General features: G+C 68.1%; 99 protein-coding genes and 1 other RNA gene (2 of these 100 only partly in view). 50 read left to right on the top strand and 50 right to left on the bottom strand.

All coding sequences use genetic code 11. The features are described 5' to 3' along the window. From leuS to DFS13_RS05255, 5 genes are all read left to right on the top strand, one after another. Window positions 1-1,352: the 3' portion of a leucine--tRNA ligase gene (gene leuS, locus DFS13_RS05235; protein WP_111441433.1), read on the top strand. 1,243 nt of this gene lie to the left of the window's left edge; 1,352 of the gene's 2,595 nt are visible here — the last part of the coding sequence; its start codon lies off the left edge, out of view; the stop codon is at window positions 1,350-1,352. A 38-nt stretch (window positions 1,353-1,390) separates the two neighbouring features. Beyond that, window positions 1,391-1,942 carry an LPS assembly lipoprotein LptE gene (gene lptE / locus DFS13_RS05240; protein WP_006483412.1) on the top strand — a complete coding sequence of 184 codons (552 nt, stop codon included), beginning with the start codon at window positions 1,391-1,393 and terminating at the stop codon, window positions 1,940-1,942. Window positions 1,943-1,960: 18 nt separating this feature from the next. Then, window positions 1,961-3,055, top strand: a complete 1,095-nt coding sequence (holA, locus tag DFS13_RS05245) for a DNA polymerase III subunit delta (RefSeq protein ID WP_006483419.1) — start codon at window positions 1,961-1,963, stop codon at window positions 3,053-3,055. Between the two features lie 209 nt (window positions 3,056-3,264). Beyond that, entirely contained in the window at window positions 3,265-4,536 is a 1,272-nt protein-coding gene (locus DFS13_RS05250) for a glutamate-5-semialdehyde dehydrogenase (protein WP_111441434.1), read from the top strand. 23 nt (window positions 4,537-4,559) lie between these two features. After that, complete coding sequence (locus tag DFS13_RS05255; RefSeq protein WP_089434541.1) at window positions 4,560-4,982, top strand: CopD family protein; 423 nt, start codon at window positions 4,560-4,562, stop codon at window positions 4,980-4,982. A 108-nt stretch (window positions 4,983-5,090) separates the two neighbouring features. On the opposite strand, the gene DFS13_RS05260 is transcribed toward DFS13_RS05255, so the two are convergent. After that, complete coding sequence (locus DFS13_RS05260) at window positions 5,091-5,939, bottom strand: MurR/RpiR family transcriptional regulator (protein ID WP_006483414.1); 849 nt, start codon at window positions 5,937-5,939, stop codon at window positions 5,091-5,093. 294 nt (window positions 5,940-6,233) lie between these two features. On the opposite strand from DFS13_RS05260, the gene edd reads away from it, so the two are divergent. From edd to DFS13_RS05285, 4 genes are all read left to right on the top strand, one after another. Next, window positions 6,234-8,090: a phosphogluconate dehydratase gene (edd, locus tag DFS13_RS05265; RefSeq protein ID WP_006483415.1), complete on the top strand. Its 1,857-nt coding sequence runs from the start codon at window positions 6,234-6,236 to the stop codon at window positions 8,088-8,090. 19 nt (window positions 8,091-8,109) lie between these two features. Then, the gene (gene eda, locus DFS13_RS05270) at window positions 8,110-8,736 is read left to right on the top strand and encodes a bifunctional 4-hydroxy-2-oxoglutarate aldolase/2-dehydro-3-deoxy-phosphogluconate aldolase (protein WP_006483410.1); all 627 of its coding nucleotides are present in this window, start codon (window positions 8,110-8,112) and stop codon (window positions 8,734-8,736) included. Window positions 8,737-8,955: 219 nt separating this feature from the next. Further along, window positions 8,956-10,317: a GntP family permease gene (locus DFS13_RS05280; RefSeq protein WP_006483417.1), complete on the top strand. Its 1,362-nt coding sequence runs from the start codon at window positions 8,956-8,958 to the stop codon at window positions 10,315-10,317. A gap of 13 nt (window positions 10,318-10,330) precedes the next feature. Next, complete coding sequence (locus DFS13_RS05285) at window positions 10,331-10,834, top strand: gluconokinase (RefSeq protein WP_059721659.1); 504 nt, start codon at window positions 10,331-10,333, stop codon at window positions 10,832-10,834. Window positions 10,835-10,905: 71 nt separating this feature from the next. Here the strand turns inward: DFS13_RS05285 and DFS13_RS05290 are convergent, their stop codons facing one another. Continuing rightward, entirely contained in the window at window positions 10,906-11,553 is a 648-nt protein-coding gene (locus DFS13_RS05290; protein WP_111441435.1) for a TetR/AcrR family transcriptional regulator, read from the bottom strand. Between the two features lie 277 nt (window positions 11,554-11,830). Here DFS13_RS05290 and DFS13_RS05295 point away from each other — a divergent pair, with 277 nt between their 5' ends. Next, on the top strand, window positions 11,831-13,252 hold the full coding sequence (locus DFS13_RS05295) for an FAD-binding oxidoreductase (RefSeq protein ID WP_111441436.1): 1,422 nt from the start codon (window positions 11,831-11,833) through the stop codon (window positions 13,250-13,252). Window positions 13,253-13,318: 66 nt separating this feature from the next. Here DFS13_RS05295 and purB read toward each other — a convergent pair whose 3' ends face one another. Then, window positions 13,319-14,707 carry an adenylosuccinate lyase gene (purB, locus tag DFS13_RS05300; RefSeq protein ID WP_006483408.1) on the bottom strand — a complete coding sequence of 463 codons (1,389 nt, stop codon included), beginning with the start codon at window positions 14,705-14,707 and terminating at the stop codon, window positions 13,319-13,321. A gap of 264 nt (window positions 14,708-14,971) precedes the next feature. On the opposite strand from purB, the gene DFS13_RS05305 reads away from it, so the two are divergent. The 6 genes from DFS13_RS05305 to DFS13_RS05330 all read left to right on the top strand — a co-directional run bounded on the left by DFS13_RS05305 (window position 14,972) and on the right by DFS13_RS05330 (window position 20,877). Further along, the gene (locus tag DFS13_RS05305) at window positions 14,972-15,934 is read left to right on the top strand and encodes a LysR substrate-binding domain-containing protein (protein WP_006483851.1); all 963 of its coding nucleotides are present in this window, start codon (window positions 14,972-14,974) and stop codon (window positions 15,932-15,934) included. Between the two features lie 277 nt (window positions 15,935-16,211). Next, window positions 16,212-17,498, top strand: coding sequence for a Glu/Leu/Phe/Val dehydrogenase (locus DFS13_RS05310; RefSeq protein WP_006483853.1), 1,287 nt, complete (start codon window positions 16,212-16,214; stop codon window positions 17,496-17,498). Between the two features lie 261 nt (window positions 17,499-17,759). Then, window positions 17,760-18,653, top strand: a complete 894-nt coding sequence (locus DFS13_RS05315; protein ID WP_060214167.1) for a glutamate/aspartate ABC transporter substrate-binding protein — start codon at window positions 17,760-17,762, stop codon at window positions 18,651-18,653. Window positions 18,654-18,737: 84 nt separating this feature from the next. Next, window positions 18,738-19,478 carry an amino acid ABC transporter permease gene (locus DFS13_RS05320; protein WP_111441437.1) on the top strand — a complete coding sequence of 247 codons (741 nt, stop codon included), beginning with the start codon at window positions 18,738-18,740 and terminating at the stop codon, window positions 19,476-19,478. Next, window positions 19,478-20,155: a glutamate/aspartate ABC transporter permease GltK gene (gene gltK, locus DFS13_RS05325; RefSeq protein ID WP_006483854.1), complete on the top strand. Its 678-nt coding sequence runs from the start codon at window positions 19,478-19,480 to the stop codon at window positions 20,153-20,155. The genes DFS13_RS05320 and gltK overlap by 1 nt, the downstream gene beginning before the upstream one ends. Next, on the top strand, window positions 20,152-20,877 hold the full coding sequence (locus DFS13_RS05330) for an amino acid ABC transporter ATP-binding protein (protein ID WP_006492344.1): 726 nt from the start codon (window positions 20,152-20,154) through the stop codon (window positions 20,875-20,877). Before gltK ends, DFS13_RS05330 begins: the two co-directional genes overlap by 4 nt. Window positions 20,878-20,962: 85 nt before the next feature. On the opposite strand, the gene DFS13_RS05335 is transcribed toward DFS13_RS05330, so the two are convergent. Together DFS13_RS05335 and DFS13_RS05340 are read right to left on the bottom strand one after the other, a co-directional pair. Further along, window positions 20,963-26,251 (bottom strand): autotransporter outer membrane beta-barrel domain-containing protein, encoded by a 5,289-nt coding sequence (locus DFS13_RS05335; RefSeq protein WP_111441542.1) that lies wholly within the window; start codon window positions 26,249-26,251, stop codon window positions 20,963-20,965. A 613-nt stretch (window positions 26,252-26,864) separates the two neighbouring features. Beyond that, the gene (locus DFS13_RS05340) at window positions 26,865-27,779 is read right to left on the bottom strand and encodes a class II glutamine amidotransferase (protein ID WP_006483857.1); all 915 of its coding nucleotides are present in this window, start codon (window positions 27,777-27,779) and stop codon (window positions 26,865-26,867) included. A 205-nt stretch (window positions 27,780-27,984) separates the two neighbouring features. On the opposite strand from DFS13_RS05340, the gene pyrC reads away from it, so the two are divergent. The 3 genes from pyrC to rnpB all read left to right on the top strand — a co-directional run bounded on the left by pyrC (window position 27,985) and on the right by rnpB (window position 30,360). Beyond that, window positions 27,985-29,049, top strand: a complete 1,065-nt coding sequence (gene pyrC, locus DFS13_RS05345; RefSeq protein ID WP_006492342.1) for a dihydroorotase — start codon at window positions 27,985-27,987, stop codon at window positions 29,047-29,049. Beyond that, window positions 29,046-29,936 carry a DUF3025 domain-containing protein gene (locus DFS13_RS05350; RefSeq protein ID WP_111441438.1) on the top strand — a complete coding sequence of 297 codons (891 nt, stop codon included), beginning with the start codon at window positions 29,046-29,048 and terminating at the stop codon, window positions 29,934-29,936. The genes pyrC and DFS13_RS05350 overlap by 4 nt, the downstream gene beginning before the upstream one ends. Before the next feature lie 12 nt (window positions 29,937-29,948). Next, window positions 29,949-30,360, top strand: an RNA gene (gene rnpB, locus DFS13_RS05355) — RNase P RNA component class A. A gap of 66 nt (window positions 30,361-30,426) precedes the next feature. On the opposite strand, the gene DFS13_RS05360 is transcribed toward rnpB, so the two are convergent. Both DFS13_RS05360 and DFS13_RS05365 read right to left on the bottom strand, forming a co-directional pair. Beyond that, complete coding sequence (locus DFS13_RS05360) at window positions 30,427-30,891, bottom strand: OsmC family protein (protein ID WP_012492957.1); 465 nt, start codon at window positions 30,889-30,891, stop codon at window positions 30,427-30,429. A 410-nt stretch (window positions 30,892-31,301) separates the two neighbouring features. Then, window positions 31,302-31,607: a DUF1090 family protein gene (locus DFS13_RS05365; protein ID WP_012492956.1), complete on the bottom strand. Its 306-nt coding sequence runs from the start codon at window positions 31,605-31,607 to the stop codon at window positions 31,302-31,304. Between the two features lie 310 nt (window positions 31,608-31,917). On the opposite strand from DFS13_RS05365, the gene rplM reads away from it, so the two are divergent. From rplM to erpA, 3 genes are all read left to right on the top strand, one after another. Next, the gene (rplM, locus tag DFS13_RS05370) at window positions 31,918-32,346 is read left to right on the top strand and encodes a 50S ribosomal protein L13 (protein ID WP_009687896.1); all 429 of its coding nucleotides are present in this window, start codon (window positions 31,918-31,920) and stop codon (window positions 32,344-32,346) included. Between the two features lie 11 nt (window positions 32,347-32,357). After that, window positions 32,358-32,750 (top strand): 30S ribosomal protein S9, encoded by a 393-nt coding sequence (gene rpsI, locus DFS13_RS05375; RefSeq protein ID WP_006476904.1) that lies wholly within the window; start codon window positions 32,358-32,360, stop codon window positions 32,748-32,750. A gap of 227 nt (window positions 32,751-32,977) precedes the next feature. Beyond that, complete coding sequence (erpA, locus tag DFS13_RS05380; RefSeq protein WP_006476903.1) at window positions 32,978-33,349, top strand: iron-sulfur cluster insertion protein ErpA; 372 nt, start codon at window positions 32,978-32,980, stop codon at window positions 33,347-33,349. 106 nt (window positions 33,350-33,455) lie between these two features. Here the strand turns inward: erpA and DFS13_RS05385 are convergent, their stop codons facing one another. Next, window positions 33,456-34,604: an anhydro-N-acetylmuramic acid kinase gene (locus DFS13_RS05385; protein ID WP_006483425.1), complete on the bottom strand. Its 1,149-nt coding sequence runs from the start codon at window positions 34,602-34,604 to the stop codon at window positions 33,456-33,458. Window positions 34,605-34,746: 142 nt separating this feature from the next. Between DFS13_RS05385 and tyrS the strand changes: the two genes are divergently transcribed. From tyrS to DFS13_RS05400, 3 genes are read left to right on the top strand one after another with little or no spacing between them, the layout of a single operon-like run. Then, window positions 34,747-35,988 (top strand): tyrosine--tRNA ligase, encoded by a 1,242-nt coding sequence (gene tyrS, locus DFS13_RS05390; protein ID WP_006483424.1) that lies wholly within the window; start codon window positions 34,747-34,749, stop codon window positions 35,986-35,988. After that, window positions 35,985-36,443, top strand: coding sequence for a D-aminoacyl-tRNA deacylase (gene dtd / locus DFS13_RS05395; RefSeq protein WP_006483442.1), 459 nt, complete (start codon window positions 35,985-35,987; stop codon window positions 36,441-36,443). The genes tyrS and dtd overlap by 4 nt, the downstream gene beginning before the upstream one ends. A gap of 23 nt (window positions 36,444-36,466) precedes the next feature. Next, entirely contained in the window at window positions 36,467-37,129 is a 663-nt protein-coding gene (locus DFS13_RS05400; protein ID WP_006483446.1) for a histidine phosphatase family protein, read from the top strand. 62 nt (window positions 37,130-37,191) lie between these two features. On the opposite strand, the gene DFS13_RS05405 is transcribed toward DFS13_RS05400, so the two are convergent. The 10 genes from DFS13_RS05405 to DFS13_RS05450 all read right to left on the bottom strand — a co-directional run bounded on the left by DFS13_RS05405 (window position 37,192) and on the right by DFS13_RS05450 (window position 47,722). Next, window positions 37,192-38,316 (bottom strand): ParB/Srx family N-terminal domain-containing protein, encoded by a 1,125-nt coding sequence (locus DFS13_RS05405; RefSeq protein WP_111441543.1) that lies wholly within the window; start codon window positions 38,314-38,316, stop codon window positions 37,192-37,194. A 153-nt stretch (window positions 38,317-38,469) separates the two neighbouring features. After that, window positions 38,470-39,423: an oxygenase MpaB family protein gene (locus DFS13_RS05410; RefSeq protein WP_084750923.1), complete on the bottom strand. Its 954-nt coding sequence runs from the start codon at window positions 39,421-39,423 to the stop codon at window positions 38,470-38,472. 23 nt (window positions 39,424-39,446) lie between these two features. Next, window positions 39,447-40,517 carry a Holliday junction branch migration DNA helicase RuvB gene (gene ruvB, locus DFS13_RS05415; protein WP_006483430.1) on the bottom strand — a complete coding sequence of 357 codons (1,071 nt, stop codon included), beginning with the start codon at window positions 40,515-40,517 and terminating at the stop codon, window positions 39,447-39,449. A 108-nt stretch (window positions 40,518-40,625) separates the two neighbouring features. Further along, complete coding sequence (gene ruvA, locus DFS13_RS05420) at window positions 40,626-41,207, bottom strand: Holliday junction branch migration protein RuvA (RefSeq protein WP_006483429.1); 582 nt, start codon at window positions 41,205-41,207, stop codon at window positions 40,626-40,628. A 171-nt stretch (window positions 41,208-41,378) separates the two neighbouring features. Beyond that, window positions 41,379-41,921, bottom strand: a complete 543-nt coding sequence (gene ruvC, locus DFS13_RS05425; protein WP_006476894.1) for a crossover junction endodeoxyribonuclease RuvC — start codon at window positions 41,919-41,921, stop codon at window positions 41,379-41,381. Between the two features lie 154 nt (window positions 41,922-42,075). After that, window positions 42,076-43,641: a bifunctional phosphoribosylaminoimidazolecarboxamide formyltransferase/IMP cyclohydrolase gene (gene purH, locus DFS13_RS05430; protein ID WP_006483450.1), complete on the bottom strand. Its 1,566-nt coding sequence runs from the start codon at window positions 43,639-43,641 to the stop codon at window positions 42,076-42,078. A 44-nt stretch (window positions 43,642-43,685) separates the two neighbouring features. After that, the gene (locus DFS13_RS05435) at window positions 43,686-43,919 is read right to left on the bottom strand and encodes a Fis family transcriptional regulator (RefSeq protein ID WP_006476892.1); all 234 of its coding nucleotides are present in this window, start codon (window positions 43,917-43,919) and stop codon (window positions 43,686-43,688) included. Beyond that, window positions 43,916-44,983, bottom strand: coding sequence for a tRNA dihydrouridine synthase DusB (gene dusB, locus DFS13_RS05440; RefSeq protein ID WP_006497523.1), 1,068 nt, complete (start codon window positions 44,981-44,983; stop codon window positions 43,916-43,918). The genes DFS13_RS05435 and dusB overlap by 4 nt, the downstream gene beginning before the upstream one ends. Window positions 44,984-45,111: 128 nt before the next feature. After that, a complete protein-coding gene (locus DFS13_RS05445) occupies window positions 45,112-46,299 on the bottom strand; it encodes a UbiH/UbiF/VisC/COQ6 family ubiquinone biosynthesis hydroxylase (protein WP_006483428.1) in 1,188 nt (395 codons plus the stop codon). A gap of 37 nt (window positions 46,300-46,336) precedes the next feature. After that, window positions 46,337-47,722, bottom strand: a complete 1,386-nt coding sequence (locus DFS13_RS05450) for an aminopeptidase P N-terminal domain-containing protein (RefSeq protein ID WP_048987089.1) — start codon at window positions 47,720-47,722, stop codon at window positions 46,337-46,339. 184 nt (window positions 47,723-47,906) lie between these two features. On the opposite strand from DFS13_RS05450, the gene DFS13_RS05460 reads away from it, so the two are divergent. Further along, on the top strand, window positions 47,907-48,521 hold the full coding sequence (locus DFS13_RS05460; protein ID WP_034178360.1) for a glutathione S-transferase family protein: 615 nt from the start codon (window positions 47,907-47,909) through the stop codon (window positions 48,519-48,521). A 103-nt stretch (window positions 48,522-48,624) separates the two neighbouring features. On the opposite strand, the gene DFS13_RS05465 is transcribed toward DFS13_RS05460, so the two are convergent. From DFS13_RS05465 to DFS13_RS05475, 3 genes are all read right to left on the bottom strand, one after another. Next, window positions 48,625-50,244, bottom strand: coding sequence for an FMN-binding glutamate synthase family protein (locus tag DFS13_RS05465; protein ID WP_006483441.1), 1,620 nt, complete (start codon window positions 50,242-50,244; stop codon window positions 48,625-48,627). 118 nt (window positions 50,245-50,362) lie between these two features. Then, the gene (gene mnmA, locus DFS13_RS05470; protein WP_006497521.1) at window positions 50,363-51,538 is read right to left on the bottom strand and encodes a tRNA 2-thiouridine(34) synthase MnmA; all 1,176 of its coding nucleotides are present in this window, start codon (window positions 51,536-51,538) and stop codon (window positions 50,363-50,365) included. Next, window positions 51,535-52,044 carry an NUDIX hydrolase gene (locus DFS13_RS05475; protein WP_006493325.1) on the bottom strand — a complete coding sequence of 170 codons (510 nt, stop codon included), beginning with the start codon at window positions 52,042-52,044 and terminating at the stop codon, window positions 51,535-51,537. The genes mnmA and DFS13_RS05475 overlap by 4 nt, the downstream gene beginning before the upstream one ends. A 279-nt stretch (window positions 52,045-52,323) precedes the next feature. On the opposite strand from DFS13_RS05475, the gene DFS13_RS05480 reads away from it, so the two are divergent. The 3 genes from DFS13_RS05480 to DFS13_RS05490 are packed head-to-tail and all read left to right on the top strand — an operon-like array spanning window position 52,324 to window position 55,252. Further along, window positions 52,324-53,463: a Re/Si-specific NAD(P)(+) transhydrogenase subunit alpha gene (locus tag DFS13_RS05480; protein ID WP_012492952.1), complete on the top strand. Its 1,140-nt coding sequence runs from the start codon at window positions 52,324-52,326 to the stop codon at window positions 53,461-53,463. A gap of 11 nt (window positions 53,464-53,474) precedes the next feature. Next, a complete protein-coding gene (locus tag DFS13_RS05485) occupies window positions 53,475-53,801 on the top strand; it encodes an NAD(P) transhydrogenase subunit alpha (protein ID WP_006476884.1) in 327 nt (108 codons plus the stop codon). Continuing rightward, a complete protein-coding gene (locus tag DFS13_RS05490) occupies window positions 53,798-55,252 on the top strand; it encodes an NAD(P)(+) transhydrogenase (Re/Si-specific) subunit beta (protein ID WP_006483443.1) in 1,455 nt (484 codons plus the stop codon). The genes DFS13_RS05485 and DFS13_RS05490 overlap by 4 nt, the downstream gene beginning before the upstream one ends. Window positions 55,253-55,340: 88 nt before the next feature. Here the strand turns inward: DFS13_RS05490 and DFS13_RS05495 are convergent, their stop codons facing one another. After that, window positions 55,341-56,261 (bottom strand): LysR family transcriptional regulator, encoded by a 921-nt coding sequence (locus DFS13_RS05495; protein ID WP_006483426.1) that lies wholly within the window; start codon window positions 56,259-56,261, stop codon window positions 55,341-55,343. A gap of 89 nt (window positions 56,262-56,350) precedes the next feature. Between DFS13_RS05495 and DFS13_RS05500 the strand changes: the two genes are divergently transcribed. Next, complete coding sequence (locus DFS13_RS05500) at window positions 56,351-57,274, top strand: carbon-nitrogen hydrolase family protein (RefSeq protein WP_006483427.1); 924 nt, start codon at window positions 56,351-56,353, stop codon at window positions 57,272-57,274. Between the two features lie 73 nt (window positions 57,275-57,347). On the opposite strand, the gene DFS13_RS05505 is transcribed toward DFS13_RS05500, so the two are convergent. Next, the gene (locus DFS13_RS05505; protein WP_006497518.1) at window positions 57,348-58,034 is read right to left on the bottom strand and encodes a YafY family protein; all 687 of its coding nucleotides are present in this window, start codon (window positions 58,032-58,034) and stop codon (window positions 57,348-57,350) included. Between the two features lie 73 nt (window positions 58,035-58,107). Then, the gene (locus tag DFS13_RS05510; protein ID WP_006483432.1) at window positions 58,108-58,512 is read right to left on the bottom strand and encodes a VOC family protein; all 405 of its coding nucleotides are present in this window, start codon (window positions 58,510-58,512) and stop codon (window positions 58,108-58,110) included. A gap of 177 nt (window positions 58,513-58,689) precedes the next feature. On the opposite strand from DFS13_RS05510, the gene DFS13_RS05515 reads away from it, so the two are divergent. Beyond that, on the top strand, window positions 58,690-59,022 hold the full coding sequence (locus tag DFS13_RS05515) for a helix-turn-helix transcriptional regulator (protein ID WP_006483451.1): 333 nt from the start codon (window positions 58,690-58,692) through the stop codon (window positions 59,020-59,022). Then, window positions 59,015-59,479: an SRPBCC family protein gene (locus DFS13_RS05520; RefSeq protein ID WP_006493327.1), complete on the top strand. Its 465-nt coding sequence runs from the start codon at window positions 59,015-59,017 to the stop codon at window positions 59,477-59,479. The genes DFS13_RS05515 and DFS13_RS05520 overlap by 8 nt, the downstream gene beginning before the upstream one ends. Window positions 59,480-59,552: 73 nt before the next feature. Here the strand turns inward: DFS13_RS05520 and DFS13_RS05525 are convergent, their stop codons facing one another. From DFS13_RS05525 to DFS13_RS05550, 6 genes are all read right to left on the bottom strand, one after another. Continuing rightward, complete coding sequence (locus tag DFS13_RS05525; RefSeq protein WP_006497517.1) at window positions 59,553-60,854, bottom strand: class I SAM-dependent RNA methyltransferase; 1,302 nt, start codon at window positions 60,852-60,854, stop codon at window positions 59,553-59,555. A gap of 152 nt (window positions 60,855-61,006) precedes the next feature. Continuing rightward, complete coding sequence (locus DFS13_RS05530) at window positions 61,007-63,121, bottom strand: site-specific recombinase (protein ID WP_006493515.1); 2,115 nt, start codon at window positions 63,119-63,121, stop codon at window positions 61,007-61,009. A 479-nt stretch (window positions 63,122-63,600) separates the two neighbouring features. Then, window positions 63,601-64,326: a membrane integrity-associated transporter subunit PqiC gene (locus DFS13_RS05535; RefSeq protein ID WP_006497516.1), complete on the bottom strand. Its 726-nt coding sequence runs from the start codon at window positions 64,324-64,326 to the stop codon at window positions 63,601-63,603. Further along, window positions 64,323-65,942 carry an intermembrane transport protein PqiB gene (locus tag DFS13_RS05540; RefSeq protein WP_006482664.1) on the bottom strand — a complete coding sequence of 540 codons (1,620 nt, stop codon included), beginning with the start codon at window positions 65,940-65,942 and terminating at the stop codon, window positions 64,323-64,325. The genes DFS13_RS05535 and DFS13_RS05540 overlap by 4 nt, the downstream gene beginning before the upstream one ends. Continuing rightward, window positions 65,935-66,558 (bottom strand): paraquat-inducible protein A, encoded by a 624-nt coding sequence (locus DFS13_RS05545; RefSeq protein WP_006497515.1) that lies wholly within the window; start codon window positions 66,556-66,558, stop codon window positions 65,935-65,937. The genes DFS13_RS05540 and DFS13_RS05545 overlap by 8 nt, the downstream gene beginning before the upstream one ends. A gap of 8 nt (window positions 66,559-66,566) precedes the next feature. Then, on the bottom strand, window positions 66,567-67,232 hold the full coding sequence (locus DFS13_RS05550; protein WP_012492950.1) for a paraquat-inducible protein A: 666 nt from the start codon (window positions 67,230-67,232) through the stop codon (window positions 66,567-66,569). Between the two features lie 259 nt (window positions 67,233-67,491). Here DFS13_RS05550 and DFS13_RS05555 point away from each other — a divergent pair, with 259 nt between their 5' ends. The 4 genes from DFS13_RS05555 to DFS13_RS05570 all read left to right on the top strand — a co-directional run bounded on the left by DFS13_RS05555 (window position 67,492) and on the right by DFS13_RS05570 (window position 70,738). Then, window positions 67,492-68,052, top strand: a complete 561-nt coding sequence (locus tag DFS13_RS05555) for a cytochrome b (RefSeq protein WP_006482464.1) — start codon at window positions 67,492-67,494, stop codon at window positions 68,050-68,052. 8 nt (window positions 68,053-68,060) lie between these two features. Beyond that, window positions 68,061-68,621 carry a YceI family protein gene (locus DFS13_RS05560; protein ID WP_006482463.1) on the top strand — a complete coding sequence of 187 codons (561 nt, stop codon included), beginning with the start codon at window positions 68,061-68,063 and terminating at the stop codon, window positions 68,619-68,621. A 65-nt stretch (window positions 68,622-68,686) separates the two neighbouring features. Further along, a complete protein-coding gene (locus DFS13_RS05565) occupies window positions 68,687-69,268 on the top strand; it encodes a YceI family protein (RefSeq protein WP_006476873.1) in 582 nt (193 codons plus the stop codon). A 192-nt stretch (window positions 69,269-69,460) separates the two neighbouring features. Beyond that, window positions 69,461-70,738 (top strand): MFS transporter, encoded by a 1,278-nt coding sequence (locus DFS13_RS05570; protein WP_111441439.1) that lies wholly within the window; start codon window positions 69,461-69,463, stop codon window positions 70,736-70,738. An 18-nt stretch (window positions 70,739-70,756) separates the two neighbouring features. Here the strand turns inward: DFS13_RS05570 and DFS13_RS05575 are convergent, their stop codons facing one another. The 6 genes from DFS13_RS05575 to queA all read right to left on the bottom strand — a co-directional run bounded on the left by DFS13_RS05575 (window position 70,757) and on the right by queA (window position 78,518). Beyond that, the gene (locus DFS13_RS05575) at window positions 70,757-72,271 is read right to left on the bottom strand and encodes a S41 family peptidase (RefSeq protein WP_241308581.1); all 1,515 of its coding nucleotides are present in this window, start codon (window positions 72,269-72,271) and stop codon (window positions 70,757-70,759) included. Window positions 72,272-72,491: 220 nt separating this feature from the next. Continuing rightward, window positions 72,492-73,442 (bottom strand): protein translocase subunit SecF, encoded by a 951-nt coding sequence (secF, locus tag DFS13_RS05580; RefSeq protein ID WP_006482457.1) that lies wholly within the window; start codon window positions 73,440-73,442, stop codon window positions 72,492-72,494. Window positions 73,443-73,460: 18 nt separating this feature from the next. Next, the gene (gene secD, locus DFS13_RS05585; RefSeq protein ID WP_006482461.1) at window positions 73,461-75,482 is read right to left on the bottom strand and encodes a protein translocase subunit SecD; all 2,022 of its coding nucleotides are present in this window, start codon (window positions 75,480-75,482) and stop codon (window positions 73,461-73,463) included. Between the two features lie 106 nt (window positions 75,483-75,588). After that, a complete protein-coding gene (yajC, locus tag DFS13_RS05590; protein WP_006476868.1) occupies window positions 75,589-75,912 on the bottom strand; it encodes a preprotein translocase subunit YajC in 324 nt (107 codons plus the stop codon). Window positions 75,913-76,145: 233 nt separating this feature from the next. Continuing rightward, window positions 76,146-77,333 carry a tRNA guanosine(34) transglycosylase Tgt gene (gene tgt / locus DFS13_RS05595; RefSeq protein WP_006497510.1) on the bottom strand — a complete coding sequence of 396 codons (1,188 nt, stop codon included), beginning with the start codon at window positions 77,331-77,333 and terminating at the stop codon, window positions 76,146-76,148. Window positions 77,334-77,450: 117 nt separating this feature from the next. Beyond that, complete coding sequence (gene queA / locus DFS13_RS05600) at window positions 77,451-78,518, bottom strand: tRNA preQ1(34) S-adenosylmethionine ribosyltransferase-isomerase QueA (RefSeq protein WP_006482460.1); 1,068 nt, start codon at window positions 78,516-78,518, stop codon at window positions 77,451-77,453. A gap of 167 nt (window positions 78,519-78,685) precedes the next feature. Between queA and recG the strand changes: the two genes are divergently transcribed. The 7 genes from recG to ubiA all read left to right on the top strand — a co-directional run bounded on the left by recG (window position 78,686) and on the right by ubiA (window position 86,883). Continuing rightward, window positions 78,686-80,998, top strand: coding sequence for an ATP-dependent DNA helicase RecG (gene recG, locus DFS13_RS05605; RefSeq protein ID WP_049004741.1), 2,313 nt, complete (start codon window positions 78,686-78,688; stop codon window positions 80,996-80,998). A gap of 136 nt (window positions 80,999-81,134) precedes the next feature. Further along, the gene (locus DFS13_RS05610) at window positions 81,135-82,094 is read left to right on the top strand and encodes a LysR substrate-binding domain-containing protein (protein ID WP_006483664.1); all 960 of its coding nucleotides are present in this window, start codon (window positions 81,135-81,137) and stop codon (window positions 82,092-82,094) included. Window positions 82,095-82,488: 394 nt separating this feature from the next. After that, a complete protein-coding gene (locus tag DFS13_RS40760; protein ID WP_006483667.1) occupies window positions 82,489-82,617 on the top strand; it encodes a hypothetical protein in 129 nt (42 codons plus the stop codon). 101 nt (window positions 82,618-82,718) lie between these two features. Then, window positions 82,719-84,905 (top strand): catalase/peroxidase HPI, encoded by a 2,187-nt coding sequence (gene katG, locus DFS13_RS05615; protein WP_111441440.1) that lies wholly within the window; start codon window positions 82,719-82,721, stop codon window positions 84,903-84,905. Window positions 84,906-85,015: 110 nt separating this feature from the next. Then, the gene (locus tag DFS13_RS40205) at window positions 85,016-85,186 is read left to right on the top strand and encodes a hypothetical protein (RefSeq protein WP_006483662.1); all 171 of its coding nucleotides are present in this window, start codon (window positions 85,016-85,018) and stop codon (window positions 85,184-85,186) included. A gap of 138 nt (window positions 85,187-85,324) precedes the next feature. Beyond that, window positions 85,325-85,813, top strand: coding sequence for a non-specific DNA-binding protein DpsA (dpsA, locus tag DFS13_RS05620; RefSeq protein ID WP_006483665.1), 489 nt, complete (start codon window positions 85,325-85,327; stop codon window positions 85,811-85,813). 206 nt (window positions 85,814-86,019) lie between these two features. Continuing rightward, entirely contained in the window at window positions 86,020-86,883 is an 864-nt protein-coding gene (ubiA, locus tag DFS13_RS05625) for a 4-hydroxybenzoate octaprenyltransferase (protein ID WP_034201004.1), read from the top strand. Window positions 86,884-86,984: 101 nt separating this feature from the next. On the opposite strand, the gene proC is transcribed toward ubiA, so the two are convergent. The 6 genes from proC to DFS13_RS05655 form a co-directional block, all read right to left on the bottom strand. Then, entirely contained in the window at window positions 86,985-87,797 is an 813-nt protein-coding gene (gene proC / locus DFS13_RS05630) for a pyrroline-5-carboxylate reductase (RefSeq protein WP_006492995.1), read from the bottom strand. 53 nt (window positions 87,798-87,850) lie between these two features. Next, complete coding sequence (locus tag DFS13_RS05635) at window positions 87,851-88,549, bottom strand: YggS family pyridoxal phosphate-dependent enzyme (RefSeq protein ID WP_006497504.1); 699 nt, start codon at window positions 88,547-88,549, stop codon at window positions 87,851-87,853. A gap of 128 nt (window positions 88,550-88,677) precedes the next feature. Next, window positions 88,678-89,904 carry a glycolate oxidase subunit GlcF gene (glcF, locus tag DFS13_RS05640; RefSeq protein WP_059721649.1) on the bottom strand — a complete coding sequence of 409 codons (1,227 nt, stop codon included), beginning with the start codon at window positions 89,902-89,904 and terminating at the stop codon, window positions 88,678-88,680. Window positions 89,905-89,911: 7 nt separating this feature from the next. Further along, complete coding sequence (gene glcE / locus DFS13_RS05645) at window positions 89,912-91,000, bottom strand: glycolate oxidase subunit GlcE (protein WP_006488938.1); 1,089 nt, start codon at window positions 90,998-91,000, stop codon at window positions 89,912-89,914. Window positions 91,001-91,183: 183 nt separating this feature from the next. Then, window positions 91,184-92,677 carry an FAD-linked oxidase C-terminal domain-containing protein gene (locus DFS13_RS05650; RefSeq protein WP_006492994.1) on the bottom strand — a complete coding sequence of 498 codons (1,494 nt, stop codon included), beginning with the start codon at window positions 92,675-92,677 and terminating at the stop codon, window positions 91,184-91,186. A 37-nt stretch (window positions 92,678-92,714) separates the two neighbouring features. Then, window positions 92,715-94,124 (bottom strand): FAD-binding oxidoreductase, encoded by a 1,410-nt coding sequence (locus tag DFS13_RS05655; RefSeq protein WP_034201002.1) that lies wholly within the window; start codon window positions 94,122-94,124, stop codon window positions 92,715-92,717. A 136-nt stretch (window positions 94,125-94,260) separates the two neighbouring features. Here DFS13_RS05655 and DFS13_RS05660 point away from each other — a divergent pair, with 136 nt between their 5' ends. Further along, window positions 94,261-94,812 (top strand): cob(I)yrinic acid a,c-diamide adenosyltransferase, encoded by a 552-nt coding sequence (locus DFS13_RS05660; protein WP_058902154.1) that lies wholly within the window; start codon window positions 94,261-94,263, stop codon window positions 94,810-94,812. 94 nt (window positions 94,813-94,906) lie between these two features. Continuing rightward, window positions 94,907-96,115: an NO-inducible flavohemoprotein gene (gene hmpA / locus DFS13_RS05665; protein ID WP_111441441.1), complete on the top strand. Its 1,209-nt coding sequence runs from the start codon at window positions 94,907-94,909 to the stop codon at window positions 96,113-96,115. 72 nt (window positions 96,116-96,187) lie between these two features. Here the strand turns inward: hmpA and DFS13_RS05670 are convergent, their stop codons facing one another. The 3 genes from DFS13_RS05670 to aroG form a co-directional block, all read right to left on the bottom strand. Then, a complete protein-coding gene (locus DFS13_RS05670) occupies window positions 96,188-96,577 on the bottom strand; it encodes a type II toxin-antitoxin system VapC family toxin (protein WP_084750891.1) in 390 nt (129 codons plus the stop codon). Further along, window positions 96,574-96,843 carry a type II toxin-antitoxin system Phd/YefM family antitoxin gene (locus DFS13_RS05675; RefSeq protein ID WP_006489304.1) on the bottom strand — a complete coding sequence of 90 codons (270 nt, stop codon included), beginning with the start codon at window positions 96,841-96,843 and terminating at the stop codon, window positions 96,574-96,576. Before DFS13_RS05675 ends, DFS13_RS05670 begins: the two co-directional genes overlap by 4 nt. 109 nt (window positions 96,844-96,952) lie before the next feature. Beyond that, entirely contained in the window at window positions 96,953-98,026 is a 1,074-nt protein-coding gene (gene aroG / locus DFS13_RS05680; RefSeq protein WP_006489288.1) for a 3-deoxy-7-phosphoheptulonate synthase AroG, read from the bottom strand. Between aroG and DFS13_RS40210 the strand changes: the two genes are divergently transcribed. Further along, window positions 98,025-98,246 (top strand): hypothetical protein, encoded by a 222-nt coding sequence (locus tag DFS13_RS40210; RefSeq protein WP_006497499.1) that lies wholly within the window; start codon window positions 98,025-98,027, stop codon window positions 98,244-98,246. The two genes, aroG and DFS13_RS40210, sit on opposite strands and share 2 nt — an antisense overlap. A 177-nt stretch (window positions 98,247-98,423) precedes the next feature. Here the strand turns inward: DFS13_RS40210 and tldD are convergent, their stop codons facing one another. The 3 genes from tldD to DFS13_RS05695 form a co-directional block, all read right to left on the bottom strand. Beyond that, complete coding sequence (tldD, locus tag DFS13_RS05685; protein WP_006489294.1) at window positions 98,424-99,890, bottom strand: metalloprotease TldD; 1,467 nt, start codon at window positions 99,888-99,890, stop codon at window positions 98,424-98,426. 85 nt (window positions 99,891-99,975) lie between these two features. Then, window positions 99,976-100,803 carry a carbon-nitrogen hydrolase family protein gene (locus DFS13_RS05690; protein ID WP_034200997.1) on the bottom strand — a complete coding sequence of 276 codons (828 nt, stop codon included), beginning with the start codon at window positions 100,801-100,803 and terminating at the stop codon, window positions 99,976-99,978. Between the two features lie 62 nt (window positions 100,804-100,865). Then, complete coding sequence (locus DFS13_RS05695) at window positions 100,866-105,065, bottom strand: YhdP family protein (protein WP_111441442.1); 4,200 nt, start codon at window positions 105,063-105,065, stop codon at window positions 100,866-100,868. A 231-nt stretch (window positions 105,066-105,296) separates the two neighbouring features. On the opposite strand from DFS13_RS05695, the gene glnE reads away from it, so the two are divergent. Beyond that, window positions 105,297-108,098 (top strand): bifunctional [glutamate--ammonia ligase]-adenylyl-L-tyrosine phosphorylase/[glutamate--ammonia-ligase] adenylyltransferase, encoded by a 2,802-nt coding sequence (gene glnE, locus DFS13_RS05700; RefSeq protein WP_062911002.1) that lies wholly within the window; start codon window positions 105,297-105,299, stop codon window positions 108,096-108,098. A 97-nt stretch (window positions 108,099-108,195) separates the two neighbouring features. Here the strand turns inward: glnE and recN are convergent, their stop codons facing one another. Then, window positions 108,196-109,845, bottom strand: coding sequence for a DNA repair protein RecN (gene recN, locus DFS13_RS05705; protein ID WP_006484926.1), 1,650 nt, complete (start codon window positions 109,843-109,845; stop codon window positions 108,196-108,198). Window positions 109,846-109,864: 19 nt separating this feature from the next. Further along, a complete protein-coding gene (locus DFS13_RS05710) occupies window positions 109,865-110,767 on the bottom strand; it encodes an NAD kinase (protein WP_006492558.1) in 903 nt (300 codons plus the stop codon). 131 nt (window positions 110,768-110,898) lie between these two features. Here DFS13_RS05710 and hrcA point away from each other — a divergent pair, with 131 nt between their 5' ends. The 3 genes from hrcA to DFS13_RS05725 all read left to right on the top strand — a co-directional run. Beyond that, the gene (gene hrcA / locus DFS13_RS05715) at window positions 110,899-111,921 is read left to right on the top strand and encodes a heat-inducible transcriptional repressor HrcA (protein WP_006484956.1); all 1,023 of its coding nucleotides are present in this window, start codon (window positions 110,899-110,901) and stop codon (window positions 111,919-111,921) included. A 155-nt stretch (window positions 111,922-112,076) separates the two neighbouring features. Continuing rightward, window positions 112,077-113,141, top strand: a complete 1,065-nt coding sequence (gene hemH, locus DFS13_RS05720) for a ferrochelatase (protein WP_006484983.1) — start codon at window positions 112,077-112,079, stop codon at window positions 113,139-113,141. Between the two features lie 2 nt (window positions 113,142-113,143). Continuing rightward, a protein-coding gene (locus DFS13_RS05725) for an RNA-binding S4 domain-containing protein (RefSeq protein ID WP_006484997.1) crosses the window boundary here: on the top strand, window positions 113,144-113,363 show its 5' portion. The gene runs 188 nt beyond the window's last position; only the first 220 of its 408 coding nucleotides appear in the window; the start codon lies at window positions 113,144-113,146; its stop codon lies off the right edge, out of view.

Consider the following 113,363-nt stretch of genomic DNA (forward strand, 5'->3'; position numbering starts at 1 on the left):
AGCAGGTCACGTGGCGCCTGCGCGACTGGGGCGTGTCGCGCCAGCGCTACTGGGGCACGCCGATCCCGATCATCCACTGCCCGTCGTGCGGCGACGTGCCGGTGCCGGAGCAGGATCTGCCGGTCGTGCTGCCGGAAGACCTCGTGCCGGACGGCACGGGCAACCCGCTCGCGAAGTCGGAAGCGTTCCTGAACTGCACGTGCCCGAAGTGTGGCGCGGCCGCGAAGCGCGAAACCGACACGATGGACACCTTCGTCGATTCGTCGTGGTACTTCTCGCGCTACACGGCGCCGGACGCCGAGACCATGGTCGACGCGCGCACCGATTACTGGATGCCGATGGACCAGTACATCGGCGGCATCGAGCACGCGATCCTGCACCTGCTGTATTCGCGTTTCTGGACCAAGGTGATGCGCGACCTCGGCCTCGTGAAGTTCGGCGAGCCGGCGAAGAACCTGCTCACGCAGGGGATGGTGCTGAACGAGACGTACTACCGCGAGGACGCGGCAGGCAAGAAGACCTGGTACAACCCGCTCGACGTGACGGTCACGCACGACGACAAGGGGCGCCCGGTCGGTGCGACGCTGAACGCGGACGGCCAGCCGGTCGTGCTCGGCGGCATCGAGAAGATGTCGAAGTCGAAGAACAACGGCGTCGATCCGCAACTGCTGATCGACCAGTACGGCGCCGATACCGCGCGCCTGTTCACGATGTTCGCGGCACCGCCCGAGCAGCAGCTCGAGTGGTCGGGCGCGGGCGTCGAAGGCGCGAGCCGCTTCCTGCGCCGTGTGTGGAGCTTCGGCTACGGCAACCGCGAAGCGCTCGCCGCGCGCGCCGGGTTCGACGCAGCGACGCTCGGCGACGCCGACAAGGCGCTGCGCCGCGAGATCTACAGCGTGCTGAAGCAGGCCGATTTCGACTACCAGCGCCTGCAGTACAACACGGTCGTGTCGGCCGCGATGAAGATGCTGAACGCAATCGACGGCGCGAAGGGCGCGACGCCCGCCGTGCTGCGCGAGACGTACGGCGTGCTGCTGCGCGTGCTGTACCCGGTCGTGCCGCACGTCACGTTCGAGCTGTGGAAGGCGCTCGGCTACGCGGACGAATTCGGCCCGCTGCTCGATGCGCCGTGGCCGAAGGTCGACGAGGCTGCGCTCGAGCAGGCCGAGATCGAACTCGTGCTGCAGGTGAACGGCAAGGTGCGCGGTGCGCTGAAGGTCGCGAAGGATGCGAGCCGCGACGCGATCGAAGCGGCGGCGGTCGCCGACGAGGCATTCGCGAAGTTCAGCGACGGCAAGCCGGCGAAGAAGATCGTCGTCGTGCCGGGCCGCCTTGTGAACATCGTCGTCTGACGGCCGCCGGCCGTCGGACGTACCCAGAAGGAGCGAAGGTGATCCGCAGATCGTTTTTGATGCTCGTCGGCAGCGCGGTCGCGCTGTCGGCATGCGGCTTCCAGTTGCGCGGCCAGCAGGACTACGCGTTCAAGCACCTGTTCGTGGCCGGTGCGCCGGCGCCTGTCGAGGCGCGGCTCACGCGCCTCGTCCAGGCCGGCAGCGACACGAAGATCGTCAAGTCGGCGGACGACGCCGACGCCGTGCTGCGCATGTGGGAGTCGCGTGGCCAGAACACGCTGACGCTCAACAAGTACGGCTCCGCGCAGGAATACGCGCTGTTCTACACGCTGAACTACACGCTGACGAGCAAGGACGGCACCGTGCTGATCCCGCCGAGCGCGATCGCGCTGAACCGCGCGATGACGTACAGCGACCAGTACACGAACGCGAAGGCGCAGGAAGCCGACATCCTGTACGGCGACATGCAGAACGACGCGGTCGACCAGCTGATGCGGCGCCTCGCGATCGTCCACTCGCTGACGCCGGCGCCGGAGGACGTGGTGCCGGGCGTGGCGCCGCGCGCGCCGCTGCCGCCGCCGCCGCTCTGATCGCGGGCGCACGCAGCGATGCAATTGCGACTTGATGCGCTGGAGCCGCACCTCGCGAAGGGGTTGGCCGGGCTCTATACCGTCTACGGCGACGAGCCGCTGCTCGCGCAGGAAGCGTGCGACCGCATTCGTGCGGCCGCACGCGCGGCCGGCTTCACCGAGCGGTCGGTGCATACGGTCGAGCGCGGCTTCGACTGGAGCGTGCTGCTCGGCGCGACCCAGGCGATGTCGCTGTTCGGCGAGCGCCAGCTGATCGAACTGCGCATTCCGTCGGGCAAGCCCGGCAAGGAAGGCGCCGACGCGCTGAAGACGCTCGCGGCCACGCCCAACCCCGACGCGCTGATGCTCGTCACGTTGCCGCGCCTCGACGCGGCCACGCAGAAATCCGCATGGTTTACCGCGCTGCAGAACGGCGGCGTCGCGCTGAAGATCGATCCGGTCGACCGTGCGCAACTGCCGAACTGGATCGGCCAGCGACTCGCGATGCAGGGCCAGCGCGCCGCGCCCGGCGAGGACGGGCGGCGCGCGCTGCAGTTCATCGCGGAGCGCGTCGAGGGCAACCTGCTCGCCGCGCACCAGGAAATCCAGAAGCTCGGGCTGCTGTATCCGCAGGGCGCGCTGTCGTTCGAGCAGGTGCACGACGCGGTGCTGAACGTCGCGCGCTACGACGTGTTCAAGCTGAACGAAGCGATGCTCGCCGGCGACGCCGCGCGGCTCGCGCGGATGATCGACGGGCTGAAAGGCGAGGGCGAGGCGATCGTGCTCGTGATGTGGGCCGTCGTCGAGGAGTTGCGCACGCTGCTGCGGATCAAGCGCGGCACGACGGCCGGCAAGCCGCTCGCGACGCTGCTGCGCGAGAACCGTGTGTGGGGGCCGCGCGAGCGGCTGATCGCGCCCGCGCTGAACCGCGTGTCGGAGGCGGTGCTCGAAAAGGCGCTCGCGTTCGCCGCGAAGCTCGATCGGCAGGTCAAGGGGCTGACGGCCGTCACGCCGGGCCGCCGCACGCAGGACGAACCGCCGCCCGATCCGTGGGACGGGCTGTTCCAGCTCGCGATGACGGTCGCGGGCGCCCGCGGCGAGCGACCGCCGACCGCGGGTCGCGTGCGACGCTAAGTCCCGTTCGTGCCTTCAGCGCGCGCTGCGCAACCCGCTTACAATGCTTCGATAGCTGGCGCGGCATATCGGCCGCTGCCCTGCACGGACGGTTGTCCCGCGAATCGTCACTCCCGGACGGCCGTCCCGGGTGGCCGTCCCCGGGTGGCCGTCCCCCGCTTCCCCACGAATTCATGCCGCTCCGCGCGGCTCGCTTCTCGAGTCACACGATGGATATCGATCAGTACATGACCGACCTGGGCCGCCGCGCCCGGCACGCTTCCCGCGCGATGGCGCGCGCCAGCACGGCCGCGAAGAACGCGGCCCTCGACGCCGTGGCCCGCGCGATCGAGCGCGACGCGCAGGCGCTGAAGGAGGCGAACGCACGCGACGTCGCCCGTGCCCGTGAAAAGGGGCTCGATGCGGCGTTCGTCGACCGCCTGACGCTGTCGGACAAGGCGCTGAAGACGATGGTCGAAGGGCTGCGCCAGGTTGCGTCGCTCGCCGATCCGATCGGTGAGATCGGTAACCTCAAGTTCCGCCCGAGCGGGATCCAGGTCGGCCAGATGCGCGTGCCGCTCGGCGTGATCGGCATCATTTACGAGTCGCGCCCGAACGTGACGATCGACGCGGCCGCGCTGTGCCTGAAGTCCGGCAACGCGACGATCCTGCGCGGCGGCTCCGAAGCGCTCGAATCGAATGCGGCGCTCGCGAAGCTGATCGGCGAAGGGCTCGAGGCGGCAGGCCTCCCGCAGGACGCGGTGCAGGTCGTCGCGACGGCCGATCGCGCGGCGGTCGGCAAGCTGATCACGATGACCGAATACGTCGACGTGATCGTGCCGCGCGGCGGCAAGAGCCTGATCGAACGGCTGATCAACGAGGCGCGCGTGCCGATGATCAAGCACCTCGATGGCATCTGCCACGTGTACGTCGACGATCGCGCCGATCTCGACAAGGCGCTGGCCGTCTGCGACAACGCGAAGACGCACCGCTACGGCACCTGCAACACGATGGAGACGCTGCTCGTGTCGAGCGGCATCGCCGCGAAGCTGCTGCCGCCGCTCGGCAAGCTGTATCGCGACAAGCAGGTCGAACTGCGCGTCGATGCGGCCGCGCGCGCGGTGCTCGCCGATGCGGGCGTCGGCCCGCTCGTCGACGCGACGGAAGAAGACTGGCACACCGAATATCTGGCGCCGGTGCTCGCGATCAAGGTCGTCGACGGCCTCGACGCCGCGATCGAGCACATCAACCATTACGGCTCGCATCACACGGACGCGATCGTCACCGAGGATCACGACCGTGCGATGCGTTTCCTGCGCGAAGTCGATTCGGCGAGCGTGATGGTCAACGCGTCGACGCGCTTCGCGGACGGTTTCGAATTCGGCCTCGGCGCGGAAATCGGCATCTCGAACGACAAGCTGCACGCACGCGGCCCGGTCGGCCTGGAAGGGCTCACGTCGCTGAAGTACGTGGTGCTCGGGCACGGCGAAGGCCGTCAGTAAGTCAACAGCGAGGCGCACAACCGATGGCAATGCTCTGGGTCAAGACGTTCCATGTCGTTCTGATCGCCGCGTGGTTCGCGGGGCTGTTCTACCTGCCGCGCATCTACGTGAACCTGGCCATGGAGACCGATCCGGCCGCGGTGCGGCGCCTGCTGCTGATGGCGCGCAAGCTGTTCCGTTTCATGACGATGATCGCGGTGCCGGCGCTCGCGTGCGGGCTGTGGTTGTGGCTCGTGATCGGCATCGGCCAGGGGCAGGGCTGGATCCACGCGAAGGTGACCGTGGTGCTGCTGCTGATCGTCTACCACGCGTATTGCGGGCACCTGCTGCGGGTGTTCGAGCGCGGCGAGAACCGCCGCACCGACAAGTGGTATCGCGTGTTCAACGAGCTGCCGGTGCTCGGCATGCTCGCGGCGGTCGCGCTGGTGGTGATCAAGCCGTTCTGAGCGGCGCGGCCGGCGGCGGCGCGGCCGGCGGTACGTCACCGCCGAATCGTGCGCAACGGCGCCCCTCGGGGCGCCGTTGTTCGTTTACGCGCGGCGTCGTCGCGACCGCTACTCCTTCGTCGGGTCGTCGATCCGGCGCCGCGTGATCGCTTCCTTCGCGCGGCCGACGCGCTCCATCAGCGCCGGCCCGCGCGACAGCGCGACGCCGACCGCGAGGATGTCGCCGATCGCGAGATGCGACATCCGCGACGTCATCGGCGAGAACACGTCGGTTTCCTCGGCGACGTTCGACGCGAGGCTGACCGTCGCGAGCTTCGCGAGCGGCGAATGGCTTTGCGTGATCGCGACGACTTTCGCGCCGCACGCGAGCGCGGAGCGCGCGGCGTCGACGATGTCGCGCGTGCGGCCGGTGTTCGAGATCGCGACGACGACGTCGTGCGGCCCGAGCAGCGCCGACGACATCGAGAACGTGTGCGGATCCGAGTACGCGACGCTCGGCACGCCGAGCCGGAAGAACTTGTGCTGGATGTCCTGCGCGGCGATGCCCGAGCCGCCGGCGCCATAGAACTCGATCCGCGACGCGTTCGACAGCAGCGCGATCGCGTCGGCGACGCTGCCCGCCGACAGGCTGTTGCGCACCTCGATCAGCGCGCCGATCGTGCGGTCGAACACCTTGCCGATGATGCCCGGCGCGGGTTCGTCGGGCTCGACGTCGCGGTACACCGACGACACGCCTGGCGCGACGCTCTGCGCGAGCCGGATCTTGAATTCGCGAAAGCCGCTGCAGCCGAGCGCCTGGCAGAAGCGCGCGATCGTCGGCTGGCTGACGCCGGCGCGGGTCGACAACTCGGTCATCGCGAGGTCGAGCACTTCGCGCGGCGCGGCGAGGATGTAGTCGGCGAGCTTGCGCTCGGACGGGCGCAGCTCGGGGCGGATCGCTTCAATGCGGGGCAGCATGGGACGGCACGTGGAAATCGGGTTCGGATGCGGGAGTGTATCGCAATCGAATTGTAGAAAATCTACATAAAAATACTAGCGATATTGCAGGAGTTTCGACGCGAGTCGAGTAAGGTGGGTTAGGGTTTTCACTGATTAAAGCCTTGCTGGTGGCGGGAATAACGGTTGCGAGGGCGCGAAACCACATTGCGTGCTTGTAGTTTTTCTACTAGACTGCCTTCGTTCGATCGACGAAGCTCGACCGTCCCCACGATTCCAACCGCCGGTGTCGGCCGGCATACAGGAGCGCCCAGCATGACGTCGCTGCACCCCACTCTGGCGAAGGTCACCGAACGCGTGATCGCCCGCAGCCAATCGACCCGTTCCGCCTATCTGCAGCGCATCGACGGCGCGCAAGGCAAGTTCCCGGCACGCGGCGCGCTGTCGTGCGCGAATCTCGCGCACGGCTTCGCGGGCCTCGAGGGTAACGACAAGTTCGCGATCAAGGCGATCCGCGAGCCGAACATCGGCATCGTGTCCTCGTACAACGAGATGCTGTCCGCGCATGCGCCGTACAAGGACTTCCCCGACATCATCAAGGCGGCCGCGCGCGAGAACGGCGGGGTCGCGCAGTTCGCGGGCGGCGTGCCGGCGATGTGCGACGGCGTCACGCAGGGCAACCCGGGGATGGAGCTGTCGCTGTTTTCGCGCGAGGCGATCGCGATGGGCACGGCGATCGCGCTCACGCACAACATGTTCGATGCGGCGCTCTGCCTCGGCATCTGCGACAAGATCGTGCCGGGCCTCCTGATCGGCGCGCTGCAGTTCGGCCACCTGCCGACGATCTTCGTGCCGGCCGGCCCGATGACGAGCGGCCTGTCGAACGACGACAAGGCGAAGATCCGCCAGCAGTTCGCGACCGGCCAGGTCGGCCGCGACGCGCTGCTCGAAGCCGAATCGGCCGCGTATCACGGCCACGGCACCTGCACGTTCTACGGCACCGCGAACAGCAACCAGATGCTGATGGAGCTGATGGGGCTGCACCTGCCGGGCTCGGCCTTCGTTCACCCGCACACGCCGCTGCGCACCGCGCTGACGGCCGAGGCCGCGCGCCGCGTACTCGACCTGACCGTCGAGCGCGGCCACTACACGCCGATCGGCCATGTGATCGACGAAAAGGCGATCGTCAACGGGATCGTCGCGCTGCTCGCGACGGGCGGCTCGACCAATCACACGCTGCACCTCGTCGCGATCGCGCGCGCGGCCGGCATCCTGATCGACTGGAACGACTTCGACGAGCTGTCGGCGGTCGTGCCGCTGCTCGCGAAGATCTACCCGAACGGCAAGGCCGACGTGAACCATTTCCACGCGGCGGGTGGTGTCGCGTTCCTGGTACGCAACCTGCTCGAAGGCGGGCTGCTGCACGAGGACGTGACGACGGTCGCCGGCAAGGGGCTGGCGCACTACACGAAGGAGCCGAAGCTGATCGACGGCAAGCTGACGTGGGTCGACGGCGCGGCCGAGAGCCACGACACGAAGGTGCTGCGCGGCATTCGCGAGCCGTTCCAGCCGGACGGCGGCCTGCGCCTGATGCAGGGCCGGCTCGGTCGCGGCGTGATCAAGATCTCGGCGGTCGCGCCCGAGCACCGCAAGGTGACGGCGCCCGCGATCGTGTTCGACTCGCAGGAAGCCGTGCAGGAAGCGTTCGATCGCGGCGAGCTGAAGCGCGATTTCGTCGCGGTGGTGCGCTTCCAGGGCGCGCGCGCCAACGGCATGCCCGAGCTGCACCGTTTGACGCCGCTGCTCGGCGTGCTGCAGGATCAGGGCTTCCACGTCGCGCTGGTCACCGACGGCCGCATGTCGGGTGCGTCGGGCAAGGTGCCGGCCGTGATCCACGTGTCGCCGGAGGCGCTGCTGGCCGGCCCGATCGGCAAGGTGAAGACGGGCGACGTGCTCGTGATCGACGCGGAAGCCGGCGTGCTCGACATCGAGGTCGACGACGCCGAGTGGCACGCGCGCCCGGTCGCGCAGCCGCGCCACCAGGCCGAGAACGAAGTCGGTTTCGGGCGCGAACTGTTCGGCGTGTTCCGCGCGGCCGCGGCGCCGGCCGAGCAGGGCGCATCGGTTTTCGGGACGCTGGTCGGCGAAACCGCCGTCAGCGTCGCCGCATGAATTTCAAGGAGCCAATTCAATGAAGACGATTGCTGAAATCGTGAAGCTGGGCCCGGTCATTCCGGTGCTCGCATTCGACTCGGTCGAGCAGGGCGAAAACGTGTCGCGTGCATTGCACGCGGGCGGCGTGAAGGTGCTCGAGATCACGCTGCGCACGCCGGCCGGGCTGGAAGCGATCCAGCGCGCGAGCCAGCTCGCGGACGACATCGTCGTCGGCGTCGGCACGATCACGAAGCCCGAGCACTGCGCGCAGGCGAAGCGCGCGGGCGCCACGTTCGGCGTGTCGCCGGGCCTGACGAAGGAGCTGCACCTCGCGTCGCTCGACGCGGGCCTGCCGCTGCTGCCGGGCGTGATGACGCCGAGCGACATCATCCAGGCGCTCGAATTCGGCTACGACATCGTGAAGTTCTTCCCCGCGCAGCAGGCGGGCGGCGTGCCGATGCTGCAGGCGTTCCACGGTCCGTTCCCGGCGCTGAAGTTCTGCCCGACGGGCGGCATCACGGTCGATACCGCGCCGAACTTCCTGAAACTGCCGAACGTCGTGTGCGTCGGCGGCTCGTGGCTCACGCCGAAGGCCGCGCTCGCCGCGCAGGACTGGGCCGAAGTCACGCGCCTCGCGCAAGCGGCGAGCCAGCTGCCCCGTTAATACTTGTATGAAATGAAGAATCAGCCCTCGGAAAGCGAGCGTTAGTGCTTGTTTTACCGAGGGTTTTTGCTGATGGAACCGGTTCTATCCGCGGATCGCAAAGATAAGTAAAATTCAGCGTCCTGACGGGGTGGGTACCCCCCGTGTTTCGGAGACCTGCATAGCCGGGCATACTCGCAACGACTCGCCCGGTTCGAACAATTCTAGGAGGAGTGCCACATGGGGGCCGTCCAAGGCAGCATGCTGCTCGTATTCACGCTGATCGCGATTGCCGCGCTGATCCTGATGATCGCGCGCTACAAGATCTACCCGTTCCTGGTGCTGATCATCGTCTCGCTCGGCCTCGGTCTCGTCGTCGGCATGCCGATGGACAAGATCGTCAAGTCGTTCGAAACGGGCACCGGCGGCACGCTCGGCCACATTGCGATCGTCGTCGGCCTCGGCACGATGCTCGGCAAGATGATGGCCGAATCGGGCGGCGCCGAACGGATCGCGACCACGCTGATCGACTGGTTCGGTGAAAAGAACATCCACTGGGCGATGATGTTCGTCGCGATCATCGTCGGCCTGCCGGTGTTCTTCGAAGTCGGCTTCGTGCTGCTGATCCCGATCGCGTTCAACGTCGCGAAGCGCACCGGCAAGTCGCTGCTCGTCGTCGGCCTGCCGATGGTGGCCGGCCTGTCGGTCGTGCACGGGCTGATCCCGCCGCACCCGGCCGCGCTGCTGGCCGTCCAGCAATACGGCGCCGATATCGGCAAGACGATCGCCTTCGGTCTCGTCGTCGGCGTGCCGACCGCGATCATCGCGGGCCCGCTGTTCGCGCTGACGATCTCGAAGTTCGTGAAGCTGCCGGAAAACAACCCGCTCGCGTCGCAATTCGTCGATTCGAACGCGGATGGCCGCAAGCGCGAACTGCCGAGCTTCGGCATCACGCTGTTCACGATCCTGCTGCCCGTCGTGCTGATGCTCGTCGGCAGCTGGGCCGACCTGGTGTTCGCACCGAAGTCGCTGCCGAACAACCTGCTGCGCTTTGCCGGCAACTCGGACGTCGCGCTGCTGATCGCCGTGCTCGTGAGCTTCTTCACGTTCGGCAAGCTGCAGGGCTTCAACCGCGACCAGATCCAGAAGTTCTGCGGCGAGTGCCTGGCGCCGATCGCCGGGATCACGCTGATCGTCGGCGCGGGCGGCGGCTTCGGCGGTGTCCTGCGCGACAGCGGGATCTCGCAGCAGATCGTCGAGACCGCCAAGCATGCACACCTGTCGCCGCTGCTGCTCGGCTGGTTCGTCGCGGCGCTGATGCGTCTCGCGACGGGTTCGGCGACGGTCGCGATGACGACGGCCTGCGGTATCGTCGCACCGATCGCGGCGGCGTCGGGCGCGTCGGTCAGCCCGGAGCTGCTGGTGCTCGCGACGGGCTCGGGCTCGCTGATCTTCTCGCACGTGAACGACGGCGGGTTCTGGCTGATCAAGGAATACTTCGGGATGACGGTGGGTCAGACGTTCAAGACCTGGTCGCTGCTTGAAACCATCATCTCGGTGCTCGGTCTCAGTTTCACGTTGCTGCTGAGCATGGTTCTGTAACAAGGGGTAGTCAATGATTCTGATCGCAATGGGCGTGTCGGGTGCCGGCAAGTCGCTGATCGGCGAAATGCTGGCGGAACGCCTGTCGTGCAGCTATACCGATGGCGACGCGTTTCACAGCGCGGCGAACAAGGAAAAGATGCACCACGGTATTCCGCTGACCGATGAAGACCGCTGGCCGTGGCTGCGCACGATTCGCGCGGCCATCGAGGAAAAGCAGCACGCGGGCGAGACGGCCGTGTTCACGTGCTCGTCGCTGAAGCGGTCGTACCGCGACGTGCTGCGCGGCGCCGACACCGACGTGCGGTTCGTGTATCTGAAGGGTTCGTTCGAAGTGTTGCAGGAGCGCCTGAAGAGCCGCACCGGCCATTTCTTCGATCCGTCGCTGCTGAAGAGCCAGCTGGACACGCTCGAGGAGCCGGGCCCGGACGAGGCGATCGAGGTCAGCATCGAGCTGACGCCCGAGCAGATCGTCGATCAGGTCATGCTGAAGATCGGTCTCGCGCAGCAGCACTGAGCGCGGTCCGCGGCCATCGTCATGAAAAAGGCGCCTTCGGGCGCCTTTTTCGTTTGCGATGCGTGGGCCGGTCAGGCCGTGCGCGCGCGTTGCGCGATCCCGTCGAGCAGCACGTCGAGCATCGTGTCGTGCACGACGGCCGGATCGAGTTGCGCATAGAGCGGGGCGGCCGACTTGACGAGCGGATGCCCGGCGTCGGACAGCGCGTGCATTTCCGCGAGTTCGACGTCGTTCGCGGCACGCGTGAGGCCGCCCGTTTCGGCGGCGGCGAGGCCGATCACGCTCGCGTACCAGCCGACGCATACCGCCGGCAGCGCCGCACGCGGGATGCCGGCGTCGGTCAGCGCGCGATGCACGGCCTCGATGTGCGCGAGATCGGCCGGCCCCGTGCTCATGTGCCGCTGCAGCAGCGCGAACGCGGCCGGGTAGCGCAACGCGAGCGCGCGATACTGGCGCGCGAGGTCGCGCAGCCGTTCGCGCCAGGGCTGCAACGGGTCGACCGGCACGAGCGAGCGCGACAGCGCATTCGCGATCGCGCGGCTCAGGCCTTCCTTCGACTTGAAGTGATACAGCACGCTCATCGGGTCGCAGCCGACCGACTGCGCGAGCTTGCGCACGCTGAACGCGGCTTCGCCGACGTCTTCGAGCAGCGCGAGCGCGGCCGCGACGATCGCGTCCTTGTCGAGGCCGCGCGGCCCCTGGGCAGGTTTGTTTTTCATCGAGACGGGCTGGCAGGCCGGCACGGCGCCGGCTGTAAACTTGACGAAAGCTTATTCTACACTGTAGAATTATTTCTGCGGTGTAGAAATTGGGTGTCCCGGCACCTTTCAATACGTGCTTTCGCACAGTCCGGGATCCAGGCGGCACGAGCGTGCCCGCCGTCAACACGGGCCATCGCGCCCCCTTTCTCGTTGACACCCATGTGGAACCGGCTGCCCCCACCCGCGAAGCCAGCAGGCTCATCGACAGGCGGCCCAAGACCATGCAAGTGCAATCATGACGTCCAACAACAAACCCCTGATCCAGGGAGAAGCGCGTTTCGAGCAAACGCAACTGAACATCGAAAAAGACAACTGGAACTGGTGCGATCCGGCCCGCTACGACGGCGAGCATCCGGCGAACTGGTACGAAGCGTCGCTGTCGCGCCATGAAAACAGCGCGCCGCTCGCGCATGACATCGTGTGCGACGTGCTCGTGATCGGCGCGGGCTTGCTCGGCGCGTCGGCCGCGCTGCATCTCGCGCAAGCGGGCGTCGACACGATCCTCGTCGACAAGCATCACGTCGGTTCGGCCGCGTCGGGCCGCAACGGCGGCCAGCTGACGCCCGGCCTCGCGCGCTGGGAAGCCGCCGACATGATCGACCACCTGGCGCACGACGACGCGAAGCGGCTGTGGCGCTTCGCGTCGGCCGAGTCGATGGACCTGATCGACGAGATCGGCGCGCGTTACGCGCTCGATCTCGACCGCAAGCGCGGCCACGTGACGGCGGCGGTTCACCCCGGCCACATGAGCGCGCTGCTCGACGGCGCGGATGCGCGCCGTCATCTCGGCGATGCGGGCGTGACGCTCGTCGGCCGCCATCAGCTGCACGACGAATACGTGCGCTCGGGGCTGTACCACGGCGCGGCGATCGACGCGATCGGCGGGCAGATCCATCCGCTCGCGCTGGTGCGCGGCCTCGTGCACGGCTTCCGGCTGAACGGCGGCGCGCTGTTCGAGGGCACCGAAGTGCTCGAGCTCGACGAGACGCCAGCGGGCGTCGTCGCGACGACGCCGGGCGGCACGATCACCGCGCGCCGCGGCGTCGTGCTCGCGCTGCACAACACGACGTTCCGGCTGCTCGACGACGGCGCGGCGACCACCGTGCCGTTCTTCACGTACGTGAGCGTGACGGCGCCGCTCGACGTCGACGTCGCGACGCTGATGCCGGCCGGGATGCCGGTGTACGACACGCAGTTCCAGATCGACTACTACCGGCCGGTACGCGGCAACCGGCTGCTGTTCGGCGGGCAGGGCACCGGCACCTGCTGGGCGCAGCCCGACGTCAACGCGTATCTGCTGACGCGGCTGAACACGGTGTTTCCGCAGCACGACGGCCGCTTCGCGCTCGACTACTGCTGGAGCGGCGTCAGCGACTTCACGCTGAACGGGGCGACCGACAGCCGCAAGACCGACGGTCGCGTGCCGATGTACATGGTGCAGGGCTGGAGCGGGCACGGCGTCGCGCAGACGGTGCGGATCGGCAAGGCGATCTGCGACGATTTCGTCGGTCGCAACGACGATTTCTCGATGCTCACGGGCATCGACCATCGCGCGATTCCGCTTGGCCGGCAGTTGTCGCCGATCGCGATTCCGGCCGCGAAGGCGGCGATGAGCGTGATGAGCGCGCTCAACCCGGGGCGGATGATTTCGTTCTGATCGTCCGACAAGCAAAAAGCCCGATGCGATTGCTCGCATCGGGCTTTTTTCGTCAGGCGGCGGTGCTTACGCGATCCGCTTCGCGAGTTCGACGGCCTTGCCGATGTACGACGCCGGCGTCATCGCGAGCAGGCGCTCCTTCGCATCCTGCGGGATCGCCAGCGTGCCGACGAATTCCTGCAGCGCCTCGCGCGTGATGCCCTTGCCGCGCGTCAGCTCCTTCAGCTGCTCGTACGGGTTCTCGATGCCGTAGCGGCGCATCACCGTCTGCACCGGCTCGGCGAGCACTTCCCAACAGTTGTCGAGATCTTCGTTCAGGCGCTGCGGGTTCACTTCGAGCTTGTCGAGGCCGCGGATCAGCGAGTCGTACGCGAGCAGCGAGTAGCCGAGCGCGACGCCCATGTTGCGCAGCACCGTCGAGTCGGTCAGGTCGCGCTGCCAGCGCGACACCGGCAGCTTGTCGGCGAGGTGGCGCAGCGTCGCATTCGCGAGGCCGAGGTTGCCTTCCGAGTTCTCGAAGTCGATCGGGTTGACCTTGTGCGGCATCGTCGACGAGCCGATTTCGCCGGCTTTCGTCTTCTGCTTGAAGTAGCCGACCGAGATGTAGCCCCACACGTCGCGGTCGAGGTCGAGCAGGATCGTGTTCGCGCGGGCGACCGCGTCGAACAGTTCGGCCATGTAGTCGTGCGGCTCGATCTGGATCGTGTACGGGTTGAACGTGAGCTTCAGGCGGTTTTCGATCACGTCGCGCGAGAACGCTTCCCAGTCGAATTCCGGATACGCGGACAGGTGCGCGTTGAAGTTGCCGACCGCGCCGTTCATCTTGCCGAGGATCTCGACCTTCTCGATGCGCGTGATCGCGCGGGCGAGGCGGGCCGCGACGTTCGCGAGTTCCTTGCCGAGCGTCGTCGGGCTGGCCGGCTGGCCGTGCGTGCGCGACAGCATCGGCTGTTCGGCGTGGGCGTGCGCGAGCGCGACGAGGCGCTGGTAGACCGTGCGCAGCGCCGGCAGGATCACGTGTTCGCGCGCGCCGGCGAGCATCATCCCGTGCGACGTGTTGTTGATGTCCTCGGACGTGCACGCGAAGTGGATGAATTCGCTCGCCTTCTCGAGTTCGGCCTGGCCCTTCACCGATTCCTTCAGCCAGTATTCGACGGCCTTCACGTCGTGATTCGTCACGCGCTCGATTTCCTTGATGCGCGCGGCGTCGTGCGCGGTGAAGCGCTCGGCGAGCTGCAGCAGGAACTGTTCCGACGCATCGGAGAAGCGCGGGACTTCCGCGAAGCCGGCGCGCGACAGCGCGATCAGCCAGTGCACCTCGACGGTGACGCGGTGGCGCATGAAAGCGGCTTCGGAGAGCCAGTCGCGCAGCGCTTCGGTCTTGCTGGCGTAGCGGCCGTCGATGGGCGAGAGCGCGGTGAGGGCGAAAAGCGTATCGGGACGAGTGTCGGACATGATCGGGCGGGCCTTGGGGCCGGGTCGAGCGAGGGGAAGGAGAATCCGGCATTTTACCATTGGCGCGGGCCGATCCCGGCCGAACCGGTCCGGCCGCGGTGGCCGCGGGCGCGCGACGCCCGGGCGGCGCCGCAGCGACGCGCGAATGGCCGGCCGGCGGGCGCCCGCGCCGGCTCGCCGGGCCGCGCTCGACACCGCCGGCCGGGTCCGCCCGCCGGTAGAATGCAGGCTTCTTCCCGACCGCCGCCCGCCGCGCCCGCCTGCATGGAACTGAAATGGCTCGAAGACTTCGTCTCCCTCGCGGAAACGCGCAGCTTTAGCCGGTCCGCCGAGCTGCGGCACGTGTCGCAGCCGGCGTTTTCGCGGCGTATCCAGGCGCTCGAGGCGTGGCTCGCGACCGAGCTGATCGATCGGTCGGTCTATCCGACGCGGCTCACGCAGGCCGGACAGATCTTCTACGAGCAGGCGCTGACGATGCTGTCGCAGGCGCACGAGGCGCGCACGCTGCTGCGTGGCCACGTCGGCGCGCCGGTGCCGACGATCGAATTCGCGGTGCCGCACACGCTGTCGCTCACGTATTTCCCGCGCTGGCTGCAGCGGATCGAGGCGAAGATGGGCCAGGTCCACACGCGGCTGCGCGCGCTGAACGTGCACGACGCGGTGCTGTCGCTCGTCGAGGGCGGCTGCGATCTCGTGATGGGCTACCACCACCCGAGCCACCCGGTCGCGCTCGACCCGGCGCGCTACGACATGCTGATCCTCGGCAGCGAGCCGATCAGCCCGTTCTCGGCGCCCGGCCGCGCGGGCCGGCCGCGCCATACGCTGCCGGGCGCGGCCGACGCGCGCGTGCCGTACCTGTCGTATACGCCGAACGCGTATCTCGGCCGGATGACCGAAGTCATCATCGCGAATGCGCCGACCCGGCTGTTCCTCGATCGCGTGTACGAAACCGACATGGCCGAAGGGCTGAAGGCGATGGCGCTCGCGGGGCACGGCGTCGCGTTCCTGCCGCACAGCGCGGTCGACGATGCGGTCGCGGGCGGCCGGCTGATCCGGCTCGACCGGTCGGCGCGCGGCGCGCATCCGTTCACGCTGACGATGGAGATCCGGCTGTACTGCGACAAGCTCGCGCTGCAGGGCGACGAGCCGCGGCAGAAACTGGTGCGCGCACTGTGGGACGTCGTGCGTGACGAACTGCGCGACACAGCCGGCGACACGGCGGATTAACCGCCGGCGGTTAATCCGGCCAACCGGGCCCGGCCGGCCAACGGCGGCCTTGCGGCGCCTGTCGGACGGCGGTCCGGCGGGCGGCATGCATCCACGCCATCCGATTTTTCGCGAACGCGATGCACGGCCGATCGCGGCCGTTCTTGCGCAAATCGACCGCGGATTTGCGAAAAATCGCGATCATGCAAGAAACGCATAATCGAATAAACAAACGGCATTGGATAAAAAAAACGGGTTTTTCGACAATGTGCGCAATCCGTTGAACGTTGGAGCATCCATGTCTTCGCAACAGCAGTCCATCCCGTCCTACCTGCACGCCGACGATCTCGGCCCGTGGGGCAACTACCTTCAGCAGGTCGATCGCGTCGCGCCGTACCTCGGTTCGCTGTCGCGCTGGCTCGAAACGCTGAAGCGCCCGAAGCGCATCCTGATCGTCGACTGCCCGATCGAGCTCGACAACGGCACCGTCGCGCACTTCGAAGGCTATCGCGTGCAGCACAACGTGTCGCGCGGCCCGGGCAAGGGCGGCGTGCGCTACCACCAGGACGTGACGCTGTCGGAAGTGATGGCGCTGTCGGCATGGATGTCGGTGAAGAACGCGGCCGTGAACGTGCCGTACGGCGGTGCGAAGGGCGGCATCCGCGTCGACCCGCGCAAGCTGTCGCGTGGTGAGCTCGAGCGCGTGACGCGCCGCTACACCAGCGAAATCGGCATCATCATCGGGCCGAACACCGACATTCCGGCACCGGACGTCAACACCAACGAACAGGTGATGGCGTGGATGATGGACACGTACTCGATGAACCAGGGCCAGACGTCGACCGGCGTCGTGACCGGCAAGCCGATCTCGCTCGGCGGTTCGCTCGGCCGCAAGGAAGCAACGGGCCGCGGCGTGTTCGTCGTCGGTTCGGAAGCGGCGAAGAAGAAGGGCCTCGAGATCGAAGGCGCGCGCATCGCGGTGCAGGGCTTCGGCAACGTCGGCGGCATCGCGGCGAAGCTGTTCCAGGAAGCGGGTGCGAAGGTGATCGCGGTGCAGGATCACACGGGCACGATCTACCAGCCGGCCGGCCTCGATTCGAACAAGCTGCTCGACCACGTCGCACGCACGGGCGGCGTCGCGGGCTTCGAAGGCGCCGAGCCGATGCCGAACGACGAGTTCTGGACGGTCGAGACCGACATCCTGATCCCGGCGGCACTGGAAAACCAGATCACCGAGAAGAACGCGGCGAAGATCCGCACGAAGATCATCGTCGAAGGTGCGAACGGCCCGACGACGACGGCGGCGGACGACATCCTGAGCGCGAACGGCGTGCTGGTGATCCCCGACGTGATCGCGAACGCGGGCGGCGTGACCGTGTCGTACTTCGAGTGGGTGCAGGATTTCTCGAGCTTCTTCTGGACGGAAGACGAGATCAACCATCGTCTCGAGCGCGTGATGCGCGAAGCGTTCGCCGGCGTGTGGGCGGTCGCGGAAGAGCACAAGGTGACGGTGCGTACGGCGGCGTTCATCGTCGCGTGCAAGCGCATCCTGATGGCGCGCGAAATGCGCGGCCTCTACCCCTGATCGGGCGTCCCTAACCGGGCGTCCCTAACCGGGCGTCCCTGATCGTCGACTATGATCGATTCATGACGCAATCCACCCGATTGCGGATATGAACCCTCGCGGGCGGTGCCGGATCCGGCATCGCCCGCGCGCGCATTCGGAGCGCCCGAAGCCTGGAGGAAGGCTTCGCACAGGGCGATTCGTAGTGCGGTAAACAACCAGTACTTTCAAAAATATTACTTTGATACACTGGCGCGGGTTTTAGCCAAGGAGATGACCAAAATGAAATTCCACAAGGCAGTCCTGACGGTCGCGGCGCTTTGCGCGTTCGCAAGCGGCGCGCATGCTCAGGAGACGGGCACGCTGAAGAAGATCAAGGACACGGGCGTGATCGCGCTGGGCCACCGCGAATCGTCGATTCCGTTCTCCTATTACGACCAGAACCAGCAGGTGGTCGGCTATTCGCGCGAGTTCCAGCTGAAGGTGGTCGACGCGGTGAAGAAGAAGCTGAACCTGCCGAACTTGCAGGTGAAGAACATCCCCGTCACGTCGCAGAACCGTATTCCGCTGGTGCAGAACGGCACGGTCGACATCGAGTGCGGCTCGACGACCAACAACCTCGAGCGCCAGCAGCAGGCTGCGTTCTCCGACACGATCTTCGTGATCGGCACGCGCCTGATGACGAAGAAGGATTCGGGCGTCAAGGATTTCGCCGACCTGAAGGGCAAGACGGTCGTGACGACCGCCGGCACGACGTCGGAGCGCCTGCTGCGCAAGATGAACAACGACAAGCAGCTCGGCATGAACATCATCAGCGCGAAGGATCACGGCGATTCGTTCAACACGCTGGAATCGGGCCGCGCGGTCGCGTTCATGATGGACGACGCGCTGCTCGCGGGCGAGCGCGCGAAGGCGAAGCAGCCGGGCGACTGGGTGATCGTCGGCACGCCGCAATCGGAAGAGGCTTACGGCTGCATGATGCGCAAGGGCGACGCCGACTTTAAGAAGGTCGTCGACGACGCGATCTCGCAAGTCGAGAAGTCGGGCGAAGCCGCGAAGATCTACGCGAAGTGGTTCGAGAACCCGATTCCGCCGAAGGGGCTGAACCTGAACTTCCCGCTGTCCGATTCGATGAAGAAGCTGTACGCGAACCCGAACGACAAGGCGCTCGACTGACCACACGGCCGTTGATGCAGAAATGACGCTAATGAGACGGAAGAGGCCACGCTTCTTCCGTTTCTTTTTGCTGGAGTCTTGCCCATGTCTTACCACTGGAACTGGGGCATCTTTCTGAGCCCCGTGTCGACCGGCGAGCCGACGACTTATTTCGGATGGCTGATGTCCGGCTTCTGGGTGACGATCGAAGTGTCGCTCGTCGCCTGGGTCATCGCGCTGATCGTCGGGTCGCTGTTCGGCGTGCTGCGCACCGTGCCGAACAAGTGGCTCGCCGCGATCGGCACCGTGTACGTGTCGATCTTCCGGAACATCCCGCTGATCGTGCAGTTCTTCGTCTGGTATCTCGTGATACCCGAGTTGCTGCCCGCGTCGATCGGCACCTGGATCAAGCAGTTGCCGCCGACCACGCAGTTCTTTACCGCGTCGATCGTCTGTCTCGGCCTGTTCACGGGCGCGCGCGTGTGCGAACAGGTGCGTTCGGGGATCAACGCGCTGCCGAAGGGCCAGCGCGCGGCCGGCCTCGCGATGGGTTTCACGCAATGGCAGACGTACCGCTACGTGCTGCTGCCCGTGGCATACCGGATCATCGTGCCGCCGCTCACGTCGGAATTCCTGAACATCTTCAAGAATTCCGCCGTCGCGTCGACGATCGGTCTGCTCGACCTGTCCGCGCAGGCGCGCCAGCTCGTCGACTACACCGCGCAGACCTACGAGTCGTTCATCGCGGTCACGCTCGCCTACGTGCTGATCAACCTCGTCGTGATGGCGTTCATGCGCTGGATCGAAGGCCGTACGCGGCTGCCCGGCTATATCGGAGGCAAGTGATGCATCAGTTCGACTGGAGTAGTATTCCCGGCGCGCTGCCGACGCTGTGGTCGGGGGCGGTCGTCACGTTCAAGATCACGCTGATCGCGATCGTGGTCGGGATCGTCTGGGGCACGCTGCTGGCGCTGCTGCGGCTGTCCGGCGTCAAGCCGCTCGCGTGGTTCGCGAAGGCGTACGTGACGGTGTTCCGCTCGATCCCGCTCGTGATGGTGCTGCTGTGGTTCTTCCTGATCGTGCCGCAGGTGCTGCAGGGCGTGCTCGGGCTGTCGCCGACGATCGACATCCGCCTTGCCTCGGCGATGGTCGCGTTCTCGTTGTTCGAAGCCGCGTATTATTCCGAGATCATCCGCGCCGGCATCCAGGCGGTGCCGCGCGGGCAGGTGAATGCCGCGTTCGCGCTCGGCATGAACTACGCGCAGGCGATGCGCCTCGTGATCCTGCCGCAGGCGTTCCGCGCGATGGTGCCGCTGCTGCTCACGCAGGCGATCGTCCTGTTCCAGGATACGTCGCTCGTGTACGTGATCAGTCTCGCGGACTTCTTCCGCACGGCCGCCAACATCGGCGATCGCGACGGCACGACCGTCGAGATGGTCCTGTTCGCCGGCGCATGCTATTTCGTGATTTGCTCGTTGGCGTCTGCTCTCGTCAAGGGTCTCCAGAAAAAGGTCACAAGATGATTTCCATCAAGAACGTTTCGAAGTGGTACGGCCAGTTTCAGGTCCTCACCGAATGCACGACCGAGGTCAAGAAAGGCGAGGTGGTCGTCGTGTGCGGGCCGTCGGGCTCGGGCAAGTCGACCCTGATCAAGACCGTGAACGGCCTGGAGCCGTTCCAGCAGGGCGAGATCCTCGTGAACGGCCAGTCGGTCGGCGACAAGAAGACGAACCTGTCGAAGCTGCGCTCGAAGGTCGGGATGGTGTTCCAGCATTTCGAACTGTTCCCGCACCTGTCGATCACCGAGAACCTGACGCTCGCGCAGATCAAGGTGCTCGGCCGCGGCAAGGACGAAGCGGCGGAGAAGGGCATGAAGCTGCTCGATCGCGTCGGCCTGAAGGCGCATGCGCACAAGTATCCGGGCCAGTTGTCGGGCGGCCAGCAGCAGCGTGTCGCGATCGCGCGCGCGCTGTCGATGGACCCGATCGCGATGCTGTTCGACGAGCCGACGTCCGCGCTCGATCCCGAGATGATCAACGAAGTGCTCGACGTGATGGTCGAACTCGCGCAGGAAGGGATGACGATGATGGTCGTCACGCACGAGATGGGCTTCGCGAAGAAGGTCGCGCATCGCGTGATCTTCATGGACAAGGGCGCGATCGTCGAGGACGACCGCAAGGACGATTTCTTCTCGAATCCGAAATCGGAACGCGCGAAGGACTTCCTCGCGAAGATCCTGCACTGATGAGCGTTCGCGCGTTTTGGCGCGCGACCATGCGAAAACCGCCCGGCAGGCAGCCGGGCGGTTTTTTTTCGTCCGCCGCCGGGCGTTACCAGCTGTACCGGTAGCCGACCTGCCCGACGATCCCGCGCCGGTAGTCACCGCCGATGTTGCGCGCGATCTTCGCATTCGCGTACAACTCGCCCGACTTGCCGAAGCCGGCGGTCACGCCGACGCCGAGCTCGTACCAGGTGCGCCCGAGATGCGTGGCGAACGGCGTGCCGCCGACCACGGTCTGCCCCGGCGACAGGAAGTCGTGCAGCACGTCGGCCGTGAAGTACGGCGTCGCGGCGCCGCCGCCCGCGTCCGACTGGAGGTTCGGCCGGAAGATGCGCACGCCGACGCGGCCGCGCAGCGCATTCGTCGTCGTGCCCGATACGGCCGACACGTTGTCGTTGAACCCGTTCAGCTTCAGGTATTGATACATCAGCTGCGCCTGCGGCTCGATCGCGACGGGGAACGTGCCGATCGCGAACGGCTTGCCGACTTCCTGCGACAGCGCGACGCCGAAGCCGTTCTGCGACGCTTCGTTGCCGTAGCTGTCGCGATAGCGGTTGCCGTAGTGCGTGACCTGCCCGACGCTGTCGAAGTAGGTGCCGTCGGACAGGTAGCGGGTCCAGTAGCCGCCGACGCTCTGTGCATGCATCTCGACCGAGCCCGTCGACGTCGACAGGTTCGGCGAGCCGGCGCGCGCCATGTCGCTGAAGCTCGCATTCGACACGCCGATGCTGGCCGTCACGCCCGCATGCGTGCTGCCGGCGCCGCCCGGTGCCTGGTCGAGCGTCCAGTCCTTGCCGAACTGCGCGAAGAACGTGCGTTCGTCGGCCGAGAAGCGACCCGCGTTCGCATCGAGACTCTGGCCGCCGATGCGCCCCCACACGCCGTCGCGATTGCCGGGCTGTTGCTTCTCGACGTTGTAGAGGTCGCCGACGCGCTCGTGCAGCCTGCCGAGCGTCGAGAAGCCGTAGTCGGCGTTCAGCAGCGGCGTCATCGCGTAGCCGGAGACGCCCGGACGATACGCGAGCGCGCCGCCGTTGCCGTTGCCGTTTCCATTCCCGTTGCTGCCGCCGTCGCCGCCGCCGGACGGGTGGATCGGGTCGACCGGGTCGGTCGGGTCGAGCTGCGAACGCAGGTACCAGCCGTTCGCATCGCCTTGCCCGCCGCGATAGAGCCGGTATTCGTACGCGCCGGCCTGTACCGGGCCGGCGAGATGGAACGCCGACGCGGTGGTCGTGCCGCCGTTGGCCGTGACGACCACGGCAATCCCGTCGCCGGTCGTCTGCGCGCCGGCGCCGGCCGTGTTGGCGATCTTCAGGCCGGTCGTGCCGGTCGCCGCGCCGCCGTTCACGATCAGCCGGTCGGTCGGCGATGCGTCGGCGCCGAGATACGTGTTCAGCGCGATCGTGCCGCCGTTGCCGACGTAGCCGCCGGTCGTCAGCGTCTTGTAGCTGCCGGTCAGCGTCGGCGAGCCGGTCGGCGCGGCGAACGCGACGAGGCCCGCGTTGTTCAGGCGGCTCACGACCGAGCTGCCCGTCATGCGCCACGTGCTCGTGCCGTCGACGCTCAGTGCGACCGGGTCGATCTTGCCGGTCAGCGTGGTGCCGTTCGCGAGGAACACGTTGCCGGTGCTCGACGCGTCCGACACGATGTCGCCCGCGAGGTTGACCGCCGATGCGCTGAACGTCACGTTGCTGCCGTTCGCGAGATTCAGCAGCGTGCCGTTGCCGGCCGTCACGACCGTGCCGTTGCGCACCGCGATGTCGGCCGTGCCGCCGCGCGCGGCGAAGGCCGGCCCGGTGGCGGACGTCACGCTGCCGCCGTCGATGAGCACCGAGCCGGTCGCGCCGTTCGCGAGCGTGTCCGACGTCAGCACGCCGGCCGTCGCGCCCGTGAGCGCCGTGCCGGTCAACGCGAGCACGCCGCCGCTGTTCGCGGTGGCGCCGCTGCCGGCCGCGCTGGTGAGCGACGAACCCGTATCGGCGATGCGGCCGCCGTTTTGCGCGACGATGCCGTCGGCCGCGTTGCCCGACGCGGTGACTTTCGCGCCCGACAGCAGGGCTGTCGCGCCACCGTCCATGATGATCGCATGCGCGTTCGCGCCGGTCGTCGCGATGGTCGTTCCATTGGCTATAAGCGCGGAATCGGCGCCCGACACGGACACGCCGCGCGCATCGGCCCCCGCCGTGCGGACGACCGTGGCCGCATCGGTCGCGATGCGCGCGCCGGCGCCGGTCGACGTGAGGCCGTCGGCGCCGTTGCCGGTCGTGGCGACCTGCGTGCCGGACAGCGCGATCGTTGCATTCGCACCCAGGTTGCGGACCCCGCTGCCCGAGCCGCCGACCGCGATCGACGTCGCGCCGGCCGCGATGCCGCCGCCCGTGACGGTCGAGTCGATCAGCACGCCGTCGGCGTTGCCGTTCGCGATGACGGTGCCGGCGCCCGACAACGCGACCGAAGCGCCGGCCCCCGTCAGACGCACGCCCGCGACACCGTCGTCGGCTTCGATCGAACCCGCATTGGCGAGCGTGGCCGACGCACCCTGCACGAGCGCGCCGGTGCCGTTGGTCACGCGGATCGTCGACGCGTTGTTCACCGTGCCGAGCGTGCCGGCCACGACGCCCGTCGAGCCGGCGCCGGTCAGCAGCACCGTGCTGCGGTTCTCGAGCGTGCCGAGATTCTGCGCGATGAAGCCGGTCACGCCGGCGGTCGACGACGTGACGGCCGCGTGGTTGGTCAGCGTCGTCGCGACCGGCGCGCCGGCATTCGCGCCGGCGAGGTCGTGCGCCTGCCCGTCGACGACGCCCGCGGTCGCGCCGGCCGCGTTCAGGTTGATCGTCGCGCCGGCGTCGATCGTGCCCTTCGCGCCGCCTTCGACCGCGATCGCGATGCCGTTCGCGCCGTTGACGTCGTAGACCGCGTTGCCGGTCGACAGCGTGGTGCCGGCGTCGGTTGCGAGTACGCCGCGCGAGCGCTGGCCGTTGACGTCGGTCGTCAGCACGCCGGCCGTGGATGCACCCGTGTAGGCCGCGCCACCCGCGACGCGGAACAGCGTCGAATCGTCGGTGTCGACGCTCAGGTGCTGCCCGGCGACGTTGATTTTCGAGCCCGCGCCGTAGGCGTAGAAGCCGATCTGGTTGGTGCCGGACATGAAGGCCGGCACGGCGTTCGCGCCGACGTCGATCGTCGCGCCCGAACGCGCATGCACGCCGATCGCGCCCGCGCCCGTCAGGTTCAGCGCGCCGTCGAGCGTGGCCTTCGCGAGCGGCCCCTCGGCCCAGACGCCATAGTTGCGCGTGCCCGACGCCGGATCGAGGCCGCCGGCCACGTTGATCGTGCCGGTCGACGTCGCGGCCGTCGCGTTCGTGCCGGTGCCGACGACCATCATGCCGATGCCGTTCACGCCATTCAGCGTGATCGTGCCCGTGTTGGTCACGGTCGCGGCGGTGTTGGCCGCCAGCATGCCGACGTTGGCGAGCGGCGTGCCGGCCGCGGCGCCGTTGACGACGATCGCGCCCGCGTTGGTCAGCGTGCCGGAAGTCGAGCCGATGCTCGCCAGCGCGGCGCCGTTCTGGGTCTGCGTGCCGATCACGATCGTGCCGAGATTGCTCGCGGTGCCCGACGCGCCGAGCAGGATGCCGTACGCGTGCGCGGCGAGCGCGACGTCGTTCGTGGCTTCGGGCGCGGCGACGTCGTACTGCGCGGCGCGGCCGAGATAGATCGTGCCGCCGGCTTCGTTCGTGAAGCTGCCGCCGGCGACGAGGCCGCCGATCACCTGGCTGTCCAGCGTCGTCGCGTTGACGCCGACGTTGATCGTGCCGGCGTTCGACGCGTGCGCGCCGTCCGTCGCGGCCACCGCGTAGTTCTGCAGGTCGAGCCGGTTGCGGGTGAGATCCCACGCGCCGACGTTCATCACGCCGTTGTTGACGAACGTGGTGCCCGTGCCGTTCGCATACACGCCGCTGCCTTCGACATACGTGCCGAGCCCGAAGTTGTCGGGCCGGGCGGTGCCCGTGTCGACGTTGTCGCCGGCCGTGTAGCCGGATGAGATCGTGCCGTTGTTGACGCCGCTCGCGCCGCTCAGCAGGCGCACCAGCGTGAAGTCGCCCGACAGGCGCCCGTCGTTGACGAAGTGCGCACCGTTCTCCGCGACGACCGCCGCGCTCGCGTCGATCGTGTTGGAGCCGCGGAAGTCGATCTGGCCGTCCTTGCCGATGTGCAGCGTCGCGTTTGCGCCCGTGCCGTGCATCGCGGACGGGTAGTTCCGGGGCAGCGCGTTCTTGTCGCCGGGCGACACGTTGTTCGCATACTCGAAGGTCTGCGGGGAGAGCGTCACGGCCTGGCCGAATGCGTTGTCGTAGGCGGTCTGCGAGCCGAGCGCGCCGTTGCGGACCGAACGCACGAGAAAGTCGTTGTACGCGGCGAGCGACGCGGCATCGGTGACGGTCCACGTGCTGCCGTCGAACGCGGTGAAGGTGCCGGCGTAGGTCGGCACGTCGAGCTGGATGCTGCCGACGGGGCCGCCGCTCGCGAGATAGTCGCCGGTGATGAACCAGATCTGGTTGCGCGAATTCCAGTTGATGACGCTCGGGACCGAGCCGGTGCCGTCCGCGTAGGTGAGATCGCTCTGCTTGGCCGCGATCGTCATCACGTTGCCGGTCGCGGCGGGCGCGTTCGCCGCGTTGCCGATCGAGACGTCGAGCGTGCCGCCCGAGCTTGCGACCGTGCCGATCCGCGTGTTCACGTACTGGTCGCCGTTCACGTCGTGGTACACCTGCACGACGGTCGAGCCGGCGTTCGACGACACGAACGCGGACGAGTCGTAGGTGGCGACGGACGTGCGACCGCCCGTGATCGAATCGGGGGTGCCGACGCTTTGCGTCTTGCCGCCGAGCGTGACCAACGGCTGATTCGAGTTGCCCGAAATGATGGACGTGTTGGCGAGCGGCATCGGCGTGTAGCCCATGTCGCCGGTCGCGCCCGTCCAGGCGCCCGTCAGGCCGACCCGGTCGCCGCCCGACACGGTCGTGGCGCCGACGAGGTCGTTGTTGACGGTCGGGTTGAAACTGTCGAGCACGCAGGTGCCGCCGCTCGCGATTGCGGCGCCGTTGCCGCAGGTCGACGCGTGTACGGTGCCGACCGACAGCGCGGCCAGGGCGGCGCCGAGCGCCGCGACCCGCAGTGGCGACCGGCGCACGGCGTGACGCGTTGCCTCGTGCGCGGTGCGGCGACTTGCCCCCGACGCGCTGCCCGAGCGCTTGCCGCGCGCCCGGGTCGTTTCCGCTACCGCGACCCAGCAGCCGGCGGCCTCGCTCCATATCGATCGAAATGAGTGATTCACGACATACCCCTCTTTCTTCTTTTGACGTGGCATTCGCCGCCATTCGGCGAATTCGCATTCCGCGGTGGGGAAATAATCCGAAGGGGCGTGCGGCGGCTATGGCTGCGTGTCGCGCCAATCGTGTTTAGTTACACCGAGGATGGGCGGAGTCTACTGATTCGAATGGGCGTCGATTATCGATAAACTGGAAACTGTAATGATGCGAACCGTAGTGCGTGGTATTTTTGATTTGTGTGGGTAATCGAACCGAAAGCTATGGTGGAGGCGGGTTTGGGCGGTGGGTGTGAGAATCCGGGAGGGTGGCCGGAGTGGGTGGGATAGCGCACGGTTCCGGCAGGCGTGGCGCGTTAAAATGCAGGCCCGGATTTTAGTTTTAATTGGTGATTATTTTGTTTGCTGCATCTTTTATTTATTTTCGCTTGTAATTTAATAAAATCAAGCGAATGTTGCGTGGCATCGATTGATTGCGCCGACTGGTGCTCGAAATGGAACCCGATTGGCTGGAGCCGAGCGATTTGCGCCGACGACGCGCGTCGTCGACAGTGCGGTATGACGCCTGCGCAGCCAGCAGAAAATGAGCAGAAAGCGGGCGCAGCCGATGCCGCGCCGGGCGTCAGAAATCGATCGCGTCGTCGGAATCGCCGTCGGCCGCGGTAGCGAGCGCTTCGCGAACCACCGCGCGCGGCGCGGACGCCGACGCGTCGAGTGACGGGTTGCGCAGCTTCTCGAGCACGCGCTCGGGCACCGGAATCTGCATCCGCGCGGCGACGTCGCCGCACTGGAACATGATCAGCTCGCCCGGCTCGAATGCGGTCCAGACTTCGTTGTCGGTGAGCGGCTGTGTCGCGATCACCGCGACGCGATCCTCGGGCGTCGTGTATTTGGCGAAGTCGATCGACAGGTCTTCGTCGACGAGATGCGCGGTCGAGAACGGCCAGCGCCGCACGAGGTAGTGCAGCCGCGTCGAGCAGTGCGCGAAGAGCGCCTGGCCGTTCGACATCAGGAAGTTGAACACGCCGTGATCGGTGATGCCGCGCGTCAGTTCGCCGACCCGCTCGAACAGCTCCGGCAGCGGCGGCTGCGCGCCGGGAAAGGCTTCGCGCAGCCCCTGCATCAGCACGCAGAACGCCTGTTCGCTGTCGGTCGTGCCGACCGGATGGTAGACGCTGCCGTCCATGTCCGGCGCGTAGTCCTGCAGGTCGCCGTTATGCGCGAAGATCCAGTGCCGGCCCCACAGTTCGCGCATGAAAGGATGGCTGTTCTCGAGCAGGATGTGCCCCTGCGTCGCCTTGCGGATGTGCGCGATCGTGTTCTTGGACTTGATCGGGTAGCGCTTCACCATTTCGGCGATCGGCGACGTGGCCGATGCCTGGTGATCGATGAAGAGGCGGCAGGCCTTGTCTTCGAAGAACGCGATGCCCCAGCCGTCGGCATGGTGATCGGTGAGCCCGCCCCGGGCCGCGAAACCTGTGAAGGAGAATGTGACGTCCGTCGGCGCGGCGCAGTTCATTCCTAGGAGTTGGCACATTTTACGTGGGGCGGCAGGCTGAAGCAGGGGGTAACGAACCGGGCGAACCCCGGTACAATGCGGCTTCTAGCATATCACCGAGCCCTGAGCGGTAAAAAGCGGATTCCGCTGGCCAAAGGCCCCGTGTTGCGGTTTGCCGTCAGTCGGCCCGCGCACGTGCGTTCCGGCCCCGCCGATGGCACGCCCGTTCCTCACGACGCCTCCTATGACTGCCTCGAACGCTTCTTCCCCGGCGACGCTTTCGCTCGCCCGTCCCGACGACTGGCACCTGCACCTGCGAGACGGCGACATGCTCGCCGCCGTGCTGCCGCACACCGCCCGCCAGTTCGGCCGCGCCATCGTCATGCCGAACCTGAAGCCGCCGGTCACGACCACCGCGCAGGCGCAGGCGTATCGCGAGCGCATCCTCGCCGCGCTGCCGGCCGGGATGACGTTCGAGCCGCTGATGACGCTGTACCTGACCGACAACACGCCGCCCGACGAAATCCGCCGCGCGCGCGAAAGCGGCTTCGTGCACGGCGTGAAGCTGTATCCGGCAGGCGCCACGACGAATTCCGACCATGGCGTCACCGATCTCGCGAAATGTGCGAAGACGCTCGAGGCGATGCAGGAAACCGGCATGCCGCTGCTCGTGCACGGCGAGGTGACCGATGCGTCGATCGACCTGTTCGACCGCGAGAAGGTGTTCATCGACCGCGTGATGACGCCGCTGCGCCGCGATTTCCCGGGCCTGAAGGTCGTGTTCGAACACATCACGACGAAGGACGCGGCCGACTACGTGCGCGATGCCGACGCGGCGCCCGGCCTGCTCGGCGCGACGATCACCGCGCATCACCTGCTGTACAACCGCAACGCGCTGTTCGTCGGCGGGATCCGCCCGCATTACTACTGCCTGCCGGTGCTGAAGCGCGAGACGCATCGCGTGGCGCTGGTCGAGGCCGCGACGTCGGGCAACCCGCGCTTCTTCCTCGGCACCGACAGCGCGCCGCACGCGCGCGACGCGAAGGAAACCGCGTGCGGTTGCGCGGGCTGCTACACGGCGCTGCACGCGCTCGAGCTGTACGCGGAAGCGTTCGACACGGCCGGTGCGCTCGACAAGCTGGAAGGGTTCGCGAGCTTCTTCGGCGCCGATTTCTACGGGCTGCCGCGCAGCGCCGAGACGGTCACGCTGCGCCGCGAGCCGTGGGAACTGCCGCGCGAGATCTTCGCGGGCGAGACGCCGGTCGTGCCGCTGCGCGGCGGCGAGACGATCGGCTGGAAACTGGCGTGAACTGCGCGCCACCGCGCGAACCCGGCCCCGCGGCCGGTCGCGCGGCGGCGGATTTCGCGCGGATCGACTGGTCCGCGCCGTGGCTCGCGCCTTACGCGGAGCCGGGCCGCGCGTGGCAGGCGGCTGCCCGTGCGCGCGCGGCCGCGCTGCTCGATGCGTTGAACGGCGCGTTGGATCGCGTATCGCGAGGCGGCGATCGCGTCACCGGTCGCGGCAGGCCGCTGCGCTTCGTGCCGCAGGCCGAACTGCCGCCCGGCGTCGCGTACGAGACCCATATTGCCGACACCGGGCGGGTGCCGACCCGCCACCATCTTCACGACTTCTTCAATGCGCTCGTCTGGTTCGCGTACCCGCGCACCAAGGCCGCGTTGAACGCGCGCCAGGCCGCGGCGATCGACGCGGCGGGCGGCGTCGGCCCGGTGCGCGGCACGTTGCGCGATGCGCTCACGTTGTTCGACGAGAACGGCGCGCTGTTCGTCACCGCCGACCGCGCGCTCGCCGACGCGCTGCGCGGCTTCGACTGGCCGCGGCTGCTGGTGAGCTCGCGCGATGCGTGGGGCACGCGTTGCGAAGCGCGGCTCGTCGGCCATGCGCTGCTCGAACAGCTCGTCGCACCGTACAAGTCCTGCACCGCGCACGCCTGGATCGTCGAAGTGAGCGCCGACTATTTTTCATGGCCCGACGCGCGACGGGTCGCGCATGTCGACGCGCACATCGCCGCCGAACTGGCGACGCGCGCGCTGACGAGCCGCGACTTCGCGCCGCTGCCGGTGCTCGGCGTGCCGGGCTGGTGCGCGGCGAACGCCGACGCCGCGTTCTACGACGATCCGGCCGTGTTTCGCCGCGGCCGCCGCTCGCGCGCTGCCGACGGCGGCGCGCAGTGCTAGAATGCGCGTCGCAAAGCAGGCCAGGCAGTCGCGGCCTCGCCGCCTTCGGGCGCGCGGGGGCGAGGAAAGTCCGGACTCCACAGGGCAGGGTGATGGCTAACGGCCATCCGTGGCGACACGCGGAACAGGGCAACAGAAAGCAAACCGCCGATGGCCCGGCGCAAGCCGGGATCAGGTAAGGGTGAAACGGTGCGGTAAGAGCGCACCGCGGCGACGGCGACGTTCGCCGGCACGGTAACCTCCACCCGGAGCAATTCCAAGTAGGCAGGCGCGCATTTTCGGATGCAGGACGGGGCCCCCGTCTCGTCTGCGGGTAGGAAGCTTGAGCGCGTCAGCAATGGCGCGCCTAGAGGAATGACTGCCACGCGTTGCGTGCTTCGGTGCGCGGCGTGCACAGAATCCGGCTTATCGGCCTGCTTTGCCGTTCGAATGCGAAAGGGCCGGCGTCTCCTTGCGGAGCGCCGGCCCTTTTTTCTTGCGCGCCGTGCGGTCAGGCCGCGACGATGTCGAACGAATGCGTGAGTTCGGCCGTCTTCGCGATCATGATCGACGCGGAGCAGTACTTGTCGTGCGACAGGTTGATCGCGCGCTCGACCGTGGCCGGGTTCAGGTTGCGGCCCGTGACCGTGAAGTGGAAGTGCACCTTCGTGAACACCTTCGGATCTTCGCTCGCGCGCTCGGCCTTCAGCGTAACCGAGCAGCCGGTGACTTCCTGGCGGCTCTTCTTCAGGATCAGCACGACGTCATAGGCCGTGCAGCCGCCGGTGCCGAGCAGCACCATTTCCATCGGACGCGGCGCGAGGTTGTGGCCGCCGCCTTCCGGCGCGCCGTCCATCGTGACGAGGTGCCCGCTGCCGGTCTCGGCGGAAAACGCCATGCCGTCCTGACCCATCCAGCTTACTTTGCATTCCATGCTTGCACTCCAGCGTTGCCTGATTCGGATTCGATCCGGCATTGTAGCCCGCGGTGCAACGATCGGCTGATGCGCTGCACGACGCGCCATGCCGGCGCCGCGCGAGCGGTGCGCCGGCCGATGATTTCCCTGCCGGATTTAGGGGTTTTGCTCTAGGCGAGGACGGTTTCAGGTCGTGTGAGAGGTGGTTATGTACCTGATTTAAAACAGAAAGTAGCCTCCGTAAGCTTGCCGGTCGAAATCCCGCATCATGAGATTTGATTTCGCAATGCAAATTTTCTTGTGAAGTCGGCGGGGCATTCGTATAATGAGCCTCATTGGTTGTCGCGCTGCGGCAACCTCCGAATGTCTCCTCCACCCTCCTCCTAAGGTGGATTAAGCCCGAACCAGCCGTTCGGGCTTTTTTTCGTCCCATGCAAACATCGGCGCGCGGCTTGCGCGCGTCGGCACCGTTACGCCGGCTGGCGCGCAGCCGGCTGCGAGGTCGCGTCGGGCGGCGTGCCGCGCGAGCCGGCATCGGGCGCCGGCGCATGGGCGGCCGATGCGTGGCCGTGGCCGCGCGCGCAGAAGTGGCGGACGCGTTCGCGCACCGCGCGCAGGCGCGCGATACGATCTTCGGCATGGGCGGTTCGGGCCTCGGCGATGCGCGCATCGAGCGCGTCGAGCTTGGCTTCGCAGCCGGAGCGGGCGGCGACGGCGGGCGCCGCGGCGGCCAGCAGGGCGGCCGCGACGAAGGGCGTAAGTCGTTGTTTCATCATGCTGGTTTGTTGTTTTTCGGGTTCGGCCGGTCGGCGCGGCAAGGTCATGTGCCGCGCGTCGAGGGGTGCCGCCGCAGGCGCTCGGTTCGCCTGGCTTGTCGGGGCACGACCGAATTTTGGCCCATTTCGGCCGCCACGAACACGGGACGTGGATTCTCTTTGACCACGCAACCGTATTTCCTTTATAATTCAGGGCTTTTCCGCATTCATGCCCACGGAAAAAGAACAGGGAGAGCCTGCACCGCGCCTCGAAGCGCACACAGACAAGCAGGAAGAACACATCGGGCAAAGCATTTTTTTTGGATCGATCATGAAGACGTTTTCCGCAAAAGCCCATGAGGTGACGCGCGAATGGTACGTGATTGACGCGACGGATAAGGTTCTCGGCCGTGTTGCCAGCGAAGTGGCACGCCGTCTGCGCGGCAAGCACAAGCCTGAGTTCACCCCGCACGTCGACACTGGTGATTTCATCATCATCATCAACGCGAGCAAGTTGAAGGTCACGGGCAACAAGACGCTGGACAAGAAGTACTACCGTCACTCGGGCTACCCGGGCGGTATCTATGAAACGACGTTCGGCAAGATGCAGGAACGCTTCCCGGGCCGCGCGCTCGAGAAGGCGGTCAAGGGCATGCTGCCGAAGGGCCCGCTCGGCTACGCGATGATCAAGAAGCTGAAGGTCTACGCAGAAGCGACGCATCCGCACTCGGCTCAACAGCCGAAGGCGCTCGAGATCTAAGGGGAGCCCACATGATCGGTAACTGGAACTACGGCACGGGCCGCCGCAAGAGCGCTGTCGCACGTGTCTTCATCAAGGCTGGCAAGGGCGACATCATCGTCAACGGCAAGCCCATCGCTGACTACTTCTCGCGCGAAACGTCGCTGATGATCGTGCGTCAACCGCTGGAACTCACGAACCACGGCCAGACGTTCGACATCAAGGTGAACGTCAACGGCGGCGGCGAAACGGGTCAGGCAGGCGCAGTGCGCCACGGCATCACCCGTGCACTGATCGACTACGATGCGACGCTCAAGCCGTCGCTGTCGAGCGCAGGCTTCGTCACGCGCGATGCGCGTGAAGTCGAGCGTAAGAAGGTCGGTCTGCGCAAGGCACGCCGCGCAAAGCAGTTCTCGAAGCGTTAATTCCGCTTCATGGCCTCGCCGCTTTCGGGTGGCGTCCGCCGGAAAAACCGCCAGCTTTCACGCTGGCGGTTTTTTTATGCGCGCTGTTTCCCGCGCCCGGGCCGCTGCGGCGGCCGCCCGCGCGGGTACGCTTGATGAAATCGACAAGAACCTATTGATTTCATGGACTTCGGCACGATCTTCTGATCGGCCCTACAATAGCGGCTAAAGCTTTTTGGAGAGTTCGAATGAACGCTGTTACCGAAACCGCAGCAACGACGACCGATATGCCGCTGCCGTTCGTCTTCACCGACGCCGCGGCCGACAAGGTCAAGCAACTGATCGACGAAGAGGGCAATCCCGACCTGAAGCTGCGCGTGTTCGTGCAGGGTGGCGGCTGCTCCGGCTTCCAGTATGGCTTCACGTTCGACGAGGAAGTCAACGAGGACGACACCGTGATGAACAAGAACGGCGTCCAGCTCCTGATCGACTCGATGAGCTACCAGTACCTGGTCGGCGCCGAGATCGACTACAAGGACGACCTCAACGGCGCCCAGTTCGTGATCAAGAACCCGAACGCGACCACCACCTGCGGGTGCGGTTCGTCGTTCTCGGTCTGAGCGGCGACAGATTCGCGCCGGTTCGCCGGAATGAAAAACGGGGCTTCATGCCCCGTTTTTTTATGCGCGCTCGCGCTGCAGCGCTCGCCGCGCGGCGGATATCGCGTCAGCGCGGATAGAGCGCGCCCAGCACGCGGTTGCCGGCTGCGCCGGTGACCGTCGCGAGATTGCCGGGCTGGCGCGCGGTGAAGCGGTACGCGAGCCACGCGAACGCGAGCGCTTCGACCTGCTGCGGTGGCACGCCGAGCGCGGCCGTCGTATCGACGGTGGCCGGCACGCCGGCTTCACGCAGCGCGTGCCGGAGTGCGTCGAGCAGCACCGGATTGCGTGCGCCGCCGCCGCATACGAACACGGCCTTGCAGCCGGGTGCGTGCTGCGCGACTTCGCGCGCCACCGACACGGCGGTGAGCGCGGTGAGCGTCGCCTGCACGTCCTCCGGTGCGACCTGCGAGAACGCGGCGAGCTTCGCATCGAGCCACGCGGGATTGAACAGGTCGCGTCCGGTGCTTTTCGGCGGCGGCGCGGTGAAATACGGCTCGTCGAGCAGCGCAGCGAGCAGCGCCGCGTGGACGGTGCCGCGGGCGGCGAACTTGCCGCCGTCGTCGTACGGCTTGCCCAGATGGCGGGTCGCCCATGCGTCGATCAGCGCATTGGCGGGGCCGCAGTCGAAGCCGCGCACGTCGCCGCCCGCGCCGGGCAGGATCGTGATGTTGCTGATCCCGCCGAGATTGCAGACGACCCGCGTTTCGCCCGGTGCGCCGAACACCGTCGCATGGAACGCGGGCGCGAGCGGCGCGCCGTGACCGCCGGCGGCCACGTCGCGGCTGCGGAAATCGGCGATCACGTCGACCTGCGTCAGTTCGGCGAGCAGCGCTGGATTGTTGAGCTGGCGCGTATAGCCGCGCTCGGGGCGATGGCGCACGGTCTGGCCGTGCACGCCGATCGCGCGGATCTCGTCGCGCGACAGGCCGGCCGTGCGCTGCAATTCATGACAGCACACCGCATAGCGCGTGACGAGCGCATTCGCCGCGAGCGATTCGCGGTCGATCTCGTTGTCGCCGGGCTGCTGCAGCGCGAACAGCGCGTCGCGCAGCGATTGCGCGAAGCCGACGAACGCTTCCGCGAGCACGACCGGCGCGCGGCCGGCCTCGAAACGCACGGCGACGCCGTCGACGCCGTCCATGCTGGTTCCCGACATCAGCCCGAAGTAGATGCCGTCTGCCGGATGGGCAGGCTGCGGCTGTCGTTGCGGCACGTTGGGTTCTCCTGGATCGTGCGGCGCGGGCCGGTGCCGCGCGCCTTGCGCCCGATTATCCGCGTAACGTGACGCGTCGTTAAGCGATGCGCGCGCAAGTTATGGGAAAATCCCTGTTTTTGCGACATTCTTCCTGGCACCGATGAGCACCGAACCCAGTTCCAAGCCCGTTTTCCCGATCACCGACGAAGTCCGGCATGCGCTCGCCGTCACGAAGCGCGGCGTCGACGAACTGCTGATCGAGGAAGAGTTCGCGCAGAAGCTCGCGCGCAGCGCAGCCACGGGCACGCCGCTGCGCATCAAGCTCGGCCTCGATCCGACCGCACCGGACATCCACATCGGCCATACGGTCGTGCTGAACAAGATGCGCCAGCTGCAGGATCTCGGCCATACGGTGATCTTCCTGATCGGCGATTTCACGTCGCTGATCGGCGATCCGTCGGGTCGCAACGCGACGCGCCCGCCGCTCACGCGCGAGCAGATCGAATCGAACGCGAAGACCTACTTCGAGCAGGCCGCGCTCGTGCTCGATCGCGACAAGACCGAGATCCGCTACAACAGCGAATGGTCGATGCCGCTCGGCGCGGACGGGATGATCAAGCTCGCGTCGCGCTACACGGTCGCGCGGATCCTCGAGCGCGAGGATTTCACGAAGCGCTTCCAGGGCGGCGTGCCGATCTCGATTCACGAATTCCTGTACCCGCTGATGCAGGGCTACGATTCGGTCGCGCTGAACGCGGATCTCGAACTCGGCGGCACCGACCAGAAGTTCAACCTGCTGGTCGGCCGCGAACTGCAGAAGCAGTACGGCCAGGAACAGCAGTGCATCCTGACGATGCCGCTGCTCGAAGGCCTCGACGGCGTCGAGAAGATGTCCAAGTCGAAGGGCAACTACGTCGGCATCAGCGAGAAGCCGACCGACATGTTCGGCAAGCTGATGAGCATCTCGGACACGCTGATGTGGCGTTACTTCGAGCTGCTGTCGTTCCGCAGCCTCGACGAGATCGCCGGCTTCAAGCGCGAGGCCGAAGGCGGTCGCAACCCGCGCGATTTCAAGGTGCTGCTCGCGCAGGAAATCGTCGCGCGGTTCCACTCGCAGCCCGACGCCGAGCGCGCGCTCGAGGACTTCAACCACCGCGCGAAGGGCGGCGTGCCGGACGACATTCCGTCGGTCACGCTGGCCGGTGCGCCGCTGGCGATCGGGCAGTTGCTGAAGCAGGCGGGCCTCGTGCCGTCGACCAGCGAAGCGCTGCGCAACATCGAGCAGGGCGGCGTGAAGATCGACGGCGCGACCGTGTCGGACAAGGGCCTGAAGGTCGAGGCCGGCGAGTTCGTCGTGCAGGTCGGCAAGCGCCGCTTCGCACGCGTCACGCTGACCGCATGATCGCGCTGATCCAGCGTGTGACGCGCGCCGACGTGCGCGTCGGCGGCCGGACGACGGGCGAGATCGGCGCGGGCCTGCTCGCGCTGGTCTGCGCGGAGCGTGGCGATACCGAGGCCGCGGCCGACAAGCTGCTCGCGAAGCTGCTCGGCTACCGCGTGTTCAGCGACGCAGCCGGCAAGATGAACCTCCCGGTATCGAACATCGACGGCGAAGGCCGCGCGGGCGGGCTGCTGCTCGTGTCGCAGTTCACGCTGGCAGCCGATACCAACAGCGGACTGCGTCCGAGCTTCACGCCGGCCGCGCCGCCCGACGAAGGCGCGCGGCTGTTCGATTATTTCGTCGCCGCCGCGCGGGCGCGCCATCCCGTCGTCGAGACGGGCGAGTTCGGCGCCGACATGCAGGTGTCGCTCGTCAACGACGGCCCCGTGACGTTCTGGCTGCAAGTGCGGCCCTGATTCTTCCCCGGAGATTCGCCGCGATGGCCACCACGCAGATTCTTTTCATCCGCCATGGCGAGACGGCCTGGAACCGCATCAAGCGTATCCAGGGGCATATCGACATCCCGCTGGCCGACACGGGGCTCGAGCAGGCGCAGCGGCTGGCGGCGCGGCTCGCGAGAGAGGCGCGCGACGGCGCGCGGATCGACGCGGTGTATTCGAGCGACCTGATGCGCGCGCAACAGACCGCGCAACCGTTCGCCGATGCGCTCGGGTTGCCGCTGCTGCTGCGCGAAGGGTTGCGCGAGCGTTCGTACGGCGCATTCCAGGGGCACGACAGCACCGAGATCGAGGCGCTGTTTCCGGACGCGTATGCGGCCTGGCAGACGCGCGACCCGGGCTTCGCGCCGGAGGGCGGCGAGTCGCAGCGTGCGTTCTATCACCGCGTGCTGCATGCGCTCGAACCGATCGTCGCCGCGCATCCGGGCGGCCGCATCGCGTGCGTCGCGCACGGCGGCGTGCTCGATTGCGTGTATCGCTTCGCGAACGGGATCGAGCTGTCGGCGCCGCGTACCTATCAGCTGCTCAACACCAGCATCAACGTCGTCGATTACGTGGATGGTCGTGCGCAGGTCGTGCGGTGGGCCGACGTGTCGCATCTCGAAGCCGCGAGCGACGACGACGGGTACCGCAAGGTGCTTTGAGCGCGCCACCCCCGTCCGGCATGGCCGGCCCGGGGTGCCCTTTCTTCCTTTCGGTGTGGTGCTTACTGCGGCAGCCCGTGACGCGTCTTGTAGTCGAGCGCGTACGCGATCTTGCCGGGCTTGTCGGCCGTGATCGGCTGGCGCAGCTTGTCGAATTCCCCCTTGCTGTATTTCTTCCCGCCGTTGATCGCATCGGCGCGCCCGAGGTCGGCGCCCGTCTTGCCGTCGATCACGGGGTCGGTGGCCGCGACCATCCGCGTCGATGCGTTCCAGACCGCATTCAGGTAGCCGGTGTCGGCCTTCGCCGGGTCGGGATCGGTCGTGCCGCCGCGCGTGAGGTCGTAGCTCGCCAGCGCGAACGTGCCGGGCTGCGCGCGCAGCCAGTCGGCCCAGTAGAACTCGAGGTAGTCGGTTGCTTGTGCGGGCTTGCTGTAGCCGATGTCGCGCGTGAAATAGACGAGCGAGCGGTAGCGGTCGTTCGTCATCCCGAGTGTCAGGCCGAGGCCGGTCGGCAGTTGCGCGGTCGTGATCGGCTTGCCTTCGCCGTTCTTCAGGCGCAGGTAGCCGCGGCTTTGCATCTGCTGCCAGAACGCGTCGCCCGAGTAGTCGCTGAGGTTGTCCTTGACGACGACGTGCACGTGCAGCGCCGGGCCGCCGTCGGGCGTCTCGTAATAGGTCGACAGGCCGTGGTGGCCGTCGGTCAGGTACAGCGCGTCGCCGTTCGGGCCGATCACGACGGGGTTCAGCACCGAGCGGTCGCGGGCGTTCGCGTCGGTCGTTGCGCACGTGTAGCTGGCCGGCTCGCGCAGCGACGATCGGGCCGTGTAGCCGCTTGATGCGACGCCGCCGAGGCCTTCGTCCGCGCAGAAGTCGTCGAACTTCTTGTCGGGCTGCAGTTCATAGCGGCCGAGCTTGTAGTAGATCTGGTCGTAGCCGATCGCACCCTGCGTCGGATGGAGATCGCCGAGCGTGACGTCGATCAGGTCGCCGGCGCGGGCCGCCTTCCACTTGCCCGGTGGCGGGGTGGTCGTGGCGGGCGGCGTGGGAGCCGGCGTCGTCGTGCCGCCGGATGGCGGTTGTGCGTCCGTGCGTGCGACGGCGACGACATCATCGCCGCCGCACGCGGCGAGGGCGAAGAGGATGGACAGGCTGGCGGCAAGGGCGAAACGGATCGGCAGGCGTGGCATCGCGGGCATCGGGTGTCGGTAGCGGGTGGCGGGACACCGCGCGGGCCACGGGTGTGCGTGACAGGCAGGACGTGCGACCGTGCGCGGGTGCAAGCCCGTCAGCTTGTCACAGGTATTTGACAGTAAATTGAAATGATCCGAACAAGCGGATCGTCAGGCTGCCGGAGTGTCGTCGGACGGGGTGGCCGTCGCGCGGCGGCGCGCACGCTTTGACGCGCCGTTGACGAGCGCCCAGCGCAGCACGGGGGCGACCGCGCGGATGCCGGGCCGGACCACCGCGCGCCGCAACGGCGCGAACGTCGACACGCCGAGCATGCGCTGCGCCCACGGCGGCAGCAGGTCGATCCCGGCATGCATCACCAGCGACGCGGCAGGCCGCAGCGCGGGCTTCGCGACCGGCACGTTCAGCAGGATCGACATCACGTCGAAGGTACGCGGCCCGGCTTCGAGTTCGGGCAGCATGCGCGCGAGATAGGTTGCCACCTCGGCGCGTGAACGAGGAACCTCATTGGCGCCGAGCAACTCGGCGATCAGTGCCGTCTCCGCGTAGTAGCGGTCCTGCAGTTCGCCCGGCAGCGCCGGATTCACGTAACGCAGATGCGCGGCGAGGAAGCTCGACACTTCCGCGACGTGCACCCAGGTCAGCAACGCGGGATCGTCGGCGCGGTACGGCCGGCCATCCGGCGCGCTGCCCGTGACGCGCGCATGGATCGCTTTCACGCGCTCGATCAGCGCGAGCGCGTCCGCGCGGCTGCCGAACGTCGTCCCCGTGATGAACGTGGCGGTGCGCCGCAAGCGGCCGAAGATGTCGGTGCGGAACGACGAATGATCCCAGACGCCCGCGAGCGCGAGCGGGTGGAGCGCCTGCAGCAGCAACGCGGCGATGCCGCCCGTCATCATCGACGTGAAATCGGCATGCACGCGCCAGCAGACGGCGTCGGGGCCGAACAGCCCCGGGTCTCCGGGCGGAGACGAGAGATCGATCGACGGGCCACCGCCGCCGGCCGTCAGGTGCGTGATGCCGGCCACGAGCCGCTTGCGGATCGGCTCGGCCCAGCGCGGGCCGGGCGCGGGCGCGGTGGGGTGGCGGCTGGGCGGCGTCGTCATGGCGGTGCGGCTCGGGCGACGGATTACTTCCCGTCGGGGGTATCCCACTCGTCGCGTTCGGGGCGGCGCGCGTCGGGTACCGACAGCCCGAAGTGGCGATACGTGAGCAGCGTCGCGACGCGCCCGCGCGGCGTGCGCTGCAGGAAGCCCTGCTGGATCAGGTACGGTTCGAGCACGTCCTCGATCGTGTCGCGCTCCTCGCCGATCGCCGCCGCGAGGTTGTCGATGCCGACCGGGCCGCCATCGAACTTGTACAGGATCGCTTCCAGCAGCTTGCGGTCCATCAGGTCGAAGCCGACCGGATCGACGTCGAGCATCGCGAGCGCGGCGTCGGCAACCGCCGCGGTGATCTGGCCGTCGGCCTTCACTTCCGCGAAGTCGCGCACGCGGCGCAGCAGCCGGTTCGCGATCCGCGGCGTGCCGCGCGAGCGTTTCGCGATTTCCAGCGCGCCGTTCGGATCGATCTGCGCATTCAGCAGCGACGCCGAGCGCCGTACGATGCGCGACAGTTGATCGGCGTCGTAGAACTCGAGGCGCGCGACGATCCCGAAACGATCGCGCAGCGGGTTGGTGAGCATCCCCGCGCGGGTGGTCGCGCCGACCAGCGTGAACGGCTGCAGGTCGAGCTTCACGCTGCGCGCGGCCGGGCCTTCGCCGATCATGATGTCGATCTGGTAATCCTCGAGCGCCGGATACAGGATTTCCTCGACGACCGGCGACAACCGGTGGATTTCGTCGATGAACAGCACGTCGTTCGCTTCGAGGTTCGTCAGCAGCGCGGCGAGATCGCCCGCGCGCTCGAGCACGGGGCCCGACGTCTGGCGCAGGTTCACGCCCATCTCGCGCGCGATGATGTGTGCGAGCGTCGTCTTGCCGAGACCCGGCGGCCCGAACAGCAGCACGTGGTCGAGCGGCTCGGAGCGGCGCTTCGCGGCTTCGATGAAAATCTCGAGCTGGCCGCGCACCTTTTCCTGGCCGACGTAGTCGTCGAGCTGGCGCGGTCGCAACGCACGTTCGAACACCTCCTCGTGCGACGAGGCAGGTGTGGCGGCGATGATCCGCTGCTCGGTGGCGAGTTTGTCGGTTTCAATCATGCGGCCATTGTACCGCGCGACGCAGCCCGGGCCACCTGGCCGAACGGCCGACTGGCGAGCGCCGCGCGGCGGCGCGACACTGGCTTCGACGGCCGGATCGAACGCGCGTTACGCCTTCGACAATGCCTTCAGCGCGAGCTTGATGCCTTCGGACACGCCGGTGCCGGCCGGTACGTTCTTGATCGCGGCAAGGCCTTCCTTCTCGGAGTAGCCGAGCGCCAGCAGTGCGTTGAGGATGTCGGTCGCGTGGTCGGACGGCGACGCGGCGCCGGCGAGCGCGCCGAGGTCGGCGCCGAGCTTGCCCTTCAGTTCGAGCAGCAGGCGCTCGGCGGTCTTCTTGCCGATGCCGGGTAGGCGCGTGAGGCGGGCGGCGTCCTGCATCGTCACGGCCTGCGCGAGTTCCTGCACGCTCATGCCGGACAGCACGGCGAGCGCCATGCGCGCGCCGATGCCGGTGATCTTCAGCAGTTCGCGGAAGGTCGTGCGCTCCTGCTGCGTCAGGAAGCCGTACAGCAGGTGCGCGTCCTCGCGGACGATCTGCTGCGTGAGCAGCACGACGCGTTCGCCCGTTTGCGGCAGGTTGTAGAAGGTGCTCATCGGCACGTCGATTTCGTAGCCGACGCCGTTGCAGTCGACGAGCAGATGAGGCGGGTTCTTTTCGAGCAGGATGCCGGCGATGCGACCGATCATGGAGGACGGGATGCGAGGAAGAAAGCGCGAGTGTAGCGCACGCGCGGCGCAATGCCGATGGGCGCGGCCGTCAGGCCGAAGCGGCGCGGGTCGCGCGCATGGCGGGCGCGGGCAAACCGGGCAAGGCGGCCAATGCAGTCGAGCCGACGTGCCGGGCCGCGGTGTGCGGCGTCAGCCGACCAGTCTGCCGCGCCGCACCCGCAGCCCTTTCTGCGCGAGCGCCGGCGCGAGGCCGCCCAGCGTGCTGAGCGTGTTGCCGCCGTGCGCATGGCAGATCGCCATGCCGAGCGCGTCGGCCGCATCGGAGCCGGGCTGGCCGGACAGGTTGAGCAGCCGTGTGACCATTTCCTGCATCTGCGTCTTGGTCGCGCGGCCATAGCCGACCACGGCCTGCTTGAGCTGCAGCGCCGTGTATTCGGCGACCGGCAGGCCACCCGCGACGAGGCCGCAGATCGCGGCGCCGCGCGCCTGGCCGAGCAGCAGCGTCGACTGCGGGTTCACGTTGACGAACACCTTTTCGATCGCGGCCTGGTCGGGCGCGTGTTCGCGCACGATCGTCGACACGCCCTGGAAGATCGTGCCGAGCCGGGTGGCCAGGTCGGCCGTCGGCGTGCGGATCACACCGCTCGTGACATAGGCGAGCCGGTGGCCGCTGACGTCGATGACGCCGAAGCCGGTGACGCGCAGGCCGGGGTCGATGCCGAGAATTCGCATGAGTGAGGAGAGTGGCGTGATGCAGCGATACTACAACGAATGGTGCGGCACACCGGTTGCCCGGCCGTGCGCGAAGGCGTCGCGCAATAAAAAACCCGGCGGGGATGATGCCGCCGGGTTCCGGTGCAGCGGCCGCGCGGGCCGCGTGCGGCGATCAGTGACGGAAGTGGCGCACGCCCGTCAGGATCATCGCGATGTTGTGCTCGTCGGCTGCCGCGATCACTTCGTCGTCGCGCATCGAGCCGCCCGGCTGGATCACGCAGGTCGCGCCGGCCGCCACGACGACGTCGAGGCCGTCGCGGAACGGGAAGAACGCATCCGACGCGACGGCCGAGCCGGTCAGCGTCAGGCCGGCGTTCTGCGCCTTGATGCTCGCGATGCGGGCGGAATCGACGCGGCTCATCTGGCCGGCGCCGACGCCGAGCGTCATGCCATTGCCGCAGAACACGATCGCGTTCGACTTCACGTACTTCGCGACGCGCCATGCGAACAGCAGGTCGTCCATTTCCTTCGGCGTCGGGTGCCGCTTCGTGACGACGCGCAGCTCGTGCGGCTGCACGTTCTTCGAATCGAGCGACTGCACGAGCAGGCCGCCGCCGACGCGCTTCAGGTCGAATGCGTTATGGCCGTCGCCCAGCGCGATTTCGAGCAGGCGCACGTTCTGCTTCGCGGCGAACACCTGCTTCGCGGCGTCGGAGAACGACGGGGCGATCAGCACTTCGACGAACTGCTTCGCAACGGCTTGCGCGGCCGCTTCGTCGACTTCGCGGTTGAACGCGATGATGCCGCCGAATGCCGAGGTCGGGTCGGTCTGGAAGGCCTTCGCGTACGCGTCGGCCGAGTCGTTGCCGACCGCGACGCCGCACGGGTTCGCATGCTTGATGATCACGCAGGCCGGCGCGTCGAACGTCTTCACGCATTCCCACGCCGCGTCCGAATCCGCGATGTTGTTGTACGACAGTTCCTTGCCCTGCAACTGGCGGTAGTTCGCCAGCGCGCCGGCCGGCGCCGCGAGGTCGCGGTAGAACGCCGCGCTCTGGTGCGGGTTCTCGCCGTAGCGCAGGTCCTGAACCTTGTCGAACGCCAGGTTCAGCGTGGCCGGGTACGCGCTGCGCGATGCGTGCTTCAGCTCGTCGGTCAGGCTCGTCAGGTAGTTCGTGATCGCGCCGTCGTATTGCGCGGTGTGCGCGAACACCTTCGTCGCGAGGCGGAAGTTGGTCGGGTAGCCGACCGTATTGCCGTTCGCCTTCATTTCATCGAGCACGACCGCGTAGTCGGCCGGATCGACGACGACCGTCACGTCGCGGTGGTTCTTCGCGGCCGAGCGCAGCATCGTCGGGCCGCCGATGTCGATGTTCTCGATCGCGTCGGCGAGCGTGCAGTCGTCCTTCGCGATCGTCGCGACGAACGGATACAGGTTCACGACGAGCAGGTCGATCGTCGGGATGCCGTGCTGTTCGAGCGCCTGCATGTGCTCGGGCAGGTCGCGGCGGGCGAGGATGCCGCCGTGCACCTTCGGGTGGAGCGTCTTCACGCGCCCATCGAGCATTTCCGGGAAGCCCGTGTAATCGGCCACTTCGGTCACGGGCAGGCCCGCGTCGGCGAGGAGTTTCGCGGTGCCGCCCGTCGACAGCAGCTTGACGCCGAGGTCGGACAGCGACTTCGCGAAGTCGACGATGCCGGTCTTGTCGGAAACGGAAATGAGCGCTTGCTTGATCATGATGGAACCACCAATAGCCAGGGAAACGGGGACGGGACGGCCGCCTACAGCAGGCCGTGCTGCTGCAGCTTCTTGCGCAGCGTATTGCGATTGATGCCGAGGTACTCCGCGGCAAGCGACTGGTTGCCGCCGGCCTGTACGAGCACGACCTCGAGCATCGGCTTTTCGACGCAGGACATCACCATTTCATAGACGTCGTGCGGATTGGAGCCGTCTAGATCCCGGAAATACACGTCCAGGCTCTCGCGGACACATTGTTCGATGTTGTGCTTGCTCATGCTGCTAACTGGTTATGGTCGTCCGACTCGCCCTGGCCGTTTTCCTCTTCGTCGTCGACGTAGACGAGGTGGTCCGACAGCGCCTTTTGCGCCTCGAAGAATGCATTGACGGCGGCGAGTTGCTCGCGGGTGGAATCGAGCGTGTTCATTCGGTGCCGGAACCCGTTGGCACCGGAAAGGCCGCGAGTGTACCAGCCGATGTGCTTGCGCGCAGTACGGACGCCGGTGAATTCGCCATAGAAAGCGTAGTGGTCTTCCAGGTGTTCGTTCATCACGTGCTGGATCTCGTCGATCCGCGGCGGGGGCAGCAGCTCGCCGGTTTGCAGGAAATGATCGATTTCGCGGAACAGCCACGGCCGGCCTTGCGCGGCGCGACCGATCATCAGCGCGTCGGCGCCGGTTGCATCGAGCACGGCCTTCGCCTTGGCGGGCGACGTGATGTCGCCGTTCGCGACGACCGGAATCCGCACGGCCGCCTTCACGGCCGCGATCGTGTCGTACTCGGCGTCGCCCCGGTACAGGTCGGCGCGCGTGCGGCCGTGCACGGTCAGCATCGAGATGCCGGCCGCCTCGGCCAGGCGCGCGACCGTGATCGCGTTCTTGTGCTCGCGGTCCCAGCCGGTGCGGATCTTCAACGTGACGGGCACCGCATCGGGCCCGGTACCGACCGCCGCGACGACCGCCTCGACGATCCGCTGCACGAGCGGCTCGTTCTGCAGCAGCGCGGAGCCGGCCGCGACGTTGCAGACCTTCTTCGCCGGGCAGCCCATGTTGATGTCGATGATCTGCGCGCCGTTGTCGACGTTGTAGCGGGCCGCTTCGGCCATCATCGCCGGATCGGCGCCGGCGATCTGCACCGCGATCGGCTCGACTTCGCCTTCGTGGTTCGCGCGCCGCATCGTCTTCGCGCTTTTCCACAGCTGCGCGTTCGACGCGACCATCTCGGACACGGCGTAACCGGCCCCCAGCCGTTTGCACAACTGGCGGAACGGACGATCCGTCACCCCGGCCATCGGGGCGACGAACAGGTTGTTACGCAATACGTGAGGGCCGATAACGGGCATCGCAATGGCGCCGCCCGCGGCACGCGCGGGCAGGGGAAGGGAAGACGGAAAACGGGCATTTTACCGTATTCCCATGCCCCGCCGATTTGACCCGGTTTGCCTGGAGAGGCGGTGCGGCGCGCCGCGTGTCAGTTGCGCTGGCCGAACATCATCTGGCGTGCGATCGCCTTCTTGAGCGGCGGCACGAATTCGAGCGCGGTGAGCGCCGCGCCACGCAGCAGCGGCAGCGGGCCCGCATCGATCGTGAACAGGCGCGCCAGCGTGTCGGTCGCGCCGATCGTGAAGCGCCGGTCGAGCGCGCGGCGCGCGTTGAAGGTCGCGAGCGCGGTCGCTTCGAAGCCTTGTGCGGACAGTGTGTCGACGAGCGTGTGTGCATCGCGCAGGCCGAGGTTGAGCCCCTGGCCTGCCACCGGATGCAGCGTTTGCGCGGCATTGCCGACGATCGCGATGCGGCCGTTGACGAGCGTCTGCGCGGCGTTCAGGCCGAGCGGGAACGACGCGCGCCCGGCGATCGCGACGAATTCGCCCATGCGTTCTCCGAACACGCTGCCGAGCTCGCGCAGGAATGCATCGTCGGGCAGCGCGGCCCGTCGCGCCGCTTCGTCGGGCGTACAGCACCAGACGAGCGAGTAGTCGGCCTGACGCGGCCCGCCCAGCGGCAGCAGTGCGAGCGGGCCTTCGTGCGTGAAGCGTTCCCACGCGACGTTCGGGCGCGGCGCCGATACCGTGACCGTGCCGACGAGCGCGGTCTGGCCGTAGTCGCGGCGATGCTTGCCCGTATCGGCCTGCTGCTGGTGGAACAGCCCGCCTTCGGCGTTGATGACGATGCGCGCACGCAGCGTGCGTTCGCCTTGCGGGCCGTCGAGCGTCAGCGTGACGCCGTCGGCATCCTGCTGCGGCGTGTGCGCGGTGGTCGACGTGAGCCAGTCGACGCGCGTGCCGCGTACGGCGCCCGCGAGCGCCTGCACGATCGAGCCGTAGCGCACCACGTAGCCGAGCGCCGCGAGCGCGTGTTCGTCGCGGTCGATCAGCGTGCGGCCGAAATGGCCGCGCTGCGACACGTGGATATGTTCGATCGGCGTGGCGTCGGCGGGCCATGCGAGCGTATCGAGCAGCACGCGGCTGCCGTGCGACACGGCGATCGCGCGCGGGTCGTTCGCGCTCGCGGCAGGTTCGCGCGCATCGATCAGCGCGATCGACGCGTGCTGCGTCGCGCTGCGGCGGGCGAGCCAGCCGGCGAGCGCGAGCCCGACGGGGCCCGCGCCGACGATGGCGAGGTCGTAGTCCGGCGTGGCCGGGGAGGAAGCGGTCGTCATCTTGATTCGTGAAACGGAGGGTACGGTCGGCGGCCGGTCATGCGTCCGCGCGCATCAGCGCCTCGATCTCGTCGGCCGCGACCGGCACGCCGCGCGTGATCAGTTCGCAGCCGTGTTCGCGCACGATCGCGTCGTCCTCGATGCGGATGCCGATGTTCCAGTACTCGGGCGGCACGTCGTCGGCCGCGCGCACATACAGGCCGGGCTCGACGGTGAGCGTCATGCCGGGCTTCAGCGTGCGCCACGGCAGCGCGCCGTTGGCGTCGCGCGCGGCGAGCCGCTCGCGGTAGTCGCCGCAATCGTGCACGTCCATGCCGAGCCAGTGGCCGGTGCGGTGCATGTAGAAGCGCGTGTACGCACGCTCGGCGATCACGTCGTCGACGTTCGAGAAGCGCGTTTTCGGGATGATGCCGGTGTCGAGCAGCCCCTGGGCGAGCACGCGTACGGCCGCGTCGTGCGGCGCCTCGAACGGCACGCCCGCGCGCGTCGCGTCGATCGCGGCCTGCTGCGCGGCGAGCACGATGTCGTACAGCGTGCGCTGCGCGGGCGAGAAGCGCCCGTTCGCCGGGAACGTGCGGGTGATGTCGGATGCATAGCCGTCGAGTTCGCAGGCGGCGTCGATCAGGATCAGGTCGCCGTCCCGCGCGGCCGCGTTGCCGGCCGGGTAGTGCAGCACGCACGCGTTCGCGCCGGCCGCGACGATCGAGCCGTACGCGGGCGCCTGCGCGCCGTGCTTGCGGAACAGGTACAGCAGCTCGGCCTCGAGCTCGTATTCGCGGATGCCGGGGCGGCACACCTGCATCGCGCGGCGATGCGCGAGCGCGGAGATGTGCGCGGCGCGCATCATGATCGCGAGTTCGTGTTCGTCCTTCACGAGCCGCATGTCGTCGAGCAGCGGCGTGAGATCGAGCAGCGCGTCCGGCGCGGCGACGCCCGCGCGTGCCTGCGCGCGCACCGCGTCGAGCCAGCCGGCGAGCTGGCGCTCGAAGTCGGCCGATGCGCCGAACCGGTAGTGGACGGTGCCCGCATCGGCGAGCAGGCGCGGCATCTCGGTGTCGATCACGTCGACCGCGAACGCCGCGTCGAAGCCGAACGCGTCGCGCGCGGCCTCGGGCCCGTAGTGGAAGCCTTCCCAGATCTCGCGGTCGACGTTCTTGGCGCGGCAGAACAGGATCGATTCCGGCGCGCCGTGCGGCGCGGCCGCGTTCAGCACGAGCACGGCATCCGGCTCGGTGAAGCCCGTCAGGTAATGGAAGTAGCTGTCGAACCGGTACGGGTAGGCCGTATCGCGGTTGCGCAGCATTTCCGGCGCGGTGGGGACGATGGCGACGCCGCCGCCCGCGGCACGCAGTGCGGCAAGCACGCGTTCACGGCGCTGGCGGTAGACGTCGACGGCGATGGCGGTATCGAGGGGCGCGTTCATTCGTGCGATTGTAGCGCCGCGTGACGCCGTGCGTGAGAGTGGGGCCGGAAGCCGCACCGACTGGGCCCGCGCGGCCGCTGTTGCAAACCATCCACAGGCCGGACGGGCGATTTTCTACCCGGCTGCACCGGCCGGTTATGATCGACGACAACGTATACTCCCGGCGGTTCCCTTAAAAAGGCAGATGATGAAATTAATCGGTTCGCTCAGCAGCCCGTACGTCCGAAAGGCGCGGATCGTGCTTGCTGAAAAGAAGATCGACTACAAGCTGGAGCTCGAGAACGTGTGGGCGCCGGAGACGGATATTCATGCTTCGAATCCGCTCGGCAAGGTCCCGTGCCTCGTGATGGAGGATGGTGCCGCGGTGTTCGATTCCCGCGTGATCTGCGAATACGTCGATACGCTGTCGCCGGTCGGCAAGCTGATTCCGCCGTCGGGCCGCGAGCGCGTGGAAGTGCGCTGCTGGGAAGCACTGGGCGACGGCGTGCTCGACGCGGCGGTCGCGATCCGTCTCGAACACACGCTGCGCGAAGAAGGGCAGCGCAGCCCAAGCTGGATCGCGCGCCAGCAACGCAAGATCGACGATGCGCTCGTCGCGATGTCGCAGGGGCTCGGCGGCAAGACGTGGTGCGTCGGTAATCATTACACGCTCGCCGACATCGCACTCGGCTGCGCGCTCGGCTACCTCGACTTCCGGATGCCCGAGCTTAACTGGCGCGATCGCCACCCGAACCTCGACAAGCACTTCGTGAAGCTGCAGCAGCGACCGTCGTTCGCCGATACGCTGCCGCAGAACTGAGCCGCGGCCCGGCCCGCGCGCATTCGGCAGACGAAAGAAAAGCGCCCCGCGGGGCGCTTTTCTTTTTGTCGCGTGGGCCGCCGCAGCGGAGCGGCCGCGCGCGTCACTCGATCGATGCGTACACGGCTTCGCCGAGCGTGAACGAATCGCTGCGCGCGATCGGCCACCACTTGTCGTACAGCGAGAAGCCGCAGGTCTGGCCGTCGAGCAGCGCACCGGGCTTCAGGTACTTCAGCAGTTGCGACATCAATCGCACCTCGTGCGGCGCGACCCGCTGCACGATGTGATGCGCGCGCAGCTCGGACGGATGGGCGAGTCCGGCCGCCTGCACGAGTTCCTGCAGCGCATGCAGCGTGTTGCGGTGGAAGTTGTACACGCGCTCGGCCTTGTCGGGCACGACGAGCGCGCGCTGGCGCACCGGATCCTGCGTCGCGACGCCGGTCGGGCAGCGGTCGGTGTGGCAGTGCTGCGCCTGGATGCAGCCGACCGCGAACATGAAGCCGCGCGCCGAGTTCACCCAGTCCGCGCCGATCGCGAGCGTGCGCGCGATGTCGAACGCGGTGATGATCTTGCCGCTCGCGCCGAGCTTCACGCGATCGCGCACGCCGATTCCGACGAGCGTGTTGTGCACGAGCAGCAGCCCTTCCTGCAGCGGCACGCCGACGTGGTCGGTGAATTCGAGCGGCGCCGCGCCGGTGCCGCCTTCCGCGCCGTCGACGACGATGAAGTCGGGCACGATGCCGGTCTCGAGCATCGCTTTCGCAATCCCGAAGAATTCCCACGGATGGCCGATGCACAGCTTGAAGCCGGTCGGCTTGCCGCCGGACAGCGTGCGCAGCCGCTCGACGAATTCGAGCAGTCCGCGCGGCGTCGAGAATTCCGAATGCGTCGCGGGCGAGATGCAGTCCTTGCCCATCGGCACGCCGCGCGTCTCGGCGATCTCGGGCGTGATCTTCGCGGCCGGCAGCACGCCGCCGTGGCCGGGCTTCGCGCCCTGCGACAGCTTCACCTCGATCATCTTGACCTGCGGATCGGCGGCCTGCTTCGCGAACTTGTCCGGATTGAACGTGCCGTCGTCGTTGCGGCAGCCGAAGTAGCCGGACGCGATTTCCCAGATGATGTCGCCGCCGTGCTCGCGGTGGTACTTCGACAGCGAGCCTTCGCCGGTGTCGTGCGCGAAGCCGCCTTTCTTCGCGCCGAGGTTCAGCGAGCGGATCGCGTTCGCGGACAGCGAGCCGAAGCTCATCGCCGAGATGTTGAAGATCGAAATGTCGTACGGTTGCGCGCGACTCGCGCCGACGCGGATGCGGAAATCGTGGTTCGGCAGCTTCGTCGGCGCGAGCGAATGGCTGATCCATTCGTGCGCGACGGCCTTCACGTTCAGCTCGGTGCCGTACGGGCGGTTGTCGGCGACGTTCTTCGCGCGCTGGTAGACGAGGCTGCGCTGCGCACGCGAGAACGGTTTCTCGTCGGTGTCGTCCTCGACGAAGTACTGGCGGATTTCAGGTCGGATGAATTCGAACAGGAAGCGGAAGTGGCCCCAGAGCGGGTAGTTCCGCAGGATCGCGTGGCGGTCCTGGTTCAGGTCGTACAGGCCGAGCGCGACGAGGGCGACGGGGAGGATGATCCACAGCCACGAAAGCACGTGGATCGACGCGAGTGCGGCCGCGGCGATGAGCAGCAGGACAGCACACCACATCGCGAGGTAGCGTCTTGAAAGCATGGGGACTCCGTAAGAATCTTGAAATACCGCCATGCGTACGCTGCGCGGCGGCGCGCCGGCCGCGGCGGAATCGTGTTCCGCCGGGCGCGACGTGCCGCAAGTCTAAACCGAATGGATGTCAGCGTGCTTCGGCGAGTGCCGGCGCGTGGCCCGCCGACGTGGCCTGACCGGGCTGGCCGGTGGCCGCGGATTCGATGATGCCGCCGCCGAGGCAGATCTCGCCGTCGTACAGCACGGCCGACTGGCCGGGCGTGACGGCCCACTGCGCGTCGTCGAACGCGAGCGAGAAGCGCGCTTCGCCTGCCGGGCCGGCGGCCTCGGCGCCTGTCGCGGCCCGCCCGAATACGCACGCCGCGTCGGCCTGCCGGTAGCGCGTCTTCGCGCCGCACGCGAAGCCGTCGGCCGGCGGCTCGCCGGCGACCCAGCTCACGTTGCCGGCGACGAGCTCGCGCGACAGCAGCCACGGATGATCGTGGCCCTGCACGACGTACAGCGTGTTCGACGCGATGTCCTTCGCGGCGACGAACCACGGCTCGCCGCTGCCGCTCTTGCTGCCGCCGAGGCCGATGCCCTTGCGCTGGCCGAACGTATAGAACGCGAGGCCGATGTGCTCGCCGACCACCTTGCCGTCGGGCGTCTTCATCGGGCCCGGCTTGGTCGGCAGGTAGCGATTCAGGAAATCGCGGAACGGCCGTTCGCCGATGAAGCAGATGCCGGTCGAATCCTTCTTCTTCGCATTCGGCAGCCCGATCTGCGCGGCGATCTCGCGCACCTTCGTCTTCGGGATCTCGCCGAGCGGGAACATCGTCTTCGACAGTTGCGCCTGGTTCAGCCGGTGCAGGAAGTACGACTGGTCTTTCGTATGATCGAAAGCCTTCAGCAGTTCGAAACGCCCGTCGCGTTCGCGCACGCGTGCGTAGTGACCGGTAGCGATCATTTCCGCGTCGAGCGACATCGCGTGGTCGAGGAATGCCTTGAACTTGATCTCGGCATTGCACAGCACGTCGGGGTTCGGCGTGCGGCCGGCCGAGTATTCGCGCAGGAACTCGGCGAATACGCGGTCCTTGTATTCCGCGGCGAAGTTGACGGCTTCCACGTCGATGCCGATCAGGTCGGCCACCGACACGACGTCGATCCAGTCCTGGCGCGTCGAGCAGTACTCGCCGTCGTCGTCGTCTTCCCAGTTCTTCATGAACAGGCCGACCACGTCGTAGCCCTGTTCCTTCAGCAGCCACGCGGTCACCGACGAATCGACGCCGCCCGACATGCCCACCACTACACGGCGCTTGCTCATTTGCTGACCGCCTGACGTTCGAATGCCTCGGGGCGCGGGGCGACCGAATGCGTGTGCACGAAATCGAGCGGGATGCGCCGCCCGGCGAGATAGTCGTCGACGCAGCGCATCACCGCGGGCGAACGATGGCGCTCGCTGCACGCGCGCAGCTCGTCCGCCGTCATCCACAGCGTGCGCACGATGCCGTCGTCGAGCACATGGCCCGCGATCGGCTCGCCGGCCGTGCCGCAGAACGTGAAGCGCAGGTAGGTCGCGCCGGCACTGCCGGGGCGCTCGTAGTGCGCGAGATAGACGCCGACGAGCGCGTCGGGCGTGAACGGGTGCGCGGTTTCCTCGAGCGTTTCGCGGATCACGGCGTCGGCCAGCGTTTCGCCGGCTTCGAGATGACCGGCCGGCTGGTTGATGCGCAGGCCCGTCGAGGTTTCTTCCTCGATCACGAGAAAGCGGCCGGCGCGCTCGACGAGCGCGGCGACCGTCACATGCGGGGTCCAGAGTTCGGGTTTCATGGTTCGGCATTTTACCGGTTGCGCCCGAACGCTGCCGGCCGTCTGGTTAGACGAATCCGACCCCGGCAGATCGTCCGTGCCGGGGATGCGTGACGGCACGGGTCAAGCGCATGTCGCATTCGAGCACGGTCGTGCGGAAAGTGCTGGCGGGGCCATCGCTTTCGGTTAAAGTGCAGCGTGAAAGCCGTTGCTCGTGAGCCGGTAAGTCAGCCTGTCCGGCTCGTTGCGCAGTAAAAATCGCAAGAAAAGAAATACTGACAATGACTGGAGGAACTGACGATGCATATTGGAGTGCCTGCTGAAACGCGGGCCAACGAGGCGCGTGTGGCTGCGACGCCGGAAACCGTGAAGAAATACGCGGCGGCCGGCCATCGCGTCAGTATCGCGAAAGGGGCCGGCAGCGCAGCCAGCTATCCCGATGAAGCCTATGTGGCCGCCGGTGCCGAATTGACCGACCAGTCGGCCGCTTTTGCCGCCGACCTCGTGCTGAAGGTCCAGGCGCCCACCGACGCCGAACTGCCGTTGCTCAAGCGCGGCGCCGTGCTGGTCGGCATGCTCGAGCCGTTCAACGGCGAGCAGGCGGCGAAACTCGCCGCGGCCGGCGTGACCGGTTTCGCGCTCGAGGCCGCGCCGCGCACCACGCGTGCGCAGAGTCTCGACGTGCTGTCGTCGCAGGCGAACATCGCCGGCTACAAGGCCGTGCTGGTGGCCGCATCGCTGTATCCGCGCTTCATGCCGATGCTGATGACGGCCGCGGGCACCGTGAAGGCGGCGCGCGTGCTGATTCTCGGCGCGGGCGTCGCGGGCCTGCAGGCGATCGCGACCGCGAAGCGGCTGGGCGCGGTGATCGAGGCGTCCGACGTGCGGCCGGCCGTGAAGGAGCAGATCGAGTCGCTCGGCGCGAAATTCCTCGACGTCCCGTTCGAAACCGACGAAGAGCGCGAAGCCGCGCAGGGCGTCGGCGGCTATGCGCGCCCGATGCCGCCGTCATGGCTCGGCCGCCAGGCCGCGCTCGTGCACGAGCGCGCGAAGCAGGCCGACATCGTGATCACCACCGCATTGATTCCCGGGCGTCCGGCGCCGACGCTGATCTCGGTCGACACCGCGCAGTCGATGAAGCCCGGCTCGGTGCTCGTCGATCTCGCGGCCGGCCGCGGCCCGGAAATCGACGGCCGCAAGGGCGGCAACTGCCCGCTGACCGTCGCCGACCAGGTGATCGTGCACCACGGCGTGACGATCGCCGGCTACACGAACCTCGCATCGATGGTCGCGTCGGACGCGTCGGCGCTGTACGCGCGCAACCTGCTGGACTTCATGAAGCTGATCGTCACGAAGGAAGGCACGCTGAACATCGACCTGACCGACGACATCGTCGCCGCGACGCTGCTGTGCCGCGACGGCGAGCTCGCGCGCAAATAACGGAGGAGACCATGGAAGTCATCAATCACACGGTGATCAACGTGATCATCTTCGTGCTGGCGGTGTACGTCGGCTACCACGTCGTCTGGAACGTCACCCCGGCGCTGCATACGCCGCTGATGGCCGTGACCAACGCGATCTCGGCGATCGTGATCGTCGGCGCGATGCTCGCGGCGGCGCTCACCGTCGGCGCGACCGGCAAGTTCTTCGGCACGCTCGCGGTCGCGCTCGCGGCCGTCAACGTGTTCGGCGGCTTTCTCGTGACGAGGCGCATGCTCGAGATGTTCCGCAAGAAGGAGCCCAAGCGTGTCGAGGGCGGCAAGGAGGGCGCGCGATGAGCATGAACGTCGTTACGCTGCTGTACCTCGTCGCGTCGGTGTGCTTCATCCAGGCGCTGAAGGGCCTGTCGAACCCGAAGAGCGCGCGGCGCGGCAACCTGTTCGGGATGGTCGGGATGGCCATCGCGATCCTCACGACGATCGCGCTGATCGTCAAGCAGGCCGCGTGGCTCGGCGCGAACCTGCCGCTCGGCCTCGCGCTCGTGCTCGGCGCGCTGATCGTCGGCGGGGGCGTCGGCGCATTCGTCGCCGCGCGCGTCGAGATGACCAAGATGCCGGAACTCGTCGCGGCGATGCACTCGCTGATCGGTCTCGCGGCCGTGTGCATCGCGTACGCGGTGGTGTCGGAGCCGGAAGCGTTCGGGCTCGTGCCGCAGGACGCGGTGTCGTCGAGTTTCATCCCGTACGGCAACCGCGTCGAGCTGTTCATCGGCACGTTCGTCGGCGCGATCACGTTCTCCGGTTCGGTGATCGCGTTCGGCAAGCTGTCGGGCAAGTACAAGTTCCGGCTGTTCCAGGGCGCGCCGGTCGTGTATGCCGGCCAGCACCTGATCAACCTGATGCTCGCGATCGCGATGCTCGGCTTCGGCATCCTGTTCTTCATCACGCAGGCGTGGCTGCCGTTCATCATCATGACGGCGATCGCGTTCGTGCTCGGCGTGCTGATCATCATCCCGATCGGCGGCGCGGACATGCCGGTGGTCGTGTCGATGCTGAACTCGTACTCGGGCTGGGCGGCGGCCGGCATCGGCTTCTCGCTGAACAACGCGATGCTGATCATCGCCGGTTCGCTGGTCGGCTCGTCGGGCGCGATCCTGTCGTACATCATGTGCCACGCGATGAACCGCTCGTTCTTCAACGTGATCCTCGGCGGGTTCGGCGGCGAAGCGGCGGCCGGCGGCGCGGCGGGCGCGCAGGAGCAGCGGCCGGTGAAGTCGGGTTCGGCCGACGACGCGGCGTTCATGCTCGGCAACGCGGAATCGGTCGTGATCGTGCCGGGTTACGGGCTCGCCGTCGCCCGCGCGCAGCACGCGCTGAAGGAGCTGACCGACAAGCTGGTCGAGAAGGGCATCGACGTGAAGTACGCGATCCACCCGGTTGCCGGGCGGATGCCGGGGCACATGAACGTGCTGCTCGCGGAAGCGGAAGTGCCGTACGAGATCGTGCACGAGATGGAGGACATCAACGGCGAATTCGGCCAGGTGGACGTGGTGCTCGTGCTCGGCGCGAACGACGTCGTGAACCCGGCCGCGAAGAACGATCCGAAATCGCCGATCGCGGGGATGCCGATCATCGAGGCGTACAAGGCGCGCACGGTGATCGTCAACAAGCGCTCGATGGCGGCCGGCTACGCGGGTCTCGACAACGACCTGTTCTACATGGACAAGACGATGATGGTGTTCGGCGATGCGAAGAAGGTCATCGAGGACATGGTGAAGGCCGTCGAGTAACGCCCGCCCCGGCTACGCGGCGCCCGCTTCGATGCGCGGCGCCGCGCCTCCGGACAGGCCCGACCGGTGCAAGCCGGCCGGGTCTTTTTCATGGTGTGACGAGGCGTGCGACGCAGGCGGCGATCGCGTCGCGTACGCGCACGATCGCCGGGTCGCGCTGCGTGCTCGTGCGCCAGCCGATTTCGACCGGATAGCGCGGCAGGTCGACCGGGCACGCGAGCGCGCGCAGCGAAGTCGCCTGCGCGATCGCACGCGCCGCATGCGCGGGAATCGTCGCGACCGCGTCGGAGCCGGCGAGCAGGTACGGCAGCGCGGCGAAATGCGTGGTCGACGCCGCGACGCGCCGCTTGTGGCCGAGCGCGGCCAGCGCCTCGTCGACGATGCCGATCACGCCGCCCGACGACACGAGCAGGTGGTCGCGCCGCAGGAACTCGGCGAGCGTCAGCGTGCGCGGCGTCCGTGCGCGGCCGGCTGGATCGATCAGGCACGCATAGCCGCCGGTGGCGACCGCGTGCCTGCTGAGGCCGTTCGCCGAGAATCCCCCCGACGCGATCGCGAGATCGACGCCGTGCCGCAGCAGTGCGTCGCCGGCGATGCCGCTGTGCGTCTGCCGGAAGATCAGCCGGATGCCGGCGGCTGCTTGCGCGACCGCATCGATCAGCGCGCGGCCGAGCGCGATCTCGAAATCGTCGGACAGCCCGATCGAGATCGTGCGGCCAACGCGCTCGCCGCCGTCCGCCGCGATCGCGAGGCTTTCGCGGCAGCGGTCGAGCGCGTCGGACAGGATCGGCTTCAGTTCGTCGGCGCGCGGCGTCGGCGCGAGCCCGCGGCCGGTGCGCACGAACAGCGGATCGGCGTAGATCACGCGCAGCCGCCCGAGTGCCGCGCTGACCGCCGACTGCGTGAGATCGAGCCGCAGCGCCGCGCGGCTCGCGCCGCCTTCCTCGTACAGCGCCTCGAACACCTTCAGCAGATTCAGGTCGAGCCCGGCGATATCATCCATATTCATGTCAGTTATCGTTGTATCGATTTGATCGATGAAATGATATCGACAAAGATGGCGTCATCCCATTCACCGCATTCACCGGAGACGCCTTCATGTCCACCTCAGTCATCGCCGCGCTGCAGATCGGCGCATCGCCCGCCGGCACGCGCGCCACGCTCGACACGATCCTCGGCTACGAAACCGCGATCCGCGACAGCGGCGCGTCGCTGGTCGTGCTGCCCGAGGCTGTGCTCGGCGGCTATCCGAAAGGCGAAATCTTCGGCACGCGGCTCGGCTACCGGCTGCCCGAAGGGCGCGATGCGTATGCGCGCTACGCCGCGCAGGCGATCGACGTACCGGGGCCCGAAACCGACGAACTGGCCGCGCTGTCGCAGCGCACCGGCGCGAGCCTCGTGGTCGGCGTGATCGAGCGCGGCGGCAGCACGCTGTACTGCACGGCGCTGTTCTTCGATCCGCGCGACGGGCTCGTCGCGAAGCACCGCAAGCTGATGCCGACCGGCACCGAGCGGCTGATCTGGGGGCAGGGCGACGGCTCGACGCTGCCCGTCGTCGAGACGGCCGCGGGCCGCGCGGGCGCCGCGATCTGCTGGGAGAACCACATGCCGCTGCTGCGCTGCGCGATGTACGCGAAAGGCGTGCAGATCTGGTGCGCGCCGACCGTCGACGAGCGCGACGTGTGGCAAAGCTCGATGCGGCACATCGCGCACGAAGGGCGTTGCTTCGTCGTGAGCGCGTGCCAGGTGCAGCCGTCGCCGCGCGCGCTCGGCATCGACGTGCCGGGCTGGGACCCCGAGCGGCCGCTGATCCGCGGCGGCAGCGTGATCGTCGGGCCGCTCGGCGACCCGTTGACGGAGCCGCTGATCGGCGAGGCCGGGCTCGTCACCGCCCGTATCGACACCGACGAGCTCGTGAAGGCGCGCTACGACTTCGACGTCGTCGGCCACTATGCGCGTGCGGACGTGTTTTCACTGCACGTCGACGAGCGGCCGAAGCGGCCCGTGGTGTTCGGCGGGTAGCGAAAGCGGAGGTGGGCGCCACACGGCGCGCGGAAAACGAAGGGCGGCGGCGGGTGCCCGCCGCCGCATCGCGTCAGCGCATCGGCGCTTCCGCGATCCGCATGTAGTCGGCGATCCGCCGGCCTTCCATGTCCGGAAACTGCTCGTGCACGGTGATGTCGCCCATCCGCGCGATGTCGAAGGTGCGGAAATCGTCGCGCAGCTCGCACCACGCGCCGATCGTCCAGCGCCCGCCCCAGTAGACGAGCCCGAGCGGCCATACGCGGCGCTGCGAATGCGCGCCGAGCCGGTCGCGATAGTCGAAGCTGACGATGTGGCGCGTGTCGATCGCCTGGTGGATCGCGTCGACCTTCGCGCAAAACGTCTCGTCGATGTGGAACGACGGCGCGAACACGGGCAGGCGGTCGAGCGCCGTGCGCTTGTCGGCCGGCATCGCCGACGCGATCTTCGCGAGCGCCGAGCGTGCGCCGCTCGCGAAACGCGCCCCGCCCCAGGTCTCGAGCATGCGCGCGCCGGTGGCGAGCGCCGCCAGCTCCTCGGCCGTGAACGTGAGCGGCGGCAGGCTCGCGTTGCGGTTCAGCCGGTAGCCGATGCCGGCCTCGCCTTCGATCGGGACCCCTGACAGTTGCAGGTCGCGCACGTCGCGATAGACCGTGCGCGGCGACACCGACAGCCAGTCGGCCAGTTGCTGCGCGGTCGTGAGGCGACGCCCGCGCAACAGCTCGGCGATCTGGAACAGGCGGTCGGCACGGCGGGTCATGACAGCACCTCGATTCCTCTGGCTACGGGGACTTCGCGATGATAGCGCCGCGCCGGCCCGCTGAGCGCCGCGCTCAGTGGCATTTCGGCGCGTGCAGGCCGACGCGGTTGCCTTCCGTGTCGATCAGGTAGCCGACGTAGCCGTAGTTGTTCGGCAGCTCGACGACCGAGCCCTGCACGACGCCGCCCGCGCGCTTCGCGCGTTCGAGCGCCGCGACGACCGATTCGCCGGCGTTCAGGTAGACGAGCACGCCGTTCGCGCTCGGCTTCATCTGCTGCGGATCGAACACGATGCTGCCGCCCGTGCTCGACGCGTCGCGATCGAAGGTCGCCATCGGCACGCCGCCGATGATTTCGCGCTGCAACGTGGTTTGCAGCACGGTTTCGTAAAAGCGGATCGCGCGGTCGAAATCGAGGGACGGAATGTCGAACCAGGCGATCGCGCGTTCCAGGGTGGCAGTAGCGGTTGCTGACGTCATGACGAGCTCCTTGTTGCGTTGTTTGCGTTGTTATGCGGATTCGGTGTGGAAACCAGCCTGCATTGCGCCGGGATTGCAGTGTGATCGCGGGCTGCTGACACCGTATTGTCAGTAGAGTTGTCACCCTTGACATGCAACCATTTGGTTGCATAATGAGGTCATCGACCCGGGAGCGGCATGGACCTCGTTTTCAAGGCGCTGGCCGACGCCACGCGCCGTCAGTTGCTCGACCTGCTGCATGCGAAAAACGGCCAGACGCTGTCCGAGCTGTGCGACGGGCTCGCGATGAGCCGGCAGGCCGTCAGCAAGCACCTTGCGCTGCTCGAGGCCGCGAATCTGGTCGCGACGACGTGGCGCGGCCGGGAGAAGCTGCATTACCTGAATCCGGTGCCGATCCATGACATCGCGGAACGCTGGATCGGCAAGTTCGAGCGTCAGCGCCTGCAGGCGCTGGCGGATCTCAAGCGCGGGCTGGAAGCGCCCCGCGACACAGGAGATGACGATGGGTAATCCCGCCTTTGTGTACGTGACCTTCATCGCGGCCACTCCCGAGCGCGTGTTCGATGCGCTGACCAACGCCGAGCTGACGAAGGACTACTGGGTGCGGCATCGCAACGCGTCGCCCGACTGGCGGCCGGGGTCGCGCTGGGAACATCAGGATTACGACGATCCGTCGCGGGTCGACATCGTCGGCGAAGTGGTCGAGAACGATCCGCCGCGCCGGCTGGTCGTCACGTGGCGCACGCCGTCGGGAGAGGGCGAGGAATCACGCGTGACCTATCTGGTCGAGCCGTACGAGGGCGTCGTGAAACTGACCGTCACGCACGACGGGCTGGTGCCCGGTTCGGAGATGGATCGCGGGATTCGCGGCGGCTGGCCGGTCGTGCTGTCGAGCCTGAAGACGCTGCTCGAGACCGGGCAGGCGCTGCCGTTCACGATGGCGCGGTGGTCGAAGTCGAAGCACTGACCGGCCGCGCAAAAGCACAGGGGCCGCGATGGCGGCCCCCGGACGTCGTTGCTCGTGACAGCGGACGGCTGGCTTACGCGTCGCCTTCCGCGGCCGCCGGGCGCGCCTTCACGCTGCCGGCGATCAGGTCGAAGCGGAACAACCGGCATTCGAGCGCACCGTTGAACAGCGGCGTCTTGGCCGATTCGCGCAGGCGCAACTGGCCCGGCAGCGAACGGTCGGACGTCAGCAGGAACGCCTGCCAGCCCGTGAAGCGCTGCTTCAGCGCATCGCCGAGCGCGTTGAAGAACTCGCTGTCCGGCGCGTCGGTGTGCGTGCGGCGGAATGCGTCGTCGTTGCCGCGGTTGCGGCCGGTTTCGCGCACCTCGCCGCGGGCGCTGCGGCCGCGCACTTCGATCCGCTCGCCGTACGGCGGGTTCGCGAGGAGGATGCCCGGCCCGTCGGACGGCGGCGTCATCCCGCGCGCGTCGACCTGCTTGAGCCACACCGACGGCACGCCCGCGCGTTCGAGGTTCGCGCGCGCCTTCTCGAGCATGTCGCCGGAAATGTCGCTGCCGTACACGCCGAGCGCTTCGCCGCGCTTGGCGCGCGCCGCGCGCTTCGCGTCGAGCGCCGGGACCTTCAGCCCCTGCCACGCGGTGATGTCGTACTGCTTGAGCTTTTCGAAGCCGAACCGGCGCTCGACGCCGGGCGCCACGCCGAGCGCGATCTGCGCGGCTTCCGCGAGGAACGTGCCGCTGCCGCACATCGGGTCGTACAGCGCGGTGCCGGGCGTCCAGCCCGTCAGGCGCAGGATGCCGGCCGCGAGGTTCTCGCGCAGCGGCGCCGCTCCCTTGTCGAGACGCCAGCCGCGCTTGAACAGCGGCTCGCCCGATGTGTCGAGGTACAGCGTGCATTCGTTGGCCGTCAGGAACGCGAACACGCGCACGTCCGGCGCACCGGTGTCGATGCTCGGGCGCGCGCCGGTTTTCTCGCGCATCCGGTCGCAGATCGCATCCTTCACGCGCAGCGTCGTGAATTCGAGGCTCTTCAGCGGCGACTTGATCGCGGTGATGTCGATGCGCAGCGTCTGCGTCGACGCGAACCAGCGCTCCCACGGCTGCTCGAGCGCGAGCGCGTAGACGTCCTGCTCGTTGCGGTACGGGCCGTGCGCGATCTTCAGCAGAATGCGGCTCGCGATCCGCGAATGGAGGTTCGCGGCCATGCCGGCGGCCCAGCCGCCGCTGAAATGGACGCCGCCCGGCACCTGCGCGCCCGCGGTGAACGGCGCGCCGTTCAGGTGGCGGCCGGCGATTTCGGCCAGCTCGGCGGCAAGCGCCGCTTCGAGGCCGCGCGGGCAGGGGGCGAAGAATTCGAACAGGGTGGGCGAGGACATAAGGCGGGTGAGGACGTGCAAAAGTCCACTATTGTACGCGGCGCGGACGACCGGGGCCGGCGTTTCGGCGCGGCGGCGCCGGCGCGACGATCATAGGTGCGCGCCGGAAGGGCGGCGCGGCGGCGACCGGCCGCCTCGCACCCCGCCGCAGGTCAGTGCGCGCCCGGCTGGCCGGCGCGCGCGGCGGGGTTGCCCGCCGGCCAGAACAGCGCGAGCGGATTCGACAGCACCGTGCGGACGATCGCCGCGACGAGCGCGCGCACCTTGGTCGGGCGCAGGCTGCGCGAGCGCACGGCCATCGTGAACGCGAGCGCGAAGCTCACGAGCACGTTGAGGATCGCCATGCTCAGCACGCCGGCGCCGGCCCACCACAGTTCGGGCGTACTGAGCGCACCCTTGCCCAGCACGCCGAGCGCGATCCCGATCGAGCCGGCCGACAGCGTCACGTGCCGCACCTCGAACGGGAACATGAACACGGTGACGATCGCCGGGATCAGGCCGAGCATCAGGCCGAGGCCGACGTTTGCGACCACGCCGGCGACGTTCGAACGACAGAAGTGCGCGAGCTTCGCGGCACCGGCCGCGCCGAGCGTCAGGCGCAGCCGGCGGTTGTACGCGAGCGCGTCGCCGACCCGGTGCAGCACGAACCAGTTGTCGGCCCAGCCGGCGAGCAGGCTCGACGCCCACAGCAGCACGCCGGTGAGCGCGGCGTAGAACGGCGTCGGGCCGAGCAGCGAGAACGAATGCAGCGTCGCGTGCGCCTTCTCCGGCGAGATCAGGTTCGCGTGCAGCACGTTGCTCGCGAACAGCTGCACGAGCAGGCACACCGGCAGCACGACCAGCACGTTGCCGGAAATCGCGGCCGCTTGCGTGCGGATCAGCGCGATCACCGACGCGACGAACGCCTTCACGCCTTCCTCGTGGCCGGTGTCGTCGAGCTCGCGCGCGAGCGTCGGCGCGGTCATCGCGGGCTGCTTGGTCGCGAGCGTGAAGTGCAGGAAGTGCATCAGCATGAAGCTGGCCGCGTAGTTGATGCCCGCGAGCAGCCCTTCGAGCATCGACTGCAGGTGCGCGCCCGTGATCGCGAACTTCACGCACACGGTCACGACGGTGACGAGGCCGCCGCCCGCGGCCATCCGCAGCATCTTCAGGTACTCGGCGCGGCCGCGCGAGATGTAGTGCTCGCCGGTGTCCGCGTTGGTTTCGACGAGCTTGCGCGCGAACAGCGAGAAGTTGCTGCGCACGAGGTGCGCGACGCTCTGGCTGTTCTGGTTCGCGTCGACGAGCTCGGCGGTCAGGTGCGCCATCCCATGCAGGTCGTCGCGCGCCATCCATGCGTTCAGCAGCGTTTCGGCGCGCAGGATGCGCATGCGCATCCGCTCGACCTGGAACACGATGTCGACCGACACGCCGTTGCGGTACAGGTGCGCGAACACGTCGTCGACGGCGATCCGGCATTCGTCGAGCAGCACGCGCAGGTAGTTCACCTCGTGCAGCAGCTTGCTCGGGTCGCCGCCGTCCTCGACGGCCGCATGCGCGGTCTCGACCGCGAGCATCGCGCGCGTGAGGCGGTAGAACGGCTGCGATTCGAGCGGCTTGCGCGCATCGTCGTCGGACAGCCGGCTGCGCACCGTCTGCGACAGGCCCGTCGAGCTGATCTGGCAGGTCAGGTTGTGCAGCGCGGCCAGCAGGTCGCGCGAGAACGAGCCGGGCTCGTGGCGCTCTTCTTCGGTGACGTCGAACGAGATCAGCTCGGCCAGGCGTGCGAGCAGGTCGTCGGGCAGCGCGTCGATCCATTTCGCGTCCTCGGGCGTCGGAAACATCAGCGTGAACAGCGCCGACAGCTCGCGGCGGTTCGGCGCGGGCGGGATCAGCGACGAGTCGATCCGCTCGAACAGCGCGCCGAAGAAGCCCGAATGCACGGGCATGCCGGCATCGCACAGCAGCGAGATGCCGTCGCACTCGCGCAGGATGCCGCGCAGGATGCGCGCGGCGTGCGCTTTCCACGCGGGATTGCGGTCCAGCACGTGGAACAGGTAGCGCAGCCGCGCATGGGCCGGATACGCGCGCGTGTCGGCGTCGCGCTCGGCTTGCGCGTCCTGCACCGTGCCGTTGCGGCGCAGCCAGTGCGCGAGCTCGATCAGCCATTCGCTGCGCTCGGCGTACGACGCGTCGGCATCGGCGTGCGCGAGCAGCGCATCGAGCTGGTGACCGGCATTGCGCGACGCGCGCCACTTCTTGATCAGGGTCGTCAGGGAACGAAACATAAACGGAATAGCGAAAGCCCGGGACGGGCGGGTTCGGGATGCCGGCCGGAGCAACGGCGCGGCGCCGGTGAGAACGGGTGAGACGGGGCCGGTGCCGGACGACGGGCGGCGACCCGCGATGCGGCTGCCCCGCTGCGGTGCACGCGATTCGCGTGCGGGCGCCGGCAGGCATGGCGGTCGGGCCGAACGCGGCCCGGCGCCGCTGGCTGGTGCGCACGGCGAACGGCGCGAGCCTGAAAGTGGGTAGGATCGTCAATCGGGCCGGAAAACGCAAGCCGACCGCGTTGCATGGCGCGGGTTCCGGCGGCTTTGACAAAGAATGTCAACGACCGCTTGGCCAATGACGGCGATCGGCGAAGCCGGCTGCGGCGGCGTGCGGCCGACGATACTCGGCGGGCACGGCCGAGCGGGCGGCGCCATTCGACACCGCGCAGTCGCACGTCGTGTCGAACGTTCGCCCGCGCGCCGTCCGCGTCCGCTTATGCGCCGGACTTGCCCGTCGCGCCGGCATCGCCGCCGGACGTCGGGCTGGCCGGACACGGCACGACCGGCGCGGCGGCCGTCTTGCCGCCGGCCGTGGGCGTGGCCGTCGCCGCCGTGCCGCGGCGTGCGGCCATCGCGCGCACGCCGTCCGCGGCTTGCGAGGCGATCACGTCGAGCGCGCGCCGGTGGCCGGCGACGAGCGCGTCGTAGCCGTCGGCGACCGGTTCCGCGACGCTCGTGCGGCAGGTCATCACGGCCTGCGTGGCGAGCGAGCGTACGCTCCACACGGCGTCGACCGCGGCGCGCTTGCCCGGCCACGATTCGAAGCGCTGCACGTTCACGCTGATGCGGTACACGGGCACGCCGGGCGGGTAAGCGGAATTCGCGACGTCGATCGTGCCGAGCTGCGCGGCGAGATCGTCCGACAGCGCGCGGCGGATCTCGTCGGCGGGCGGCGACGCCCAGCGTTCCTGCTCGAGCACGTCGACCTGCGCGGCGTTCTTCTGCACGACCAGCTGGCTCTTCGCGACCTGCTCGGGCACGCCGACCGACGGCACCTCGATCAGGAACGCCGGATTGGCCGGCGCGGTGCGCAGCGGCGCCGCGGCGTCGGCCGGGCTGAGCGTGTAGAACCGTGCGGGCGGCGAGCTGCACGCGGCGAGCGCGAGTACGGCGAGCGCCGTCGCCGCGCCGCTCGCGAAACCGTTCACGCGTGTCGTCATTGTTTATCTCCTGGCTTGCCCTTGAGCAGCGATTCGGGGTGGCGCTCCAGATAGTCGGCGAGCGCGTTCAGCGATTGCAGCGTGCGCGTGAGTTCCTTCAGCGCGCCGCGCACGTCGGACTGCAGCGGCGAATCCTGCTGCAGCGTCGCCTCGGCGGTCGAGAAGGTCTGCTTCGCGGCCGACAGCGTGTCGCGCGCTTCCGGCGCGACCTGCGTGTCGAGCTGCTTGAACAGCTTGTCGGCGTTCGCGAGCGCGCTGTTCAGGTTCGCGCCGATCTGGTCGAACGGCACCTTGTCGAGCTTCTTCGCGATGTCGGCGACCTGCAGCTGCAACTCGTCGAGCGTATTCGGCACGGTCGGCAGCTCGAGCGGCAGGCGGCTCGTGTCGATCTTCACGGCTGGCGCCTTCGGGAAGAAGTCGAGCGCGACGTACAGCTGGCTCGTCAGCAGGTTGCCGGTGCGCAACTGGCCGCGCAGCCCGTGCTGGACGAGCCGCTCGACGATCTCGCGGCGCGCCGGTTCGCCCTTGCTCTCGATCGTCTCGCGGAAGCGGCGGCCGAGGCGTTCCGGATACACGTTGATCGTCACCGGCATCAGGAAGTTCTTCGTCTTCGGATCGAAATCGATGCCGATGTTCGTCACTTCGCCGAGCACGATGCCGCGGAAGTCGACCGGCGCGCCGACGGCGAGCCCGCGCAGCGACTGGCTGAAGTTCATCACGACCTGCAGCGGCTGGCCGTCCGGGTCGCGCATCGCGTCGCCCTCGTCGGAGCCGAGGCGGAACGTCGTGTTGTTCGGTGCGGTCGCGCCGCTGCCCTGGTTCGGCGGCGTCTGGAACGCGATGCCGCCGAGGATCACCGTCGCGAGCGACTGCGTGTTCAGCTTCAGGCCGCTCGAATCGAGCCGCAGGTCGACGCCGCTCGCCTGCCACCAGCGCGAGTTCAGGCCGACGTACTGATCGTACGGCGCATTGACGAACACGTTGAACGTGACGCCCGTGCCGTCCTTGTCGAGCGAGAAGCCGACCACCTGGCCGACCTGGACGCGGCGGTAGTAGACCGGCGAGCCGATGTCGACCGAGCCGAGCGAATCGCCGCGCAGCACGTATTGCGTGCCTTTCTGGTCGCCGGTGACGGCGGGTGGCGTCTCGAGGCCGGTGAAGTCGGTCAGCGTGTCCTGGCCGTGACCGGCGTCGACGCCGATGTACGCGCCGGACAGCAGCGTGCCGAGCCCCGACACGCCGGTCGCGCCGACGCGCGGCCGCACGATCCAGAAGCGCGAACCCTGGACCGCGAAGTCCTCCGCTTCCTTCTTGAGCTGCACCTGGACCAGCACGCGCGACAGGTCCTTCGACAGCTTGATCGTCTTGACCATGCCGATCTCGACGTCCTTGTACTTGACCTGGGTCTTGCCCGGCTCGAGCCCTTCGGCGCTGTGGAAGCTGATCGTGATTTCCGGGCCGCGCTCGCGCACGGACTTGATCACGAGGCCGATGCCGATCAGCGCGGCGATCAGCGGCACGAGCCAGACGAGCGACGGCAGCCAGCCGCTTTTCGTCGAGATCGCCGGATCGGGCGGCCGGGGCGCGTCGTGCTGCGGGCCTTGTGGACTATTCATGGTGATTCCCTGAGGTTTCGACTGGATCCCAGATCAGGCGGGGATCGAACTGCATCGACGCGAGCATCGTCAGGATCACGACCGAGCCGAACGCGAGCGCGCCGGGGCCGGCCGTGATGACGGCGAGCGAACGGAAATGGACGAGCGCGACGGTCAGCGTCACGACGAAGATGTCGAGCATCGACCAGCGGCCGATGCGCTCGACGATCCGGTAGAGGCGCGTGCGCTGCAGCGGTCGCCACGCGGCGCGACGCTGCGCGCTGGTGACGAGGATCGTCAGCACGCCGAGCTTGAGCATCGGCACGAGAATGCTGGCGACGAACACGACCACGGCGAGCGGCCAGTCGCCGGACGTCCAGAAATAGATGACGCCGCTCATGATCGTGTCCTGCTGCGACCCGACGATCGACGACGTGCGCATGATCGGCAGCAGGTTCGCCGGAATGTAGAGGATCGCGGCCGCGAGCAGCAGCGCCCACGTGCGCATGATGCTGTTCGGCGTGCGCACGTGCAGCGCGCTGCCGCAGCGCGCGCAATGCGCGTGCGGCCGGTCGATCGTCTGCACGAGCCCGCACGCGTGGCAGCTGGCGTAACCCTCGCGGGCGGCGGTCGGCATGGGCCTCGTCATCGGCGGGGTGCGTCCGGCAGCGGCGCGGCGGCGTCGGGCCGCTCCGGCGCGCGGCCGGCGCGCAGGTCGTCGGCGATGTCCCACAGCGTGCGCGGGTCGAACATCAGCACGACGGCGGTCATCAGCGTGAGCGCGCCGAACGCGAACAGCGCCGCGTCGGGCACGACGCGCGCGAGGCTCACCATCTTCACGATCGTGACCAGGATGCCGAGCATGAACACCTCGATCATTCCCCACGGCCGCACGAGCTGGATCGTGCGCAGCACGAGGTTCAGCCCGGGCGGCACGATGCCGCGCCGGATCGGCAGCAGCACGTACAGCAGCGCGGCCATCTCGACGAGCGGGAACAGCACGGTCGAGCAGAACACCATCACGCCGACGATCGCCATGTCCTGACGCCACAGCGCGTCGATCGCGCCGATCAGCGTCGTCTGCACGCGCGTGCCGTTCAGGTCCATTTCCAGGATCGGGAACGTCTGCGCGATGATGAACGTGACGAGCGCGGCGACCGCGAGCGCGGTGATGCGCTCGATCTGCGTGGTGCTGTTGCGATAAAGCAGCGCGTCGCAGCGCGGACAGCGCGCGATCTCGCGGCCGCTCAGGCGCGGTTTATGCAACAGTGCGTCGCATTCGTGGCAGGCAATCAGGTCGTATCGTTGCATGGAAAAGGCGGTGTCGCGACGGCTGGGGGAACGCGTCGACGGGGCCGGAACCCGCGCCAATCTTACCAAAAGGGCTTTTTCGATGCGTCAAGGATCGTGAGTTTCGTGACCGGTCGGTAACATGGCGGGAAGCCGTCAGCCGGCTGGCGCGCCTGTTCTCGGAGTCCGCGCACGTCAAAAGGTTGCGGTAGCATGGCGCCCTTGACATGCGTCGGACGAATTTACCGGCGCAGCCGTTCGCTGAACTGAGGAATCCAAGATGGCATCGAAATCGCCGCCGGCCGCGCCGGCACGGTACGCACACACCGCGATCGCCTTGCACTGGCTGATCGCGCTGCTGATCGTCTGCGGCTTCGCGCTCGGCTGGGTGATGACGGACATCCCCGGCTTCACGCCGACCAAGCTGAAGTACTTCTCGTGGCACAAGTGGATCGGCGTGACGGTGTTCGCGCTGGCCGTCGTGCGCGTGCTGTGGCGGGCGACCCACGTGCCGCCGCCGCTGCCGGGCGACACGCCGGCGTGGCAGCGCGCGGCATCGCACGGCGTGCACATGCTGCTGTACGTGCTGATGATCGTGATCCCGGTGACGGGCTACCTGTACAGCTCGGCGTCGAACATCCCGGTCGTCTATCTCGGCATCGTGCCGCTGCCGCGCCTGATCGATCCCGATCCGGCGCTCAAGGAAACCTTCAAGACGCTGCACGTGTCTTTGAATTACATTCTGCTTGCGCTCGTCGCGATGCACGTGCTCGCGGCGCTCAAGCACCAGCTGTTGGACCGCGACGGCCTGCTGTCGCGCATGCTTCCCTTTGCCAAATGAAGGATCCCATGAAAGTGTCTTTCTCCCGCTCCATGCTGACCGCGTTCGCCGCGGCGGCGCTTGTCGCGTCGGGCGCGGCGCATGCCGACGTCGATCTCGCGAAGAGCAAGGTGTCCGCCGTGTCGAAGCAGATGAACGTGCCGACCGAAGGCGCGTTCAAGAAGTTCTCCGCGCAGGTGAAGTTCGACCCGGCGAAAGCCGCGCAGGGCAGCGCGCAGATGACGATCGACGTCGCGAGCTTCGACCTCGGCGACAAGATGTACAACGACCAGGTCGCCGGCAAGGACTGGTTCGACGCGAAGACCTATCCGCAGGCGACCTTCGTGTCGTCGGCGATCGCGCCGGCCGGCGGCAACAAGTACAACGTGACCGGCAAGCTGACGATCAAGGGCAAGGCCGAGACCGTCACGGTGCCCGTCACGGTCGCGCAAAACGGCGCGACGCAGACGTTCGACGGCGTGCTGCCGATCAAGCGTTCGGCCTTCAACGTCGGCACCGGCGAGTGGAAGGACACGTCGATCGTCGCGGACGAAGTGCAGATCAAGTTCCATCTCGTCGCCACGAAGTAAGCGGCGGGTTGTTGCCTCAACTGAATGCCGCGCGAGGGCGCGGCGCCGTTTCCAGGAGAAAAGGTTTGAAAAAGCATCTGATCATCGCCGCCGGCGCGCTGGCCGCTTCGCTGTCGTTCTCGGCTTTCGCCGAAAGCGCCACCTACCAGTTCGACCCGAGCCACACGTACCCGAGCTTCGAGGCCGACCACTTCGGCGGCCTGTCGGTCTGGCGCGGCAAGTTCGACAAGTCGAGCGGCACCGTGACGCTCGACCGTGCGGCGAAGACCGGCACGGTCGACGTGACGACCGACATCGCGTCGATCCACACGGGCAGCGCGAAGCTCGACGAGCACCTGCAGACGGCCGAGTTCTTCGATGCGGCGAAGTTCCCGCAGGCGAACTACAAGGGCACGATCAAGTTCGACGGCGACAAGCCGGTGTCGGTGGTCGGCAACCTGACGCTGCATGGCGTCACGAAGCCGCTCACGCTGAAGATCGATTCGTTCAAGTGCATGCCGCACCCGATGCTCAAGCGTGAAGTGTGCGGCGTCGACGCGGTCGGCGAATTCAGCCGCGACGATTTCGGCCTCGACTACGGCAAGCAGTACGGCTTCAAGATGAAGACGAAGCTGCTGATCACGGCCGAAGCGGTCAAGCAGCAGTAAGGCTTCCCGGCACGGCCGGCCATCGTGCCGGCCGCCGCGGATCAACCGCCGCGTTCCCGTTACCGGGGCGCGGCGGTTTTTTTGCGCGCCTATAATCGCCCGAGCGCCGCATGTGGCCATGCGGCGCCGGGCAGGCCGACGGCGCGACGGCGGCCGCCTCGAACAGAACGTACAACGACAAGGAGATCGCCGATGCATGCCGTCACGCAGTCCAGCTCCATTGCCTCGTCGCCGCGCGTGTGGCGCGCGGTGGTCGCCGCGTCGATCGGCAACGCGCTCGAGTGGTTCGATCTCGTCGTCTACGGCTTTTTCGCGGTGACGATCTCGAAGCTGTTCTTCCCGGCCGGCAACGACACCGTGTCGCTGCTGCTCACGCTCGGCACGTTCGGCGTGTCGTTCTTCATGCGGCCGCTCGGCGCGATCGTGCTTGGCGCGTATGCGGACCGCGCCGGTCGCAAGGCCGCGCTGACGCTGTCGATCCTGCTGATGATGGCCGGCACGCTGATCATCGCGGTGCTGCCGACCTACGAGACGATCGGTGTCGCCGCGCCGGTGATCCTCGTCGCCGCGCGGCTGATGCAGGGCTTCTCGGCCGGCGGCGAGTTCGGCAGCGCGACCGCGTTCCTCGCCGAGCACGTGCCCGGCCGGCGCGGCTTCTTCGCGAGCTGGCAGGTCGCGAGCCAGGGGCTCACGACGCTGCTCGCCGCGGGCTTCGGCACCGTGTTGAACGCGCAGCTGTCGGCCGCGCAGATGGCGTCGTGGGGCTGGCGCGTGCCGTTCTTCTTCGGGCTGCTGCTCGGGCTGGTCGCGTACTACATCCGCACCAAGGTCGACGAGACGCCCGAATTCCTCGCGGCCGAAGGCACCGCCAACCCGCTGCGCGATACGTTCGCGTCGCACAAGGCGCGCCTCGTCGCGGCCATGGGCGTGGTCGTGCTCGGCACCGTCGCCACCTACCTCGTGCTGTTCATGCCGACCTACGGCGTGAAGCAGCTCGGCCTCGCGCCGTCCGCCGCATTCGCCGCGATCCTCGTGGTCGGCGTGATCCAGATGGCGTTCGCGCCGCTCGTCGGCCACTGGTCGGATCGCTACGGCCGCGTGCGCGTGATGATCGCGCCGGCCGTCGGCATCCTCGTGCTGATCTATCCGGCGTTCGCGTATCTCGTCGCGCATCCGGGCTTCGGCACGCTGATCGCGCTGCAGGTGCTGCTCGCGTTCCTGATGACCGGCTACTTCGCGGCGCTGCCGGGGCTGTTGTCCGAGGTGTTTCCGGTGCAGACGCGCACGACCGGGATGTCGCTCGCGTACAACGTCGCGGTGACGATCTTCGGCGGCTTCGGGCCGTTCATCATCGCGTGGCTGATCCGCGAGACCGGGATGAAGACCGCGCCGAGCTTCTACCTGATGTTCGCGGCCGTGTTGAGCCTCGCGGCGCTGGTCGTGCTGCGGCGGCGGTTCGGATTCCGCTGAAACGGGGCGGGCGGCGGCTCAGTTGCCGCCGCGCTCGCAGACCGGCTGCGCCGGCATCAGTTGCGCGGGCGCGGCGATGGTCTGCACCGGGCGGCCGGCTAGGGCATCGAGCGCCTGCCGGAGCTGCCAGTCGGCCGCCGTGCCGAATGCGCGCTGCGGCAGCGCCGCGCTCCGCGCCGTATCGACCTTCGCGCGCACGCGCTCGTCGCGCAGCTTCTGGCGGGCCTTGCGCACCTGCGCGAACGGGTCGGGCGCCTGCCGGTCCGCATACGGGGCGCGGGCGAGATCGACTTCCCGATACCACAGCAGCACGCCGTCGACGTCCGCATCGCGGCGCGGCGGCACGAGCCAGTCCGGCACGACGCCGTAGCCGTCCATCGGGCAGCCGTTCGGCCGCAGATTGCGCGCGAACGTGAAATTCAGGCGCGTGCCGTCGATCAGGTCGACGCCCGTCTGCGCGAGCCCTTTCCCGTAGGTCGGCATGCCGAGCAATTTGGCGCGGCCGAGATCCTTCAGCGCCGCCGCGGTCGCTTCTGCAGCCGACGCGCTTTGCCCGTCGACGAGCACGACGAGCGGCACGGTGCGCCACCAGTCGTCGGCCTGCAGCGGCGCGAGCGGATCCTGGCCGTGCATGACGGGCAGTTCGTAGTCGGGCCAGTTGGTCGTGTAGCGGCGGCGATGCGTGTCGCCGCGCTCGACCGTCACCATCGCGGTGCGGTCGCGTCCCGCGAACAGCGCGGTGATGCCGATCGCCGCATTGAGCGCGCCGCCGCCATTGATGCGCAGGTCGAGGATCATCTGCTTGACCGGCGGCCCCGCGCGACGCGCGGCCTGCACCGCATCGATATAGTCGCCGACCGCCGGCTCCGGAAAGCTCGACAGCCGCGTGTACAGGATGTCGCCGTCGAGCCGCTTCACGGTTGCCGGACGCGGCTTGACGATCGCCCGCACCGGCGCGAAGGTCAGCACCGCATGCTTCGGGCCGCGCTGCACCGTGAGCTTCAGCGGCACGCCCGCGTCGCCCTTCGCGAGTTTCATCAGCTCGCCGCCGTCGATGCCGACGACGCTCCGGTCGTTCATCGCGACGACGAGATCGTCGGGCCGCACGCCGGCCTTTTCCGCCGGCGCATCGGGAACCACGTCGATGATGTGCAGCCCGTCGGGCCGCGTTTCGAACACGATCCCGATGCCCGGCGTGCCGTCGCGGGCGCGCCGCTCGTCGTCGCGCCGTTCCTGCTCTTCCTTCGCGTTGAAGAAGCGCGCGTACGGCAGCGTCTTGATCCCGTCGTGGGTCGCGGCGTCGAGCAGCGCGCCGATGTCGACGTCGGTCAGGTGCTGTTGCTTCAGCACATCGACGGCCGCCTTCAGTTCGCAGATCTGCGGCTCCCAGTCGGGCGGGCAGGGCGATGGCGGTGGGGCGGCGGGCACCGGAGCGGCGGCCGGCGCGGATGCCGGTTGCGCACCGACGAGCGGCGCATACGGGAACGCGGCCGCGACGGCTGCGCAGACGGCGAGGCGACGAACGACACGCATGGGAGGCATCATCGGGACCGCACGTTCGGACGGGTGAAGAGGGGGGCTTGCCCGGTCCACGCGCGCGGCCGGCAGGCGGCGGGGCAGGGCGGTGACGATTGTAGCCGACACCCGTGACGATGCCGGCCGGGCCGTTGGCATGCCGCATCGTGGCGGCCCGCGCATAAAAAAAGCCGGCCCAGAGGGCCGGCTTTGCTTCGATGCCGAAACGGCGTGGCGCTCAAACCTGCGCGCCGGCGTTCGGATCGTCCGGATCGTGCGCGGTCTTCTTTTCCTTGATCAGGTCTTCGCGCTTGATGCCGAGCCACATCGCGAGCGAGCCCGCGACGAACACCGACGAGTAGATGCCGAACATGATGCCGACCGTCAGCGCGAGCGCGAAGTAGTGCAGCGTCGGGCCGCCGAAGAAGAACATCGACAGCACCATCATTTCCGTCGACGTGTGCGTGATGATCGTGCGCGACATCGTGGTCGTGATCGCGTGGTTGATCACTTCCTGCACGCTCATCTTGCGTTCGCGGCGGAACGTTTCGCGGATCCGGTCGAAGATGACGACCGACTCGTTGACCGAGTAGCCGAGCACCGCGAGGATCGCCGCGAGCACCGCCAGCGAGAACTCCCACTGGAAGAACGCGAAGAAGCCGAGAATGATCACGACGTCGTGCAGGTTGGCGATGATGCCCGCCACCGCGTACTTCCATTCGAAGCGGAACGACAGGTAGATCACGATGCCGATCACGACGCACGCGAGCGCGAGCAGACCGTCGGTCGCGAGCTCGCGGCCGACCTGCGGGCCGACGAACTCGACGCGCTGCAGCGTGACGTCCGGGCTCTGCGCCTTCAGCGCGCCCATCACCTGGTCGCTCTGCTGCGCGGACGTGAGGCCTTCCTTCAGCTGCAGGCGGATCAGCACGTTGCGCGACGTGCCGAAGTTCTGCACCTGCGCGTCGGCATAGCCGAGCTTGCCGAGCGTCGCGCGCACGGGTTCGAGCTCCGCGGCCTGCTGGTACTGCACCTCGATCACCGTGCCGCCGGTGAATTCGACGGACAGGTGCAGCCCGCGGTGGAACAGGAAGAACACGGCGGCGAGGAACGTGACCAGCGAGATCACGTTGAACACCAGCGCGTGCCGCATGAACGGAATATCTTTACGGATGCGGAAAAATTCCATGGCTTCGTCTCCGGGGCCTTATTGGGTCGAGCCCGGTTTCTTCGGCGACACGCCTTGCTGCGCGCGGTTGCGCAGCTGCGGCTTGCCGGCGCGCGGCGCGTTGCCCTTCGCCGGGGCGGCGAGCTTCGCGGCGCGCGCGGTGTCGGTCGATTCGTCCGCGTCGGTGAACGACGCGGCGGCAGCGGCGCCTTCCGGCTTCCACACCTGGCCGATCGCGAGCGACTTCAGCTTCTTGCGGCCGCCGTACCAGAGGTTGACGATCCCGCGCGAGAAGAACACCGCGGAGAACATCGACGTCAGGATACCGAGGCAGTGCACGATCGCGAACGCGCGAACCGGGCCCGAGCCGAACGCGAGCAGCGCGAGGCCGGCGATCAGCGTCGTGACGTTCGAGTCGAGAATCGTCGCCCACGCGTGTGCGTAGCCGGCCTGGATCGCGAGCTGCGGCGGCTGGCCGGCGCGCAGTTCTTCACGCACGCGCTCGTTGATCAGCACGTTCGAGTCGATCGCCATACCGAGCGCGAGCGCGATGGCCGCGATACCCGGCAGCGTCAGCGTCGCCTGCATCAGCGACAGCACGGCGACGAGCAGCAGCAGGTTCACCGACAGGCCGATCACCGACACCACGCCGAACAGCATGTAGTACGCGATCATGAACACGGCGATCGCACAGAAGCCCCAGATCACCGAGTGCACGCCCATCTTGATGTTGTCGGCGCCGAGGCTCGGGCCGATCGTGCGTTCCTCGATGATGTCCATCGGTGCGGCGAGCGAACCGGCGCGCAGCAGCAGCGCGAGGTCGGCCGCGGCCTGCGGCGTCGGCTGGCCCGTGATCTGGAAGCGGTCGCCGAGTTCGGACTGGATCGTCGCGACCGTCAGCACTTCGCCCTTGCCCTTCTCGAACAGCACCATCGCCATCGGCTTGCCGATGTTGTCGCGCGACACCGTGCGCACCGCGCGGCCGCCCGCCGAATCGAGGCGGATGTTGACCGACGGACGCTGGTGTTCGTCGAAACCGGCCGATGCGTCGATGATGCGGTCGCCGGTGAAGATCACGTCCTTCTTCAGCAGCACGGGCGCCTGGATGCCCTGCGTGAACAGCTCCTCGCCCGGCGGCACGGGGTCGTTCGGGTTCGGGTGCGTGTTGATCGGGTCGGCGAGGCGCGCCTCGAGCGTCGCGGTGCGGCCGATGATGTCCTTCGCCTTCGCGGTGTCCTGCACGCCCGGCAGTTCGACGACGATGCGGTCGCTGCCTTGCTGCTGCAGGATCGGCTCGGACACGCCGAGTTCGTTCACGCGGTTGTGGAGCGTCGTCAGGTTCTGCTTGAGCGCGGCGTCCTCGACGGCCTTCTGCACGGCCGGCGTAAACGTGCCGACCACCTGCGTGCCGCCGCCGCCGGGCTGGGTCGCCCATTGCAGCTCGGTGATCGACGCGGCGAGCACCTTGCGGGCGTCTTCCGCCGTCTGCGCATCGCTGAAGTTGACGACCACGGACTGCTCGACGCGGCTCACGCCGCCGTCGCGGATGTTCTTGTCGCGCAGCAGCGAGCGCGCGTCGGAGGCGTCGGAGTCGAGCTTCTTCGTGAGCGCGCCCGTCATGTCGACCTGGAGCAGGAAGTGCACACCGCCGCGCAGGTCGAGGCCGAGATACATCGGCAGCGCGTGCAGGGCGGTCAGCCAGCGCGGCGACGCGCTCTGCAGGTTCAGTGCGACGACGTACTGCGGATCGTTCGGGTCGGCGTTCAGCGACTTCTGCAGCAGGTCCTTGACGCGCAGCTGCGTATCGGTGTCCTTCAGGCGCACGCGGATGTTCGCGTTGGTCGCCGTGTTCTCGAAGGTGACGTCGTCCGGCTTGATCTGCGCGGATGCGAGCGCCGATTCGACCTGGGTCAGCGTGGTCGAGTCGAGCTTGACCGTGGCCTTGCCGCTCGACACCTGCACCGCCGGCGCTTCGCCGAAGAAGTTGGGCAATGTGTACAGAAGGCCGATGGCGAGCGCCACGACCATCACGACATATTTCCAGAGTGGATAACGATTCATGAGGGGGCCGAACGGGTGGTTGGCGTGAAAGCGTCGCGTCCGGCGCCGCGGCGGCCCGCTCTCTCAGGCGGGCACGGCGCGGGGAGCCGGACGCTCGGTGAAAGCCTTACAGCGACTTGATCGTGCCCTTCGGCAGAATGGTCGTGACGGCAGCCTTCTGCACGGTGATTTCGGTGCCTTCGGCGATTTCGACGCCGATGTAGCCTTCGGTGACCTTCGTCACCTTGCCGACGAGGCCGCCGCTCGTGACGACTTCGTCGCCCTTCGCCATGGCCGCGAGCATGTTGCGGTGTTCCTTCTGACGCTTCATCTGCGGACGGATCATGATGAAGTACAGCACCGCGAACATCAGGATGAGCGGCAGGAAGCTCATCAGGCTCGATTCGGCGCCACCGGCACCTTGCGCGAAGGCATTGGAAATGAACGGCACGTTGGTCTCTCCGTAGGGGAAGATCGAAAAATAAGCCGGTTATTCTACCACCGGCCCCATGCGCAGACGGATCGGCAAATGCGCTTTCGGATCAAGCTGTTAAAGCGCGAACCGACACCGTTGCGACTTGTTTGGAAAGGTAATTGTAATGTTTGGCGGTCGCGACCGGTGATTTGATCAGGCCAATTAGTACACGTCCTATGTGACTGGCCGCGATGCGGGCCGCCGGCCCGTCAGTCGACCCCTCTCGCGCGATCCTCCGCGAAGCGTTGCCGGAATGCGTCGAACGTGTGCGTCTCGATTGCCTCGCGGATCTCGCTCATCAGCTGCAGGTAGTAGTGCAGGTTGTGGATCGTGTTCAGCTGCGCGCCGAGGATTTCGCCGACCCGGTGCAGGTGATGCAGGTAGCCGCGCGAGAAGTTCTGGCACGTGTAGCAGGTGCAGGTCGAATCGAGCGGCTTCAGCGAGTTCTTGTGCGTCGCGTTGCGGATCTTCACGTCGCCGAAGCGCGTGAACAGCCAGCCGTTGCGCGCGTTGCGGGTCGGCATCACGCAGTCGAACATGTCGACGCCGTTCGCGACGCCTTCGACCAGGTCCTCCGGCGTGCCGACGCCCATCAGGTAGTGCGGCTTGTTGGCCGGCAGCTTCGGGCCCACGTGGCGCAGCACGCGCATCATGTCTTCCTTCGGCTCGCCGACCGACAGCCCGCCGATCGCGAGGCCGTGGAAACCGAGTTCCGCGAGGCCCGCGAGCGATTCGTCGCGCAGGTCCTCGAACATCCCGCCCTGGACGATCCCGAACAGCGCGTTCGGGTTGCCGAGCCGGTTGAATTCGTCGAGCGAGCGTTTCGCCCAGCGCAGCGACATGCGCATCGAGTCGGCCGCTTCCTGGTGCGTCGTCGGCACGCCGTTGGTCGCGTACGGCGTGCATTCGTCGAACTGCATCACCACGTCGGAGTTCAGCACCTTCTGGATCTGCATCGACACTTCCGGCGACAGGAACAGCTTGTCGCCGTTGATCGGCGACGCGAACGTGACGCCGTCCTCGGTGATCTTGCGCAGGTCGCCGAGCGAGAACACCTGGAAGCCGCCCGAGTCGGTCAGGATCGGCTTGTTCCAGCCCATGAAGCCGTGCAGGCCGCCGTGCGCGTCGATCGTGTCGAGGCCCGGGCGCAGCCACAGGTGGAACGTGTTGCCGAGGATGATCTGGGCCTTGATCTCGTGCAGCTCGCGCGGCTGGATCGCCTTCACGGTGCCGTACGTGCCGACCGGCATGAAGATCGGCGTTTCGACCGTGCCGTGGTTGAGCTTCACGCGGCCGCGGCGCGCGTGGCCGTCGGTCGTCAGCAGTTCGAATTCGAGCCCGTTGGCCGGGCGGTCCTGCACGGGGGCGTGCGTATCGTGGGATGAACCTTCGGTCATCGTGTCGTGCTCCTCGCTACCGGAAAACAGTCCGGCGCATGTTGGAAACGCCGCCGGGAAGCCCGGCGGCGGTGAAAAAACGGGTGACGCACCAGGCGGACGAGCCGCCCGCGGAGCTTACGCGCCCGGCGCCTCCGGCGTGTCGCGCCGCGTGAGCAGCATCGCGTCGCCGTAGCTGAAGAACCGATACCGTTCTTCGATCGCGTGCCGGTACGCGGCGCGGATCGTCTCGACGCCCGCGAACGCGGACACCAGCATCAGCAGCGTCGATTTCGGCAGGTGGAAGTTCGTCACGAGCCGGTCGACCACGCGGAAACGGTAGCCGGGCGTGATGAAGATGTCGGTTTCGGCCTGCGTCGCCGCGAGCGGGCGGCCGGCTTCGTCGGCCGAGCGCGCCGCGGCTTCGAGCGCGCGCATCGACGTCGTGCCGACCGCGATCACGTTGCCGCCGCGCGCGCGGGTCGCGGCGATCTTGTCGACGAGCGACTGCGGCAGGTCGTACCACTCGCTGTGCATCTTGTGCTCGGCGATGTTGTCGACGCGCACCGGCTGGAACGTGCCGGCGCCGACGTGCAGCGTGAGCGTCGCGCGCTCGACGCCCAGCGCGTCGAGCTGCTCCAGCAGCGGCTGGTCGAAATGGAGCCCGGCCGTCGGCGCGGCGACCGCGCCCGGGTTGCTCGCATAGACGGTCTGGTAGCGCGTCTCGTCGGTCGCATCGGGATCGTGCTCGATATACGGCGGCAGCGGCAGGCGGCCGTACTGTTCGATCAGGTCGAGGCACGGCGCGGGGAAGTGCAGCGTGAAGAACGGCTCGACGCGCTCGCCGACCGTCACGTCGAACGCGTCGGCCAGACGCAGCGTCGTGCCGGCGCCCGGCGACTTGCTCGCGCGGATCTGCGCGAGCGCCGTGTGCGTGCCGGTCACGCGCTCGATCAGCACCTCGATCTTGCCGCCGCTGGCCTTCTGGCCGAAGAAACGCGCCTTCAGCACCTTGGTATCGTTGAACACGAGCAGGTCGCCGGGCGCGATGCACGACGGCAATTCGGCGAAATGGCGGTCGACGAGGCGTGCGGGCTCGACGCTGCGGTCGACCTCGAGCAGGCGGCTCGCGGTGCGATCGGGCAGCGCGGTTTGTGCAATCAGCTCGGGCGGCAGATTGAAATCGAAATCGGAAAGCGTGAACATGCGGGCTGGTTCGAAGCGGCCGGCGGGCGTCGCCGGCAGGGCGGAAACGCGTAATCGGGGCGCGCGAGCCGCTATGATGACGGGATGCGCGGCCTGGCCGGCGTCGTTCGTTCGGACGACGTGAAAGCCGCTATTGTACTTGCCTTGCGAAGCACCCAGACGATCCGATGCCTGTGTCACCACGCCGTTCTCCCGCCGCCGTTGCCGATTCCGCCGATCCGTTCGACGCGGACGATGCCGCGTCGCCCGCGCCGCCCGCATCGGGCTCCGGTACGCGTCGCGCCGGCCCGAAGCGCGGCGCCGACGGCCGGCTCGCGCAGCCCGCGGCCGCCGCGCCCGACGCCGACGGCGCCGCCGCGAGCGACGAGGCAGGCGCGGCCGGTGCGAAGCGCAAGAAGAAGCCGGCCGCCGACAAGCCGGTGAAAACCGCCGACAAGCTCGCGAAGCTCGGGCTCACGCGTTCGATCGATCTCGTGCTGCATCTGCCGATGCGCTACGAGGACGAGACCACGCTCACGCCGATCGGCGAATTGCTGCCGGGCGGTATCGCGCAGACCGAAGGCGTCGTGTTCGACAACGAGGTCGCGTACCGGCCGCGCCGCCAGCTCGTCGTGAAGATCCGGGACGACGACGGCGAGCAGCTCGTGCTGCGCTTCCTGAATTTCTACGGGTCGCAGGTCAAGCAGATGGCCGTCGGCCAGCGGCTGCGCGTGCGCGGCGACGTGCGCGGCGGCTTTTTCGGGATGGAGATGGTGCATCCGGCCGTGCGCGTCGTCGAAGCGGATGCGCCGCTGCCGCAGGTGCTCACGCCCGTCTACCCGAGCACGGCCGGCGTGTCGCAGGCGTATCTGCGCAAGGCGATCGAGAACGCGGTCGAGCGCACGCCGCTGCCCGAGCTCTTGCCGCCGGAGATCCAGCGCGATTACCTGAAGCCGCTCGACGTGCCGACGCTCGAGCAGGCGGTGCGCATCCTGCACCACCCGCGCGTCGATTCCGACGAAGCCGCGCTGATGGACGGCTCGCATCCGGCGTGGACGCGTATCAAGTTCGAGGAACTGCTCGCGCAGCAGCTGTCGCTCAAGCGTGCGCACGAGGAGCGCCGCACGCGCGCCGCGCCCGCGATGCCGCGCCGCACCGCGCGCGATGCCGACGCGCTGACCACGCGCCTTTACGCGGCGCTGCCGTTCACGCTGACGGGCGCGCAGGCGCGCGTCGTCGACGAGATCGCGCACGACCTCACGCTCGCGCACCCGATGCAGCGGCTGCTGCAGGGCGACGTCGGCAGCGGCAAGACGGTCGTCGCGGCGCTGGCCGCCACGCAGGCGATCGACGCCGGCTACCAGGCCGCGCTGATGGCGCCCACCGAAATCCTCGCGGAACAGCACGCGCGCAAGCTGCGCGCATGGCTCGAGCCGCTCGGCGTCACGGTCGCGTGGCTCGCGGGCAGCCTGAAGGCGAAGGAGAAGCGCGCGGCGATCGAGGCGGCCGCGCTCGGCACCGCGCAGCTCGTGATCGGTACGCACGCGATCATCCAGGACACGGTCGAATTCGCGCGGCTCGGCCTCGTGATCGTCGACGAGCAGCACCGCTTCGGCGTCGAGCAGCGTCTCGCGCTGCGTGCGAAGGCCGCGAACGCGGCCAACGGCGCGCGCGACTTTCAGCCGCACCAGCTGATGATGTCGGCCACGCCGATTCCGCGCACGCTCGCGATGACGTACTACGCGGATCTCGAAGTGTCGACGATCGACGAGTTGCCGCCCGGCCGCACGCCGGTGCTGACGCGCGTCGTCGGCGACGCGCGGCGCGACGAGGTGATCGCCCGCGTGCGCGAGGCCGCGCTCACCGGGCGCCAGGTGTACTGGGTGTGCCCGCTGATCGAGGAGAGCGAGACGCTGCAGCTGCAGACGGCCGTCGAAACCTACGAGACGCTGGCCGCGGCGCTGCCCGAGCTGAAGGTCGGGCTCGTGCACGGCCGGCTGTCGCCGGCCGACAAGGCGGCCGTGATGGAGGCGTTCACGCGCAACGAAGTGCAGCTGCTGGTCGCGACGACGGTGATCGAGGTGGGCGTCGACGTGCCGAACGCGTCGCTGATGGTGATCGAGCACGCGGAACGTTTCGGCCTCGCGCAGTTGCACCAGCTGCGCGGCCGGGTCGGGCGCGGCACCGCGGCGTCGGTGTGCGTGCTGCTGTACAGCGGGCCGCTGTCGCTCACCGGCCGCGAGCGGCTGAAGACGATGCGCGAGACGACCGACGGCTTCGAGATCGCGCGGCGCGACCTCGAAATCCGCGGCCCGGGCGAATTCCTCGGCGCGCGCCAGTCGGGCGCGGCGATGCTGCGTTTCGCGAACCTCGAGACCGACGGCTGGCTGATCGACCCGGCCCGCGAGGCCGCGGCGCGGCTGATTGCCGCGTACCCGGAGGTCGTCACGCAGCATCTCGCGCGCTGGCTCGGCGCGCGCGAACAGTACCTGAAGGCCTGATCGAGCGGCCCGGGGCCGGATCGAAAGCCGCCGATCGACGCCAATCGACGCCTCGCGATGCAGAGAAACTTGGCGAACCGGTGCCAACAGGTGTATAAATTAAACCTATCGCCTGTATATCTCTGATTGACCCACAATGACGCTGACTGAATTGAAATACATCGTCGCGGTTGCGCGCGAGCGGCATTTCGGCCGCGCGGCCGAAGCGTGCTTCGTGAGCCAGCCGACGCTCTCGGTGGCGATCAAGAAGCTCGAAGACGAGCTCAACGTGCAGATTTTCGAGCGCGGCGCGAGCGAAGTGAGCGTGACGCCGATCGGCGACCAGATCGTCACCCAGGCGCAGCGCGTGCTGGAGCAGACCTTCGCGATCAAGGAGATCGCGAAGCAGGGCAAGGACCCGCTCGTCGGCCCGTTCCGCCTCGGCGTGATCTACACGATCGGGCCGTACCTGCTGCCGACGCTCGTCAAGCAGATGATCCAGCGTGTCCCGCAGATGCCGCTGATGCTGCAGGAGAACTACACGCTGAAGCTGCTCGAACTGCTGAAGCAGGGCGAGATCGACGCCGCGATCATGGCGCTGCCGTTCCCCGAAACCGGCCTGATGGTGCGGCCGCTGTACGACGAGCCGTTCGTCGTCGCGCTGCCGGCGGGCCACCCGTGGGAGAAGCGCGACGAGATCGACGCCGAGGACCTGAAGCAGGAAACCATGCTGCTGCTCGGCAACGGCCACTGCTTCCGCGATCACGTGCTCGGCGTGTGTCCGGAACTGATGCGCTTCTCGCAGACGGCCGACGGCATCCAGAAGACCTTCGAGGGCTCGTCGCTCGAAACCATTCGCCACATGGTCGCGAGCGGCGTCGGCATCACGGTGCTGCCGCGAATGTCGGTCGCCGAGATCGGCCCGCGCGCGAACGGTCCCGATGCCGAACTGCTGTCGTACGTGCCGTTCAACGAACCGGTGCCCGATCGGCGTGTGGTGCTCGTATGGCGCAAGAGCTTCACGCGGATGCCCGCGATCGACGCGATCAGCGACGCCATCTCTGCCTGCGAGCTGCCCGGCGTCGCGAAGCTCGACATGCCGGCCACGATGAATTGACGCACCCGCGCATGCGGGTGTGGCGGCATGATGAACGGGGCCTTGCGGCCCCGTTTATTTTTCCCTATCGCATAGATGAAATTTATCAAATTCAAATAATTGATAGATGCAGATACAATCCTCTACATGGATCGGCGTCGTAGCCGACGTGCGGGATGCACGTTGAATGCAAACGTCAAAGGAGGATGTCATGATGCGGTCGGTATTGCAGCACGCGCAACGGAACATCCCGTCGCGCGACATGGTCGTACATCGCGCCAGGGCGGCGGTTCGCGGCCTGCGTCCGATTGCGTTCGCGTACCTGGCGGACCGTGTGTATGGCGGATGAGTGCCGCCGCGCACCGGTTCTGTGTTCCCCCGATTCACCCGCCGTCAAGCCATGAGGGAGCATTGCATGTCCGATACACGAAAAACCACCCGCCGCGCCGGCATGACGACTGCCGGCCGCCGCGTCCCCGAGCGCCCCGCCTGCGGCGCGTTGCAGCGGGAACGCGTGCCGAAGGCCGCGCACGACATCCCGTAGTACGACAGGAGAAGCCGCCTGTTCCGTTTCTTACCCCCCGCAATGCTCCACGAACCGCGCCCGGCACGTGGGGGCCTACGAGCAAGTAAAGGAGAAAAAGCATGTCGAACGAAACCAAGTGCCCGTTCAACCACACCGCAGGCAGCGGCACGACGAACAAGGACTGGTGGCCGAATCAGCTGAACCTCAACGTCCTGCATCGGCATTCGGCGCTGTCCGATCCGATGGACCCGGATTTCGACTACGCCGAGGCGTTCAAGAAGCTGGATCTCGCCGCGGTGAAGCACGACCTGCACGCGCTGATGACGACGTCGCAGGACTGGTGGCCGGCCGACTTCGGCCACTACGGCGGTCTGTTCGTGCGCATGGCGTGGCATAGCGCGGGCACGTACCGCACGGCCGACGGCCGCGGCGGCGCGGGCGGCGGGCAGCAGCGCTTCGCGCCGCTCAACAGCTGGCCGGACAACGTGAGCCTCGACAAGGCGCGCCGCCTGCTGTGGCCGATCAAGCAGAAGTACGGCCGCAACATCTCGTGGGCCGACCTGCTGATCCTGACCGGCAACGTCGCGCTCGAATCGATGGGCTTCAAGACGTTCGGCTATGCCGGCGGCCGCGTCGACACGTGGGAACCGGACGACGTCTACTGGGGCTCGGAAAAGATCTGGCTGGAACTGAGCGGCGGCCCGAACAGCCGCTACACGGGCAAGCGCGAGCTCGAAAGCCCGCTCGCCGCGGTGCAGATGGGCCTGATCTACGTGAACCCGGAAGGTCCGGACGGCAACCCCGACCCGGTCGCCGCCGCGCACGACATCCGCGAGACGTTCGCGCGGATGGCGATGAACGACGAGGAAACGGTCGCGCTGATCGCGGGCGGTCACACGTTCGGCAAGACGCACGGCGCCGGCCCGGCCTCGAACGTCGGCCCCGAGCCGGAAGCCGCGGGCCTCGAGGAGCAGGGGCTCGGATGGAAGAGCACCTTCGGCACCGGCAAGGGCAAGGACACGATCACGAGCGGCCTCGAAGTCACGTGGACCTCGACGCCGACGAAGTGGAGCAACGACTTCTTCAAGCACCTGTTCAGCTACGAGTGGGAGCTCACGAAGAGCCCGGCCGGCGCGCACCAGTGGGTCGCGAAGGATGCGGACGAGGTGATTCCCGATGCGTACGACGCGTCGAAGAAGCATCGCCCGACGATGCTGACGACCGACCTGTCGCTGCGTTTCGACCCGGCCTACGAAAAGATCTCGCGCCGCTTCTACGAGAACCCGGCCGAATTCGCCGACGCATTCGCACGTGCGTGGTTCAAGCTGACGCACCGTGACATGGGTCCGCGCTCGCGCTACCTCGGCCCGGAAGTGCCGGCGGAACACCTGCTGTGGCAGGACCCGATCCCGGCCGTCGATCATCCGCTGATCGACGACGCCGACGTCGCCGCGCTGAAGGCGAAGGTGCTGGCCACGGGCCTGTCGGTGTCGCAGCTCGTGTCGACCGCCTGGGCGTCCGCGGCGACGTTCCGCGGGTCGGACAAGCGCGGTGGCGCGAACGGCGCGCGCATCCGCCTCGCGCCGCAGAAGGACTGGGAAGTGAACCAGCCGGCGGCGCTCGCGGCGGTACTCGAAGCGCTCGAAGGCGTGCAGAAGGCGTTCAACGATGCGCAGACGGGCGGCAAGAAGGTGTCGCTGGCCGACCTGATCGTGCTGGCCGGTGCGGCCGGCGTCGAGCAGGCGGCGAAGAACGCGGGCATCGCGATCACGGTGCCGTTCGCGCCGGGCCGGATGGATGCGTCGCAGGAAGAAACCGACGTCGACGCGATGGCCGTGCTCGAGCCGCTCGCCGACGGGTTCCGCAACTACCTGAAGCACCCGTACAAGACGCCGGCCGAGGCGCTGCTGGTCGACAAGGCGCAACTGCTGACGTTGACGGCGCCGGAGATGACCGTGCTGGTCGGCGGCTTGCGCGTGCTCGGCGCGAACGTCGGCGACTCGAAGCACGGCGTGTTCACCGATCGTCCGGGCACGCTGTCGAACGACTTCTTCGCGAACCTGCTCGACATGCGCACGGAATGGAAGCCGGTGTCGGCCGCGAACGACGTGTTCGAAGGGCGCGATCGCGCGACGGGCGCGGTCAAGTGGACGGGCACGCGCGTCGACCTGATCTTCGGCTCGCACTCGCAACTGCGCGCGCTGGCCGAGGTGTACGGCAGCGCGGATGCGCAGGAGAAGTTCGTGCGCGACTTCGTCGCCGCCTGGAACAAGGTGATGAACCTCGACCGCTTCGACCTCGCATGAACCTGGCCGTGATGCGGTGATGCAGTAAAGCAGTGATGCAGTAACCTGAAACGGCCGGTCGAACGACCGGCCGTTTCTTCTCTGAACGATGTCTTGTCGAAGGAGTGACCATGACGCAAATGATGCTCAACATGCGTGCCGCCGCGTCGCCCATTCTGCGCTCGCCGGTCGAACTGGCGCGCTACGCCGTCGGCTTCGCGATCGTCGTCGGCGGGGCGGTGGAGCTGGTCTCGCAGGCGCTGCACGCGCTCGCGCCGGTCGTGTCGGCCGCAGGCGGCTGACGACAACGATGGCAGCGAGGGCAGCGACGATTTCGCGACGCTAGACTGGCGAGTCGCGAACGGATGCCGCGCGACGCGGCATGCGGATTGCTCGACGCATTTTCGCCGGTTCAACATTTCGAATGAGGAGTCCCGAAGATGGCCAAGAAAGGCAACGCCACGCAGATCAACATCGGTATCAGCGACAAGGACCGCAAGAACATCGCGGACGGCCTGTCGCGCCTGCTAGCCGATACGTTTTCGCTGTACCTGAAGACCCACAATTTCCACTGGAACGTGACCGGACCGATGTTCAACACGCTGCACCTGATGTTCGAGGAGCAGTACAACGAACTGTGGCTCGCGGTCGATTCCGTCGCGGAACGCATTCGCACGCTGGGTGTCGTCGCGCCCGGCACGTTCGGCGAGTTCGCGAAACTGTCGTCGGTGCCGGAAGCGAAGGGCGTGCCGGCCGCCGAGGAAATGATCCGTCAGCTCGTCGAAGGGCACGAGGCGGTCGTGCGCACCGCGCGTGAAATCTTCCCGATCGCCGATGCGGCGAGCGACGAGCCGACCGCGGACCTGCTGACCCAGCGCCTGCAGACGCATGAAAAGACCGCATGGATGCTGCGGTCGCTGCTCGCGTAAGCCGCACGCGGCCGGGGACGGCAGCCGGCCTGCTTCGGAGCGGCTTTGCATCTGTCCCCGGATTGATGCGCACCGCTGTGTGGCCGCGCGTAGCGGGTCGCGGCGGCCCGCCGGCCCGCTGCGGTCACCGGCGGCGGGTCGTGCCGACATGACGCGAAGCACCGCTCGGCTCTAAAATGCCGGGATTCTCTTCCCGGTGCTTCGCCATGCTTGCCCGCTTTCCCCTGTATCTGCGGCTCGTCCGGATGGACAAGCCGATCGGCAGCCTGCTGCTGCTGTGGCCGACGCTCAACGCGCTGTGGATCGCGTCGGACGGCCACCCGCGCTGGCCGCTGCTCGTGATCTTCACGCTCGGCACGCTGCTGATGCGCTCGGCCGGCTGCGCGATGAACGACTACGCCGACCGCGATTTCGACCGTCACGTGAAGCGCACGGCCGACCGGCCGCTGACGTCCGGCAAGATCCACGCATGGGAAGCCGTCGCGATCGCGGTCGGGCTGTCGTTCATCGCGTTTTTGCTGATCCTGCCGCTCAATACGCTGACGAAACAATTGTCGGTCGTCGCGCTGTTCGTCGCCGGCTCCTATCCGTTCATGAAGCGCTTCTTCGCGATTCCGCAGGCGTATCTCGGCATCGCGTTCGGCTTCGGCATCCCGATGGCGTTCGCGGCCGTGCAGGATACGGTGCCGATGCTGGCGTGGGTGATGCTGGTCGCGAACATCTTCTGGTCGGTCGCGTACGATACCGAATATGCGATGGTCGATCGCGACGACGACATCAAGATCGGCATCCGCACGTCCGCGCTGACGTTCGGCCGTTTCGACGTCGCGGCCGTGATGGCGTGCTACGCGATGACGCTCGGCATCTACGTGTGGATCGGCGTGACGCTCGGCTTCGGTCCCGCGTACTGGGTGGGCTGGGCGGCGGCGCTCGGCTGCGCGTTGTATCACTACACGCTGATCAAGGACCGCGAACGGATGCCGTGCTTCGCGGCGTTCCGCCACAACAACTGGCTGGGCGGCGTGCTGTTCGCGGGCATCGCCGCGCATTACCTGCTGGCGGGCAACTGAACGACACACCGCGCGCTCTTTCTCGCGGCGCCAACGAAAAAGCGACCTGACGGTCGCTTTTTTTACATCCGGCGCCGGCATGACCGGCGCCGCCGTCACGCTTACGCGCGGCCGAGCTCGTCGCCCATTTCCTTCGCGCGTGCTTCGGCCGCGAGCGCGCCGCGCACGATCGCTTCCTTCACGCCCTGCGCGTCGAACGCCGCGAGCGCGGCGGCCGTCGTGCCGCCCTTCGACGTCACGCGTTCGCGCAGCACGCTGGCCGGCTCGCCCGACTGCGCGGCCAGTTGCGCGGCGCCGGTGAACGTCGCGACCGCGAGCGCGCGGCCCTGCTCGTCGTTCATGCCGAGGCGGCGCGCGGCTTCCTGCAGCGCTTCGATGAAATAGAACACGTACGCGGGGCCGCTGCCCGAAATCGCGGTGACCGCATCGAGCTGCGCTTCGTCGTCGAACCACACGATCTCGCCGACCGCGCCGAGCACGTTCGACGCGAGTTCGCGGCCGGCGGCGTCGACGCCCGGCAGCGCGGCCAGGCCCGTCACGCCCATGCCGACCAGCGCCGGCGTGTTCGGCATCGTGCGCACGACGCGCGCGTAGCCGCCGAGCCAGCGGGCGAGATCCGTGCCGCGGATGCCGGCCGCGATGCTGATCACGAGCTGCGACTTCAGGTGCGGCGCCAGCGCCTGCGCGACGTCGTGCAGCACCTGCGGCTTCACCGCGAGCACGATCGCGTCGTAATCGGCGAGCGTCGCGTCGATCGCCGCGCCGGTGTGCACGCCGAATTGCTGTGCCGCGCGCGCGCGGACTTCTTCGTTGACGTCGATGGCATACAGGCCGTCCGCGGCGACGCCGCGCTTGATCAGGCCGCCGATCAGGGCCGCGGCCATGTTGCCGCCGCCGATGAATGCGATTTTCATGATGTCGGGAATGAGCGAGTGAGTGAACGGAAAGGCGGAAAAGGGCGCGGCGTTCAGTGCGAGTAATCGCGCGCGCCGAAGATCGCGGTGCCGACGCGCACGATCGTCGCGCCTTCGAGCACGGCGGCATCGAGATCGGCGGACATGCCCATCGACAGCGTGTCGAGCGGCAGGCCGTCGGCGCGCAACGTGTCGAACAACGCGCGCAGCGCGCGATGCGGCGCGCGTTGCGCGTCGGGGTCGTCGGCCGGTTCGGGAATCGCCATCAGGCCGCGCAGCCGCAGCGACGGCAGCGCGGCGACCGCCCGCGCGACTTCGGCCACGTCGGCCGGCGCGACGCCGCTCTTCGACGCCTCGCCGCTGATGTTCACCTGCACGCACACGTTGAGCGGCGGCAGGTGCGCGGGGCGCTGTTCCGACAGGCGCTGCGCGATCTTCAGCCGGTCGACCGAATGGACCCAGTCGAAGCGCTCGGCGACGGGGCGCGTCTTGTTCGATTGCAGCGGGCCGATGAAATGCCATTCGAGGCTCGCGCGCAGGTCGGCGAGCGCGTCGATCTTGTCGATCGATTCCTGCACGTAGTTTTCGCCGAAGGCGCGTTGGCCGGCCGCATGCGCGGCGCGCACGTCGTCGGCCGGAAACGTCTTCGACACGGCGAGCAGCGCGACGGTGGCGGGATCGCGGCCGGCCGCGCGGGCGGCGTCGGCGATGCGGCGGTGAACGGAGTCGAGACGGGCGGCGAGATCGGACATGACGGGCACGGAAGCAGGCACGGGAGCGGCACGGAAGCGGGCATGAAGCCGATGCGTCGCGATCTGCGGCGCATCGATCCGCTCATTATACGGACGCCGCGCGCGCCCGTTATGGGCGCGAACAGCCCCTAGCCGTACAGCAGATGCTCGACGAGCTGGACCCAGTGGGCGACCGGCACCTGCGTGCCGCTTTGCAGGTGCGCGATGCAGCCGACGTTGCCGGACACGATCATCTGCGGCTCGAGCGCCTGGAGCTTCAGCAGCTTCTGCTTGCGCAACCGGTACGACAGCGACGGCTGCGTCAGCGAGTAGGTGCCGGCCGAGCCGCAGCACAGGTGGCTGTCGGCCGGCAGCCGCACGTCGATGCCGAGCGTCTCCAGCAGGCGCTCGACCTTGCCGCGCGATTGTTGACCGTGCTGCAGCGTGCACGGCGGGTGGTAGGCGACCGTATGGATCGCGCGGCGCCGCGCGATCGTCGCGAGTTCGGCCTCGAACGCGAGCAGCACGTCGGAGATGTCGCGCGTCAGCGACACGATGCGCTGCGCCTTCTCCGCGTAGGCCGGATCGTCGCGCAGCAGGTGCGCGTACTCGAGCACCGTCGCGCCGCAGCCCGACGCGTTCATCACGATCGCCTCGGCGCCCTGTTCGACGTGGGGCCACCACGCGTCGATGTTGCGACGTGCGTCGTCGAGCGCTTCGTCGTGATAGTTCAGGTGCAGGCGGATCGCGCCGCAGCAGCCCGCGTCCGGCGCGACGACCGTCTCGATGCCGAGCGCGTCCAGCACGCGCGCGGTCGCGATGTTGATGTTCGGCAGCATGGACGGCTGCACGCAGCCGCCGAGCATCAGCATCTTGCGCGGATGCGTGCGGTGCGGCCATTCGAGCAGCCGCGTGCGCGGCGGCACCTTGTCGCGCAGCCGCTTCGGCAGCAGCGGCCGCACGTGCTGGCCGAGCCGCATCATCGGCGAGAACAGCGCGGCGTTCGGCACGACGCTCGCGAGCATGCGGCGCATCAGCCGCTGCTGCGCGGGGCGCTCCACCTGCGCCTCGACGTGCTTGCGGCCGATCTCGACGAGCCGGCCGTACTGGACGCCGGACGGGCAGGTCGTCTCGCAACTGCGGCACGTGAGGCAGCGGTCGAGATGCTGTTGCGTGCTGCGCGTGACGGGTGCGCCTTCGACCATCTGCTTGATCAGGTAGATGCGGCCGCGCGGGCCGTCGAGTTCGTCGCCGAGCAGTTGATAGGTCGGGCAGGTCGCGGTGCAGAACCCGCAGTGCACGCACTTGCGCAGGATCGCGTCGGCCTCGTCGCCGTCGGGCGTATTGCGGATGAAATCGGCGAGATTCGTTTGCATCCAGCCCTCAGAGCTCAGGGTAAAGCCGGCCGCGATTGAAGATGCGCGCGGGATCGAACGCGCTTTTCAGCCCGCGGTGGATCTTCATCATTGGCGCCGGCAGCGGCGTGAACACGCCCGCGCTGCGGTCGTAGGTGTCGCCCGCGCGGAACAGCGTCGCATGGCCGCCGGCCTGCTTCGCGCTCATGCGCACGGTTTGCGCGTCGGCGTCGGTGATCCACCAGCGCTGCGCGCCGCCCCATTCCATCAACTGGGTGCCCGGCAGGTGCATCGGTTCGGTGATCGACGGCAGCGACAGGCGCCACAGCGCGTAGCCGGGCGGGATGCCGTTGAAGAACGGGTCGGTGTGCTCGCGCAGGCCGGACCAGAAGCGCTCGGCCTCGACCGCGTCGACGACTTCGCCGCCGAGCAGCGTTTTCGCGGATTTGACGGCGGCTTCCGCGCCCGACAGGCGCAGCACGAGCGTGCCGTTGCGCCACGCGCTCGCGCTGACCGGCAGCGGATGGCCGCCCCATTCGTTGAGCTTGCGCACCGCGTCGGTCGCGGTCATCTCGAACTTCAGCGTGACTTCGGCGACGGGCATCGGCAGCACCTTGATCGACAGGTCGAGCATCAGCCCGAGCGTACCGAGCGCGCCGGCCATCAGCCGCGACACGTCGTAGCCGGCGACGTTCTTCACCACCTGCCCGCCGAAGCGCAGCATCTCGCCGCGGCCGTTCATCAGCGTAGTGCCGAGCACGAAATCGCGCGGAGCGCCGCAGGTGGCGCGGCGCGGGCCCGCGAGACCGGCTGCGACGCAGCCGCCGACGGTGGCCGCGCGCCCGAAATGCGGCGGTTCGAACGGCAGCATCTGGCCGCACTCGGCGAGGACGGTTTCAAGCTGCGCGAGCGGCGTGCCCGCGCGGACCGTGACGACGAGTTCGGCCGGGTCGTACGACACGACGCCCTGAAACGCGCGCGTGTCGAGTATTTCGCCCTCGAGCGCCTGGCCGTACCAGTCCTTGGTGCCGCCGCCGCGAATCCGCAGCGGCCGGCCGTCGGCACTGGCGGCGCGGATGCGCTCGGCCCATCCGGCGACGATGTCGTCCTCTTCCATGTTCCGTTGCTTTCTCGTCTCGTTGTCCGGTCGATTGTACCGGGGTGGCGCGATTCCACATCGCGACTATCCCTAAGCCCCGTATCGCGTGCGGCAGGCTCGCGCCGGCGCGCGAACGCGCCGCGCGGGCGCGGCAGACCCGCGGACCGCGGCCACCGGTGCGGGCCACGGCCCGCACGCCGCTCAGAAGCGCGGCAGGTCGGGGCGTGGCAGCAGCCCGCCGCGCACGTGCTGGCGACCGTATTCCGCGCAGCGCGCACGGGTCGGGATGCCCTTGTCCGGGTTCAGCAGCCCGGCCGGATCGAACGCGCGCTTGACCGCGAAGAACGCGTCGCGCTCCTGCGGCGAGAACTGCACGCACATCGAATTGAGTTTTTCGATGCCGACACCGTGCTCGCCCGTCACGCTGCCGCCGAATTCCACGCAGCATTCGAGGATTTCCGCGCCGAACTGCTCGGCGCGGTGCAGCTCGTCCGGATCGTTCGCGTTGTACAGGATCAGCGGATGCATGTTGCCGTCGCCCGCATGGAACACGTTGATGCAGCGCAGCCCGTAGCGCGTTTCGAGCTGCTCGATGCGCGCGAGCAGCGGGCCGATCGCGCGGCGCGGCACGGTGCCGTCCATGCAGTAGTAATCGGCGGAAATGCGCCCGGCGGCCGGGAACGCGTTCTTGCGGCCGGACCAGAAGCGCAGCCGTTCATGTTCGTTGCGCGACACCTGGATGCGCGTCGCGCCGTGTTCGCGCAGCACGGCCGTCATCCGCACGATTTCCTCGGCGACTTCTTCCGGCGTGCCGTCCGATTCGCACAGCAGGATCGCCTTCGCGTCGAGGTCGTAGCCCGCGTGCGTGAACGCCTCGACGGCCTGCGTGGCCGGCTTGTCCATCATCTCGAGCCCGGCCGGGATGATGCCCGACGCGATGATCGCTGCCACCGCCTCGCCGCCCTTGACGACGTCGTCGAAGCTCGCCATCACGAGCTGCGCGGTCTGCGGCTTGGGGATCAGCCGCACCGTGACCTCGGTGACGATCGCGAACATCCCTTCGCTGCCGATCATCACCGCGAGCAGGTCGAGGCCCGGCATGTCGAGCGCGAGCGAGCCGAATTCGACGACCTCGCCGTCGATCGTCACCGCGCGCACGCGCATCACGTTGTGCACGGTCAGCCCGTATTTCAGGCAGTGGACGCCGCCGGAGTTTTCCGCGACGTTGCCGCCGATCGTGCACGCGATCTGCGACGACGGATCGGGCGCGTAATACAGGCCGTACGGCGCGGCCGCTTCCGAGATCGCGAGGTTGCGCACGCCGGGCTGCACGGTCGCCGTGCGCGCGTACGGGTCGACTTCGACGATGCGCGTGAAGCGCGCGAGCGACAGCACGACGCCGAGCGCGATCGGCAGCGCGCCGCCCGACAGGCTCGTGCCGGCGCCGCGCGGCACGATCGGCACTTCCATGCGGCGGCAGATCTGCACGATCCGCTGCACTTGCGATTCCGTCTCGGGCAGCGCGACCGCGAGCGGCAGCCGGCGGTACGCGGACAGGCCGTCGCATTCGTACGGCGCCGTGTCCTCGTCGCGGTACAGCAGGCAGTGCGTCGGCAGCACGGCCATCAGCGCCTGCACGACTTCGCGCTGGCGCTGCGCGCGTGCGGCGCTCGACAGTTCGACGGGAGCGTTCATGAAGTCTCCTGCGTGAGGCGCGAGCTCGCGCCGCCGGTCAGCACGTGAAAATCTTGCCTGGATTCATCAGGTTGCGTGGATCGAGCGCGAGCTTGATCGCGCGCATCGTGTCGATCGCGTTGTCGCCGTGCTCCTTCGGCAGGAAGCGCATCTTGTGCAGCCCGACGCCGTGCTCGCCCGTGCAGGTGCCCCCCAGGCGCAGCGCGCGCTCGACGATCCGGTCGTTGATGTGTTCGGCTTCGGCGAGTTCCTCGGGCTTGTCGGGATCGATCAGGATCGCGACGTGGAAATTGCCGTCGCCGACGTGGCCGACGATCGGACAGGGCAGCGACGACGCGCGCAGGTCGACCTCGGTTTCCTCGACGCACGCGGCGAGCTGCGAGATCGGCACGCACACGTCGGTCGTCACCGCGCGGCAGCCGGGCTTCAACTGCAGCATCGCGAAGTACGCGTTGTGGCGTGCGGACCAGAGCCGCGTGCGATCCTCGGGACGGGTCGCCCATTCGAAGCCCTGGCCGGCGTTCTGGCCGGCGAGCGCCTGCACGAGTTCGGCCTGTTCCTTCACGCCGGCATCGGTGCCGTGGAACTCGAAGAACAGCGTCGGCGCCTCGGTCAGCGTCAGGTTCGAGTGACGGTTGATCGAGCGCACCGCAAGCGCATCGACGAATTCGACGCGCGCGATCGGCACGCCGATCTGGATCGTCTCGATCACCGTGCGCACCGCGTCGCCCATCGTCGGGAACGTGCAGATCGCGGCCGACACGGCCTCGGGCAGCGGGTGCAGGCGCAGCGTGATCTCGGTGATCACGCCGAGCGTGCCTTCGGACCCGACGAACAGGCGCGTGAGGTCGTAGCCGGCCGACGACTTGCGCGCGCGCGAGCCGGTTTTCACCACGCGGCCGTCCGCGAGCACCGCGGTCAGGCCGAGCACGTTCTCGCGCATCGTGCCGTAGCGTACGGCGTTGGTGCCCGATGCGCGGGTCGCGGTCATCCCGCCGATGCTGGCGTCGGCGCCCGGATCGATCGGGAAGAACAGGCCGGTGTCGCGCAGCGCTTCGTTGAGCGCCTTGCGCGTGATGCCCGGCTCGACCGTCACGGTCAGGTCTTCGGCGTTGATCGACAGCACGCGGTTCATTTCGGACAGGTCGAGCGACACGCCGCCGCGCACCGCGAGCAGGTGGCCTTCGAGCGACGAGCCGGCGCCGTACGGAATCAGCGGCACGCTGTAGAGCGAGCACAGCGACACGACCTCGCGCACGTCGTCGGTGCTGTGCGCGAACACGACGGCGTCGGGCAGTTGCGGATCGAACGGGGATTCGTCGCGGCCGTGATGGGCGCGGACCGCGTCGGCGGTCGACACGCGCTCGCCGAAGGCGGCGCGCAGTGCATCGAGCATGGCGGGGGGCAGCGGGCGGCGCGTGGCGGCCGGCGGGGCAGGGTGATTCACGAACGTCTCCTGACTGCTTGTCGAACTGTCGGCCCATTCTACGCTGTAACGTCCGCTGCGCCTGCCGCCGCGGGCTGCGATAATCGCGTTCCAGCCAACCGGGCCGCGTGGCGGCCGCGCACGAGAGGACATTCGCATGGGCAACCGCTTGAGCAAGATCGCGACGCGCACGGGCGACGACGGCACCACCGGCCTCGGCGACGGGCGGCGCATCGGCAAGGACGACGCGAGGATCGCCGCGATCGGCGACGTCGACGAACTGAACTCGAATCTCGGCGTGCTGCTGGCCGAGACGCTGCCGGACGACGTCCGCACGGCGCTCGTCACGATCCAGCACGACCTGTTCGATCTCGGCGGCGAGCTGTGCATTCCCGGCCACGCGGTGCTCGACGACACGCATCTCGCCCGGCTCGACCGGTGGCTTGCCGACTACAACGCGACGCTGCCGCCGCTGAAGGAATTCATCCTGCCGGCCGGCTCGCGCGCGGCGTCGCTCGCGCACGTCTGCCGCACCGTGTGCCGCCGTGCGGAGCGCTCGATCGTCGCGCTCGGGCGTAGCGACACGCTCAATGACGCACCGCGGCGGTACGTGAACCGGCTGTCCGACCTGCTGTTCGTGCTGGCGCGCGTGCTGAACCGCGCCGGCGGCGGCGCCGACGTGCTGTGGGAGCGCGGGCGCGTCCGCTAGCCCGCCGTCGCGTTTTTGCGCACTGCGACAATTTGCCCGGGGGACGTCCGTTTTTAAACATGTATTGTTTGTGCATGTTTAACGGAGAACGAACATGACCCACATCACCGCTGACCAGATGGCCCGTGTGAAGGCCACCGCCCCCGTCCTCGCCGAGCACGGCGCGACGATCACGAAGCACTTCTACCAGCGCATGTTCGCGCGTCATCCGGAACTGAAGAACCTGTTCAACCAGACGCACCAGAAGACCGGCAGCCAGCCCGAGACGCTCGCGAAGGCCGTCTACGCGTATGCGGCGAACATCGACAACCTCGGCGCGCTGGGCGGCGCGGTGTCGCGCATCTCGCACAAGCACGCGAGCCTGAACATCCGCCCCGAGCATTACCCGATCGTCGGCGAGAACCTGCTCGCATCGATCGTCGAGGTGCTCGGCGACGCGGTCGATGCCGACACGCTCGAAGCCTGGCGCGTCGCATACGGCCAGCTCGCGCAGATCATGATCGGCGCCGAGGCCGATCTGTACGCGAACGCCGCGTGGAGCGGCTTCCGTCCGTTCAAGGTCGCGTGCAAGGTGCGTGAAAGCGACGAGATCACGTCGTTCTACCTGACGCCCGCCGACGGCGGCGAAGCGCCGACGTTCGAGCCGGGCCAGTACGTCACGGTGAAGCGCTTCGTCGGCGAGCTCGGCGTCGACCAGCCGCGCCAGTACAGCCTGTCCGATGCGCCGCACGGCCAGTGGCTGCGCATCTCGGTGAAGCGCGAGGCCGGCAAGCCGGAAGCGATTCCGGCCGGCAAGGTGTCGACGCTGATGCACGATGGCGTCGAAGAGGGCGCGATCGTCGAAGTCACCGCGCCGATGGGCGACTTTTCGCTGAAGCGCGACGTGGATACGCCGGTCGTGCTGATCTCGGGCGGCGTCGGCATCACGCCGATGATGTCGATGGCGTCGACGCTGATCGCGGCGGGCAGCCCGCGCGACGTGCGATTCATCCACGCCTGCCGTTCGGGCGCGGTGCACGCGTTCCGCGACTGGCTGAACGACACCGTCGGCGAACACGCGAACGTGAAACGCACGGTGCTGTACGAACTGGTCGGCCCGAACGATCGCGTCGGCATCGACCACGACCTCGAAGGACGCCTCACGCCGGAACGCGTGCAGCAGTACGCGCTGGTGGCGGACGCCGATTACTACATCTGTGGGCCGGTCGCGTTCATGAAGGCCCAGCGCGACGCGCTCGTCGCGCTGGGCGCCGCGCCGGAGCGCGTGAACACCGAGATCTTCGGTTCGGGCGCGCTCGAGTGATGCGCGCACCGATGGTCTCCGGCCAATAAAAAAGCCCGGCGCGAGCCGGGCTTCTTCGTTGCGGATGGTGCGTCAGGCGCGCAGCATCAGGGTGGGGTGATAGCGCCACACCTTGGCATCGGCGCTGAGCAGCGGCATTCCTTCATGGAGCGCCTGCGCGACCATCATGCGGTCGAATGGATCGGCATGATCCGGAAAGTCGGGCAGTACGGCGACGCCTTCGACGTGATCGCTGCTGATCGGCAACTCCGCAAAACCCGCAAGCCGAAAGGCCGAACGTGCATCTCTCGGATGGACGGGCAGATTGCCTGTGCGGTACTTGATCGCGATTTCCCAAATTGATGCGGCGCTGACGTACAGCGTGTTTTCGGGATGTTCGATCAACGCGGCCGCGGTTGCCGACAGTTGCGGTGCGCCTTCAGCCGCCCAGAGCGCGATGTGCGTGTCGAGCAGCAGCTTCACGGCGCGAGCCCGTGATCCGAGCTGGCATCGAAGTCGGCGGCGATCGATTCATCGCCGGCATTGAATGCGTCGACGCTTGTCGGGATATTCAATCCGGCCAGCAGCTGACGGGCTGCGCCGATCCGCTTCGGCGCGGCGTAAGGAACGATCCGGGCGACCGGATGCCCATTGCGGGCGATCACGACTTCGGACTCCCGCCCCAATTCAAGCGCTTCGACGAGGCTCGAAAGCCGCGACTTGGCATCGTGCATGTTGACGGTCGGCATGGTCGGCCTCTGATTAGCTAGGTAGTGTTAGCTAGTCTGGCAGGGCGACACGCCGACCGCAGGTTGGCCGGGTGGCCAATCTGCCGCCAGGCGAGGCCGTACGCGTCCTTCAGTTGCCGCTGCCGCGCGCGACGCGGCGCGCCTTTACCGATTCCGCGAGGCCTTCGAGCACCTTCACGCTGTCGTCCCACGCGATGCACGCGTCGGTGATGCTCTGGCCGTAGGTCAGCGCGCAGCCTTCCTTCAGGTCCTGACGGCCCTCGACCAGGTGCGACTCGATCATCACGCCGACGATGCGTTCGTCGCCGGCCGCGACCTGGCGGCCGATGTCGGCGCACACGGGAATCTGGTTCTCGTGCTTCTTCGAGCTGTTCGCATGGCTCGCGTCGATCATCAGACGCGCGGCGAGGCCGGCCTTGCCGATGTCCGCGCACGCGGCATTCACGCTGTCCGCGTCGTAGTTCGGCGCCTTGCCGCCGCGCAGGATCACGTGGCAGTCCTCGTTGCCGGCCGTCGACACGATCGCCGAATGGCCGCCCTTCGTCACCGACAGGAAATGGTGCGGCTGCGACGCGGCCTTGATGGCGTCGACCGCGATCTTCACGTTGCCGTCGGTGCCGTTCTTGAAGCCGACCGGGCACGACAGCCCCGACGCGAGTTCGCGGTGCACCTGCGACTCGGTCGTGCGCGCGCCGATCGCGCCCCACGAGATCAGGTCGGCGATGTACTGCGGGCTGATCATGTCGAGGTATTCGGTTGCTGCCGGCAGCCCCATTTCGTTGATCTGCAGCAGCAGCTCGCGCGCGGTGCGCAGCCCTTCGTTGATCTTGAAGCTATTGTCGAGGTGCGGATCGTTGATGAGCCCCTTCCAGCCGACCGTCGTGCGCGGCTTCTCGAAGTACACGCGCATCACGATTTCGAGTTCGCCCTTGAAGCGCTCGCGTTCCTTCACGAGCCGGCCCGCGTATTCGATCGCCGCCTTCGTGTCATGGATCGAGCACGGCCCGATCACGACGATCAGCCGGTCGTCCATCCCGTGCAGGATGCGGTGCATCGACTGGCGCGAGTGGTAGATCAGCTCGGACGCGGCTTCGGAGCACGCGAATTCGCGGATCAGGTGGGCGGGCGGCGTCAGTTCCTTGAGTTCGCGGATGCGGACGTCGTCGGTGTTGTGCGGGGGCATGCTGTTTCTCCTCATTTTCCGGGCGCCGTTCGGTCAGTGGGCGTGCGGCAGATTCATCGATTCGGGCGATTCAGTGGTGTCGGTCGGGGCTGCTGAACGGCTGCGGCGGCGACCGGCTGGCGAAGGGCGAAAAAAAACCGCCGGGTTCGCCGGCGGTTTTTTCGGGAATTTCGGTTGCGCTTTACGCGCCATCAACCCTCTCGATCCGCCAGCGGTCTGAGATACCAAAAAAAGTAAAAGTAAAACTTGGCGGACATGACGGAAATTCGGCTCGTCAAAAAAGTTGATTCGGAATTTATACCCCGTCCCCGGCCGGCTGGCAACCGGGAACCGTCGAAAATGCGGACAATCCGCGTGTTTTCGTCAAACTGCGCGGATTGTCTGCGCCGCGATGCGGTTATGCCGTACCGCCGACCGTCATCTTGTCGATCCGCAGGGTCGGCTGGCCGACGCCGACCGGCACGCTCTGGCCTTCCTTGCCGCATACGCCGACGCCCGTGTCGAGCGACATGTCGTTGCCGATCATGCTCACGTACTTCAGCGATTCCGGGCCGCTGCCGATCAGCGTCGCGCCCTTCACCGGGTAGGTGATCTTGCCGTTCTCGATCATGTACGCCTCGGACGCCGAGAACACGAACTTGCCGTTCGTGATGTCGACCTGGCCGCCGCCGAAGTTCACCGCGTACAGGCCGTTCTTCACCGACGCGATGATTTCCTGCGGATCCTTGTCGCCGTTCAGCATGTAGGTGTTCGTCATGCGCGGCATCGGCAGCGCCGCGTACGACTCGCGCCGCGCGTTGCCCGTCACCGGCATCTTCATCAGGCGCGCGTTCAGCGTGTCCTGGATGTAGCCCTTCAGGATGCCGTCCTCGATCAGCGTCGTGCACTGCGTCGGGTTACCCTCGTCGTCGATGTTCAGCGAGCCGCGGCGGTTCGGCAGCGTGCCGTCGTCGACCACCGTCACGCCCTTCGCGGCGACCTGCTCGCCGATCCGGCCCGCGAACGCGGACGAGCCCTTGCGGTTGAAGTCGCCTTCGAGGCCGTGGCCGATCGCCTCGTGCAGCAGCACGCCCGGCCAGCCCGGCCCGAGCACGACCGTCATCGCGCCGGCCGGCGCGGGACGTGCATCGAGGTTGACGAGCGCCGCGTGCACGGCGTCGTCGACGTAGCGCGACAGCACGTCGTCGGTGAAGTAGCCGTAGTCGAAGCGGCCGCCGCCGCCGCCCGAGCCGATCTCGCGACGGCCGTTCTGCTCGGCGATCACCGTCACCGACACGCGTACGAGCGGGCGGATGTCGGCCGCGAGCGCGCCGTCGCTGCGTGCGACCAGCACGACGTCGTATTCGCCGGCGAGGCCCGCCATCACCTGCGTGATGCGCGGATCGCGCCCGCGCGCCATCTGCTCGATGCGTTCGAGCAGCTTGACCTTGGCCGTCGCGTCGAGCGACGCGAGCGGGTCGGACGGCAGGTACAGGTCGCGGCCCGAGATGCCCGTCAGCGACGTGGCTGCCTTGATCTTCTGGCGGCCGCCGCCGGCCGCCGCGATCGCCTTGGTGGCGGCGGCGGCTTGCGCGATCGCTTCGGGCGACAGGTCGTCCGAGTACGCGAACGCGGTGCGGTCGCCCGCGACCGCGCGCACGCCGACGCCCTGGTCGATGCTGAAGCTGCCCGATTTGACGATGCCTTCCTCGAGGCTCCACGCTTCGCTGCGGGTTGCCTGGAAGTACAGGTCCGCGTAGTCGACGCGATGCGTGAAGATGTCGGCGATCGTGCGCGTGAGCAGGCTTTCGTCGAGGCCGTACGGCGTGAGCAGGATGTCCTTCGCCAGCGCGAGATTGCGGATGCCGGGTTCGATGATGTTCATGCGGATATCGGGGTTTCTCAAAAAGTTGTCGGGTGCTGCCGGGCAGATGGGTGGGCCGCGCGGCGTTTCAAGCGGTGCGGCGGATTCAGGTCAGCACGCGGTGCCGCCACGCAGGCAGGCTCTGGCGTACGTCGGCGATGCGTTGCGGATCGATCGCGCCGAGCACGACGCTGGCGCCCTCGTCGCGCACCGCGACGATCTCGCCCCACGGGTCGATCAGCATGCTGTGGCCCCACGTGCGCCGGCCGTTCTCGTGCTTGCCGCCCTGAGCGGCCGCGAGCACGTAGCACTGGTTCTCGACGGCCCGCGCGCGCAGCAGCGTTTCCCAGTGCGCGCGGCCCGTCGTATACGTAAACGCCGACGGCACGACCATCAGCGCGCAGTCGCCCATGCGGCGATACAGCTCCGGAAAGCGGAGATCGTAACAGACCGACAGGCCGACCTGCCCGAACGGCGCATCGAACGCGACGACCGTGTCGCCCGCGCGGATCGTGCGCGCCTCGTCGAACGATTCGTCGCCTTTCTCGAAGTTGAACAGGTGGATCTTGTCGTAGCGCGCGGCCTCGTTGCCGGACGGATCGAACACGAGCGTCGTGTTCAGCACGCGATCGGGTTCGGGCGCCTTCAGCGGCAGCGTGCCGCCGATCACCCAGATGCCGTGGCGGCGCGCGGCGTCGGCGAGGAACTGCTGGATCGGGCCGTCCCGGTACGGTTCGGCGAGCGCGAGCTTGTCGGTGTCACGGTGGCCCATGAAGCAGAAATACTCGGGCAGCAGCACGAGCTGCGCGCCTTCGCCGGCGGCTTCCGCGATCAGGCGGCGCGCTTCGGCGAGATTGCGTGTGACGTCCGGCGTGCTCACCATCTGCAGCGCGGCGACCTGGAAGGGCGTGGCGGAACGGGCGTGGTCGGTCATCGCGGAATCGGTTGCGTCATAAATGGGGTGCGGCCCGGCGCCGTACGTGGTGCGATGCGCGCTCAATGGCTCGCCGCATCGGCCGGACCGTGATTCATCTTACCCTGATCGCTCCGCACCCGCTCGATGTGCGGGTGCGCCCACGAGCCGGTGATCGCGTAGTCGAGCGCGAACGCGCGCGACAGCGTCTCGGACAGCGCGTAGTTCGCGGCCAGCACGCCGACGCCGAGCAGCGGGTTGATGATGGCCGCGCCGATCGCGGCCGCGCCCGCGCTGATTTTCGGCGCGACGTGCGCATGCAGGTCCTGTGTCTCGGTGCCGAGATCGACCGCGCCGCGCACGGTGACGTTCGCGGGCCCCGTCATCATCGAGAAATCGTCGGTGCGCGCGATCCCGTTCGAGATTCGGCCGGTGCCGGTGATCTTGTCGAACGGCAGCCCCTTGCCGACCACGTCGCGGAAGTTCAGCGTCAGGAAGCGCGCGAGGCTCTGCAGGCTCAGCACGCCGAGGAGTTTCGCCGCGCCCGGATCGACCTTCAGGATCTGCCCGTGTTCGAGGTCGAGCGCGACCTGCCCGCCGAGCGACGGGAAGTCGAGCGCGGTCGGGCCGCCGCGCCAGCCGACCTTGCCCGTGACCGAGCCGTGACCGTCCGCGAGCGTGCGCGGCAGGCCGACGCGGTCGAGCAGCGCGCCCGCGTTGTCGATGTCGAGCTTGAAGTCGAACACGGTCCGGCGCGGCGCGTCGTTTTCGTCGACGCCGCGGGCCAGTGCGCGGCGCGAGGTGCGCCAGTTGCCGGTCGCCGTGAGCTTCGCGGCCGGGTTCGACAGTTCCAGCTTGTCGAGCTGCCACACCGGCGTGCCGTCTTCGTCGATGTTGCGCGCGTTGACGACGAGCCGGCCGATGTCGTGATCGCGCGCGACGACCTGGTCGACGATCAGGTCGATCGACGGCATCGGCCGGTCGGTCGGCGTCGGCAGGTTCATCGCGCGGCCGACGAGGTCGTGCTGCGAGCTCTGCGGCACGACCAGCTTCGCGAGCCGCGCGTTCAGCACGCCCGCGCCGTTGTGACCGCCGCCCGGCGCCCACGACAGGTAGCCCGACACCTGGTTCGACGCGATGTTGGCCTGCCACAGGTCGTCGACGTGCGACGCGCCGACGATCACGTTCTCCCAGTTGCGCTTGAGCAGCTTCAGCGTGCCGAAGTGGAACGCGAAGCGCTTCGGCGCGAAGCTCGCGAAATCGACGCGCGGCGCGGCTTGCGGTTCCGGCGCCCGCGGCGTGTCGGGCTGCAGCGTGTGTGCGAGGGCGAGCCACGCGTCGGCGTCCAGCTCGGTGACGTCGACGGCCGCGCTCACGCCGTCCTGCGGCATGTCGGGCATCCGGTGGATGCCCATCGCGCCGCGCACCGCGCGCAGCGGCTGGCCGCGCGTCGCGTCGAGCAGGTAGGTCGCGGACACGGGGCCGAGCGTCAGGTCGGCATGTTCGAGGCGTTTGCCGTCCGCCTGCGGCGCCGGCTGCAGCGTGAAGCGGAACGGCATCGGCGTGCCGGCCGGTTTCGCGAACGGCGCCGGGAAGTTCAGCGCGACGCCGGTCAGGTCGGATTGCGCGCTGACGTCGGGCAGGCGGCCCGGCGCGCCGCGCACCGCGACCTTGTACGGCGCGTCGCCGACCACGTGTTCGAGCAGCGCGGCGGCCGCGCCGTGCAGGTTCAGGCCGCGCGCGGCGTCGAGCGCGAGCCGGCCGTCGACGTCCACCGCGTACGGGCCGTGTGACTGGAAGGTGCCGTTCGCGCGCACCGGGCCGCCGAGGAAGCGCCCCGACAGCGCGTGCAGCGACGCGCCCGCCTCGGTGAAACGGACGCTGCCGCGCAGCGCCGACAGCGGCGGCACGCCGCTCGTCGACAGCGTGTTGCCGCCGAACCCGAGCGCGCCTTCGATGTGCGTGTGCGGATGGGCGACGTGCTGCGGAATCGTGATCTTGAGCGCGAGCGACGCGGGGCCCTGCGCGTCGATCCGCTGGCCGATGTGGTTGCTCATCGTGCCGAGCGAGCTGTTGTCCGCGTAGTCGATCAGGTCGGCGATCGGGCCCTGCGCATGGCCGTCGATGATCAGCGGCGAGTGCGACGGATTGCCGAGGTCGTCGATGCGGCCCGCGACCTTCGTCAGCGCGACGCGCTTGTAGTGTGCACGGTCGATGTCGAAACGCAGCTTGTTCTGCGCGAGCTCGAACACGCCGTCGATTCCGTCGAGCGCCGGCCAGACGCTCGGCGTGCCGTTCGCAAGCTTGCGCGGCGGGTACGGCGTCGGCTCGAAGCGGCCGCCGGTGAACGGCGCGACGATGTGGAACACGCCGGCGTCCGGCTCGTGTTCGAACGGGAATTTCTCGAGCGGGCCGCGCGCGACGATCGATGCGCCCTTGGTCACCTTGCCGTCCTGCAGCGCGTGGCCGAGATAGTCGCGCAGGTGCTCGGACATCCCGGTCGGCAGGTAGCGCGGAATGCGCGCGACCGACGCGCGCGCGAAATCGGCGCGCAGGTCGAGCGAGCCGCGGCCGTGGCCGGGGTTCGTGTACGACCCCGACACCGCGATTTCGGCATCCGGGTTCGACACGAGCAGGTCGGGCAGCGACACGTCGACGCGCGCGTGCTTGTCGCCGGGCGCGGGCGTGATCGTCCATTTGGCATTGCCGCGCAGCCGGTCGAACGTCAGGCGCGGCTCGTCGAATTCGCCGGGCACGGTGACGGCCGCGTTGACCGTGTCGATATGCGCGGCGCCGCCGGTCTCGTTCGCATCGACGCGGCCCCACAGGTTCTCGACGCCCGGCCAGCCGGCGCGCGGGTGGCCGCGCGGCGAGAGCCCGGGCGGCGGCTCCTGCGCGGCGAAGCTGATGCCTTGCAGATCGCCGAGGAAGCGGTAGCGGACGATCGGTGCGGCGCCCATGTGCCGCTCCTCGTCGGCGAGATCGGGGTGCGCGGGTTTCGCGCGCTCGACCTCGATGTGATAGTTCGACACCATCCCGCGCGGGTCGATCTTGATCAGCTCGTTGCGCAGGCGCGCCGGCAGCGGCAGCCCGCGGATGAATTCGCTGAGGATGCCGAGATCGACGCGGTCGCCGACCACGCTGAGCAGTTGCCCCTGGTTCGCGGTCGGCACGCGGTAGCGCGCCGTCAGCGTCGACAGCGCGAGCGAGCGCGCGAGCGGCGTGCCGTCCGGCAGCGGCGGCTGGCCGAGTTCCGCATTGAAGCGCGTCAGGTGCAGCGTGTAGTCGTGGCCCGCGTCGAGCACCATGTCCCAGCCGAAGCCGACCGTCGGCACGTCGAGCCGCGGTTGCGTCGGGCGCACGCGCAGCGCGACGTCGGCGCCTTGCAGGTCGCCGCCCGCCGAGCGCAAGTGGCCGTCGCCGAAGGTCGCCCAGATCGCGTTGTCGATCCGCCCCGCGTGGATCGTGAGCGGCACGTCGAGATAGCGCGTGAGCGTCTGCAGGTCGACGGGGCCGGTCGACAGGTACGCGTCGCCGGTCCAGTTCGCCGGCTTGCCGATCGGCGCGAGCGGCTTGTGTTTGAAGCGTGCGCGGAAATCGAGCGGGCCGAGCAGCAGCGTGCCGTTCGCTGGCGCCTGCAGCGCCGCCTTGTGCACGCGGCCGTCGTTGAGCACCGCGAGCCGGATGCCCGACAGCACGAGCTCCGGTGCGTCGTGCTGCGCGTCGCGCCAGCGCAGCGTGCCGCCGCGCAGCACGATCGCCTCCTGCTTCAGCAGCCAGGTGCCGAACGTGTCGTTGCCGCCGTGGGTGGTGGCCACGCCGACGCCCGCGACGCTCAGCGAGCCGTCGGCCGCCCGCGCGACCACGAGGTCGGGCTGGTCGACGATCAGGCTCGACAGCGCGGGCGACAGCCGCAGCAGCGACATCCACGACAGCGCGGCGGTCGCATGCGGCACCGACAGCGCGACCTTGCCGTCACGGCCGCGGATCGTCAGGTTCGTGAGTTCGACGCCCGGCTGCATGCCGGACCAGTTCGGGGAAAGCTTGCCGATCGAAAGCTGCGCGTGGAGCTTGTCGGACACCGCGCGCTCGATGCGCGGGCGGAATTCGTCGATGCGGGGCAGCAGCACGTAGCGCAGCCCGAGGAAGGCGCCGGACGCGACGAAGTAGGTGCCGATCCCGACTGCCAGCGTCACCCTGAACACGCGACGCAGGACCGGATGATCGTGCTTCGGAGGTCCCGCTTCGGGCGCAGCTACGGCGGATTCCTGACGGTCGGACATGCGGCGGACGGGCGGCGATATGGTAGTTTTGCAGACTGACGTTGAAATGTATCACACGGGTTCGTGCCGGCGGCCGTTGGGGCAGCCCGGCACGGGCTTTCCGGCGCGCGGTGTCGCGACGGGCGCACGCGCGTCCGGCGGGTGCCGCGCCGAGTCCATGGGGCCGGTCGGCAGCGGGGCGCGCACGCGCCGGCCGCAGCCTGCCGGCCTTTTCGCCAGGCCCGCTTCTCGATGACCGACGCTTCCGCCCTGATCAGCACGTCCTATTCCCGATACCTTGCCCGCGCCGCTGCCGCGCGGCCCGCGCTGGCCGAGCAGATCGCCGCGTGGGCGGCCGCGCCGCTCGGCCGCGCGCAGCTCGACGCGCGCCTCACCGAGCTGCTCGCGACACCCGCCGGCACGGCGGCGCCGGGCGAGGAACAACTGAAGCGCGCGCTGCGGCAGTTGCGCGCCGAGGCGTTCGGCGCGGTCGCGGAGCGCGACCTGCGCGGGCTGGCCGACGTCGCCGAGGTGACGGGCGCGATGACCGACCTCGCCGAAGTGGCCGTGCAGCGCTCGCTCGCGCTGCTGTCGGCCGAACTCGAGGCGCTGTACGGCGAGCCGCGCGGCGCCGACGGCCAGCGCGTCGTGCTCGGCGTGGTCGGGATGGGCAAGCTCGGCGGCCGGGAGCTCAACGTGTCGTCGGACATCGACCTGATCTTCGTCTACGAGGACGACGGCGAGACCACCGGCGGCGCGCGTTCGCCGCTGTCCACGCAGGAATACTTCACGCGGCTCGGCCGGCGCCTGATCGGCGTGCTGTCCGAGGTCACGGCCGACGGTTACGTGTTTCGCGTCGACATGCGGTTGCGGCCGAACGGCGATTCGGGGCCGCTCGTCTGCAGCATCGGGATGCTCGAGGAATATTTCTACGTGCAGGGGCGCGAATGGGAGCGCTATGCGTGGATCAAGGGGCGGCTCGTGTCGGAAGGCGACAGCGACGCCGCGCAGCGGCTCGCGGCGCAGCTCGAATCGATCGTCAAGCCGTTCGTGTACCGCCGCTATCTCGATTTCGGCGTGATCGGCGCGATCCGTTCGCTGCACCAGCAGATCCGGCAAGAAGCCGCGCGCCGCGCATCGATGCGGCCCGACAAGGCCGACGACATCAAGCTCGGGCGCGGCGGGATCCGCGAGATCGAGTTCAGCGCGCAGGTGTTCCAGTTGATCCGCGGCGGCCAGGATGCGGAATTCCGCGTGCGGCCGACGCTCGCGGTGCTGCGACATGCGCAGGCGCGCGGGTTGATCGGTGACGACGTATGCGCGCGGCTGACCGACGCCTACAATTTCCTGCGCACGCTCGAGCACCGGTTGCAATACCGCAACGACGCGCAGACGCATGCGATGCCGGTCGAGCCCGACGAACGTGCGGCGCTTGCCGCGTCGCTCGGGTTTGCCGACTATGCGGCGCTGATGACGGTGCTGGACGGCCACCGCACGTTCGTCGAAACGCAGTTCGACCAGATTTTTGCCGACAAGGCGAACGGCGCGCCGTGCGCGGCCGGCGACGACACGGCCGCTGCGTGGATCTGGAGCGGCGCGCTGGCCGACGACGGCGAGGACGACGCGCTGGTTGCGCGCCTCGACGGCCTGGGTTTCACCGATCCGGCCGCCGTGCTCGCGCGGCTGCGCGCGATCTGGCAATCGTCGCGCTACACCGGGCTGCCGGAAAAGAGCCGGCAGCGCTTCGACAGCGTCGCGCAGCGGGCGCTCGACGCCGCGCCGAAGATCGACGCCGCGCGCCGCGACGACACGATCGTGCGCCTGTTCGACCTGCTGGAGACGGTGAGCCGGCGCGGCGTCTATCTCGCGCTGCTGACCGAATACCCGGCCGCGCTCGACCGCGTGCTGTCGGTGCTCGGCGCGACGCGCTGGGGCGGCGGCTACCTGATCCGCCACCCGCAACTGCTCGACGAACTGCTCGACGACGAGGCGATCGCGAGCCCGTTCGACTGGCCCGCGTTCAAGGATGCGCTGCGCGCGCGGCTCGCGGCGGCCGACGGCCCCGAGCAGCAGATGGACCTGCTGCGCCACGCGCAGCACGCCGAGGTGTTCCGGATTCTCCTGATCGATCTGGCCGGCCAACTGTCGGTCGAGCATGTGAGCGACCGGCTGTCCGAGCTGGCCGACGCGGTGCTCGACGTGACGATCGAAGTCGTCTGGTCGCAGCTCGCGAAGCGCCATCGCGACGTGCCGAAGTTCGCGGTGATCGCGTACGGCAAGCTGGGCGGCAAGGAGCTCGGCTACGCGTCGGATCTCGACCTGATCTTCCTGTACGACGATCCGGACGAACGCGCGGCGGACGTCTACACCACCTTTACGCGGCGCCTGATCACCTGGCTCACGACGGCGACCGGCGCGGGCGCACTGTTCGACATCGACCTGCGGCTGCGGCCGAACGGCGAGGCCGGGCTGCTCGTCACCGATCTCGACGCGTTTCGCCGCTATCAGCTGCGCGAGGGCGATGCGGCGAATACCGCGTGGGTGTGGGAGCACCAGGCGCTGACGCGCGCCCGCTACAGCGCGGGCGACGCGCAGATCGGCGCGGATTTCGAGGCGATCCGCCAGCAGGTGCTGACGACGCCGCGCGACGGCGGCGTGCTCGCGAAGGAGATCGTCGACATGCGCGGCAAGGTATTTGCCGGCCACCCGAACCAGACCGAGCTGTTCGACCTGAAGCACGATCGCGGCGGGATGGTCGACATCGAGTTCATCGTCCAGTACTGGGTGCTGCTGCATGCGTCGAGCGACGCCGAGCTGATCCGCAACACCGGCAACATCGCGCTGCTGCGCGAGGTCGCGCGCTTCGGGCTGATGGGCGAGGACGAGGCCGAGCGCGTCGGCGCGGCGTACCGCAAGTACCGGAAGCTGCAGCACAAGCTGCGGCTCGACGGGATGGAGAAGGCGCGCGTCGACCCGGCGGTGGTGGCCGACGAGCGGGCGGCCGTGACGGCGTTGTGGACACGCGTATTCGGCGCGGTTGAAACGGCCGTTTGAAGAAAGCAGGGCGGGCGCGGCATCGATCCGCGTACCGCCCTGAATCGAAGGGGCGAGCCCGTTCGGCTTGCGCGGGACGGGCCGCTCCCGCCGCGCGTCAGGCCGCCAGCATTTCCTTCGCGTGCTTGCGTGTGGTGGCCGTGATTTCGAGCCCGCCGAGCATCCGCGCGACTTCCTCGATCCGGTTCGCGCGGTCGAGCGCAACAACGGTCGATACCGTGCCGCCGCGCTCGTCGGCGCCCTTCGCCACCTGGAAATGATGGTCGCCGCGCGCGGCGACCTGCGGCAGGTGCGTCACGCACAACACCTGGCGGTCGCGCCCGAGCTGGTGCAGCAGGCGGCCGACCACTTCGGCGACGCCGCCGCCGATCCCCGTGTCGACTTCGTCGAAGATCAGCGTCGGCGTCGGGCTCGCCGCGCTGGCGATCACCGCGAGCGCGAGGCTGATCCGCGCGAGCTCGCCGCCCGACGCGACCTTCGCGAGCGGCCGCAGCGGCACGCCCGGGTGCCCGGCCACGCGGAATTCGACCTGTTCGAGCCCGTGCGGGCCGCCGTCGGCGAGCGGCACGAGCGCGACCTCGAAGCTTCCGCCCGCCATCGACAATTCCTGCATGCCGGCCGTGACGGCCGTGCCGAGCGCCTTCGCGGCCTGCGCGCGCGCTTTCGACAGGCGTTTGGCGTCGGCGAGATAGGCTTCCCGCGCCTTCGCCTGCGCGGCCTCGAGCGCGCCGAGATCGGCGGCCGCGTCGAGCGCGGCGAGCTGCGCGCGGCGCGCCGCATGCTCTTCGTGCAGCGTATCGGGCGGCAGCCGGAACTTGCGGGCGGTCGAGTGCAGCGCGTCGAGCCGCGCTTCGACCTGCGCGAGCCGCTCTGGGTCGAGATCGACGCGCTGCGCGTAGTGCGACAGCGAATAGACGGCTTCCTGCAACTGGATCTCGGCCGGCTCCAGCGACGCGAGCGCATCGCCGAGCGCGGTGTCGTAGTCGGCCAGGCTGCGCAGCTTCGACACGATCGCGCCGAGCTGCGCGAGCATCGCGTCGTCTGACTCGGACAGCGCGTTGAGCGCGCCGCGCACGCCTTCGATCAGGTTCGCCGAATGCGACAGGCGCTTGTGTTCGTTGCTGACTTCATCCCATTCGCCGGCTTGCGGCGCGAGCTTGTCGAGCTCGGCGAGCTGCCACGCGAGCTTTTCGCGTTCGAGCTGCAATTCGCGCTCGTGCGCCTTCGCGGCATCGATCGCCTGCGTCGCGTCGCGCCACACGCGCCATGCGCGCGCGACGTTCGCGGCATCGGCGACGAGCCCCGCGTGCGTGTCGAACAGCTCGCGCTGCGCGTCGGGCCGCATCAGCAGCTGGTGCGCGTGCTGGCCGTGGATGTCGACGAGCATCTCGCCGAGCTCGCGCAGTTGCGCGAGCGTCGCGCTGGTGCCGTTGATGAACGCGCGCGACCGGCCGTTCGCGTCGATCACGCGGCGCAGCATCACGGTGTCCTCGGCGTCGAACGCGTGTTCGTCGAGCCAGCGCGCGACGCGGTCGTGCGGCGTGAATTCGGCCGTGATGTCGGCGCGGCCGCAGCCGGTGCGCACGACGCTCGCGTCGGCGCGTTCGCCGAGCGCGAGGGCGAGGGCGTCGATCAGGATCGATTTGCCGGCGCCGGTTTCGCCGGAAAAGACGGAAAAGCCGCTGTCGAATTCGAGATCGAGCGCGGCGACGATGACGAAGTCGCGGATCGAGAGGTGGCGGAGCATGGTGTCGGGAGCAGCGGCGTCAGGACGCCTTGTCGTCTTCGTTCGATGCGTGTTCGTTCCAGTGCAGCTTCTTGCGCAGCGTCGTGTAGTAGCTGTAGCCGATCGGGTGCAGGAACGGCACCGTGTGCTTCGAGCGGCGCACCTCGATCGTATCGTTCAGTTCGAGCGACGTGAACGACTGCATGTCGAAGTTCACGTTGACGTCGCGGCCGCCGACGATCTGGATCGCGATCTTCGAATCGTCGGGCAGCACGATCGGCCGGTTCGACAGCGCGTGGGGCGCGATCGGCACGAGCACGATGCCCGCCAACTGCGGATGGAGGATCGGGCCAGCCGACGACAGCGCATACGCGGTCGAGCCAGTGGGCGTCGCGACGATCAGCCCGTCCGAGCGCTGGTTGTACATGTAGCGGCCGTCGACCGACGCGCGCAGCTCGACCATCCCGGAGAAGCCGCTGCGGTTCACGACGACGTCGTTGAAGGCGAGCGCGTGGTAGATCGGTTCGCCGTCGCGCACGATTCGCGCCTCGAGCAGCGAGCGCTCCTCGCGCTCGAACTTGCCGGCCAGCATCACGGGGACGAGCGCCTGCATGTCGGATGCCGCGATGTCGGTGATGAAGCCGAGCCGCCCGTGGTTGATCCCGATCAGCGGTGTCCGGTACGGCGCGAGCTGGCGGCCGATGCCGAGCATCGTGCCGTCGCCGCCGAGCACGATCGCCACGTCCGCTCGCGCCCCGATTTCGGCCGGGGTGAGCGCCGGGTAGCCGGCGATGCCGATTTCCCGCGCGGTATCGCCTTCGAAGACAACCTCGAAGCCGAGCGTGGCGATGCTGTCCGCCAGCGTGGCGAGCGGCTCGGCGATGCCGGGCGTGTTGCTCCGGCCGACGAGCGCGACAGTATTGAACTGATTACCGGTTTTCATGCCGGCATTACACCATAGCTCGTTGACGAAAAGAACCGGCTGTGCACCGACGGGGCCGGATCGGGCCGGCCCGCGCAACGGTGGCGGACGGTACTCGCCGCGGTCGCGCGGTTGCGCTAAAATTTTCCACCATGCTAGATCCTCGCGCACGAACCCTCCTGAAAACCCTGATCGAACGGTATATCGCCGACGGTCAGCCAGTCGGATCGCGCACGTTGTCCCGTTACTCCGGGCTCGAGCTGAGCCCGGCGACGATCCGCAACGTGATGTCCGACCTGGAGGAGCTCGGCCTCGTGTCGAGCCCGCACACGTCGGCCGGCCGCATTCCGACGCCGCGCGGCTACCGGCTGTTCGTCGATACGATGCTGACGGTCGAGGCGCCGATCGACGCCGAGGCCGTCGCGCGCCAGGTGCAGAACACGCTGCAGGCCGGCGAGCCGCAGCAGCGGGTGGTCGCGGCCGCCGCGAGCGTGCTGTCGAACCTGTCGCAGTTCGCGGGCGTCGTGCTGACGCCGCGCCGCAGCCACGTGTTCAAGCAGATCGAGTTCATGCGCCTGTCCGACAAGCGCATCCTGCTGATCATCGTCACGCCCGAGGGCGACGTGCAGAACCGCATGCTCGCGACGCCGCGCGACTATTCGCCGTCGCAGCTGACCGAGGCGTCCAACTACATCAATGCGCATTTCGCCGGCCTGTCGTTCGACGAGGTGCGCCGCCGCCTGCGCGACGAGATCGACCAGTTGCGCGGCGACATGACGACGCTGATGCACGCGGCCGTGACGGCCAGCACCGAGGTGCCCGACACCGAGGACACCGTGCTGATTTCCGGCGAGCGCAACCTGCTCGAAGTGGCGGACCTTTCGTCCGACATGGCGCGGCTGCGCAAGCTGTTCGACGTATTCGACCAAAAGACGGGCCTCCTGCAACTGCTCGACGTATCGAGCCACGCCCAGGGCGTGCAGATCTTCATCGGCGGCGAATCGACGCTCGTGCCGATCGAGGAAATGAGCGTCGTGACCGCACCATACGAGGTGAACGGCAAGATCGTCGGCACGCTCGGCGTGATCGGCCCGACCCGCATGGCGTACAACCGCGTGATACCGATCGTCGACATCACCGCGCGCCTGCTGTCGCTCACGCTGAGCCAGCAATAACCCGCGATCGCCGGCGATTGCAGGCAATCACCGTCTCGATCCCGCCCCGCTATCGTGCCGCGGCGCCGCTCGCGGCGACAGTCGGCCGAACGGCATGGGGCGGCCCGCTATAATTGAGGGCCGTCCGGTCCCGTGCCCCGAGCACGTTCTTGCCCATGCGTTTCGATCTTGAGCCGCCTTCGAGCGTCGCGGCCGCCCACCGCATCGGTGTGCTGCTGATCAATCTCGGCACGCCCGACGCGCCCACGCCGCGCGCGGTGCGGCGCTATCTGGCCGAATTCCTGTCGGATCCGCGGGTCGTCGAAATCCCGCAGGCCGTCTGGCAGGTGCTGCTGCGCACGCTGATCCTGCCGCTGCGCGGCCGCGCGTCCGCGAAGAAGTACGCGGCCGTCTGGATGCCCGAGGGTTCGCCGCTGCGCGTGTACACCGAGCGCCAGACCGACAGCGTGCGGCATCTGCTCACGTCGAACGGCTATCACGTGACGGTCGACTACGCGATGCGCTACGGCAGCCCGAACATTTCGCACGCGCTTGCCCAGTTCAAGCGCGCGGGCGTCGAGCGCGTGCTGTTGATGCCGATGTATCCGCAATACTCGGCGTCGACCACGGCCACCGCATTCGATGCCGCGTTCGACGCGCTCGCGCGCATGCGCAATCAGCCGGAAGTGCGCACGGTGCGGCACTATGCCGACCATCCGGCCTATATCCACGCGCTGGCCGAGCAGGTGCGCCAGTACTGGGCGCAGCACGGCCGGCCCGATTTCGCGGCCGGTGACAAGCTGGTGCTGAGCTTCCACGGCGTGCCGAAGCGCACGCTCGACCTCGGCGATCCGTATCACGACCAGTGCCAGCAAACGGGCGCGTTGCTGATGGCCGCGCTCGGGCTGTCGACCACCGAGTGCCGCGTCACGTTCCAGTCGCGCTTCGGCAAGGCCGAATGGCTGCAGCCGTACACCGCGCCGACGCTGCGCGAATTCGGCGAGGCCGGCGTGCGGCGGGCCGACGTGTTCTGTCCCGGCTTCACGGCCGATTGCCTGGAGACGATCGAGGAAATCGGCATGGAAGTGCGCGACGAGTTCCTTGCGGGCGGCGGCAAGACCTTCCACCGCATTCCGTGCCTGAACGGCGCGTCCGCATGGATCGGCGCGCTCGGCGAAATCGTCGCGGAGAATCTGCAGGGCTGGCCCGTCAAGGCTGCGCAGCCCGAACCGGTCAACTGATCATGAACTACAAGATTTCCACCGAGCCGGGCGCGAAGCTGCGCATCGACAAATGGCTGTGGGCGGCCCGGTTCTTCAAGACGCGCTCGCTCGCGACCGACGCGGTCGACAAGGGCCACGTGAAGATCGGCGGCGCGGCGGTCAAGCCGGCGAAGGACGTGCGGGTGGGCGACGAGGTCGAGATTGCGATCGACGGCATCGTCTGGCACATTGCCGTGCTGG

Source organism: Burkholderia sp. 28_3, assembly GCF_003253915.1.
GTDB lineage: Bacteria > Pseudomonadota > Gammaproteobacteria > Burkholderiales > Burkholderiaceae > Burkholderia > Burkholderia cenocepacia.

Bases quoted from the DNA above. Each gene is read 5' to 3' on its own strand.
- holA (WP_006483419.1), top strand. From the start codon at position 1,961: ATGCAATTGCGACTTGATGCGCTGGAGCCGCACCTCGCGAAGGGGTTG.
- DFS13_RS05250 (WP_111441434.1), top strand. From the start codon at position 3,265: ATGGATATCGATCAGTACATGACCGACCTGGGCCGCCGCGCCCGGCAC.
- DFS13_RS05255 (WP_089434541.1), top strand. From the start codon at position 4,560: ATGGCAATGCTCTGGGTCAAGACGTTCCATGTCGTTCTGATCGCCGCG.
- DFS13_RS05260 (WP_006483414.1), bottom strand. From the start codon at position 5,939: ATGCTGCCCCGCATTGAAGCGATCCGCCCCGAGCTGCGCCCGTCCGAG.
- edd (WP_006483415.1), top strand. From the start codon at position 6,234: ATGACGTCGCTGCACCCCACTCTGGCGAAGGTCACCGAACGCGTGATC.
- eda (WP_006483410.1), top strand. From the start codon at position 8,110: ATGAAGACGATTGCTGAAATCGTGAAGCTGGGCCCGGTCATTCCGGTG.
- DFS13_RS05280 (WP_006483417.1), top strand. From the start codon at position 8,956: ATGGGGGCCGTCCAAGGCAGCATGCTGCTCGTATTCACGCTGATCGCG.
- DFS13_RS05285 (WP_059721659.1), top strand. From the start codon at position 10,331: ATGATTCTGATCGCAATGGGCGTGTCGGGTGCCGGCAAGTCGCTGATC.
- DFS13_RS05290 (WP_111441435.1), bottom strand. From the start codon at position 11,553: ATGAAAAACAAACCTGCCCAGGGGCCGCGCGGCCTCGACAAGGACGCG.
- DFS13_RS05295 (WP_111441436.1), top strand. From the start codon at position 11,831: ATGACGTCCAACAACAAACCCCTGATCCAGGGAGAAGCGCGTTTCGAG.
- purB (WP_006483408.1), bottom strand. From the start codon at position 14,707: ATGTCCGACACTCGTCCCGATACGCTTTTCGCCCTCACCGCGCTCTCG.
- DFS13_RS05305 (WP_006483851.1), top strand. From the start codon at position 14,972: ATGGAACTGAAATGGCTCGAAGACTTCGTCTCCCTCGCGGAAACGCGC.
- DFS13_RS05310 (WP_006483853.1), top strand. From the start codon at position 16,212: ATGTCTTCGCAACAGCAGTCCATCCCGTCCTACCTGCACGCCGACGAT.
- DFS13_RS05315 (WP_060214167.1), top strand. From the start codon at position 17,760: ATGAAATTCCACAAGGCAGTCCTGACGGTCGCGGCGCTTTGCGCGTTC.
- DFS13_RS05320 (WP_111441437.1), top strand. From the start codon at position 18,738: ATGTCTTACCACTGGAACTGGGGCATCTTTCTGAGCCCCGTGTCGACC.
- gltK (WP_006483854.1), top strand. From the start codon at position 19,478: ATGCATCAGTTCGACTGGAGTAGTATTCCCGGCGCGCTGCCGACGCTG.
- DFS13_RS05330 (WP_006492344.1), top strand. From the start codon at position 20,152: ATGATTTCCATCAAGAACGTTTCGAAGTGGTACGGCCAGTTTCAGGTC.
- DFS13_RS05340 (WP_006483857.1), bottom strand. From the start codon at position 27,779: ATGTGCCAACTCCTAGGAATGAACTGCGCCGCGCCGACGGACGTCACA.
- pyrC (WP_006492342.1), top strand. From the start codon at position 27,985: ATGACTGCCTCGAACGCTTCTTCCCCGGCGACGCTTTCGCTCGCCCGT.
- DFS13_RS05360 (WP_012492957.1), bottom strand. From the start codon at position 30,891: ATGCCGGATCGAATCCGAATCAGGCAACGCTGGAGTGCAAGCATGGAA.
- DFS13_RS05365 (WP_012492956.1), bottom strand. From the start codon at position 31,607: ATGATGAAACAACGACTTACGCCCTTCGTCGCGGCCGCCCTGCTGGCC.
- rplM (WP_009687896.1), top strand. From the start codon at position 31,918: ATGAAGACGTTTTCCGCAAAAGCCCATGAGGTGACGCGCGAATGGTAC.
- rpsI (WP_006476904.1), top strand. From the start codon at position 32,358: ATGATCGGTAACTGGAACTACGGCACGGGCCGCCGCAAGAGCGCTGTC.
- erpA (WP_006476903.1), top strand. From the start codon at position 32,978: ATGAACGCTGTTACCGAAACCGCAGCAACGACGACCGATATGCCGCTG.
- tyrS (WP_006483424.1), top strand. From the start codon at position 34,747: ATGAGCACCGAACCCAGTTCCAAGCCCGTTTTCCCGATCACCGACGAA.
- dtd (WP_006483442.1), top strand. From the start codon at position 35,985: ATGATCGCGCTGATCCAGCGTGTGACGCGCGCCGACGTGCGCGTCGGC.
- DFS13_RS05400 (WP_006483446.1), top strand. From the start codon at position 36,467: ATGGCCACCACGCAGATTCTTTTCATCCGCCATGGCGAGACGGCCTGG.
- DFS13_RS05405 (WP_111441543.1), bottom strand. From the start codon at position 38,316: ATGCCACGCCTGCCGATCCGTTTCGCCCTTGCCGCCAGCCTGTCCATC.
- DFS13_RS05410 (WP_084750923.1), bottom strand. From the start codon at position 39,423: ATGACGACGCCGCCCAGCCGCCACCCCACCGCGCCCGCGCCCGGCCCG.
- ruvB (WP_006483430.1), bottom strand. From the start codon at position 40,517: ATGATTGAAACCGACAAACTCGCCACCGAGCAGCGGATCATCGCCGCC.
- ruvA (WP_006483429.1), bottom strand. From the start codon at position 41,207: ATGATCGGTCGCATCGCCGGCATCCTGCTCGAAAAGAACCCGCCTCAT.
- ruvC (WP_006476894.1), bottom strand. From the start codon at position 41,921: ATGCGAATTCTCGGCATCGACCCCGGCCTGCGCGTCACCGGCTTCGGC.
- purH (WP_006483450.1), bottom strand. From the start codon at position 43,641: ATGATCAAGCAAGCGCTCATTTCCGTTTCCGACAAGACCGGCATCGTC.
- DFS13_RS05435 (WP_006476892.1), bottom strand. From the start codon at position 43,919: ATGAGCAAGCACAACATCGAACAATGTGTCCGCGAGAGCCTGGACGTG.
- dusB (WP_006497523.1), bottom strand. From the start codon at position 44,983: ATGCCCGTTATCGGCCCTCACGTATTGCGTAACAACCTGTTCGTCGCC.
- DFS13_RS05445 (WP_006483428.1), bottom strand. From the start codon at position 46,299: ATGACGACCGCTTCCTCCCCGGCCACGCCGGACTACGACCTCGCCATC.
- DFS13_RS05450 (WP_048987089.1), bottom strand. From the start codon at position 47,722: ATGAACGCGCCCCTCGATACCGCCATCGCCGTCGACGTCTACCGCCAG.
- DFS13_RS05460 (WP_034178360.1), top strand. From the start codon at position 47,907: ATGATGAAATTAATCGGTTCGCTCAGCAGCCCGTACGTCCGAAAGGCG.
- DFS13_RS05465 (WP_006483441.1), bottom strand. From the start codon at position 50,244: ATGCTTTCAAGACGCTACCTCGCGATGTGGTGTGCTGTCCTGCTGCTC.
- mnmA (WP_006497521.1), bottom strand. From the start codon at position 51,538: ATGAGCAAGCGCCGTGTAGTGGTGGGCATGTCGGGCGGCGTCGATTCG.
- DFS13_RS05475 (WP_006493325.1), bottom strand. From the start codon at position 52,044: ATGAAACCCGAACTCTGGACCCCGCATGTGACGGTCGCCGCGCTCGTC.
- DFS13_RS05480 (WP_012492952.1), top strand. From the start codon at position 52,324: ATGCATATTGGAGTGCCTGCTGAAACGCGGGCCAACGAGGCGCGTGTG.
- DFS13_RS05485 (WP_006476884.1), top strand. From the start codon at position 53,475: ATGGAAGTCATCAATCACACGGTGATCAACGTGATCATCTTCGTGCTG.
- DFS13_RS05490 (WP_006483443.1), top strand. From the start codon at position 53,798: ATGAGCATGAACGTCGTTACGCTGCTGTACCTCGTCGCGTCGGTGTGC.
- DFS13_RS05495 (WP_006483426.1), bottom strand. From the start codon at position 56,261: ATGAATATGGATGATATCGCCGGGCTCGACCTGAATCTGCTGAAGGTG.
- DFS13_RS05500 (WP_006483427.1), top strand. From the start codon at position 56,351: ATGTCCACCTCAGTCATCGCCGCGCTGCAGATCGGCGCATCGCCCGCC.
- DFS13_RS05505 (WP_006497518.1), bottom strand. From the start codon at position 58,034: ATGACCCGCCGTGCCGACCGCCTGTTCCAGATCGCCGAGCTGTTGCGC.
- DFS13_RS05510 (WP_006483432.1), bottom strand. From the start codon at position 58,512: ATGACGTCAGCAACCGCTACTGCCACCCTGGAACGCGCGATCGCCTGG.
- DFS13_RS05515 (WP_006483451.1), top strand. From the start codon at position 58,690: ATGGACCTCGTTTTCAAGGCGCTGGCCGACGCCACGCGCCGTCAGTTG.
- DFS13_RS05520 (WP_006493327.1), top strand. From the start codon at position 59,015: ATGGGTAATCCCGCCTTTGTGTACGTGACCTTCATCGCGGCCACTCCC.
- DFS13_RS05525 (WP_006497517.1), bottom strand. From the start codon at position 60,854: ATGTCCTCGCCCACCCTGTTCGAATTCTTCGCCCCCTGCCCGCGCGGC.
- DFS13_RS05530 (WP_006493515.1), bottom strand. From the start codon at position 63,121: ATGTTTCGTTCCCTGACGACCCTGATCAAGAAGTGGCGCGCGTCGCGC.
- DFS13_RS05535 (WP_006497516.1), bottom strand. From the start codon at position 64,326: ATGACGACACGCGTGAACGGTTTCGCGAGCGGCGCGGCGACGGCGCTC.
- DFS13_RS05540 (WP_006482664.1), bottom strand. From the start codon at position 65,942: ATGAATAGTCCACAAGGCCCGCAGCACGACGCGCCCCGGCCGCCCGAT.
- DFS13_RS05545 (WP_006497515.1), bottom strand. From the start codon at position 66,558: ATGCCGACCGCCGCCCGCGAGGGTTACGCCAGCTGCCACGCGTGCGGG.
- DFS13_RS05550 (WP_012492950.1), bottom strand. From the start codon at position 67,232: ATGCAACGATACGACCTGATTGCCTGCCACGAATGCGACGCACTGTTG.
- DFS13_RS05555 (WP_006482464.1), top strand. From the start codon at position 67,492: ATGGCATCGAAATCGCCGCCGGCCGCGCCGGCACGGTACGCACACACC.
- DFS13_RS05560 (WP_006482463.1), top strand. From the start codon at position 68,061: ATGAAAGTGTCTTTCTCCCGCTCCATGCTGACCGCGTTCGCCGCGGCG.
- DFS13_RS05570 (WP_111441439.1), top strand. From the start codon at position 69,461: ATGCATGCCGTCACGCAGTCCAGCTCCATTGCCTCGTCGCCGCGCGTG.
- DFS13_RS05575 (WP_241308581.1), bottom strand. From the start codon at position 72,271: ATGCGTGTCGTTCGTCGCCTCGCCGTCTGCGCAGCCGTCGCGGCCGCG.
- secF (WP_006482457.1), bottom strand. From the start codon at position 73,442: ATGGAATTTTTCCGCATCCGTAAAGATATTCCGTTCATGCGGCACGCG.
- secD (WP_006482461.1), bottom strand. From the start codon at position 75,482: ATGAATCGTTATCCACTCTGGAAATATGTCGTGATGGTCGTGGCGCTC.
- tgt (WP_006497510.1), bottom strand. From the start codon at position 77,333: ATGACCGAAGGTTCATCCCACGATACGCACGCCCCCGTGCAGGACCGC.
- queA (WP_006482460.1), bottom strand. From the start codon at position 78,518: ATGTTCACGCTTTCCGATTTCGATTTCAATCTGCCGCCCGAGCTGATT.
- recG (WP_049004741.1), top strand. From the start codon at position 78,686: ATGCCTGTGTCACCACGCCGTTCTCCCGCCGCCGTTGCCGATTCCGCC.
- DFS13_RS05610 (WP_006483664.1), top strand. From the start codon at position 81,135: ATGACGCTGACTGAATTGAAATACATCGTCGCGGTTGCGCGCGAGCGG.
- DFS13_RS40760 (WP_006483667.1), top strand. From the start codon at position 82,489: ATGTCCGATACACGAAAAACCACCCGCCGCGCCGGCATGACGACTGCC.
- katG (WP_111441440.1), top strand. From the start codon at position 82,719: ATGTCGAACGAAACCAAGTGCCCGTTCAACCACACCGCAGGCAGCGGC.
- DFS13_RS40205 (WP_006483662.1), top strand. From the start codon at position 85,016: ATGACGCAAATGATGCTCAACATGCGTGCCGCCGCGTCGCCCATTCTG.
- dpsA (WP_006483665.1), top strand. From the start codon at position 85,325: ATGGCCAAGAAAGGCAACGCCACGCAGATCAACATCGGTATCAGCGAC.
- ubiA (WP_034201004.1), top strand. From the start codon at position 86,020: ATGCTTGCCCGCTTTCCCCTGTATCTGCGGCTCGTCCGGATGGACAAG.
- proC (WP_006492995.1), bottom strand. From the start codon at position 87,797: ATGAAAATCGCATTCATCGGCGGCGGCAACATGGCCGCGGCCCTGATC.
- DFS13_RS05635 (WP_006497504.1), bottom strand. From the start codon at position 88,549: ATGTCCGATCTCGCCGCCCGTCTCGACTCCGTTCACCGCCGCATCGCC.
- glcF (WP_059721649.1), bottom strand. From the start codon at position 89,904: ATGCAAACGAATCTCGCCGATTTCATCCGCAATACGCCCGACGGCGAC.
- glcE (WP_006488938.1), bottom strand. From the start codon at position 91,000: ATGGAAGAGGACGACATCGTCGCCGGATGGGCCGAGCGCATCCGCGCC.
- DFS13_RS05650 (WP_006492994.1), bottom strand. From the start codon at position 92,677: ATGAACGCTCCCGTCGAACTGTCGAGCGCCGCACGCGCGCAGCGCCAG.
- DFS13_RS05660 (WP_058902154.1), top strand. From the start codon at position 94,261: ATGGGCAACCGCTTGAGCAAGATCGCGACGCGCACGGGCGACGACGGC.
- hmpA (WP_111441441.1), top strand. From the start codon at position 94,907: ATGACCCACATCACCGCTGACCAGATGGCCCGTGTGAAGGCCACCGCC.
- DFS13_RS05675 (WP_006489304.1), bottom strand. From the start codon at position 96,843: ATGCCGACCGTCAACATGCACGATGCCAAGTCGCGGCTTTCGAGCCTC.
- DFS13_RS40210 (WP_006497499.1), top strand. From the start codon at position 98,025: ATGCTGTTTCTCCTCATTTTCCGGGCGCCGTTCGGTCAGTGGGCGTGC.
- aroG (WP_006489288.1), bottom strand. From the start codon at position 98,026: ATGCCCCCGCACAACACCGACGACGTCCGCATCCGCGAACTCAAGGAA.
- tldD (WP_006489294.1), bottom strand. From the start codon at position 99,890: ATGAACATCATCGAACCCGGCATCCGCAATCTCGCGCTGGCGAAGGAC.
- DFS13_RS05690 (WP_034200997.1), bottom strand. From the start codon at position 100,803: ATGACCGACCACGCCCGTTCCGCCACGCCCTTCCAGGTCGCCGCGCTG.
- DFS13_RS05695 (WP_111441442.1), bottom strand. From the start codon at position 105,065: ATGTCCGACCGTCAGGAATCCGCCGTAGCTGCGCCCGAAGCGGGACCT.
- glnE (WP_062911002.1), top strand. From the start codon at position 105,297: ATGACCGACGCTTCCGCCCTGATCAGCACGTCCTATTCCCGATACCTT.
- recN (WP_006484926.1), bottom strand. From the start codon at position 109,845: ATGCTCCGCCACCTCTCGATCCGCGACTTCGTCATCGTCGCCGCGCTC.
- DFS13_RS05710 (WP_006492558.1), bottom strand. From the start codon at position 110,767: ATGAAAACCGGTAATCAGTTCAATACTGTCGCGCTCGTCGGCCGGAGC.
- hrcA (WP_006484956.1), top strand. From the start codon at position 110,899: ATGCTAGATCCTCGCGCACGAACCCTCCTGAAAACCCTGATCGAACGG.
- hemH (WP_006484983.1), top strand. From the start codon at position 112,077: ATGCGTTTCGATCTTGAGCCGCCTTCGAGCGTCGCGGCCGCCCACCGC.